109 protein-coding genes and 8 pseudogenes (1 of these 117 running past the window's edge) are annotated in these 115,343 nt (G+C 68.1%); 60 read left to right on the top strand and 57 right to left on the bottom strand.

Annotation, left to right across the window (positions count from 1 at the left end):
• The 3 genes in view from FBY35_RS00590 to FBY35_RS00580 are tightly spaced (each overlapping or abutting the next) and all read left to right on the top strand, a layout consistent with a single transcriptional unit that may run on beyond the window.
• A protein-coding gene (locus FBY35_RS00590; RefSeq protein WP_142211893.1) for an RNA polymerase sigma factor crosses the window boundary here: on the top strand, window positions 1-97 show its 3' portion. 323 nt of this gene lie to the left of the window's left edge; only the last 97 of its 420 coding nucleotides appear in the window; its start codon lies beyond the left edge, outside the window; its stop codon occupies window positions 95-97.
• Window positions 94-804 carry a hypothetical protein gene (locus FBY35_RS00585; protein WP_142211892.1) on the top strand — a complete coding sequence of 237 codons (711 nt, stop codon included), beginning with the start codon at window positions 94-96 and terminating at the stop codon, window positions 802-804. The genes FBY35_RS00590 and FBY35_RS00585 overlap by 4 nt, the downstream gene beginning before the upstream one ends.
• Window positions 801-1,037 carry a hypothetical protein gene (locus tag FBY35_RS00580; RefSeq protein WP_142211891.1) on the top strand — a complete coding sequence of 79 codons (237 nt, stop codon included), beginning with the start codon at window positions 801-803 and terminating at the stop codon, window positions 1,035-1,037. Before FBY35_RS00585 ends, FBY35_RS00580 begins: the two co-directional genes overlap by 4 nt.
• Before the next feature lie 246 nt (window positions 1,038-1,283).
• On the opposite strand, the gene FBY35_RS00575 is transcribed toward FBY35_RS00580, so the two are convergent.
• From FBY35_RS00575 to FBY35_RS00565, 3 genes are all read right to left on the bottom strand, one after another.
• Window positions 1,284-1,721, bottom strand: coding sequence for a hypothetical protein (locus FBY35_RS00575; RefSeq protein ID WP_142211890.1), 438 nt, complete (start codon window positions 1,719-1,721; stop codon window positions 1,284-1,286).
• Window positions 1,722-1,916: 195 nt separating this feature from the next.
• The gene (locus FBY35_RS00570) at window positions 1,917-2,348 is read right to left on the bottom strand and encodes an SMI1/KNR4 family protein (RefSeq protein ID WP_142211889.1); all 432 of its coding nucleotides are present in this window, start codon (window positions 2,346-2,348) and stop codon (window positions 1,917-1,919) included.
• Between the two features lie 399 nt (window positions 2,349-2,747).
• Window positions 2,748-3,041: a solute carrier organic anion transporter gene (locus FBY35_RS00565; protein ID WP_142211888.1), complete on the bottom strand. Its 294-nt coding sequence runs from the start codon at window positions 3,039-3,041 to the stop codon at window positions 2,748-2,750.
• A gap of 207 nt (window positions 3,042-3,248) precedes the next feature.
• Between FBY35_RS00565 and FBY35_RS00560 the strand changes: the two are divergent.
• The 5 genes and pseudogenes from FBY35_RS00560 to FBY35_RS00535 form a co-directional block, all read left to right on the top strand.
• Window positions 3,249-3,590, top strand: a pseudogene (locus tag FBY35_RS00560) (DUF4265 domain-containing protein); the annotation flags it as partial.
• A gap of 519 nt (window positions 3,591-4,109) precedes the next feature.
• On the top strand, window positions 4,110-5,174 hold the full coding sequence (locus FBY35_RS00550; RefSeq protein WP_142211886.1) for a hypothetical protein: 1,065 nt from the start codon (window positions 4,110-4,112) through the stop codon (window positions 5,172-5,174).
• Between the two features lie 189 nt (window positions 5,175-5,363).
• Window positions 5,364-6,275, top strand: a complete 912-nt coding sequence (locus tag FBY35_RS00545) for a hypothetical protein (protein ID WP_260848445.1) — start codon at window positions 5,364-5,366, stop codon at window positions 6,273-6,275.
• Between the two features lie 735 nt (window positions 6,276-7,010).
• Complete coding sequence (locus FBY35_RS00540) at window positions 7,011-13,202, top strand: DNRLRE domain-containing protein (RefSeq protein ID WP_260848444.1); 6,192 nt, start codon at window positions 7,011-7,013, stop codon at window positions 13,200-13,202.
• A gap of 75 nt (window positions 13,203-13,277) precedes the next feature.
• Window positions 13,278-13,514, top strand: coding sequence for a hypothetical protein (locus FBY35_RS00535; protein ID WP_142211884.1), 237 nt, complete (start codon window positions 13,278-13,280; stop codon window positions 13,512-13,514).
• A gap of 226 nt (window positions 13,515-13,740) precedes the next feature.
• Here the strand turns inward: FBY35_RS00535 and FBY35_RS00530 are convergent, their stop codons facing one another.
• From FBY35_RS00530 to FBY35_RS36560, 6 genes and pseudogenes are all read right to left on the bottom strand, one after another.
• Window positions 13,741-14,028, bottom strand: a complete 288-nt coding sequence (locus FBY35_RS00530; protein WP_142211883.1) for a hypothetical protein — start codon at window positions 14,026-14,028, stop codon at window positions 13,741-13,743.
• A gap of 665 nt (window positions 14,029-14,693) precedes the next feature.
• On the bottom strand, window positions 14,694-15,149 hold the full coding sequence (locus FBY35_RS00525; RefSeq protein WP_142211882.1) for a hypothetical protein: 456 nt from the start codon (window positions 15,147-15,149) through the stop codon (window positions 14,694-14,696).
• 228 nt (window positions 15,150-15,377) lie between these two features.
• On the bottom strand, window positions 15,378-15,632 hold the full coding sequence (locus FBY35_RS36750; RefSeq protein WP_260848443.1) for a hypothetical protein: 255 nt from the start codon (window positions 15,630-15,632) through the stop codon (window positions 15,378-15,380).
• 42 nt (window positions 15,633-15,674) lie between these two features.
• Window positions 15,675-15,821, bottom strand: a pseudogene (locus FBY35_RS37885) (hypothetical protein); the annotation flags it as partial.
• Between the two features lie 542 nt (window positions 15,822-16,363).
• A pseudogene (locus FBY35_RS37880) lies at window positions 16,364-16,654 on the bottom strand (ankyrin repeat domain-containing protein); the annotation flags it as partial.
• Between the two features lie 290 nt (window positions 16,655-16,944).
• Window positions 16,945-17,322: a DUF6193 family natural product biosynthesis protein gene (locus tag FBY35_RS36560; protein ID WP_260848441.1), complete on the bottom strand. Its 378-nt coding sequence runs from the start codon at window positions 17,320-17,322 to the stop codon at window positions 16,945-16,947.
• Window positions 17,323-18,254: 932 nt separating this feature from the next.
• Between FBY35_RS36560 and FBY35_RS00500 the strand changes: the two genes are divergently transcribed.
• Window positions 18,255-19,052, top strand: a complete 798-nt coding sequence (locus FBY35_RS00500) for a hypothetical protein (RefSeq protein ID WP_142211880.1) — start codon at window positions 18,255-18,257, stop codon at window positions 19,050-19,052.
• A gap of 133 nt (window positions 19,053-19,185) precedes the next feature.
• On the opposite strand, the gene FBY35_RS00495 is transcribed toward FBY35_RS00500, so the two are convergent.
• A complete protein-coding gene (locus FBY35_RS00495) occupies window positions 19,186-19,962 on the bottom strand; it encodes a hypothetical protein (RefSeq protein WP_142211879.1) in 777 nt (258 codons plus the stop codon).
• 417 nt (window positions 19,963-20,379) lie between these two features.
• Here FBY35_RS00495 and FBY35_RS37875 point away from each other — a divergent pair.
• The 15 genes and pseudogenes from FBY35_RS37875 to FBY35_RS00425 all read left to right on the top strand — a co-directional run.
• A pseudogene (locus tag FBY35_RS37875) lies at window positions 20,380-20,817 on the top strand (RNA polymerase sigma factor); the annotation flags it as partial.
• Window positions 20,818-20,917: 100 nt separating this feature from the next.
• A complete protein-coding gene (locus FBY35_RS36740) occupies window positions 20,918-21,577 on the top strand; it encodes a hypothetical protein (protein ID WP_260848440.1) in 660 nt (219 codons plus the stop codon).
• A complete protein-coding gene (locus FBY35_RS37870; protein WP_399208325.1) occupies window positions 21,538-21,750 on the top strand; it encodes a hypothetical protein in 213 nt (70 codons plus the stop codon). Before FBY35_RS36740 ends, FBY35_RS37870 begins: the two co-directional genes overlap by 40 nt.
• Before the next feature lie 254 nt (window positions 21,751-22,004).
• Window positions 22,005-22,811: an alpha/beta fold hydrolase gene (locus tag FBY35_RS00475; RefSeq protein ID WP_142211877.1), complete on the top strand. Its 807-nt coding sequence runs from the start codon at window positions 22,005-22,007 to the stop codon at window positions 22,809-22,811.
• Window positions 22,812-23,378: 567 nt separating this feature from the next.
• Entirely contained in the window at window positions 23,379-26,120 is a 2,742-nt protein-coding gene (locus tag FBY35_RS00470) for a hypothetical protein (protein WP_142211876.1), read from the top strand.
• 333 nt (window positions 26,121-26,453) lie between these two features.
• Window positions 26,454-26,963: a hypothetical protein gene (locus tag FBY35_RS00465; protein ID WP_142211875.1), complete on the top strand. Its 510-nt coding sequence runs from the start codon at window positions 26,454-26,456 to the stop codon at window positions 26,961-26,963.
• A 555-nt stretch (window positions 26,964-27,518) separates the two neighbouring features.
• The gene (locus FBY35_RS00460; protein WP_142211874.1) at window positions 27,519-28,706 is read left to right on the top strand and encodes an ABC-three component system protein; all 1,188 of its coding nucleotides are present in this window, start codon (window positions 27,519-27,521) and stop codon (window positions 28,704-28,706) included.
• An 86-nt stretch (window positions 28,707-28,792) separates the two neighbouring features.
• Window positions 28,793-29,080: a three component ABC system middle component gene (locus tag FBY35_RS36730; protein WP_260848438.1), complete on the top strand. Its 288-nt coding sequence runs from the start codon at window positions 28,793-28,795 to the stop codon at window positions 29,078-29,080.
• Entirely contained in the window at window positions 29,031-29,237 is a 207-nt protein-coding gene (locus FBY35_RS36725) for a three component ABC system middle component (protein WP_260848437.1), read from the top strand. The genes FBY35_RS36730 and FBY35_RS36725 overlap by 50 nt, the downstream gene beginning before the upstream one ends.
• A 5-nt stretch (window positions 29,238-29,242) precedes the next feature.
• On the top strand, window positions 29,243-29,578 hold the full coding sequence (locus FBY35_RS00450) for a hypothetical protein (protein WP_142211873.1): 336 nt from the start codon (window positions 29,243-29,245) through the stop codon (window positions 29,576-29,578).
• Entirely contained in the window at window positions 29,524-30,471 is a 948-nt protein-coding gene (locus FBY35_RS00445; RefSeq protein WP_142211872.1) for a hypothetical protein, read from the top strand. The genes FBY35_RS00450 and FBY35_RS00445 overlap by 55 nt, the downstream gene beginning before the upstream one ends.
• Window positions 30,472-30,497: 26 nt before the next feature.
• Window positions 30,498-31,217 (top strand): DUF3732 domain-containing protein, encoded by a 720-nt coding sequence (locus tag FBY35_RS00440; RefSeq protein ID WP_260848436.1) that lies wholly within the window; start codon window positions 30,498-30,500, stop codon window positions 31,215-31,217.
• A 325-nt stretch (window positions 31,218-31,542) separates the two neighbouring features.
• A complete protein-coding gene (locus FBY35_RS00435) occupies window positions 31,543-32,073 on the top strand; it encodes a hypothetical protein (RefSeq protein ID WP_142211871.1) in 531 nt (176 codons plus the stop codon).
• Window positions 32,066-33,538 carry a hypothetical protein gene (locus FBY35_RS00430; RefSeq protein ID WP_142211870.1) on the top strand — a complete coding sequence of 491 codons (1,473 nt, stop codon included), beginning with the start codon at window positions 32,066-32,068 and terminating at the stop codon, window positions 33,536-33,538. The genes FBY35_RS00435 and FBY35_RS00430 overlap by 8 nt, the downstream gene beginning before the upstream one ends.
• A gap of 302 nt (window positions 33,539-33,840) precedes the next feature.
• Window positions 33,841-35,106: an IS256 family transposase gene (locus FBY35_RS00425; RefSeq protein WP_142211869.1), complete on the top strand. Its 1,266-nt coding sequence runs from the start codon at window positions 33,841-33,843 to the stop codon at window positions 35,104-35,106.
• A 214-nt stretch (window positions 35,107-35,320) separates the two neighbouring features.
• Here FBY35_RS00425 and FBY35_RS00420 read toward each other — a convergent pair whose 3' ends face one another.
• The 3 genes from FBY35_RS00420 to FBY35_RS00410 form a co-directional block, all read right to left on the bottom strand.
• A complete protein-coding gene (locus FBY35_RS00420) occupies window positions 35,321-36,928 on the bottom strand; it encodes a GGDEF domain-containing protein (protein ID WP_160159187.1) in 1,608 nt (535 codons plus the stop codon).
• A 59-nt stretch (window positions 36,929-36,987) separates the two neighbouring features.
• Window positions 36,988-39,798, bottom strand: coding sequence for a response regulator (locus tag FBY35_RS00415; RefSeq protein WP_142211867.1), 2,811 nt, complete (start codon window positions 39,796-39,798; stop codon window positions 36,988-36,990).
• Window positions 39,799-39,962: 164 nt separating this feature from the next.
• Complete coding sequence (locus FBY35_RS00410; protein ID WP_142211866.1) at window positions 39,963-40,154, bottom strand: DUF6381 family protein; 192 nt, start codon at window positions 40,152-40,154, stop codon at window positions 39,963-39,965.
• Between the two features lie 1,245 nt (window positions 40,155-41,399).
• Between FBY35_RS00410 and FBY35_RS00405 the strand changes: the two genes are divergently transcribed.
• The gene (locus FBY35_RS00405; RefSeq protein ID WP_142214821.1) at window positions 41,400-42,362 is read left to right on the top strand and encodes an L-threonylcarbamoyladenylate synthase; all 963 of its coding nucleotides are present in this window, start codon (window positions 41,400-41,402) and stop codon (window positions 42,360-42,362) included.
• A gap of 19 nt (window positions 42,363-42,381) precedes the next feature.
• Here the strand turns inward: FBY35_RS00405 and FBY35_RS00400 are convergent, their stop codons facing one another.
• Complete coding sequence (locus FBY35_RS00400; RefSeq protein ID WP_142211865.1) at window positions 42,382-43,023, bottom strand: carbonic anhydrase; 642 nt, start codon at window positions 43,021-43,023, stop codon at window positions 42,382-42,384.
• On the opposite strand from FBY35_RS00400, the gene FBY35_RS00395 reads away from it, so the two are divergent.
• Window positions 42,961-43,626, top strand: a complete 666-nt coding sequence (locus FBY35_RS00395; RefSeq protein WP_313904667.1) for a recombinase family protein — start codon at window positions 42,961-42,963, stop codon at window positions 43,624-43,626. The genes FBY35_RS00400 and FBY35_RS00395 overlap by 63 nt on opposite strands.
• A 443-nt stretch (window positions 43,627-44,069) precedes the next feature.
• On the top strand, window positions 44,070-46,217 hold the full coding sequence (locus FBY35_RS00390) for an ATP-binding protein (RefSeq protein ID WP_160159186.1): 2,148 nt from the start codon (window positions 44,070-44,072) through the stop codon (window positions 46,215-46,217).
• 433 nt (window positions 46,218-46,650) lie between these two features.
• On the opposite strand, the gene FBY35_RS00385 is transcribed toward FBY35_RS00390, so the two are convergent.
• On the bottom strand, window positions 46,651-47,475 hold the full coding sequence (locus FBY35_RS00385; protein WP_142211862.1) for a DUF2382 domain-containing protein: 825 nt from the start codon (window positions 47,473-47,475) through the stop codon (window positions 46,651-46,653).
• A gap of 245 nt (window positions 47,476-47,720) precedes the next feature.
• Here FBY35_RS00385 and FBY35_RS00380 point away from each other — a divergent pair, with 245 nt between their 5' ends.
• The 7 genes from FBY35_RS00380 (at window position 47,721) to FBY35_RS00345 (ending at window position 53,405) form a co-directional block, all read left to right on the top strand.
• Entirely contained in the window at window positions 47,721-48,236 is a 516-nt protein-coding gene (locus FBY35_RS00380) for a phosphatase PAP2 family protein (RefSeq protein WP_260848435.1), read from the top strand.
• Between the two features lie 350 nt (window positions 48,237-48,586).
• Window positions 48,587-49,564 carry a YihY/virulence factor BrkB family protein gene (locus tag FBY35_RS00375; protein ID WP_142211860.1) on the top strand — a complete coding sequence of 326 codons (978 nt, stop codon included), beginning with the start codon at window positions 48,587-48,589 and terminating at the stop codon, window positions 49,562-49,564.
• A gap of 75 nt (window positions 49,565-49,639) precedes the next feature.
• The gene (locus FBY35_RS00370; protein ID WP_260848434.1) at window positions 49,640-50,059 is read left to right on the top strand and encodes a phage holin family protein; all 420 of its coding nucleotides are present in this window, start codon (window positions 49,640-49,642) and stop codon (window positions 50,057-50,059) included.
• The gene (locus FBY35_RS00365; RefSeq protein WP_142211859.1) at window positions 50,056-50,520 is read left to right on the top strand and encodes a DUF3618 domain-containing protein; all 465 of its coding nucleotides are present in this window, start codon (window positions 50,056-50,058) and stop codon (window positions 50,518-50,520) included. Before FBY35_RS00370 ends, FBY35_RS00365 begins: the two co-directional genes overlap by 4 nt.
• Before the next feature lie 783 nt (window positions 50,521-51,303).
• The gene (locus FBY35_RS00355; RefSeq protein ID WP_142211857.1) at window positions 51,304-51,675 is read left to right on the top strand and encodes a hypothetical protein; all 372 of its coding nucleotides are present in this window, start codon (window positions 51,304-51,306) and stop codon (window positions 51,673-51,675) included.
• A 269-nt stretch (window positions 51,676-51,944) separates the two neighbouring features.
• Window positions 51,945-52,313, top strand: a complete 369-nt coding sequence (locus FBY35_RS00350; RefSeq protein ID WP_142211856.1) for an SCO4225 family membrane protein — start codon at window positions 51,945-51,947, stop codon at window positions 52,311-52,313.
• A gap of 441 nt (window positions 52,314-52,754) precedes the next feature.
• Window positions 52,755-53,405 (top strand): hypothetical protein, encoded by a 651-nt coding sequence (locus tag FBY35_RS00345; protein ID WP_142211855.1) that lies wholly within the window; start codon window positions 52,755-52,757, stop codon window positions 53,403-53,405.
• On the opposite strand, the gene FBY35_RS00340 is transcribed toward FBY35_RS00345, so the two are convergent.
• The 6 genes and pseudogenes from FBY35_RS00340 to FBY35_RS00315 form a co-directional block, all read right to left on the bottom strand.
• Window positions 53,402-53,890 (bottom strand): hypothetical protein, encoded by a 489-nt coding sequence (locus FBY35_RS00340; protein WP_260848433.1) that lies wholly within the window; start codon window positions 53,888-53,890, stop codon window positions 53,402-53,404. The two genes, FBY35_RS00345 and FBY35_RS00340, sit on opposite strands and share 4 nt — an antisense overlap.
• Before the next feature lie 4 nt (window positions 53,891-53,894).
• Window positions 53,895-54,725: pseudogene (locus FBY35_RS00335) on the bottom strand (IS5 family transposase).
• A gap of 831 nt (window positions 54,726-55,556) precedes the next feature.
• Window positions 55,557-55,982 (bottom strand): hypothetical protein, encoded by a 426-nt coding sequence (locus tag FBY35_RS00330; protein ID WP_142211854.1) that lies wholly within the window; start codon window positions 55,980-55,982, stop codon window positions 55,557-55,559.
• A gap of 121 nt (window positions 55,983-56,103) precedes the next feature.
• The gene (locus tag FBY35_RS00325; RefSeq protein WP_142211853.1) at window positions 56,104-56,466 is read right to left on the bottom strand and encodes a hypothetical protein; all 363 of its coding nucleotides are present in this window, start codon (window positions 56,464-56,466) and stop codon (window positions 56,104-56,106) included.
• A 19-nt stretch (window positions 56,467-56,485) separates the two neighbouring features.
• Window positions 56,486-57,067, bottom strand: coding sequence for a hypothetical protein (locus FBY35_RS00320; protein ID WP_142211852.1), 582 nt, complete (start codon window positions 57,065-57,067; stop codon window positions 56,486-56,488).
• Window positions 57,068-57,552: 485 nt separating this feature from the next.
• Window positions 57,553-57,906 (bottom strand): hypothetical protein, encoded by a 354-nt coding sequence (locus FBY35_RS00315; protein ID WP_142211851.1) that lies wholly within the window; start codon window positions 57,904-57,906, stop codon window positions 57,553-57,555.
• 712 nt (window positions 57,907-58,618) lie between these two features.
• Here FBY35_RS00315 and FBY35_RS00310 point away from each other — a divergent pair.
• Both FBY35_RS00310 and FBY35_RS00305 read left to right on the top strand, forming a co-directional pair.
• Window positions 58,619-59,317 carry a hypothetical protein gene (locus tag FBY35_RS00310; RefSeq protein ID WP_142211850.1) on the top strand — a complete coding sequence of 233 codons (699 nt, stop codon included), beginning with the start codon at window positions 58,619-58,621 and terminating at the stop codon, window positions 59,315-59,317.
• A 42-nt stretch (window positions 59,318-59,359) separates the two neighbouring features.
• Window positions 59,360-59,620, top strand: a complete 261-nt coding sequence (locus FBY35_RS00305) for a hypothetical protein (protein ID WP_260848432.1) — start codon at window positions 59,360-59,362, stop codon at window positions 59,618-59,620.
• A gap of 23 nt (window positions 59,621-59,643) precedes the next feature.
• Here FBY35_RS00305 and FBY35_RS35955 read toward each other — a convergent pair whose 3' ends face one another.
• Window positions 59,644-60,096 carry a peptidoglycan-binding protein gene (locus tag FBY35_RS35955; RefSeq protein WP_160159185.1) on the bottom strand — a complete coding sequence of 151 codons (453 nt, stop codon included), beginning with the start codon at window positions 60,094-60,096 and terminating at the stop codon, window positions 59,644-59,646.
• A gap of 466 nt (window positions 60,097-60,562) precedes the next feature.
• On the opposite strand from FBY35_RS35955, the gene FBY35_RS00295 reads away from it, so the two are divergent.
• The 5 genes and pseudogenes from FBY35_RS00295 to FBY35_RS00275 form a co-directional block, all read left to right on the top strand.
• A protein-coding gene (locus FBY35_RS00295) for an IS5 family transposase (protein ID WP_222123135.1) occupies window positions 60,563-61,358 on the top strand; the annotation gives its coding sequence in 2 pieces (ribosomal slippage) (window positions 60,563-60,900 and window positions 60,899-61,358; 798 coding nt in all).
• A 50-nt stretch (window positions 61,359-61,408) separates the two neighbouring features.
• Window positions 61,409-62,226, top strand: a protein-coding gene (locus FBY35_RS00290) for an IS5 family transposase (RefSeq protein WP_142211848.1) whose coding sequence is annotated in 2 segments (ribosomal slippage) — window positions 61,409-61,751 and window positions 61,751-62,226 — 819 coding nt in all. Because the reading frame shifts where the segments join, the coding sequence is not laid out codon by codon here.
• A gap of 105 nt (window positions 62,227-62,331) precedes the next feature.
• Window positions 62,332-62,481, top strand: a complete 150-nt coding sequence (locus FBY35_RS00285) for a site-specific integrase (protein WP_260848431.1) — start codon at window positions 62,332-62,334, stop codon at window positions 62,479-62,481.
• A gap of 16 nt (window positions 62,482-62,497) precedes the next feature.
• Window positions 62,498-62,853 (top strand): annotated as a pseudogene (locus FBY35_RS00280) (helix-turn-helix domain-containing protein).
• Between the two features lie 283 nt (window positions 62,854-63,136).
• Window positions 63,137-63,496, top strand: a pseudogene (locus FBY35_RS00275) (glutathione S-transferase family protein); the annotation flags it as partial.
• Window positions 63,497-63,557: 61 nt separating this feature from the next.
• Here the strand turns inward: FBY35_RS00275 and FBY35_RS00270 are convergent.
• A complete protein-coding gene (locus FBY35_RS00270) occupies window positions 63,558-64,397 on the bottom strand; it encodes a class II glutamine amidotransferase (protein WP_142211847.1) in 840 nt (279 codons plus the stop codon).
• Window positions 64,398-64,706: 309 nt separating this feature from the next.
• On the opposite strand from FBY35_RS00270, the gene FBY35_RS00265 reads away from it, so the two are divergent.
• Window positions 64,707-65,804, top strand: coding sequence for a glutamate--cysteine ligase (locus tag FBY35_RS00265; protein ID WP_142211846.1), 1,098 nt, complete (start codon window positions 64,707-64,709; stop codon window positions 65,802-65,804).
• A gap of 169 nt (window positions 65,805-65,973) precedes the next feature.
• On the opposite strand, the gene FBY35_RS35950 is transcribed toward FBY35_RS00265, so the two are convergent.
• Together FBY35_RS35950 and FBY35_RS00260 are read right to left on the bottom strand one after the other, a co-directional pair.
• Window positions 65,974-66,141: a hypothetical protein gene (locus FBY35_RS35950; RefSeq protein ID WP_160159184.1), complete on the bottom strand. Its 168-nt coding sequence runs from the start codon at window positions 66,139-66,141 to the stop codon at window positions 65,974-65,976.
• A 113-nt stretch (window positions 66,142-66,254) separates the two neighbouring features.
• The gene (locus tag FBY35_RS00260; protein WP_142211845.1) at window positions 66,255-66,746 is read right to left on the bottom strand and encodes a metallophosphoesterase family protein; all 492 of its coding nucleotides are present in this window, start codon (window positions 66,744-66,746) and stop codon (window positions 66,255-66,257) included.
• Between the two features lie 150 nt (window positions 66,747-66,896).
• On the opposite strand from FBY35_RS00260, the gene FBY35_RS00255 reads away from it, so the two are divergent.
• The 4 genes from FBY35_RS00255 (at window position 66,897) to FBY35_RS00235 (ending at window position 71,465) form a co-directional block, all read left to right on the top strand.
• The gene (locus FBY35_RS00255) at window positions 66,897-67,505 is read left to right on the top strand and encodes a protein-L-isoaspartate O-methyltransferase (protein WP_142211844.1); all 609 of its coding nucleotides are present in this window, start codon (window positions 66,897-66,899) and stop codon (window positions 67,503-67,505) included.
• A 550-nt stretch (window positions 67,506-68,055) separates the two neighbouring features.
• Window positions 68,056-70,341: a DnaB helicase C-terminal domain-containing protein gene (locus FBY35_RS00245; RefSeq protein ID WP_260848429.1), complete on the top strand. Its 2,286-nt coding sequence runs from the start codon at window positions 68,056-68,058 to the stop codon at window positions 70,339-70,341.
• Entirely contained in the window at window positions 70,341-70,913 is a 573-nt protein-coding gene (locus tag FBY35_RS00240; protein ID WP_142211842.1) for a hypothetical protein, read from the top strand. The genes FBY35_RS00245 and FBY35_RS00240 overlap by 1 nt, the downstream gene beginning before the upstream one ends.
• Before the next feature lie 162 nt (window positions 70,914-71,075).
• Entirely contained in the window at window positions 71,076-71,465 is a 390-nt protein-coding gene (locus tag FBY35_RS00235; RefSeq protein WP_142211841.1) for a hypothetical protein, read from the top strand.
• Window positions 71,466-71,950: 485 nt separating this feature from the next.
• Here FBY35_RS00235 and FBY35_RS00230 read toward each other — a convergent pair whose 3' ends face one another.
• Both FBY35_RS00230 and FBY35_RS00225 read right to left on the bottom strand, forming a co-directional pair.
• On the bottom strand, window positions 71,951-72,160 hold the full coding sequence (locus FBY35_RS00230; RefSeq protein ID WP_142211840.1) for a DUF397 domain-containing protein: 210 nt from the start codon (window positions 72,158-72,160) through the stop codon (window positions 71,951-71,953).
• Window positions 72,157-72,984: a helix-turn-helix transcriptional regulator gene (locus FBY35_RS00225; RefSeq protein WP_186356837.1), complete on the bottom strand. Its 828-nt coding sequence runs from the start codon at window positions 72,982-72,984 to the stop codon at window positions 72,157-72,159. Before FBY35_RS00225 ends, FBY35_RS00230 begins: the two co-directional genes overlap by 4 nt.
• 106 nt (window positions 72,985-73,090) lie before the next feature.
• Here FBY35_RS00225 and FBY35_RS36715 point away from each other — a divergent pair, with 106 nt between their 5' ends.
• The 7 genes and pseudogenes from FBY35_RS36715 to FBY35_RS37865 all read left to right on the top strand — a co-directional run.
• Window positions 73,091-73,348: a hypothetical protein gene (locus tag FBY35_RS36715; protein WP_142211838.1), complete on the top strand. Its 258-nt coding sequence runs from the start codon at window positions 73,091-73,093 to the stop codon at window positions 73,346-73,348.
• Window positions 73,345-73,665, top strand: a complete 321-nt coding sequence (locus FBY35_RS00215; protein WP_260848428.1) for a hypothetical protein — start codon at window positions 73,345-73,347, stop codon at window positions 73,663-73,665. Before FBY35_RS36715 ends, FBY35_RS00215 begins: the two co-directional genes overlap by 4 nt.
• Window positions 73,662-74,057, top strand: a complete 396-nt coding sequence (locus FBY35_RS00210; protein WP_142211837.1) for a hypothetical protein — start codon at window positions 73,662-73,664, stop codon at window positions 74,055-74,057. Before FBY35_RS00215 ends, FBY35_RS00210 begins: the two co-directional genes overlap by 4 nt.
• 228 nt (window positions 74,058-74,285) lie before the next feature.
• Entirely contained in the window at window positions 74,286-74,519 is a 234-nt protein-coding gene (gene tgmA / locus FBY35_RS00205) for a putative ATP-grasp-modified RiPP (RefSeq protein ID WP_142211836.1), read from the top strand.
• A 1-nt stretch (window position 74,520) separates the two neighbouring features.
• The gene (gene tgmB / locus FBY35_RS00200; RefSeq protein WP_142211835.1) at window positions 74,521-75,468 is read left to right on the top strand and encodes an ATP-grasp ribosomal peptide maturase; all 948 of its coding nucleotides are present in this window, start codon (window positions 74,521-74,523) and stop codon (window positions 75,466-75,468) included.
• Window positions 75,465-76,622, top strand: coding sequence for a methyltransferase domain-containing protein (locus FBY35_RS00195; protein WP_142211834.1), 1,158 nt, complete (start codon window positions 75,465-75,467; stop codon window positions 76,620-76,622). The genes tgmB and FBY35_RS00195 overlap by 4 nt, the downstream gene beginning before the upstream one ends.
• A 466-nt stretch (window positions 76,623-77,088) precedes the next feature.
• Window positions 77,089-77,782 (top strand): annotated as a pseudogene (locus FBY35_RS37865) (DUF2637 domain-containing protein); the annotation flags it as partial.
• Between the two features lie 1,822 nt (window positions 77,783-79,604).
• Here the strand turns inward: FBY35_RS37865 and FBY35_RS00185 are convergent.
• The 23 genes from FBY35_RS00185 to FBY35_RS00070 all read right to left on the bottom strand — a co-directional run bounded on the left by FBY35_RS00185 (window position 79,605) and on the right by FBY35_RS00070 (window position 104,587).
• Entirely contained in the window at window positions 79,605-79,901 is a 297-nt protein-coding gene (locus FBY35_RS00185) for a hypothetical protein (protein WP_142211833.1), read from the bottom strand.
• A 562-nt stretch (window positions 79,902-80,463) separates the two neighbouring features.
• Complete coding sequence (locus FBY35_RS00175) at window positions 80,464-83,853, bottom strand: LysM peptidoglycan-binding domain-containing protein (RefSeq protein ID WP_142211832.1); 3,390 nt, start codon at window positions 83,851-83,853, stop codon at window positions 80,464-80,466.
• Entirely contained in the window at window positions 83,853-84,305 is a 453-nt protein-coding gene (locus tag FBY35_RS00170) for a TadE/TadG family type IV pilus assembly protein (RefSeq protein ID WP_142211831.1), read from the bottom strand. Before FBY35_RS00170 ends, FBY35_RS00175 begins: the two co-directional genes overlap by 1 nt.
• Window positions 84,305-84,748, bottom strand: a complete 444-nt coding sequence (locus tag FBY35_RS00165; protein ID WP_142211830.1) for a TadE/TadG family type IV pilus assembly protein — start codon at window positions 84,746-84,748, stop codon at window positions 84,305-84,307. The genes FBY35_RS00170 and FBY35_RS00165 overlap by 1 nt, the downstream gene beginning before the upstream one ends.
• A 14-nt stretch (window positions 84,749-84,762) precedes the next feature.
• Window positions 84,763-85,188 (bottom strand): TadE family protein, encoded by a 426-nt coding sequence (locus FBY35_RS00160; RefSeq protein WP_186356962.1) that lies wholly within the window; start codon window positions 85,186-85,188, stop codon window positions 84,763-84,765.
• Window positions 85,188-85,403, bottom strand: a complete 216-nt coding sequence (locus tag FBY35_RS00155; RefSeq protein ID WP_142211828.1) for a hypothetical protein — start codon at window positions 85,401-85,403, stop codon at window positions 85,188-85,190. Before FBY35_RS00155 ends, FBY35_RS00160 begins: the two co-directional genes overlap by 1 nt.
• A 47-nt stretch (window positions 85,404-85,450) precedes the next feature.
• Entirely contained in the window at window positions 85,451-86,335 is an 885-nt protein-coding gene (locus FBY35_RS00150; protein ID WP_142211827.1) for a type II secretion system F family protein, read from the bottom strand.
• Window positions 86,332-87,282, bottom strand: a complete 951-nt coding sequence (locus FBY35_RS00145; RefSeq protein ID WP_142211826.1) for a type II secretion system F family protein — start codon at window positions 87,280-87,282, stop codon at window positions 86,332-86,334. The genes FBY35_RS00150 and FBY35_RS00145 overlap by 4 nt, the downstream gene beginning before the upstream one ends.
• Window positions 87,279-88,778, bottom strand: coding sequence for a CpaF family protein (locus FBY35_RS00140; RefSeq protein WP_142211825.1), 1,500 nt, complete (start codon window positions 88,776-88,778; stop codon window positions 87,279-87,281). The genes FBY35_RS00145 and FBY35_RS00140 overlap by 4 nt, the downstream gene beginning before the upstream one ends.
• Complete coding sequence (locus FBY35_RS00135; RefSeq protein WP_142211824.1) at window positions 88,768-89,595, bottom strand: hypothetical protein; 828 nt, start codon at window positions 89,593-89,595, stop codon at window positions 88,768-88,770. Before FBY35_RS00135 ends, FBY35_RS00140 begins: the two co-directional genes overlap by 11 nt.
• Window positions 89,595-90,212 carry an SAF domain-containing protein gene (locus FBY35_RS00130; RefSeq protein WP_142211823.1) on the bottom strand — a complete coding sequence of 206 codons (618 nt, stop codon included), beginning with the start codon at window positions 90,210-90,212 and terminating at the stop codon, window positions 89,595-89,597. The genes FBY35_RS00135 and FBY35_RS00130 overlap by 1 nt, the downstream gene beginning before the upstream one ends.
• Before the next feature lie 111 nt (window positions 90,213-90,323).
• Window positions 90,324-91,199, bottom strand: a complete 876-nt coding sequence (locus FBY35_RS00125) for an ATP/GTP-binding protein (RefSeq protein WP_142211822.1) — start codon at window positions 91,197-91,199, stop codon at window positions 90,324-90,326.
• Complete coding sequence (locus tag FBY35_RS00120) at window positions 91,157-91,657, bottom strand: hypothetical protein (RefSeq protein ID WP_142211821.1); 501 nt, start codon at window positions 91,655-91,657, stop codon at window positions 91,157-91,159. Before FBY35_RS00120 ends, FBY35_RS00125 begins: the two co-directional genes overlap by 43 nt.
• 502 nt (window positions 91,658-92,159) lie before the next feature.
• A complete protein-coding gene (locus tag FBY35_RS00115) occupies window positions 92,160-92,381 on the bottom strand; it encodes a hypothetical protein (RefSeq protein WP_142211820.1) in 222 nt (73 codons plus the stop codon).
• Window positions 92,382-92,602: 221 nt separating this feature from the next.
• Complete coding sequence (locus tag FBY35_RS00110; RefSeq protein ID WP_142211819.1) at window positions 92,603-95,230, bottom strand: ATP/GTP-binding protein; 2,628 nt, start codon at window positions 95,228-95,230, stop codon at window positions 92,603-92,605.
• On the bottom strand, window positions 95,206-95,856 hold the full coding sequence (locus FBY35_RS00105; RefSeq protein ID WP_142211818.1) for a hypothetical protein: 651 nt from the start codon (window positions 95,854-95,856) through the stop codon (window positions 95,206-95,208). Before FBY35_RS00105 ends, FBY35_RS00110 begins: the two co-directional genes overlap by 25 nt.
• Window positions 95,853-96,965, bottom strand: coding sequence for a C40 family peptidase (locus FBY35_RS00100; RefSeq protein WP_260848426.1), 1,113 nt, complete (start codon window positions 96,963-96,965; stop codon window positions 95,853-95,855). The genes FBY35_RS00105 and FBY35_RS00100 overlap by 4 nt, the downstream gene beginning before the upstream one ends.
• A gap of 35 nt (window positions 96,966-97,000) precedes the next feature.
• Window positions 97,001-99,718: a hypothetical protein gene (locus FBY35_RS00095; protein WP_142211817.1), complete on the bottom strand. Its 2,718-nt coding sequence runs from the start codon at window positions 99,716-99,718 to the stop codon at window positions 97,001-97,003.
• A 1-nt stretch (window position 99,719) separates the two neighbouring features.
• Window positions 99,720-100,079 carry a hypothetical protein gene (locus FBY35_RS00090; protein WP_142211816.1) on the bottom strand — a complete coding sequence of 120 codons (360 nt, stop codon included), beginning with the start codon at window positions 100,077-100,079 and terminating at the stop codon, window positions 99,720-99,722.
• Entirely contained in the window at window positions 100,076-102,745 is a 2,670-nt protein-coding gene (locus tag FBY35_RS00085) for an ATP-binding protein (protein ID WP_142211815.1), read from the bottom strand. Before FBY35_RS00085 ends, FBY35_RS00090 begins: the two co-directional genes overlap by 4 nt.
• Window positions 102,742-103,320: a hypothetical protein gene (locus tag FBY35_RS00080; protein WP_142211814.1), complete on the bottom strand. Its 579-nt coding sequence runs from the start codon at window positions 103,318-103,320 to the stop codon at window positions 102,742-102,744. Before FBY35_RS00080 ends, FBY35_RS00085 begins: the two co-directional genes overlap by 4 nt.
• Window positions 103,317-103,658, bottom strand: a complete 342-nt coding sequence (locus tag FBY35_RS00075) for a hypothetical protein (protein WP_142211813.1) — start codon at window positions 103,656-103,658, stop codon at window positions 103,317-103,319. The genes FBY35_RS00080 and FBY35_RS00075 overlap by 4 nt, the downstream gene beginning before the upstream one ends.
• Complete coding sequence (locus FBY35_RS00070; protein WP_142211812.1) at window positions 103,655-104,587, bottom strand: conjugal transfer protein; 933 nt, start codon at window positions 104,585-104,587, stop codon at window positions 103,655-103,657. Before FBY35_RS00070 ends, FBY35_RS00075 begins: the two co-directional genes overlap by 4 nt.
• A 702-nt stretch (window positions 104,588-105,289) precedes the next feature.
• Between FBY35_RS00070 and FBY35_RS00065 the strand changes: the two genes are divergently transcribed.
• The 7 genes from FBY35_RS00065 (at window position 105,290) to FBY35_RS36550 (ending at window position 110,794) form a co-directional block, all read left to right on the top strand.
• Window positions 105,290-106,744, top strand: coding sequence for a hypothetical protein (locus FBY35_RS00065; protein WP_142211811.1), 1,455 nt, complete (start codon window positions 105,290-105,292; stop codon window positions 106,742-106,744).
• Window positions 106,741-107,373: a hypothetical protein gene (locus FBY35_RS00060; protein ID WP_142211810.1), complete on the top strand. Its 633-nt coding sequence runs from the start codon at window positions 106,741-106,743 to the stop codon at window positions 107,371-107,373. Before FBY35_RS00065 ends, FBY35_RS00060 begins: the two co-directional genes overlap by 4 nt.
• Window positions 107,374-107,609: 236 nt before the next feature.
• Window positions 107,610-108,260, top strand: a complete 651-nt coding sequence (locus tag FBY35_RS00055; RefSeq protein WP_142211809.1) for a hypothetical protein — start codon at window positions 107,610-107,612, stop codon at window positions 108,258-108,260.
• A gap of 432 nt (window positions 108,261-108,692) precedes the next feature.
• Complete coding sequence (locus tag FBY35_RS36705; RefSeq protein ID WP_260848425.1) at window positions 108,693-108,926, top strand: hypothetical protein; 234 nt, start codon at window positions 108,693-108,695, stop codon at window positions 108,924-108,926.
• A complete protein-coding gene (locus tag FBY35_RS37860) occupies window positions 108,917-109,213 on the top strand; it encodes a DUF6336 family protein (protein WP_222123087.1) in 297 nt (98 codons plus the stop codon). The genes FBY35_RS36705 and FBY35_RS37860 overlap by 10 nt, the downstream gene beginning before the upstream one ends.
• A 202-nt stretch (window positions 109,214-109,415) precedes the next feature.
• Window positions 109,416-110,219, top strand: a complete 804-nt coding sequence (locus tag FBY35_RS00045) for an MBL fold metallo-hydrolase (RefSeq protein ID WP_142211808.1) — start codon at window positions 109,416-109,418, stop codon at window positions 110,217-110,219.
• Between the two features lie 362 nt (window positions 110,220-110,581).
• Window positions 110,582-110,794: a DUF6336 family protein gene (locus FBY35_RS36550; RefSeq protein ID WP_222123086.1), complete on the top strand. Its 213-nt coding sequence runs from the start codon at window positions 110,582-110,584 to the stop codon at window positions 110,792-110,794.
• 118 nt (window positions 110,795-110,912) lie between these two features.
• Here FBY35_RS36550 and FBY35_RS00040 read toward each other — a convergent pair whose 3' ends face one another.
• The 7 genes from FBY35_RS00040 to FBY35_RS00010 form a co-directional block, all read right to left on the bottom strand.
• Window positions 110,913-111,815: a replication-relaxation family protein gene (locus tag FBY35_RS00040; RefSeq protein ID WP_142211807.1), complete on the bottom strand. Its 903-nt coding sequence runs from the start codon at window positions 111,813-111,815 to the stop codon at window positions 110,913-110,915.
• Between the two features lie 88 nt (window positions 111,816-111,903).
• Window positions 111,904-112,161, bottom strand: coding sequence for a hypothetical protein (locus FBY35_RS00035; protein WP_142211806.1), 258 nt, complete (start codon window positions 112,159-112,161; stop codon window positions 111,904-111,906).
• 357 nt (window positions 112,162-112,518) lie between these two features.
• Window positions 112,519-113,235: a hypothetical protein gene (locus FBY35_RS00030; RefSeq protein WP_142211805.1), complete on the bottom strand. Its 717-nt coding sequence runs from the start codon at window positions 113,233-113,235 to the stop codon at window positions 112,519-112,521.
• Window positions 113,236-113,362: 127 nt separating this feature from the next.
• Window positions 113,363-113,707 (bottom strand): hypothetical protein, encoded by a 345-nt coding sequence (locus tag FBY35_RS00025; RefSeq protein WP_142211804.1) that lies wholly within the window; start codon window positions 113,705-113,707, stop codon window positions 113,363-113,365.
• A gap of 41 nt (window positions 113,708-113,748) precedes the next feature.
• A complete protein-coding gene (locus FBY35_RS00020; RefSeq protein WP_186356836.1) occupies window positions 113,749-114,048 on the bottom strand; it encodes a hypothetical protein in 300 nt (99 codons plus the stop codon).
• A gap of 145 nt (window positions 114,049-114,193) precedes the next feature.
• The gene (locus FBY35_RS00015; RefSeq protein WP_142211803.1) at window positions 114,194-114,769 is read right to left on the bottom strand and encodes a hypothetical protein; all 576 of its coding nucleotides are present in this window, start codon (window positions 114,767-114,769) and stop codon (window positions 114,194-114,196) included.
• 217 nt (window positions 114,770-114,986) lie between these two features.
• Window positions 114,987-115,217, bottom strand: a complete 231-nt coding sequence (locus FBY35_RS00010; RefSeq protein ID WP_222123085.1) for a hypothetical protein — start codon at window positions 115,215-115,217, stop codon at window positions 114,987-114,989.
• Window positions 115,218-115,343 lie beyond the last annotated feature (126 nt).

The following is a 115,343-nucleotide window of genomic DNA, read 5'->3' as shown; positions in this document are numbered from 1 at the left end:
GGTGCGCTCCCACCTGGCCGTCGCCATGAACCACCTGGCCATCGAGCTCACCGAAACCGATCCGCCCGCCGCCCACGAGAAAGGCCACCACGGATGATCGAGGACATCTTGCGCGGAGCACGGGTCCCCACCCCCGCCTACACCCGCGACCAGCGCGCCGAAGATAACCGCCAACTACGCAAACGCATCGACCAAGCCGTCAGCCGCCGCGCCCAAGCCGCCCAACTCCGCGAAGAGGGATGGCTCGTACCCAGCTCCCCGGTTCTGGCCGAACTCCTCCTCCCCGACCACAGCGACAGGACACAAACCCTCAAGAAGCGCCTCGAGCGCGACCTGAAGGACCTCTGCAAAGCAGTCCTCCGAGCCCCAGGCACCGGAGACCGTCTCGTCGAGTTCGCCGACGCCTCCAGCCCCACCGACCAGGTCGGCGCCCGCGCATTTGGTTGTCTGCTGTACCTCGGCGACCAGGACGCCAACGACGGCGCCCGGTTCTGGTGGCGCTACGCAGCCGGCGTCGGCGACTCCACCGCCGCCTACGCCCTCTTCCTCGAAGGCCTGCTGCGCGACGAGCCCGCCGAAGCCGTGCACTGCTACCGCGCATGGGACGGCTCCGGGTTCCTATGTGACGAGGACTGGGACACCGCCCCCGCTCGCATCAGCCCGGCCGAACCGACCCTGCGCGCCGAAGTCGACGAGCACATCCAGGAAGTCACCGGGCCAGCTGGCGCAGAACACCTGCTCATCCCGTCGGGGTACCTCGGCGAACTGTCACAGAGCGAGCGGGACGAACTGTGCCACCAATGACCGACGCAAACCGGGAGCCAGTCCAACGGCACACCTGCAGTTCGCTGTCACAGCAACTCGCACGGGCAGCCCAATGGGTACCTGCCGCGGTGGTCCTGCTGACCGCCGCCGCAATCCTGGCCTTGATCGTCACAGGCCACACTGAGCCGATCCAGGCCATCGCCGTCTTCGGCACCGCAACGGCCCTCGGCGAAGCCGCCGTGACCGTGACGGTCAACATCATCCGCAGATGACGTCCTGGGGTGGAGGCAGCAACCTCTACCCCACCTCCCGCAGGCACCCCCGGGTCGAAAGCTCCGTCTCTCGTCGACCGTGTTCTTCCGACCCACCACCAGCAATGACGGCGCGGGTCCTCACCGGCCCTGAAAACGGCGCACATCCCCTCGCGACCCAACTCGGTCCGTCAGTGACCGCCCTCGTCAGCTATGCAGGAGCTGGGCTCTGACGGAACCTGGAGGCCGCTGCGCAGGCCTCGTTTCCTAGTGGCCGTAGATGTGCCCTCGCACCAGTGGGTCGTTCTCCAGGATGAAGTCAGAGACTTTCCAGAACTCGTTCAGCCGCGGGTGCTGCAAGGCGGCTTCACGATCAAGCTTGAGCCCGAAGAGCGGCCCATCGGGATGGGCGAGGCCGGCAGTCACAAGCGTGGAGGCAGGCGTTGTCTGCCCCACCACCGGACCGACACGACAGGCGAAGGCAACGTGGTCGCTCCATTGGTCAGGCCCTTCACCCCACGTACCGAAGATGACGTCTATCCAGGCATCGTGGTCTCGGTCGGTGTGGTGGTAGCAGTTCGCGAAGTACACGGCGTGCGGAGCACCGTCGGCATGGATGAAGTCCCACGCCCGCTCAATGGGGGCATTGCAGCAATCGCACTTGAACTCGCGAGTCTGGCGGTCGGGACCGAAGGTCAGCAGCATGCGCACATGATGCTCGATCCGGTGATCAGAGCACCTGGCGGGTGCCGCGTCCCCCACGCCTGCCCGATCGGTCGGGGGCCAGCGGGGAGCCGCGGGGAACAAGAGTGATGAGGCCGCTCTCCCGCAGGTGAGCGGTGCCGCAGCTCAGCAGGCAACTGCGTACTTGGTCGTCCAAACTAGGGACGTGGAGGGTGGCTATCGGTACCAGTCGCCATCGCCCGCGAGGGAACGGTGCAGGTAGTCCTCCAGCTCGCGTGCAGCCCACAGCCGACTGTCATCCTCGTGGTCCCAGACGAAGATGTCCGGGCGCTGGGGCGTCAGCACGAAGGCGAACTGGTCGCCTCCGCCGTTGTCGCCGAAGAACAGCAGCGGGTCGAAGGGCATGTACAGGCCCGGGAACGTATCGGGGGACCAGAACTGCAGGTTCTGCTCCACAATCCGATCCAGGGACCAAACGACGTCAGTCCCGTACTCGCCGACTATCCCGTTGGTCTCCGTCAGAAGAGCAGTCAGTTGCGTCGGCAGGACTCGGCCAAAACGCTGCTCTGCCTCGGCTAGAGCAGTCGCGTCAACGGGTGCCCGGAACTCGACTTCGGCCAAGGCTTCGGCAGCGGCTTCTTTCCACACAGGCGCAGCTTAGGCCGAAGGGCTGACCGCCCGGACAACAGGCTTGTACAGCAGCGCCGTACCGCAACCCCAGCAACCACCCTAGCCCGGTAGCGCCCCTACATGGCCAAGAAGCGACCGGAATGACCGTCGCTGACCGATCCGGCTAGAGCTACGGATCAGAAGGCGAACGTGCCAGATCCGTGCCAGATCGAGAAACCGGGCGTCGAATTGGCCGCCCGAGCATGAGCAACCGCTCCTTCTCGCCGTGCGCTTGTGGTCTGCGGCGAGGCGGCGCCCGAGGACGGCGCAACCTGCGCGCACCCCAGTACGCCCGCGTCGGCGCGCTGGAGGTGCGGTTTGGGTAGGGCTCGCGGGGGTCCCCGCCGAAGAGCACCGCACCGAATTCGGCGATGGGGGTCAGCCTTTGCGGCGTAGCGTCGATCCCTGACCCGCTGCGAGGACCGCCAGGCCGCAGAGCACCAGCGCGTTGAGGAAACGCATCTCCCATGGACCGGTTGGTGTGGTCCGGAAGTGGAGCAGGCCCTGCACCAGACAGGCCGTGCCCACGATGAGTGCTCCGAGTCCGTAAATCCGCGGCTTCTTGACTTTGCGGCGCGCCCAGGGCCAGGTCCATCCGGTGAGTATCGAGGCCGTTCCCAGGGCCATCGACAGCGGGCCAACGACGATGGCGACTCCCATGACCCAGTCCACGGGCTCCTCTTTCTGTTGATGAGCAGCCGCAGGGAACTGCGGGAGATGTAGGCGACGACGCGGCCGGTCAGCCGTTTCGGTGACCTTAACGCGGTTCAGCAGGTGCGTTGCGGGTGGGCGACGGAGATTTAGCCTCCGGCTGTCCTGTGACGGCGGAGGTTGATTTCCAGTTCAGACCCGGTGCGAGGTGTCATTGACGAGCGGCACATGATGGCCGTCATGGAGAACGTGGTCGAGAAGATCAAGGTCTGGTTCCGGTTCGCCCCTCGCGAGGGGTGGTTCCCGCAGGACACCGAGGGCCTGTGGGCGACGAAGCTCGGCGATGACACGGCGAGTGTGCAGAACGCCCCTTTCCTTCAGGACGGGGTGGCCGAGGGCGATGTAGTGCGGTACCAGACCGACCTCGACGGGCTCCACTGGGCTGTCGGACGGGTCAGTTCCTCCGGCAACTGCACGATCCGTGTGGTGCCCGTGCCCACCGGTCCCCTGGGACGCAGCCCGCAGGCGGTACATCAGCGCCTGACGGAATTCGGACTCGGAGGCGAGGTCTGCCGGAGCGACCGGTAGGGGAGTGAAGGCGAGGCAGGGCGCCGATCTGGGGTGTGGATCTCGGGGCGTCATGGCCCCTCGGCCAACCGGGCCCGCTGGCTCCAACGTCCCATCACGATTGCGAGGAAGTCGCTGCGCGCATATCAGGTGTAGCGGTACGGTCCGGACGACAGCACCGAAATAGGGGGACAGGGATGCTGGTGGAGGCGTTGACGGCGCTGGCCGCAGCGGGGGGAACCGCGGTGGTGCAAGCTGCGGGCACGGATGTGTGGGTGGATTTCCGGCAGCGGGTGGCCGCCTGGTTCGGACGCGGACGCGACCAGCATGAGCCGACGGCTGGACTTCTGCTTGGTCGGATGCGTGCGTCGACGAGGGCAAGGGTGCCCGCTCTCCCACGACATGATGCTCGGCCTGCTCGTTCGCCCTGATGACGCAGAGTCTTGTCCAGCTGTCGCCCCGGCCAGCGCCTGCGCTTGAAAATGCTGCATATGCGTCAACGCGGGCCGTCACAATTGGTCCATGACGCTTGACCGTGCTGCTTCGGCATCGCCACTGCGGCGCCCTTCCGGGGCGGCGATCAACCCGATGGTGCTGACTGGGCCGATGCTGCTGCCCATCCTCGACACCAATGCGCTGCTGACCGAAGCCTGCAACATGGTCAAGCACGAACGGCAGCAGGACAAGGTCACCGCGCTGGCTGGCACCGGCCGGGCAACTCCCCACATTGCTGCGCACGTTCCCGGCGAGATCGACGAACACTTGGCCAGGGTCGCGTCCGACTACCAGGTGCCGGAACGGCAGGTGCGCCGCCTGCTCGGACAGCAGATCCTTCCCGCCCTTCGCGTGGTCGACCTGGAGATCCGCGACCACCTGGCCCCGCAGACCCGGCACATCCTCCGGGTAGACCTATGCCTGGAGCCCCGGCACCGCGGAGACCCGGATGACGCGCCCACGATGGCGCTCGCGGAGTTCCTGGGGCCCTGCGTCATCGTCACCCAGGACAGCGTCTTCTCCCGCTTCGGGTTCGCGGTCGTCGACTGGATCCCCGTCGCCCAGAACCTGCTGCGCCTGGCTGGTCTGGAGGCCACCGCCGCGAACGCGCTGGTCCTCATCGACCTTGCCCTCCGGTTGTTCGGTGCGGGTGCGCAGCGGCTGGTGGGCCTGGCCGTGCGCAACCCGCTGCCGGCGGCAGCCACCGCGGCCGGGCTGCTGCTGTGGGGCTATCGCCGCGGCTACCTGTCCCGCAGCGACTGGCGGCAGCGCATCTCGCGACTGGGGGAGCTGGCTATACCGCTCATCGAACAGGGCAACGCCGCCATGCTCGAACACCGAGCGATCAGCGACACGCTCATGGTGGTCCAGCCGCCGGCCTATCCCACCACCGAGCAGCTGGCCGCCCGGTACCTCGCCCGTTGTAGCCGGCCCTTGACCCCGGGCGAGCTGCGTGACGCGCTCGGCCGCCAGGGCCACGTAGTCTCCGCCGCGCAGCTCCGGCGCCATATGCGCGTCCACCGCGCCTTCGTCCGTGCCCCCGGTGACCTGTGGACCCTCGGCCACCCGGTGCAGGGATTCCGCCAGCCATAGAGATCCGAGCTGGCGCGCACCGGGCCGTGCCGTCAAAGCAAGGAGGCACACGGACGACCTCACGGACTGCTTGGGGCGACAGCCGACCCGTTGGGACAGCTCCGTGGACCTGGGGTCTGGCCTGTATCCGGCTTCGCCGGGGTGCAATTGTCTGGTGCTGGCGGGGCATCGCGCGAGACGATGCAGGACATGAAGGATCAGCGGGCCAAGGAGTTCGCGAGGTGCGCGGTGGCGCTGGCCCTGGCGCTTCGGGAGACATCGGGGATCGGAGACACCCTTGAGGCGGATGTCGCGAGGGGCGGAAATCCCTTTGCCCCACCACCCGTCGCGAGGGCTGAGGATCCCTTTGCTCCTTCCTTGGCGGGGAGTGAGGGGATCTTCGACCAAGCACTGACCAACGGCCTGGCGGCGATCGTGGCCCACGAGTGGCCTGGTGAAGAGAAGGACAAGAAGGGCCGCGTGCTCTATGCCCGCCAACTCCTGTGCGTGATCGAGAAACACGTGACCCCGGGTGCCGATGGCGATCTCGTCATCCCCGACCCTCGCGGGGACCGCCCGCCGCCACAGAGCCCGGCGGACTCCAACTTCCATTGGCGCCAGCTGCCCGCTCTCGACACGCGGATTGACGCGCGTGTGCTCGTAGACGGTCTCGACGTCAGCCAGTCAGCCCGGCACGCCCGGGGCACGGGAGGCCTGGAGCGCCAGCACATCGATGCCCTTTTGGCGCTTGATGACCACAAGAGCCTGCGGACCATGAGCGAGCAGCACGCAGATCGGGCGTGGGAGAACGCCAGGGAAGAGGACCGGCATTCCGCAACGCGGGCCGCCGCGTTCCTCGAACTGATCGGTGACGACGAAGCCGCCCGACGAGCGGAAGGGGTCGATAACCCCAACGAATACCACCCGAAACACAACCCGAACGGCCACGATCTCGACACCTGCCCCATCTGCGGGTACAGAACGTTCTGCGTCCAGGGCCTCGACATCAGAGGGCGGGTCGGCTTCGGACAGTGCCTGATTTGCACGTACATCCGCAGCCCTGACACCGCGGATGACGAAGGCTACGGCGAACACCTCGCGTGGCTCGACGGCAAGGACTGACGTGCCGTCATAAGGCAGGCCTCCGACCCCGAGGGCCGCCGGGGATACCCACTGCACGCCCAGCTCGGCCCGTGTGGCCCGCCCTCTTGGGGCACCGCGGCGGTAAGGCGACATATCCCTCAGCGGGCTAAACCTCGGTTGATGGCGCGGGGGGTGACGGTGCCGCAGGTCGCTGACCTTATGGAGTGTCACCAGGTCACCGTTCGTGAGGCGGGCGGTCCATCGCTTCCGGGCGGGTGGGTTTGATGCTAGTTCTCCCTCCGGCGCTGGGTCATGCCGCCGGGTTGCCAATTTCCCACCTTGATCGACTTTACTGTTCTTGTACCTTTGCTGGCCGGAACTCTCCTTAGGCTGTGGTGAGTTGTCTGCAACAGCGTTCGGGTTCCACGAAATAGGTAAAGCTTACCCCAAGTCACTTCGTTGCCGTTCCTTTGCCCTTCGGGGGTGCCTTCGAGTCCCTCGAAGGCCTTCGAAGCACAGCCAAAGGCTTTTCATTCCGCTCATATCGCCTTGCCGACTACGGCGGCGGCTGGCAGTTCTGGCCTGTCAGCGACCCCGAGCGCACGCCACTTGACCTGGGGCTGTAGATCTCCTCATCGATCTCCTGTGTGGAGATCCATTGAAGGAGATGCAATGGGTTCTTGGTTCAGGGGCGGGCCACCCGGCCCGTTCAGTGTGTCCGCTGCGCCGTCGGCTCGTAGACGGTTGCGTCGGATAGCGGGCTCGCTGGCGCTGATGCTGGCCGCTGAGACGGCGTTGGTGGCGGAGTCCACCGGGGAAGCGATAGCGCTGACCGCCGAGACGCCAGCCGTGTCCGCCCCATCTGTGGTGGCGGCGGGACCGGCAGAGGCAAAGAATGAGGCTTCCGCGCTGCTGATGGCGCGGCTGCAGGGCCGGAAGATCGAAGTGCTGTCGGAACGGACGGCGGACTCGACAACGTATGCACTGCCGACCGGAGATCTGCAGACAACAAGCTACGCTGGGCCCATCCGGGTCGAGCAGAACGGCGTCTGGCGGGCCATCGACACCGGGCTGACCGATACCGGCCCTGCCCTGACGCCGCAGGCCGCGGCCGCGGATATCACGGTCTCCGATGGCGGCGACACTGCTCTCGCCAGCGTCGCCAAGGGGGAGAAGTCCTTCGGGCTGGGCTGGGAGAGCAAGCTGCCCACGCCGACGGTGAAGGATGACACCGCCTCCTACGCCCTGGGCGGCGGGCAGACGCTGACCGTCACGGCGCTGCCGCAGGGTTTCTCGCAGAACGTGGTCCTGACGCAGGCACCGCAGGCGGAGGTGTCGTATCGCATCCCGCTGGACCTGGACGGGTTGAAGCTGTCTCAAGCGCAGTCGGGTCACCTGTTGCTGAACGACTCCGGCGGCAAGCTGGTGGCCGAGGCGCCGGCTCCGATGATGTGGGACTCCAGCAGGAACCCTGCCTCCGGTGAGCCAGAACACCAGGCCAAGGTCGACACGAAGATCGAGACCGCCGCGGACGGCTCTCAGACGCTGGTGCTCACCCCCGAGGCAGGCTTCCTGGCCACAGCGACCTACCCGGTGACGGTGGACCCGACCTCCACACTCGCGGTCACCACGGACACCTGGCTCCAGACGCCGGATTACACCGACTCGCAGGTCTCTTCGACCGAGCTGAAGTCGGGAACGTACGACGGCGGGACGCACAAGGCGCGCTCGTACCTCAACTTCGACGTGTCGAAGTTCGCGGGCAAGCACATCACCGACACGAACCTGGCCCTGTACTCGTACTACTCCTCGACCTGCTCCACGTCCGGGGCAGGCACGCAGGTCCGCCGGATCACCTCCAACTGGTCCTCGTCGACCATTACCTGGGGTGCCCAGCCGACAACCACCACCACGGGCGCGGTGACCAACACCGCCGCACTGGGCTACAGCTCCTCCTGCCCAGCCGGCACGATGAACTTCGACATCGACGCCATCGTGCAGGCCTGGGCCAACGGCTCGGCCAACTACGGCCTTCAGATCCTCGGGGCCAACGAGACCGACACCCTGACCTGGCGCCGTTTCCGCTCGGCGAACTACATCTCCGGGGACAACTCGGTCGAACCACATCTGACGGTCACGTACAACTCCTATGCCACCACTTCGGCGCTGGCTATCTCGCCGTCGGTGGTGAACGCCTACAACGGCAAGCGGTACGTCACCTCGCTCACCCCCACACTGTCGGCCAAGGTGAGTGACGCGGACGGCGGCAGCGCCCAGGCTCAGTTCGAGCTCACCGCGGATCCGGCCTACAGCGACACCACCTACGCGTACACGGCTTACGGCAAGACAGTGCCGGCAGGGTTCACATCGACCCTTGCGGTGCCCTCGGCCAACGCCTTTCCGGCCGGCACTCACCTGCGCGCACGGTCTCGGGCCTTCGACGGCACCGACTACGGTTCCTGGTCCGGCTACACCACCTTCGTGCTGAACACCGGTCTGCCGGCCGCACCGACCGTGTCCTGTGCCACCTACGCTCAGGACACCTGGGCGGCCAAGGCCGCCGGGGCGGTGACCTGCACGCTGGATACAACATCCACCGACGGCCAGGGCTTCAAGTGGGGCCTGGACGACCCGGCTTTGTCCAAGCGGGTGGACGACACCGCCGACGGCAACGGCGGCGACCCGCTGACCGTGTCCATCAGCCCCGCCGACGGCTGGCACACCCTGTACGCCCAGACCGTCGACTCCGGCGGCAACCTGTCCACCAGCACCACCAAGTACAACTTCGGCGTGGGCGCGGACGGCGCCGCGCTGCTCACTCCAGGCGCCGGCGACACCAGCGCCCGCCGGCTCAGCCTGACGTCCAAGGGCAAGTCCACCTACACCGGGGTGACCTACCAGTACCGGCGCGGCGAGACCGACTCCTGGAACACCGTCCCTGTCGCAGACGTCACCAAGACCTCCGACGGTTCGACCGTCTCCGCCTGGCCGGTCCCAGTCAGCAACGGCTCTCCGGCCGCGCTCACCTGGAATGTGACCTCCTCGCTGTCGCAGGACGGGCCGATCGATGTCCGCGCGGCGTTCACCGACGGCACGACCACCGGCTACTCGCAGTCCAGCACCATCACCGTGGACCGCAATGCCGGCACCGCTCCGTCCGAGCAGGTCGGCTCCGGCTCGGTCAACACGCTGACGGGCGACTTCACCCTCTCCGCCACCGACGCCTCCGGGTTCGGCCTGTCGGTGTCGCGCACCGCGTCCTCACGCCGCCCGACCGCCGGTTCGGACGCCGAGGGCCAGGTAGCGATCTACGGCCCGCAGTGGACCTCCGGGACCACCGCGGAGCTGACTGATTCCGACTGGGCCTACGTGCGCAAGACCTCGGCCACCTCGGTGGCGCTGGTCGACGTGGACGGCAGCGAGACCGGTTTCACCACCACGAGTTCCAACGGCTGGAAGCCGGAACCCGGCGCCGAGGATCTGACCCTGTCCGGTTCACTGTCCGGTTCGTTCACACTCAAGGACGACGAAGGCACATCCACCACATTCGCCAAGGTGGACTCCGCGGCGACGACCTGGCAGGTGTCCAGCACCTACCTGCCGACGGCCAACTCCACCACCAAGATCGTCTCCGAAAAGGTCGTCTCCGGCAGCGACACGCTGGCCCGACCGAAGTACGCCATTGCCCCCACCTCGGCAGTGACATCCTCCGCCTGCGAGACAACGCCGTCGACGGCCGGTTGCCGGATGCTGGAGTTCGTCTACGCAACCTCCACCACCGCGACCCCCGTCACCTTCGGCGACTACACCGGCCGACTGAAGCAGATCAAGCAGTGGACCACTGATTCCGGCGCATCGGCCGCCACGGCGACTGTGGTTGCCGAGTACGCCTACGACGATGCCGGCCGCCTGCGCCAAGAGTGGGACCCACGGGTCAGCCCGGCGCTCAAAACGACGTACGCCTATGACAGTGCGGGCCGCGTCACCACCCTGACCCCGGCCGGCGAACTGGCCTGGACGTTCACCTACGGCACAGCCGGAAACGCAGCCACCGCCGGGCCCGGCATGCTGCTCACCGCATCCCGGCCGAACCTGACACGGGGCAGCCAGAGCGACCTGGACGGCACGACCGCCATCACATCGGTCGTCTACGACGTGCCGCTCACTGGCACCAGCGCCCCCCAGGCCATGGGCACCAGCAACGTGGCTGCATGGGGACAGACCGACGTGCCGGCCGACGCCACCGCCCTCTTCCCGGTCGACTCCATCCCGCTGTCCCACAGCGGCTCGGACCTGACGGCGGCGAACTACGGGCGGGCGACCGTCACCTACACCGACGCCTCCGGCCGCGAGGTCAACACCGCCTCTCCAGGCGGGCACATCACCACCACCGAGTACGACCAGTTCGGCAACACAGTCCGCAACCTCAGCGCAGGCAACCGCGAGCTCGCCCTGGCTACCAGTGGTGACCTGCTGACCGAGCTCAAAACGCTGGGCATCGACGGCATGTCAACCGCCGATCGCGCCCAGCAGCTGTCCACCCGCTCGGTGTTCTCCAGCGACGGCCAGGGCGAGACCGACGAGTACGGCCCGCTGCACCAGGTCACCCTGACCTCGGCGCTCCAGGCCGGCACTGGCGGCACCGACCTGCCCGCCAACACCCACATCGCGGCACGGCAGCACACTGCCAACACCTACGATGAGGGCCGCCCCACCGACGGAACCGCGACCATCAGCAACCAGCTCACCACAGTGAAGACCGGTGCCTTCGTGGAGGGCTACCCCTCCGACGGCGACGTACGCACCACCACCACCGAGTACGACTGGGTCAAGGGCGTTCCCACCAACACGGTCACCGACCCAAGCGGTCTGGCCCTCCCCACAGCCACGTCGTACGACTCCCAGGGACGCGTCACCAAGACCACGCAGCCCAAGTCCAACGGCACCGACGCCGGCGCCATGGTGACCACCTACTACGCGGCCACCGGCACCGGAGCCTGCAACGGTCGCCCTGCGTGGGCCGACCTCGTGTGCTCCACAGGACCCGGGGGCGCCATCACCGGCGGCGGCTCCAACCCCAGCCAGCTACCGACCAAGACCATTGAGTACGACCGGTGGGGCAACGCAACCAAGGTCACCGAGACCGCCAACTCCGTCACCCGCACCACCACCACGACCTACGACAGCGCCGGCCGCGTCACCACGACGGCCATCACCGGCGGACTCGGCACCGCAGTGCCCACTACCACCACCACATATGACGCCGACAGCGGCGACGTGGCCACCGTGAGCGCGGGCGGGCAGACCATCACCCACACATACGACCGGCTCGGACGGGAGATCTCCTACAACGACGGCGCGGGCAACGCCGTAGCCACCGAATTTGACAACCTGAACCGACCGGTGAAGACCACCGACTCCGCACCGTCTTCCACCACCTACACCTACGACACAGCCAAGGACCCGCGCGGCCTGGAAACCTCGCGCACCGACTCCCTGGCGGGCAACTTCAGCGCCACCTACGATGCCAACGGCAACCTGGCAGCCGAAACCCTGCCCGGCGGCTACACCCTGGCCATCGCCCAGGACGAGACCGGAGCGGAGACGTCCCGGGTCTACACCCGCGACAGCGATGGCACCGTTGTCGCTTCCGACACCGCCGACCAGTCCACCCATGGCCAGACCGTCATGGCGACCGGCAACAATGGCCAGACCCATGCCCGGAGCTACACCTACGACGCGGCAGGGCGTCTCACGCGGGCCGACGACACCGCCCCCGACGCGTCCTGCACCCGCCGCGACTACACCTTCGACGACAACACCAACCGCACGGCCCTCGCTGTCGCCACCAGTGCTATCGGTGCCTCCTGCACCAGCACCGGAGCGACGACCACGTCGTACACCTACGACACCGCCGACCGGCTGATCGCCACCGGCGTCGTCTACGACGCGTTCGGCCGCACCACCACTCAGTCCAGCGGCGCCACCATCGGCTATTACGCCAACGACCTCGTTCGCAGCCAGACCTCCGGCACCAGCCGGCAGACCTGGACCACGGATGCGGCTGGCCGCCTCGCTGCCTGGACCACCGAAACTGACAACGCAGGTACCTGGACCCAGACCGGATCCAAGACCAACCACTACGGAGCGGATGGCGATAGCCCCGACTGGACCCAGGAGGCCGCGGGAACACTTACTCGCAACGTCCAAGGGATCAGCGGAGACCTCGACGCCACGACAAGCGCCAGCGGCGACACGGTCCTCCAATTGACCGACATCCATGGCGACGTCACCGTTCAGCTTCCACTGGACCCCACCGAGGCGCCCATGGCCTTGGCCTACGACGAGTACGGCAACCCCGCAGCCGACACCGCAGCCACCCGCTACGGCTGGCTCGGAAGCAAGCAACGCTCAGCCGAAACCGTCACGGGTGCCACCCTCATGGGGGTACGTCTGTACGACCAAGGCACCGGACGTTTCCTGTCAGTTGACCCCGTGTACGGAGGCAGCGCCAACTCGTACGATTACGGTCACGCCGACCCCGTGAATAACTTCGACCTCGACGGGAAACGGTGCTGGAATCCGTGGAGTGAGCGCTGCAGGAGCAAGAACAACACAGTCAGCTTCCTCTACTCGGTAGGCTCAATCTGCTTCTCGTGGTGCCCTTACGCTGGAGTAGCGGGAAGGACCTACAGGGCCTACCGGCAAGGGAAACGCGCCTGGCACTACGGGAGGAAGGCGTGGCGCGTCTATAGGAGCAGAGGGTGGCGAGGGCTCTCTGGTCACACCAGGAGTTGGGCCCGGCGCCAGGGGTGTGTTTCCAGCGGATCCGGATTCGCGGCATGCGGATGGGCTGCGGTTGGCGGTGTCACTGGAATAACGGAGGGCTGGGGGCATGCCCAAAACGTCTGGAGGCTCGGGCGCGGCAAGTGGAGAGCCATCAGGAGGGGCCACTGGTGGAGATGAAACGGTCCCAGCTAGTTAGATAGCCCACCTTCAGGCATGCGTAAAGTGGGGCGGATCCGGACTAGGATCCGCCCCATGCAGCAAGCGGACATCCTCCAAAGAAAAAGGCGAAGAATGAAAGAAGCCAAGCCATGGAATGGGATTTCATGGAAAATTTCAGCCGTGTGCGCGGCCACGGCCCTTTGGAAAGTGCTGGAGCAAGTCTTCTCCGATAAGGGCCCTTCACTCCTACCAACCGCGATATACTCGGCGATTTTTGCGGCATTTGTCTATTGGGCCGGGGCTGACCTTCAGCACGGGAAACGCAATTGACCGCGAGAGCCATCTCAAGACTCACGCTGCCTCGCAGCACGGTGGTTAAACGGTGCCATCGGCCTGCTGGGCGACCAATGGGCATTATCGGGGGACGTCGCACGTGAACGTCGTACCGCCCGTCGGGCGGAGGGGCTTGCCCTTGGGACCTTCGTCGTTTCCGGAACCAGATCCTCGCGGCGTTCGCGGTACCGCATCTCGTGGCGGAGGCGGGGATTCATGCACGTCATGCGGCGGTACGGCGGACCTTCCACCGGAACGTCCACTCCACCTGTCGCCGTCCGTCGAAGGCATCCGCGTCACCGTCCGCGTCGGCCTGCGCCGGTCGTTGGGCAGCGGCGAGGTCGAGCACGCGCACGACGCCGTCGCCCACGGTCGGCACAAGGCCCGACTGCTTCGCCTTGGCCTTCGCCTTCTTCCGGGCAGCTGGCGGGAGGACGTTGTGCCGCTTGAGGTCGACCGACTGCCTCGTGCCGGAGTTCTGTTGCATCATCTGCCACGCGGTGTAGAGCACGCTGACCCCAGTCGTGTGGGGTGCCCGGCTGCGGCTGGTCCTCGAAGCGCTCGCCGAGCGGCAGGATGGCCTCGTCCTGCCAGTGCAGGGGCCCCCACAGCTCGGCGTAGCGGCGGGTGACGGGCGTGTGTGCGCATGAGTATCGACTCCCGGGCCGGGGTTGACGGGCGGGGGGCGCCGCTCATCGTGGCCCGGAGGAGTCGATGCGGGTAGATCTCGCAGGGTGAAGTTCCGGTGACAACCCGTCAACAACCGGATTGAGGACCCGCAACCGCACTCGGGCGATGGTGCTTCGCACCTTCACACCGGCTGCCAGGAGAGGAACCAGGCCGGTGCGCAGAGCGGATTGAGGCAGAGCCACCCAGCTGTGACGCTTGATCGGGTGGCGGGAGGGCCGGTTGGAGATGAACGTCGTAAGAGCGGCACACCGCCGTGCTAGCACCCAGGGTCTGCCGCACACCGAACACCGTTCGACGTGCCCGTATGGCATGTTCAGTCCGCCCCGGAACCGCCCTCCGCCATCGCCAAGCGGCGCAACCAGGTCCGGGGTGACGCGATTGGGATCATCCCGTCCCGTACTTCCGGGTTCGTGGAAAGCGCACCGGGTGGGTGCGCACCCGGTCGGCGATGTGCCGATCGGGTGCGCACGGTCAGGCAGAAGTCGGTCAGTAGTTGAACGACACGATCGCGTCGCGCGAGCAGAAGTCTGGGAGGGCGTTGCGGTCGACGCACACGTGAATCGCGGCGCGTGCTGCGGTCGCTTCATGCCTCAGCCTGCGGGACAGGAGCCCGCTGGCGTGAGTGTGGGTTCGGGCGGTCTCGCTGCTGCCAGCGCTTTCCCACTTGCCCTCTACGAGGAAGAAGAATTCCACCCTTACGAACGTGGGCATGCCATCGTTGCGCAGGTCACGCCAGTTGGCGCCGACTGTGGCGTAGACACCCCCGTTGTTGGCGAAGTCTCCATCTGCGGAGCCGATGGCCGTATGGCCGCTCTTGGCGTAGATCGGGCCCCAGTGTTTGCCGGCTGCATTGGCGGCAGGCGCCACCACCGTCGACGTGAGCAGTGACGCGGCGACCATCGCGGACGCCGTGAGAACGCTCCGGAATCCAACTCGTGCCATGATCCCTCCCAGATCAGCTAGGCGCATCGTCCGAATGCGCGAGCGGAGCATGGCACGGGCTTCGGCTTGGCCGTGACGCGAATGAACCCGTTCAACCCGATCGGACCATCCGATGGCCAAAACCCTATCCTCGTGGCGTACTTCGACGCGCTGGGTGCATTGACCTTCAGCGTTGTTCACACCTGATCGGTGGCTGCCTTCGAGTGCGGTGTGGCAGCGGTGGTCGGGTTAGCGGCCGCCTCGGCGCCGCGCGTAACGCCATGCCGCGCCGAGGTAGTGCTCCTCATCCGGGTCGGAGGGCTGCGGCGGGCCAAGTCGGCTGGCCCCTTCCACGCACCGTTCGTCGTCGTGGAGGGCGAGCCCGTACACCGCGAAGACCTGGACGCGGCGGTCCTCGTCGTCCAGCAGAGCAGCCATGGCATCGGTGAGGACGGGATCGTGGTCCTTGCCATCAGCAAACGTGAGGCAGGCGTCCTGCCGCACCCCTGCTTCCGGGTCGCGTATCAGCTCTCGCAGCGCCTCGCGAACGGCATCGGAGAAGGCAGGTGGCGAGGGCCAGGCACTGAGCCCGCGCGCCACCGCCCGCCGGACTCGGGTGTCATGGTGGCCGGCGTGGGGCAGGAGGGCCACTTCCACTCGGGGGTCGGCGTGTTCTCCGAGAGCGACCAGCACCTCGGCGAGGACGGCGGGGTCCGTCTCCTTGGCAGACCAGTCGGTAACGTATCCAGGGCGGGGATGGCGAACGCGTCCTCGTCACTGTCGTCGAAGAGATGGGTCAGCCGCAGGACCTCGGCACCGAACAACCGGTGAACCGGGTCCGTGTGCGTGCGCAGTGCCGCAGCAGCCGTCCAGGTCTCCCGGTCGCGCCGGTGAGCCAGCAGCATGGTGGCACTTGCCCATGCCGTGTGGTTCTGGTCGGCGTGGGCCAACGCCCGGTCCATGAGCTCCTCGAACGAGGTGCGGACGCCGAGCAGCTCCTCCAGGTGCGTGAGGATCGCCCCATGCCCGTCCCGAACGGTCATACCGTCAAGGGTGAACTCGTCGACGCTGTTGAACTCGTCGTCCTGGACCCGGGTCCGGGTGACGACATCCTCGGAACCTGTGCGCTGCCGCAGTTCGGCCACGACCCCCGTATCCCGCCAGTGGCGGGCGAGGTCCCGCATGCCCAGTAGCTCCGACTTGGCGTAGCGTCCCCGGATCCTGTCATCCAGGAGGGCTTGGACCAACGCGGGCGAGCCCGAATCGACCGCCTCGCGTAGCGGCAGCAGGCTGCCCGGTGCGCACTGGCGGGGATCCACGCCGTACTGGAGCAGCAGTTGGGCGATGGCCGCGAAGCGCGCCCGAACCGCCAGGCAGAACGCGGCGGCGCCCACGGTGGGACCGCTGTCCTCCCGGAGAAGTCTCTTCACCGAGGCGGTGTCTCCGGCCCGGACCGCGTAGATCAGCGGAGACTCGGCGTCCGCTGCACCGTTCACACCTGTATCCCTACCGGGATCCGTACCCATACTTCTGCTCCCCGTCGCGTTACTTTACCGATGGCGCGCCGGAGGTGGTCGGTGTCCAGCAGGGCCTGGGCCTGTCTCCAGACGCGGTTGCCGTGACGGTCGAACTGCATCTGGGTGACCCGCTCGACAGCCTCCCGGCGGCGTTCTTCCCCGGCGCGTAATGGTGTGCTCGGGTATTGGAACGCTCGGAATACCCCAGCGAATGTCGTGAGGTGAGCGGTGTTTGCGGCCGGGGTCATTCAGCGCCTGGGTTCGTGGTCGGGTGATTGCCAGGCCAAGCTTCATAGTCCTCAAGCTGTTCGGGGGTTCCCACAAACGCCGGGCCGGCGTTGGCCGGCACTCGCGATGACCATGGCGATGGCGTCTTCTGCGGTTGCGGCTGGACCGACCGATTCAGTGCGCAGTGGGCCGGAGACCCAGTAGCCGCCTCCCTTGGCGGGCTGGATGTAAGGAATGTCCCATGTCCAGCGGTGTTCGGTGCAGCGACTGAAGTGCAGTTCTCCCATGCCTGTCCAGGGGAAGAGCTGCCGTAGGCGAGGATGGCCGTAGGCAGCGTTGATGAGTTCATCGCGGACACGCCCGTCTCGGCGAACGGCCTGCCAGCCTGCTTCCGTGGCATCGTGGCTTGCAGCGGTCTGCGCGTTCTCATTCTGGTCATCGAGGGGCACGAGTGTCTTCCTCCTGGTGCGGGTGAGTCTCCCGGCGGCTGACCTCAGCTGCGTAGGCGCCCCAGTCTCCGGCGGCGGCCCGTTGCCATTTTGACGGCGACGGTGATGTCGATGCCGAGCGTGCGAGCGAGGACCGCGGCGGGCAGTTCCGTGGCGAGTTGGAACAGGGCAGTTGAGCGGGTCTCTCGAGCCGGATGCCGAGTTTGCGGAGACGTTCACCCATGGCCCAGACGCTGATCGGGCGGCCGGGCTGACCGCCGCGGAAGAGCCAGGGTGAGTCTGTCCGGGCGAGAACGGCGTGGCCGCGGCGGACCGCGACTTGCTGAAGGGTCAGCTCAGCGACGGGGCCGGGCAGGTCGACGGGCGATGACGGACCTGCTCAGGCACGACGGCGCTCGCTGAACTACGTACTGCGAAGGCCAACAGAGCGCCAAGACGAGCGCGTTATTGACCACGAAGTACCAGGGACTCACCCAATCGCGCTCTTTGTCCACGAGCCCTGGCCCATCCTCGCGATAGAGATGACGCAGCAAGCGATAGCGCACCGGAGCCCCAGCAACCAACAAGAGCGGCGCCACGGCCACCGCCCCAATCGTCACACCGAACCGGACAGCATGGCTCCCGGCAACATTCCCGACCTGCATGGCTCCAGTCTGCCGATCAGAAGAGCCCCAGGCACTGATCTCTCACGGAATGTGTGATCCCACGGCTCACAAACAAAGCCACGCGTGAGCCTACGGCCGTGTTCCGGGACGACGGGGCTCTGCGGCGCCGGGCGACTTACGGCAGTGAGGGCTGGGGCCCTGACTACATGGTCTTCCCTGATGGCCCGCCACGGTGCCTGCGCGGGCGCGGGGTTAGGGTTTCCGGGTCGCCGCGTCCGGCGATGACGATCGGCATGTCATGGCCACGAAACTGAGGGGGATTTTCCTGTGGCGACTCCGCCACCACCGCACAGCACCGGCCCGCACGCCTGGCCGTCGCAGCCCATCGGCCCGTACGCACCATCTCCCGGCCCGTACGTGGCACCGCCGCCGGCGAACTCCTATCCACCACCGCATGGCGCCTATGCCTCCCCGTACCCACCTGGCCCGTACGCACCGCAGGCGGGCGCGCCCGCCTGCCACATCTGCGGGGCGATGCCCGCCGTACCCGCCACCGTGCGTGGCCATCAGGGCATCGTCGTCATCATGCGGTTCCTGAGCCTGCGCGGGCCCTTCTGCCGTGACTGTGGCCTCTCCACCGTCCGTGACATGTCCGCGAAGACCCTCTGGCAGGGCTGGTGGGGACCGCTGTCCGTGATCATCACGCCCATCACCCTGCTGGCAAACCTCGCCACGTGGGACCGGATCCGCAAGCTCGCCGCCCCGACGGGAGGCTTCCGGACGGCGCTCGCCCCGGGCAGACCGCTGACGCGCCGCCCCGAGGCTCTGCTCTTCCTGGTGCCGATGCTGCTCGTCGCCGTCGCGATCCCAGCCCTGATCGTGACCGGCCTGCTGGTCGGCGACGGCAGCACGCCAACTCTCCCTGTCGGCGCGTGCGTGCGCAACGAGGGCGACTGGGCCAACCAGGACTTGCAGATCACCGACTGCAGTGCACCCAGCGCCCAGTACAAGGTGACTCGCCGACTGGAGAAAGCCGGTTCGACATGCGCCGACGGCGACTACCTGGCCGACCCCAAATACGGCCCGGACGGTGCGACCATCTCCTGCCTCGAGCCAATTCACTAGCCCCTCCGGCGGCTTCCTGCAACGGGCAGCGACCGGGAGCCGCAGGAGGCCATGGGAGCGTGGCTGCCACCTCGCCGACTTCGTTTCGGCAGAAACGAAGTCGCAAGCCGGCCCATACGCCGGTCGCCGATGCTCACGCCTGCGCCCAACGGCTTTCCAGGCCAGTCACCGCTGGCTTGTTGTCCTCAGCCCACTGGTCCGCGGTGGGCGTCTGGGGTCCGGTAGTGGGTGCCTGGGGTCTTGGATGGTCGACACACCAGCGCAGGACCTCCAGCATCAGCCTGACCGCTCGGTCTGCTGACTCCGTCGAGTAGGCGGCGTACTCCGGGCCGGTGTGCGTGTCCAGGGACGGATGGGGAACCGTCTTCCTGGGCTTCTCCTCGTGGTGGACCGACGCGTCCCGAAGACTGAACAGCCACTTGAACTCGTCGACCCAGGCGGTGTTGCGGGGCCCGGTGGCGAACACGAGCTTCAGGCCCTCGTGGACCGCCGTGCGCCGCTTGGTGCGGTTTCTCCTCCACTGGGCCCGGCTCGTTGCCGGTACCACCGAGCCGTAGAGGGCATCCAGCGTGTGCGCTGAGGAGGCCACGGCGACCAGCGCAGCGTTGAACTCCTCATTCAGCGCGGAAGACTCCGCCGAGGGGTCGGTCGCTGCCACAGCCTGCTCACGAGCCAGGCGGGCCGCCAGCGCCTGGTCGATCGCAATACCGGCCCAGCGGGGCCACAGACGAGCCGCGATCTCAATCCTGTCGGGGCCGTGAGCCGTGGCGGAAACAGTCGCGAGGCCAGCAGGTGCTTCAGCGCTGACTCGCTCGCTCCCGCACTGGGGGCACTGTCGCTCCTCCGGCGCCGTCTGCTCGATCGCATCGTCCGGGTACAGGCACCCGCACTTGGCGCACAGATGGGCCATGGGAGAGACAGTAGAAAAAGGAGACTCCAGGCGAAGGCCCGACACGCGAGGGCTTCGAGATGTGCGGTGCGCACTGGGAGTGGGGGGCGCGCGCGGACGAGCGCGCGCTTGTTCGCCGAAAAGTCTTGAGGGGCGGCTGAAGGTTCGGGGGCTCTGAGCGATGGGATGACTTCATACAGTCACCACACGCCGGGCTCCGGGCCCGGCGTCGACCCGATAGGGGAGCCATGTGGATTGGGGATGGGGCGACGTGACGTCAGCGGTAGTCGCGGCGCGCGTTTTCGGCCGGGACATCGCGCTGTTCGGACGGCGACTCCGGGGAGCCGGGGTCCGTGTCGGAGCAGCTGAGATCGCCCGGGCACGCCGTGGGACCTCCGACACCACGCCTGCCTCGGGCGAGAGCCTGCAGGAGGCGCGATGACCCGCCAAGTACCCGACCCGCCGCTGGACTTCCAGGCCTTTTACCAGCGCTATCACCGCGCCTACCTCAAATACGCGTACCTGCACCTCGGGGAGCGCACGGTGGCGATCGAGACAGTGGAGTCGGTCTTCGTCCAGCTCCTGGAAACCTGGCCGGTGGTTCTCACCCAGCCCAGCGTTCAGCGCTACGCCCACTCCGTACTGCGCCGCACGCTCGCCAACCAGCTGGCGCTCCCCCACGGCAGCACAGCCCTGGTGGAGACCGCGACCTTCGCCAAAGTCCGCACCGCCACGCGTCGGCAACTGGAGGTGCTGGAGTCGTCGCTCGGCCTGTACGCCGCCATCGCGCGGCTGCCCGAGCGGCAGATGGACGTCGTCGTGATGCGCTTCGTACTGGACTACGACGTCACCCAAGTAGCGGAAATCATGGGCGTCTCGGTGGGGAGGTTCGCTCGCACACCCATGCCGCACGCAGACGCCTCGCGCGCGAACTCGGGCTGCAGTACAGCAAGGAAACGGAAGCGGAGGAGATCGCATGACCCGCAGGGAGGACCGCGACCACATCAACGACCTGCTGCCTCAGGCGCAGGTGCTGGTGCCCGGCTTCGAGTTCGACGCCGACGAAAGCGACGCGATGCTCGACCGGATCGCCCGCCGGGCACTGAGCCGGGCCACCGACGCGATGGACGAGTGTGCCCGCCTGGTCAAAGCCGAGTCCCCCGGCCGGCGGCGCCCGGAGCCGGTCCCCGCGGACCCGCCCGTCTACCGACGGGCCGCCGTGAGCCTGGCGGAGCTGTCCGGTCGGGTCGTGCGCGATCCGGACACGGTGGAGGCCATGGCCCAGCTCGTCAACGAACGCTCCCGCATCGAGCCGGCCGGGGCCCTCACCTTCGCCTGCCTGCTCTACCTGTCCGACCGTTCCGAAGGCGCCCAGTTCTGGTGGCAGTTCGCGGCAGGAGCGGGTGTCGCCACCGCTGCCTACTGCCTCTATCTGCACCACACGCAGTACAGCGAGGACGACATGGCCCGTCTCTGGTACCGCCAGGCCCTCATCCTCCACCACACCGGGAGCGACCACCTGTACCCGCGCATCGACACCGCCCCCCCACCCCGCTCACCGGCAGCTTCTACACCCCCCGCGCCGTTGTCGCTGCGATCACGGCCATCGCCCCGCTCCGGCACGGCGACCGGGTAGACGACCCCTCCTGCGGCACCGGAGGCATGCTCAGCTGGGCACTAGATCACTTCAAGCTCGCCGACGCCGTATGCCGCCTCGAAGCAGACACCGACGAGGACTACGGCCTGGTCCCCCGGCCTGATCCAGCGCTCGCCGTCGAACTCGAGGAGCACATGGAACACGCCCCATGAGCTCGCGGAAACGAGTGAACGCTGGTGACCTCGGGCTGACTGCGTTCAGAAAACGAACCCGATCGGATGCAGGGCTACCGACGAAATGCGGCTCGTCAGGTGACGGAATGCCCATCGCGGAGTCAGCGGGCGGGCGGCCAAGTGGGGCGGGCGCTCACACACCTGGGCGCTCAGCTGCACCGTCGCGTTGCGGGTCATTCAATCGGCTGCGGAGACTGAGGGTGAACGGCGGCACTCCAGAGAGGCTTGCGGCGATGGGCGGATACGTGGAGCTACCCGGCGTGAAGACGTGGTACGAGGTGGAGGGCGCTGGCGACTCGCTGCTCCTCCTTCACGGCGGCTTGTGCACGAATGAGACCTGGGGGGCCCAGAGGGCCGCTCTCGCGGCGAGGTACAGCCTGTTCCTGCCCGAGCGTCGCGGGCACGGGCATACGCCCGACGTTGAAGGACCGCTCTCGTACCAGGACATGGCCGATGACACCATCGCCTTCATCGAGTCGGTCGTCGGCGGTTCGGCCCATCTCGTCGGATGGAGCGATGGCGGGATCGTCGCCCTGCTCGTCGCCATCGCCCGCCCCGACCTGGTCCGGAAGGTTGTGGCCATGGGGGCCAACTTCCTCCCCGCCCCGGAGAGCTCTGCGGCGCCGGCGATGCTGGACGACATGTCGGCGGATGCTCCCGCCATGGCGGAGTTCCGCGGGATGTACGAGGCCGCGTCGCCCGACGGCGCCGCCCACTGGCCGGTCGTCGTGAACAAGATGGTCGACATGATCGGCACGCAGCCCACCATCTCCACCGAGGACCTGGCTCGCCTCAGCGCGCCCACACTCGTCCTCGTTGGCGACGACGACCTGATGACACTCGAACACACGATTGCCCTGTATCGCGCGATCCCCAACTCCGAACTGGCCGTCGTCCCGGGAACCTCTCACGCGCTGCCGATGGAGAAGCCCCAGCAGGTCAACCAGCTCATTGTCGACTTCCTCACGAACGATCCGATCCCAACGATGTTCCCCATCCGGCGCGCCACGGGGACACCATCAGGCGGCGGTCCGGCATAACGCCAGGGGAGCCAACGGACGACGTCGACGTAGGGAAGTTCACCCGGGAACCCTCAGATCTCAACACGGGAGATCCACACATCACGAGCTACGTTTCCGCAGGTCAACGAATTCCGTCGGTAGCCCATGCATTGTGTGGCAGCTCTTCCCGCCCGAGGTAGTGGGAGTGGCTGCGGCCGTTTCTGCCGGTCAGTAACAGGTATTGTGGGCGGTGGCGGGATCCACCGGCAGCGCTGGTTGTGGTCGGCGGACGGGATCTGGGGGCGGGTGGTCCAAGACCCCGGCGTCGAAGCCGGGTGGTGCTGTCCATGATCTGACGGTTCGGAAGTCGGTGCGCCCGCCCCTGCCTCCCCGGTCAGCGTCGTGCCTGTGCGGCACGACGGATGCACGGGCTGTACCGGTGATTCCTGCCCCGATACTCCCCGAACCCCTATTAGCCCAAAAGAGACTGTATGGGCTTATTGCGAGCCCGATTCGGGCAGGTCACGACCAACACATGCCGCGTGGCGGGCCAGCGCGCCAAGGGGCGGCTCCGTACATGGAACACGTCCGCCTCGGGAGGCCGTCATGCCTGACACCACCCTTTCCGCATGCACCACGGCTCCACTGGCCAAGTCCGTGCTCGCTCTGCCGGTGACCGCGCTCCCTGGCGTCGACGCCGACACTCGCGACGCGCTGATCGGCATCGGCGTCCGCACGGTCTATGACCTCGCACACTCCGTGGTGTTCTCCACCGCGGCATCGCTGAGTACCGGGACCTGGCCGACAGGCTCCCCTCCAGCTGACTGGGTCAATAACAAGCATCCCAAGGACAAGCCGCCAGCGACGTGGTCGGTGTCGACACTGCGCGCCGTCGCAACAAAAGCCGGCGACACTCTCGAGAAGGCCTTGAAGGTCAAAAACATTGGCGAGCTCGCTCAATGGCCGACGTATCTGTTGGCGCGCAACTTGCTGGACCTCGCTGTCGGGATTTCCGCCGCAGCCGACAGCGGCGCGGGCTTCGACGAGACGGTGCCGGCCGACCTGATCCCGGGAAACGCTCTGCCGACGGAATCGGTCCGCTACACCACACTCGTGCTCGGCGAGGTTCACGGACCCGCGTCCGGTGCCAAGCCCAGCAGTACGCCGATCCTGACCGCCGGACAGCTGGATCTCAGCGCCGCCCTCGCCCAGGCGGGGGCCGGATTCCAGTACGTCGCGGAAGGGGCCCTGCTCAACTACGAGCAGTCCTGGTACCACCAGGGACTCGCGCTCGGAGACGTACGCAAGACCATCCCGCTGGCTGCCGGCGAGGTGGTCCGGGTTGCCCAGCGTGACTGGACCCGCCGCCAGGCAGGCTCCCGGTCCGAGGCCGGGTCCGAAGCGGAGCAGCTGGTCAACGCCACCACGCACAACCGAGCACTGAACGAGGTCGCGGCCGCGGTCGCCAGCGAGGCTCAGAACGGGTCCACGACCACGTTCGGGAGCTCCTACAGCCACCAACAGGGCGAGTCGTATAGCGGCGGGGTGCTCGGCGCTATCGTCGGCGGCCCGACCATCAGCGGCGGCGAGGCCAGCAACACCACCAACGCCATGACTGTCACCGGCAGCCAGGGCAAGCGCACGGTGAACTCTTCCATGCAACAGAACATCAACGAGGCCACGCACCAGCACGCGTCGGCCGCGCGGGACCGCCGGGCGACCGTGGTCGAGGAGATTTCTGAAAGTGACGCGGCCACGGCCAGTACCCGCATCCTGGCCAACTACAACCACGCCCACGCGTTGAACGTGGTGTTCTACGAGCTGATCCAGGTGTGCCGGGTCGAGACCCAGCTTCGCAAGGTGGACAAGGTCCTGTTCGTCCCGTTGAAACTGCTCGACTTTGCTGCCGCCGACCTGACCCCGGACAAGGCGACGGCGCTCATTCCGCACGCGATCAGCCCCGACATCCGCGAGCTGTTGCTGCGCTACGTCAAGGGCCCGATGGCACGGTTTCCCACACTGCCGAAGGGGCCTACGCCCGACCCGGCGCCAGGGCAACCGACGTTGCCGACGACCACCACCACGTCAACTATGTCGGGGGCGTCGCTCGGACCGCTGGTGCAGCCATTGGCCGAGCAGGTGGGCCGGATGCGGTTCGTCTACCCGGGTCTAGTTGAGGCGCTGAACCGAGCAGACGTCGCAGCTGACCGGCTGCCTCTGGCGGACGCGGCACACGTCACCACGATGGAGCTGACCGGGGTCGACGCGGGGGCGCAGGTGATCGCCACGCTCGCCGATGGCAGCCAGGAGGTCGCCAACGTTGCGGCGACTGGCGAGGCGAAGTTCTCCAAAGAGCTGGACTTGACCAACGTCCTCAGCCTCACCCTCAACACCAACAACGTAGCCGTCAGGCCGAACGCCACGCTCACCTTGCCTGTGCTTGGGAAGGGCCCTGCCGCCGCGCTCACGTTGCCAGTCTCCGGCGGGACCCTGACCACCCTGATGGAGGTTCAAGGGGCAGTCAGCGACCTTGAGCAGCAGAGGCTACTTCTGCACCTACAGCGCAATCGGGTGCGCTACAACCAGGCTCTGTGGGCCGAGCTCGACGAGACCGCGATCGCGATGCTTCTGGCCGACTACACCTACGGCGACGACAGCGATCTCAAGCCGCTACTGCAGTGGGTCGACCCGAAGCCGGTGGGTTTCGTCGGTAACTACCTCGCCTTCCGCATGCAGCTGGACCCCAAGGAGGTCAGAGGCGGCCAAAAGGGGAAGACCGTGCATCAGAGGTGGTTCGACTGGCTCAAGGACCATGGCTTGGGCGAGGACCAGCTCGCACCCGACAAGGCCAACTCAACCCTGGTGTCGATGCCCACTGATGGCCTGTTCGCCGAAGCGGTACTTGGCCGGGCGAACTGCGCGGAGAAGATCGACATCAGCCGGTTCATCAACTGGCACGAGGCGCCCATCCCGATCCTGCCGCCAGAGATCGCTCCGGTGAGCACCACTGGGCAGCCGCAAGGCATGGACCTCAAGCCCGGTCAATTCCCCACGCCGCTGGTCAACATCGTAGGGCCGACCAGCCTGCCCGATCCGACCATGGGCACGGCCGCGGTGAACGCGGTTGCCAACGGCAATATGTTCCGCGACATGAGCGCGGCCGCCGCCACGTTGGGTCTGGCGCAGGGGGCATTGCAGGCATCGCAACCGGTGCACAGTCGGCCAGCGAGCAGGCAACCGAACTACAGGCCAAGCAGCTTGAGATCGCTGGCAAGATCGCAGAGGTGGCAGCTCAGGCGGGCGCGGCGTACCTCACCGGCGGAGCGAGCCTGGCTGCGACCAGTCTGACCGCCGCTGGCGGGCTGATGAACGCGGGTAAGAAGGTCGACTCCACAAAAGCCAACGGCAGCGGCTCCGGGGCGCACTAGCCTCGGGCGGCGCGAGCGGCGGCGCCACGGGGTCGAGCGGCGCCAGCTTCCCCGAATCGCTCGGCGGCGACGGCGGCGACGGCGCCGGCCGGGGTGGGAACGGTTTGGTGCTTCCACCTGTGTACGGCGGTACTCGGGCTGCCGACAGCGTCGGCTACGAGGAGCGGGCGTTGCTCTCAGCGCTCGGTCAGACCCCGGCGCCGCCCACCCTAGACGGAATCGGTGGCAGTGGTCCGCTCCGCTCGGTGCCCTGATGGCGCAGATTCTCGGTGCCACGGGCCAGAGTGCCGGCGCAGGCAGCGGTGCGACGTCGAAGCCGACGCTCATTGTCGGTCAGAAAGTACCGGACACGAGTGAGACCGACGTGGTCGGAGCCATCGCGGCGAAGGTGAGTCGTGGCACCGCAGAGTTCAGAGCCCTGGTGAACAACACCAATGCCGACATCGTCTTCAAGGACGAGGAGAAGACCGGCGCCGACCGAAGGATGACACCCCGGTTGCGCGACAAGCTTGCCGAGCTCGCCAAACTCGTCACTGCCGAGTGGCCGGGCAAGAAACTCCGGGTCACCGAGGCTTGGGACGAGAACGGCGAACACACGTGTACAAGCGTGCATTACGAAGGACGCGCGGCCGACCTCACTATCAGCGACGGTGACAGGGCAAAGCTCGGACGCCTGGCCCGACTTGCGGTAGACGCAGGGCTGGACTGGGTGTGGTATGAGAACGGGGCACACGTCCACGTATCGGTGACCAAGAGTCCATAATTCGGGGGTCTGGCGGTGCGGGCAGTCGCGCCATACCTGGCTCTTTGTCCGGCCGGGTCTCAGCTTCAAGCGACGTCTGGGGCGGCTCGAGCGGGGCGCCCGGCGTATGCGCCGCAAGGTGGAGATTGCCTAACTGGGGATCGTGGCGCCGCACCCGCGGACAGACCGGCACCGCCGGCCTCCTGACCAATGCGGCAATCGGCACCGACAAGGCGAGAAGCCGACCAGGAAACCTCCGCCGCCGTCAGGAGTCCTGTGCGGACCTCCGCGCAACTCATCCCCGACCTCGCCCGGTGGCAGGTGCGATTCGACATTCACCCTGGCATCCCGTTGAAGGACCTCAAGGGGACCGTGGCGCCAACCATCGAGGCCCAGCTGACCTTGGACATCCGCAGTCAGCCACAAGCGGGTGGCGGAGCCGCCCGTGCCGCAGTGTGGCTATGGGGCTCCAGGGCGGGGCTCCCGGCCGACGAAATTGAAGGACTCCGTCATGTCGATATCGAATGACCTGTCCGTCGGCTGGACGTGATCGTTGTGCCGGTGGAAACTCGGAGGATGGCCCAGGCTTCGCATAGCGCTGCTCCAAGTGCGATTGGCTACCAGCATCAGACGTGGTGGGCGCTGGTGGAGCTGCTGCGGTCCGGGGCGAGCCGCCCCGATGCGGCGATCACGTTGGAGTTGCACGATGACGTCGCGTGGGAGCAGGAGGGCACCGCGACGCAGTTGCTGCAGGTCAAGCACCACCAGAGCAGCCATAGGGCGCTGACGGACTCGGCGACCGATGTGTGGCGGACTCTGAAGGTCTGGATGGATACTGCCGTGCCCGGCGACTCCGCTGGTCCTGAACTGGTGCTGGTCACCACTCAGGTTGCGGGGGAAGGTACAGCCGTCGCGGCTCTGCGCCCGCAGACGCGCGACGAGGAGGCGGCTCTGGGCCTACTGGAGTCCGTGGCACGCGAAGCGACCTCGAAGGAGACCGAGGTAGCTCGCGGGCAGTTCCTGGCGCTGGATCAGGCCGACCGTCGCACGCTCGTGTCCAGGATCCAGATCGTTGACGGATCCGAGCACATCGAGGATGTGCCAGCGCTGGTACGGGGGCACCTGCAGTGGGCGTTGCCGACCGGGCACGAGGACCTGTTCTTGGCGATGGTCTGGCGCTGGTGGGACGAGCAGGCGCTGGCGATGCTGCAGCGCCGGCTGCGTGGCCTCGACGTGGGGGCGGCACAGGCGGCGATCGCGGATATCCGCGACCAGTTCACCCGTGACACTCTGCCCACCCTGGTGGAGTTGACGGGCGTCGATGCCGACACGGTCGCTGAGGAGTACCGGACTCATCCGTTCGTGCAGCAGATGCAGTGGGTGGCCTATCCTCCCCGCAACCTGCAGAAGGCGATCGTGGACTACTACCGTGCCTATACGCAGACGGTGCGGTGGCTGGACGAGGACCTCATTGGTGTCTCTGAGTTGACCAGGTTCGAGGCCGAGCTGGTCGACGAGTGGGAGCGTGAATTCGAGTGGATGCTCGATGGCCTCGATGATGACGCCGACGATGCCGCGAAGCAGGACGCGGGGAAAATGCTGCTGCGACAGCTGCTGGCCCAAACTGGGATCACCGTCCGCTCCCGCTACAACGACCCGTTCTTCGCGCGCGGGAAGCGCCACATTTTGGCGGACACCGGACGGGTCGGCTGGCATCCCGACTTCGAAAGCCGCATCCAAGAGCTGCTGCAGGTCAACGCATGAGCGGGCGTTCTACCCGCCGGGGCCGCGCGCACAGTAGGGGGGACGCTTTGACGGCGTGGGCGGATCGGCCGCCGATCGTGGCGGCGATGCTTAACCCGGCGCTCATCTCCGCGGTCCTGGCCACCGCCGCCGACGGCTACCGCAAGGAGTCCGACCACGGGATGCCATGGCCGCTGTCGTTCGTCGTCGCCCCCCTGGTGCTGCACCGCAAAACCCGGATGGCGCTTCCCTCCAACACCCGGACCCACCTGACGAGCTGGACCTCGCGCAACCCGGTGCTGCGGGCCGGCTTCCCGCCGCGCGCCCAGGACCCTGGTCGACCCGGTGAGGGAGGGCCTGCGGTTCGGCGTCTCGCACGGTGTCCTCACCTTTGAGACCGACTGCTTGCGGGGAAGGATTCGAAGGCCCAGAGGGTTCCGCATGCCCGACGAGCTTGACGACATCCTGCGCAGGACGAACTTCGTCGGCCGCTGGCTGGCGAAGACCGACAGCACAGCTACTGTCTTCGCAGTCCTCGGCGTGGCACCCTGATCACCGTGCAGCTACTCTCCGTCATTCTGTACAGCACCACCGGTGCCCGCCGAGTCCTGGAGTTCACGCCAGGAGCTCTCAATGTCGTGACGGGGGAGTCCAAGACCGGCAAAAGCGCGCTGCTCGACATTGTCGAGTACTGCCTGGGCCGCGACACGATGCAGATGCCCGTCGGACCCATCACCAGCACCGTGTCCTGGTACGCGGCTCTTTTCGACCTGGACGGCGGCCGGGCCTTCGTGGCCAGGCCCGCACCCTGCCAGGCAAGGCGTCGACGCAGCGGGCCATGCTGCAGTTCGGCGCAGACCTGGAGCCGCTTGAGTTCGCCGAACTCGAAGTGAACTCGGATTCCAACGCGGTGCGCGAGCAGTTGGGCCGGCGCATTGGCATCGAGGAGAACCTGCACGAGCCGCCCGCATGGTCCTCTCGCTACGCCGTCGAGGCACACATCGGCCACGCGGCGCTGCTGTGCCTGCAGCGGCAGAGCGAAATCGCGGATCGCGACCTGCTGTTCCACCGGCAGGGCGAGCAGGGCATGGCGCAGACCCTCAAAGACACCATTCCCTACTTCATTGGGGCGGTGCCGCGCGACCAGGCGCTCAAGCGCGCCCAACTCACCGCAGCACGCCGCGAACTGCGAGACGCAGAAACGGCATACCGCCACGCGGAGCAGGCCGCTCAGGCGGCCGACGCCAGCCTGACGGCACTGTGGCGCGAGGCGTACGCTCTCGCCATGGTCGACTCCGAGGAGCCACCGGACCGGCCCACCATGATCGGAGCGTTGCACGCCGCAGTCACCGCGGTCGCCCTCCTGCAGGCACCTGACAGCGCGACCGCAAGCCGGGTCGCGACCCTGCAGCGCGACTGCGATGCTCTGCGCGACAGCCTGCGTGGCATCGCAGCTGAACGCGAGATCCTGCTCCAACAGAACTACGCCGAGACCGACTTCACCAGCGCGGTGCAGGTGCAGACCGCGCGCCTGGCCAGCCTGAACCTGCTGGGACTGTCCCCCAACGGCGACCAGCCGACTGTCACCGCAGGCCGCGGCGACGATCCCACGGCATGCGCGGTGTGCGGATCGGAACTCGCCGAGCCCGACCCCACCACGGCGCAACTGAACCAGAGCCTGCAACGCCTCAGCGACCAGCTCAGCGGGGTCGATTCGGCGCGTCCCGCCAGGCGCGCGGCCCTGGAAGAACTGGATGGAAAGCAGCGCAGCTACGCGACCAATTGAGGGCGGCGGAAGCAGCTATCCGGGCATTGACCGCCAGCCAATCGGCGACCGAGCAGCTCCCGGAGACCGCACGGCTCGATTTCACGCGGGGCCGCATCCACGCCACGCTCGCCGCGCTTCCCGGCAGTTCCGACACGGAGCTCGCCCGGCTCAAGCTGCTGCACGAATCAGCGATGTCCCGGGTCGCGCTGCTGGAGGACCAACTCAACCCCGCGGAGGAACGCGAGCAGCTCACCTCACGCCTCATGACGATCAGCCAGGACATGACCAGCTGGGCCGATCGGCTGGAGTTGGAGCACGCTGGCGGAAGCGTCCGCCTCGATCTCAGCCGCCTCACGGTCGTCACCGACACCGAGCAAGGCCCCGCCCCCCTGTTCCGCATCGGAAGCGGCGAGAACTGGATCGGCTACCACCTGGTCGCCCATCTCGCGCTACACCGCTACTTCGTCCGACAGAACCGTCCGGTCCCACGGATTCTCATGCTCGACCAGCCCACCCAGGTCTGGTACCGCTCAGAAGTCGAACAGAGCACAGGCAGACCAGGCCAGGACAGCGACCGCGAAGCAGTCAACCGACTCTTCCGCCTCATCTACGACGTCGTCCGCGAACTCGCCCCCCACATGCAAGTGATCGTCTGCGACCACGCCAACCTGCCAGAGGACTGGTTCCAAGCCTCTGTCACGCACAACTGGCGCGGCGGGGAGCGGCTGATTCCCCAATCGTGGATCGACGAAGCCACTCCCTGACGAACCGCTGACGAAGTCCGGACTTCACCCCACGGAGTCCCCCGCCGAGAGAGACTATTCCGGCCTGCAGGCGACGTCCCATGGTTCGAACCACACGGACAGGCCGACACGGCGTGGGAAGGATCGACCGGCGCGTGACCTCGACTACTTTGAGCTACAGATATGTACTGAAAGTAACGGCGGTGATGATTATGTCGAGATGCCAGACGGCCAAGTGGGGGTGCCCGCTGGGTGAGAATTGCCCAGGTTGGCCAATTCCGGGGCAGAGCGGTTGGGGCGACATCGGGAGCCTCGGTGGGAAGCAGCTGGCTCCGGTGATCCGCTCATGAGCGACGGCGAGTGGGTCGAAGACGAATGGGACGGCACTCTCGCGGAAGGCCTGGCACGGCGGGCCGGCCTTGACCCCTCGGACCTCGCCTCGTTCGAAAATGTGACTGGACGTTCGGACCTTGAGGCGGCGGTCACTGAGCTCGTCGAGGCTCTTGGCGGGGCGGTCGAGTACACCGAGTCGGCTGACAGCGCGTCCGAGGCTCACCTCATCGTTGCCCGGGTCCACCTGCGGCTACGTGAATCAGCGTTGAAGCTGGTCGAGCATGCGGTTGCGCTCGCCGTCGCGCTCGCCCTTCTCAATCCCGGGGGTCTCGTCAATGCCGTACAGCTCGTCCAGACCGTCCACGACGCGGCGACCATCCTCTCTCCCGCGGAGCGAGAGGCCGCCAGGTTGATCAGGGAAAACCGGCGTCGTGGCATCACGACCTCACGCGAGGACCTCGCCCCCTTCGGGGTGGACGTGGACAGCCTCATTGCGAGGGGCGTGCTGGCCGACGGAGAAGGCGGCCTGTCTGTCCGTGCCTGAACACTTCACGCCGCACGGTGTCTACCGGACAAGTTCGGACATCATCGAGGTGTCCGGCACTTGGGAGCAACTGCTTGAGCTCAGGAAGTGGAAGGAGCGCCGTGGTTCGTTGAAGGAGCCCACTGACGCCCACCTGAGGGCCTACTTCACCGAGGCGCACGAGCACATGCATCGGGTGGACGTCATGACGACACCCTTCGGGCTCCTGCTCTGGCGTATCGACGTCGCGATCACGATCGACGCCAGGGCCCTCGTGCCGCAGTTCGGGCACCCTCCCGTTGGCACGCCGCTCGTCGAGCATTGCCGCGGTACTTCGCTAGGGGTCCCGGTCGGACTAGACGAGGTGCGCACCCATCGGATGGTGCGATGCACCGTTGAAGAACTCGATCGGCTCGTCCGGTTCCGGGACTACCTCTGGAGCGGCGCTCCGCCCGGCCTTACCTGTGCCCAGTTGGCAGACGAGGGCAATGAGGTCCTTGACATCCTTCGGAAGCGCTTCGACTTGGAGACAACGTGGCGGTTCACCACGATCAACTCTGACGCTCCCGCCGCCGTCTCGGTACCACACCGCTGCTCGTTCGGCACCGTCGACATCCTTGAGCGCTCCGCCATGATCTGGGAGCGTCTGTGGGTCCTAACCACAGTTGAGAAGCGCTGGCCGGCAGCGGTCCAGTGGTGGCTCGATTGGCGTAACGCCCGGATGCGCTACCGGGACATGGGTGACCTCAATGACCTCGTCAACATGGAGGCACATAAGCGTCTTGCCCTCTTCGCCCTGTCCGGCCCGTGCGATCCCGCCCTCGACCTGGACGCCAACGTGCCCATTGAAGCGGCGTTGCCGACCATGCGATGGGACGCAAGCCGGGCGGCAGCCGCCGACCCCCAGCGCCGCTCGGACAGGCTCGAATCCCCCATTGCGGGAACGCTAGACACCGTCCAGGTTTACGAGATGCTCGCAGGCGCCACCCTCAATGGCCGATACGGCCTGTTCGGCAACGCCGAACGGGCAGGCAACGGGGCCCGCGCAGCCGACCCACGCTACTCATATTTGGCCTTCGTGCTCCGCAGGTTCCAGGACGAGTTCGCACAACGCTCAAGGGTTGAGGCGGGACTGGGTAGCGTGCGGAATGTACCCCGGGTCAACCCGTTGGTGTCCCTGTTCGACGACGTCTGTGTGGTCCACCTCACCGAGGTCATCGGGGTTGACATTCGTAAAGTCGAGTCGGGCCATCTGCTGTTAAGCCTTCTCATGGAGTACATCCATCAGGAGTTGGCCAAGCACAACGTGTGTGGCGAAACACCCGACGCCGAGCGATTGTGGCTTCGGTTGCGGCCTATGGCGTGCAGACTCGTCACGGACTTTCACGACGACCTACCGACACGCACCGAGGACCCCGACGAGCTACTTGGCCTCGCCTTCCTCAGTTATGCGGCGTCGACCTACGGGCCGGGGTCAGCACGCTGATCGTAGCCACGAACGTGCGCAGCAGCCACGCCCCCGACACACGACGAGGACACGGCGCTCGCGCGGAGCCCCATGGTGCCATCCAGCGCAGCGCACTACCCGAAGCGGTTCCCCCCTCCCCCAGTTCCAACGCGACGTAAGCCCTTCTCAGCCTGCACCGGTCAGGTCCATACCGTCCGCGCGGCCTGACCAGCCACGCCGCACGCTTCTGGGGGTGTGCCTGAAAGATCGTGTAAGTCCGTGACGTGACAGGTTGGCCCGGGGGCTCGTAGTGGGTCCCCTGGCCTCCGGATCGGACGGACATGAGCGAGAAGGAGAATCCGGCGGTCGAGCCGGATGAGCTGGTGGATGAGGTCGTCGAGCGGTTGATGGACCGTGCCGATGCCTCAGGGACCGCCCTGCTGGGTGAGGGCGGGCTGTTGACCGAGGTGACCCGGGCCGTGCTGGAGCGGGCCCTCGAAGCCGAGATGACCGGCCACCTGGGTTACGAGAAACACGATCCCGCCGGCCGCGGGTCGGGCAACAGCCGCAACGGCACCTCGCCCAAGACGGTGCTGACCGACGCCGGAGCGGTGACGGTCGCCATTCCCCGCGACCGCAACGGAGCGTTCGATCCGAGGATCCTGCCGAAAGGTGCCCGGCGCCTGGCGGGCTTCAACGAGCGGATCCTGTCGTTGTACGCGCGCGGGATGAGTGTGCGGGACATCCGCTCGCACCTGGCGGCCATCTACGGCGTCGAGGTCTCCCCGGACCTGATCAGCACGGTGACCGACGCGGTCGTGGACGAGTTGGCCGCGTGGCAGAACCGGCCGCTGGACGCCGTGTGGCCGATCATCTACATCGATGCTCTGTGGGTGAAGATCCGCTCGGGATCGGTGGTGAGCCGTCCGGTCTACGTGGCCGTGGGTGTCGACATGGACGGCTGCAAGGACGTGCTGGGCCTGTGGGTCGGTGCCGAGGGCGAGGGCGCCACGACCTGGATGGCGGTGCTCTCGGAGCTGCGCAACCGTGGCATCGAGGACGTGTGCATCGTCGCCTGCGACGGTCTCAAGGGGCTGCCCGACGCCGTGGAGGCGACCTGGCCGAAGGCCACGGTTCAAACTTGTGTGATCCATCTGGTGCGGGCCTCGCTGCGGTTCGCCTCGAAGAGGGACCATCCCAAACTGGTGCCGACACTCAAAGCGATCTACACGGCGCCGACCGAGCAGGCCGCCGAGCAGGCCCTGGACGCCTTCGCCGCCTCTGACCTGGGCAAGCGTTACCCGGCGATCGTGAAGACCTGGCAGGCAGCCTGGAGCGAGTTCACGCCCTACCTTGCCTTTCCCGCTGAGATAAGGAAGGTCGTCTACAGCACGAACATGGTCGAGTCGATCAACGCCCGGCTCCGCAAGACCACCCGCAACCGCGGTCATTTCCCCTCGGAACAGGCCGCGTTGAAGGTGCTATACCTCGCGGTGCGGGAACTGATCGAACCCAAAGCGCGCGACATCAACCACGTCGCCGCACACTGGAAGAGCGCCCTCAACGCGTTCGCGCTGTTCTTCGAAGACCGCATCAGCGCCCAGTGAAAATCAAGGACTTACACAAGAACGCTTACACGCCCACCGCCGGTTGGCCTGTTTGCACGACCTGGCATGTCAAGAACTGTCTCGCTCCGACTCGAGGCCAGGATTCTCTGGCCCATGGCGAATGCCCGTCTTGAGGGCGTGCATGAGTGAAGAGGACGCCGGATTGAGCTGGTTGGTGGGCGTGGGCCCGGGCCGGTTGAGGAGGCGGCGACCATCAGGAGTTCTCAGGTCCCCCTCTGCTCCGCCTGACGCCCTCCCACAGTGGCGTGGAAGAGGAAGACTGCTGCGGGGGTTCGAAGAACGCGGCCTGGTTCTTGCCTGCGGTTTTGGCTCTGTATAGGGCGGTGTCGGCGTCCCGCAGCGCGTCTGAGGGTGCGGTCGGCCTGGTGATGCTCCGTGCTCCGATGCTTGTTGTCATGTGGACCAGATGGCCTTGGGCGAGGGTGAAGGGGTCTTTGAACGCGTCGAGGATCCGCTTGGTGTAGTGGTGCAGTGTGCTTTCGTCCACGTTGTCCACGAGGAGTGCGAATTCGTCTCCGCCGAGTCTGGCCACCAGGTCCTGCTTGCGGACCCTGGCCGTCAGCCGCTGTGCGACGTCGACCAGCAGCTCGTCGCCGGCCGGGTGCCCCAAGGTGTCGTTGACGTCCTTGAAGCCGTCGAGATCGAGCATCAGCAGTCCGCGGGGGGAAATGGCGGAGCACCGGCCGAGAGCGGACTCCAGGCGCTCGTTCAGCAGTGCTCGATTGGCCAGACCCGTCAGCGGGTCGTGGGTCGCCTGATAGCTCAGCTTCTCCTGGAGCAGTGCCTGCTCTCGCAGTGATTCTGCGAGAGCGTCGGCGTGCGTCCGTGCTTCGGTGGCCCTGCCCTGGGCGTAGCCGGCCAGGAACGCGATGCGCAGCACCAGCAGCAGCGACAGGCTCGCCATCATGGCGACGATCACCTTGACGTTCACGGGCTGGTCCTGGGCGCCACCCGCATTGGCCAGCACGATCAAGGGCCCCAGCAGGGTGAGCGCGATCAGGATCGACAGCCGCCGCCGGGACAGCCTCTCCTGGTCTTGCGCCACCTGTGTCGGCCGGGCAACGGACGAGTGCAGCGCCGCCGCCCCCAGCAGAAGGGAGGAGACCATCCAGCCCACTTCGGCCACGTCCTCCGGGATCACGGTCCCGGTGGCCAGCGTTCCGTAGTACAGGCCGTCGGCAGCGAGCAGAACCAACAGCCATCCGATGACCAGAAGAAACGACGGTGTCCGCGTGCCCGTGGTGAGCATCAGCCGCGCGGCGATGGACAGCAGCACCAGGTCGGTGACGGGATAGGCGATGGACACTGCGAGCGGCCACGCGGACATCTCGCTGCGCAGGAAGGGGGCGATGATGAACGCCCAGGACACAGTGGCGGCCCCCAGCGTGACGATTCCCGCGTCCAGCAGCCCCGCCCAGTGCAGGCGGCCTGCCTGCTGCCTGGCCAGCGCCACCAGGCCCGCGGCAAGCAACAGGTAGGCGCCCAGGTAGAGCCAGTCGGCCACGCCCGGGAACGGAACCTCGACGCCGCGGACCTGGTAGAGACTCCAGATCGTGTCCGCCGCCGCGTACGGTGCCATGGCCGCGGCCAACAGGTACCAGGGAAGAACCGATGGCGGCTTGTTCCTGGTCACTCCCACCACGATCGCGAAGACGACCGAGGCAGACATCACCGCGCCGAGCATGTAGCGCGCTGCGGAGGAGGTGACCAGATAGGTGACGATCACCGCGGTCCCTGCTGCCGCGTACGCCCAGGCCGCCGCATCGCGGCGGGAGGGCAACCAGACGTGAACCTTGCCCACAGGCCCTCCTTGGCTGCTTGAGCCCGCACCCGCCCAGGCGGCGGCATGCGGGCGGGTCCTCATCCAGATCCCTGGCCGGGGAGGTGGGAGCGGAGCGTCTCGAGGATGCGGCAGGTGCGGTCGAGTTCGTCCTGGAGGCGCGGAGCGGTCTGGGCAAGTGAGGCCGGGGCTCCGGCCTCGGCAAACTGCTCCAGCTCCAGGCAGCAGGCAGCGAGGCTCTGGGCTCCCATGTTGCCGGCAGCGCCTTTGAGGCTGTGCGCCTGCTCGGCGATCTCGCGGGCGTCGTGGCGGTCCAGCGCGTGAAAGAGTGCGCTGGTCATCTCGGGGGCCCGGACGAGGAAGTGGTCCACCAGCCGGCTCACCAGTTCTCGCTCGGCCGGGGTGCCGGCGCCCCGCAGTTCGTCCAGCCGCCGCTCGATGGAGGCACGCAGGGGCTCTTCGCCCTCTTCCGCAAGAGGATCGGGCTCCTCGCCGCAGTGAGCAGGATCGATCCAGCGGGCCAGGGCCGCTTCCAGGTCGTCGGCGGCGACGGGTTTGGAGATGTAGTCGTCCATGCCCGCGGCCAGGCAGCGTTCCCGGTCCTCGGCGAGGGCGCCGGCCGTCATGGCAATGACTGGAAGGCGGCTGCCGCCGCCTTCTTCCCGGCGGCGCAGCTCTCGGGTGGCGGTGTAGCCGTCCATCCGGGGCATCTGGCAGTCCATCAGCACGGCCTGGTAGGTGTGTTCCTCGGTCATCTGCAGGGCCCGGATGCCGTCGGCGGCGATATCGGCGCTGTAGCCGAGCCGGGTGAGAAGGCCCTGGGCCACCATCTGGTTGATCTCGTTGTCCTCCACGAGCAGGAGATGGCCGCGGTGGGCAGGCGGGGAGGTGGTGGGGGCAGGGGTCGCTTGCGCTGCAGCTTCGGCGGGCGGTGACTGGGCGGTGAGCTCGACCATGGCGTCCAAGAGCTGGGACTGCTGGATGGGTTTGGGCATGCTGCGTGCGATTCCGGCCGCGTTGAGTTCAGCGGCGGCCAGCGGCACGCTGGAGGTGAGCATCAGCAGCGGTACCCGGCCGATGGTCGGGTCGGTGGTGATCCGGCGGGCGAGTTCCAGGCCGTCCATGTCGGGCATCTGCATGTCCAGGAGGGCCAGGTCGAAGGGGCGGCCCGCGGCCGCTGCCTCGTGCAGGGCCACCAACGCCTGGGGCCCGCCCTCGACCGTGGTCGGCTGCATGTGCCACCTGCGCAACTGGGTATCGAGGATCAGCCGGTTCGTTTCGTTGTCGTCGACGACCAGCGCCCGCAGCCCGCGAAGGGTCGCAGGAGAGGCCTGGGCCGGCGGTTGCTCGGTGGTGTCAGGGGCGCGCACGGGAACGGTGAACCAGAAAGTGCTGCCCTGGCCGGTCCGGCTGGTGACGCCGATGGAGCCGCCCATGGCCTCGGTGAGCCTGCGGCAGATGGCCAGGCCGAGGCCGGTGCCTCCGTAGCGGCGGGTGGTGGAGGCATCCGCCTGGGAGAAGGCGTCGAACATCCGCTCCTGGTCGGCCTCGGCGATGCCGATGCCGGTGTCGGCCACCTCGAAGCGCAGCCACGGCGACTGCTCCGCAGAGGGCTGGGCGGGGGCAGGGCGAACGCGCAGCAGGACCTCGCCGGACTCGGTGAACTTCACGGCGTTGGAGGCCAGGTTGAGCAGGATCTGCCGCAGCCGGCCGGCGTCCCCGTGCACCATCACGGGCAGGTCGCGATGGCAGTCGCTGAGCAGTTCCAGGCCGCCGGCCTGGGGGGTCTGCGCCACCAGCGAGACGACCTCCTCCACCAGCTGCTGGGGACTGAAGGCGACGTCGTCCAGTTCGAGCTTGCCCGCCTCCAGTTTGGAGAAGTCCAGAATGTCGTTGATCAGCGACAGCAGTGCGGTGCCGGCGGCCTGGATGCCCTGCGCGTAGCGGCGCTGTTCGCCATCCAGCTCGGTACCCAGCAGCAGGTTGCTCAACCCGATGACGCCGTTCATCGGGGTACGGATCTCATGGCTCATGGAGGCCACGAACTGCGACTTGGCCCTCGATGCCTCCAGCGCCCGGTCACGGGCTGCCGCCACCGCATCCTCGGCCTGCTTGCGCTCGGTGATATCGCGGATGAAGGCGTTGAAGCACCGCCCCGAGCCCGACTGCAGCCGCCACACCGCCAGTTCGACCGGAATCTCGTGCCCGTCGCGGCGCAGTGCACTGATCTCGATCTGACGGCCCAGCACATGATGCTCCCCACCCGCCAGCACCCGCTGCAGACCGGCCGAGTGCGCAGCGCGGTAGCGCTCAGGAATGATCAGATCGGCCAGCCGCCGGCCCATCACCTCCCAGCGGCTCCAGCCGAACAACCCCTCAGCAGCCTGGTTCCAGTCAGTGACCAGACCGTCCTCATCGATGGAGACGAAGGCGTCCCGGGCCGTCTCGATGACCGAACGGGCCTGCTCCTGCAGCAGCCGCAGCGCCTTCTCGCGGCGTCGCTGGCCCTCCGCCTCACGGATGAACCCGCGCACTTCGAGCGGCTCGCCTGCGGCGTTGCGGACCACCCAGTTCGTTGACTCCGTCCACAGCCAGTGTCCGTCGGCGTGCCGCAGCCGCAGGCACACCACCACACGGCCATCGCGGAGCAGATCCCGCTCAGCCGACTCGAAGTCCTCCACATCGCCCGGATGCACCCAGGACGCGACCGCAGTCCCCACGATCTCCTCGACCGGGCAGCCGAGCAACACCGCCCCCGCTGCTGACACCTCCCGGTAGACGCCCTCGACCGTGCGGGCGAAGACCATGTCCGCGGAGTTCTTCACCAGCAGCCGGAACCGCTCCTCGTCATCAGCCGCGTACTGCTTCGACGCCGGCCGGTCCGCTTCCATCTTCCGCCTCCACACGCCATGCGCCCACTACGGGACGAGGATCAGGACCGCTCGGGCAGAGCTCCCCAAGGCCCCCCTTCCCGGGGTGCTGTGGGGGTATCGCAGGAGCGGCAAGCCCCGTACGGATGACGTGGAGCGGCTGCCGGCCGCCCCGGGCACGACCGCTACAGCATCGGGTCGATGTCACGTACGCCCATTCCGCTTTCCTGCTCGCTCTGCTCCGTAAGCTGGCGGGCCTTCTCCTTCAGCCGCTGCCGCTCCCCGGGATCAGTGACACGCTCCGCGGCCTGTTCCATCTCCAGCGCTCTGCGGCGCAGCTGCTGGGCACGACCGCCGAACTCGCCTGCAACGCTCATGATCACTCCTCGACGTGGTTGGGGCAGCGGCCCCACCAGCCAAACAGCGCCCCCTCATCCGCGCATCCCGAACGGTCACCCACCGCTATCGGCCCAGTACGAGAGAGGGCCGACGGCGGCATGCGCAGGTCAGGCGGCCTACAGGCAGTACGGGGTGACGTCGCGGCCGGTGACGGGATGGGCCTTGCGGCGGGACCGACGTGCGAGTGATCAGCAGCCCCGGCCTTCAGAGCATGCTCGGCGCGGAGTTCCCGGTCTGGCCCGTGCCACGGGACGCAGGGCGCGTCAGCATGTGCATGCGCCCTCCTCGCCGCTACGACCGGCCTCCTGGGAGGGCAGCCGGAGTACGCCAGAAACAGGCATCGGATGGTCTTCGTATGAGTTGCGACGGGTCTTCAGTACGGCTTCTTCCCTGGTCACACGCCCGTGACGCGATTTCCGGCGGCTGCTGTGGGTGCTCCGTACGGGTGAGCGGCGGGGATCATGCGGCGCATGGCTTCGGTGGAACGTACCGCGTACCCGCGGTTTAAGCGCACGATCACCTCCCGCGAGCTGCACGAGGCGTTCACTCCTGCCCCGTCCGAGGTGGCGTGGGCGCGGGGCAAGCGCGGTCGCCGGAGCATCTGCTGGCGCTGGTGGTTCCCAGCCTGGATAAGGTGCCGGAGTTGGTGGTCGGGCACGTGCGGGGGCTGCTGGTGCTGGATGAGGACGTGCAGCCGCAGCACGACGCTGACCGTACGCTGCGGCATCACCGCACGATCATCCGTGAGCGGCTCGGTGTGGAGTACGGCAAGGAGAAGGCCCGCAAGATCGCTTCGGCGGCGATCCACGAGGCGGTGCAGACCAAGGACAACCCGGCTACGACCTCATCGATGCGGGCTGGGAGATCGACCCGGTCGACCTGGCCAGCATCACCCCATATATCACCAGCAAGATCCGGCGCTTCGGCACGTGGCAGCTGGACATGGAGCCCCTGGACGGGCAGGCGGCCGGCCACCTTCGGCTGGCGGCATGAACCGGCCCACCGGTGCGGACCGGCATCCGCTGGCGAGGCTGTTTCGGCTGACCCACACCGGCAGCGCCTTCACCATCGAGCGGTCGGGCGGACGGTGAATACCTTGACCGGCCGGGAGCGCCGCTGCGCGTACGGCCTCGGGGCTGGATCAGTGGTTGGCGCTGAGATTGATCATGGCAGTCGCCAGTGGTTGATGTGCATCTAGGATTGCGAGGGTGACGGCAAGCACCATGGACATTGAGAAGGCGGCCGGTGTGCTGCGGGCCGGGGGCCTGGTGGCCCTCCCGACCGAGACTGTCTACGGTCTGGGCGCCAACGCCGAGGACCCCGCCGCCGTAGCGCGGATCTTCCAGGTCAAGGGACGCCCGCCCTCCCACCCGCTGATCGTCCACATCGGCAGCGCGGAGCAGCTGGACGACTGGGTCCAGGATGTGCCCCAGGCGGCGCGCCTGCTGGCCGAACACTTCTGGCCGGGGCCGCTGACCCTGGTCCTGCGCCGCGGTCCCCGGGTGCTGCTGGAAGCGACCGGCGGGCTGGAGACGGTGGCCGTGCGGGTGCCCGACCACCCCGTCGCGCTCGCGCTGCTGTCGGCATTCGGCGGCGGTGTCACGGCCCCGTCCGCCAACCGTTTCGGCTCGGTCAGCCCCACCACCGCGGACCACGTCCGGGCGGAGCTCGGGGACGCCGTCGACTTCGTACTGGACGGCGGCCCCTGCCAGGTCGGCGTCGAGTCGACCATCGTCGATGTCACGGGCGAGACCCCGAGCATTCTTCGGCCCGGCGGGGTGACGCGTGAGGACCTTGAAGCAGTGCTGGGGAGCCCGGTCGCGGTGCCTTCGACGAGCGGTGTCCGGGTGCCGGGCCAGCACCCGTCGCACTACGCACCGCGGGCGCGGGTCGTTCTCGTCGAGCCGGAGATGGTCGTTGCCGAGGCTGAGCTCGCGCAGGAACTGGGGCACCGGGTGGGCGTTTTCCTTCCGCCCTCCTTCGCCGGCACTTCGGTCAAGGCCCACGCCGTCGTGGCGGTCCCCGCCTCGATGGCCGCCTACGCGCACGGGCTGTACGGGTACCTGCGTGAACTCGACCAGCAAGGGTGCGACCTCATCGTCGCGTCCCTGCCGGTTCAGGAGGGGCTGGGGCTCGCGATCTCCAACCGGCTTCGCCGCGCTGCGGGACCCCGGACCACCGTGTGAGCAGCGCCGGCCGGGGCGGTCAGGATGCGGTGGGGACCACCGCATCAAGGCCGCGAGAGGCGACGAGCTGCGCGCTGCCGTCGGCCAGCCGGTAGGACAGCCCCACGACGCCGAGGCGGCCGGCGGCCACCCGCTCGGCCAGGACGCGGGAGCGTTCCAGCAGCAGATCCACGGTGTGCTCGATGTGCTCGGCCAGTATCTCCTCGGCGCTCTCGCGTCCGGCGGCGCGGGCTGCCAGCACACTCGGGGTTACCCGTTCGACGACGTCCCGGACGAAGCCGCCCGGCGTCTGCCCGTCCTTGAGGGCGGAGCAGGCCGCGGCGACGGCGCCGCACGAGTCGTGGCCGAGGACGACGACCAACGGCGCGTTCAGGACATTCACGCCGAACTCGATGGATCCGAGGACTTCCGTACCGGCGACATGCCCGGCGGTGCGCACCACGAACAGGTCGCCCAGGCCCCGGTCGAAGATGATCTCGGCGGCCAGCCGGGAGTCGGAGCACCCGAACAACACGGCGAAGGGCTGCTGGGACGGTGCGGTCTCGGTGCGGCGTATGGCGTCCTGGTTCGGGTGCTCGGGGGTGCCTGAGACGAAGCGCTGGTTACCGGCCATGAGCAGCTCGAAGGCGTCGCGGGGCGTCGGGTTCTGGATCTCGGTCATGGCGGCAGCCTACGAGCAGGCACCAGCCGTCGCACCGCCTGGTCCCGCCGGGCCGGGCGACGCTGCCGCCTTGAGCGTCACCCCTACAAGATCTTCAGCGAGAAGATCAGCACCCGCCTGCGGGTCAGGCCCCAGTTCGAGAAGGCGCTGAAGACCGCACGGGAGATCAAGGCACACGCCCCGCACTGCCGCGTGATCTTCACGGTGTACGAGATGAAGCGACTGGGACGGGACGCGGCAGAGCTGACCGCCCTCGCGGACCACCTGACCGCGCACGGCATGGTCCTGGAGACGCTCGCCGGACCGCTGCCGGGGATGTACGACCCCAGCGGCCCCGGAAAGCTGCTCTTCGCGTTCTTCGCGGCGATGGGCGAGACCGAGCGGGAGAACATCCGGGAATCGACGCTCGAAGGGCTCGACACCGCGGCCCGCAAGGGCAAGCACGGCGGCCGGCCGGCGGTCATCACCGACGACATGCTCCACACCGTGCTGCGGCGCCGGGCACCCGGCGAGTCCGTCGAGCAGATCCAGCCCGACCTGATCATCCCAACCGGCAAGCGCAAGGACAGAACCCCTCGGTGGCGAGCGTCTACCGGGCCCTGATCGAGCACGCCAAGCGCGAGGCGTACCCAAGCCCGGTGCCACGCCGTCGCTCTCGTGCCGGATCTAGCCCACCCCGCACGGTCTGGCCGGGGCGCCCGGCCTCGACCAGCGCCGCCATGCCCTCCAGACGGCCGCCGGCACCGCGGCCGGACCGCCCCCGTACCCCCTCGGTAGCGTCACGCTGACCTGCGAACGGAGCCTTATACGAGAGCGATCCAGGAGGCTGTTGCCTGTTTATGGCGTACTCCGGCTGCCCTCCTCCTGCGGGCCTGCTACCTCTGCGCCATGGCCAGCTTCACTGCGGCTTCGTCTGGAGGTGGCCTGTCGAGCGAACCAGGCCGTGGGCGTGTCGGTGCCGTTTCGCGCTTCCTGATCCCCACAAGATCAGTGCTGTGTTTACGCGCGTGTATCGCCTAGCCAGAGGCATCGAGCGGTCAGGGGCGGTGCTGTCGCTACCGGTCGCGGCGGTGGGCGTCGTGCTCTCGGTGGTGTTGTGTGTCTTTTTGGTGCGGCAGGCGCACGATGCGTCGCAGCAGTTCGTGGACCGACGAGCTGACCTGATCGCCGAGCGGGTGACCGCGGAGACGCGGCGGTACGAGGATGCACTGCGCCAGGTGACTGCCACCGCCGCAGTTCTTGATCCGCTGACCCGTGAGGAGTTTTTGGCCAGTACCACTCCATTGCGCCGGATGGAGCTGCCCGGCGTCGGATCGGTCGCATTCGTGGTGGCGGCAGGCGACGGCGAGGTCGCAGCGGTGCAGGAACGCTGGCGCTCTCGCGGGGCTACCGACCTGACCCTACGACCTCGCAAGACGGGCCGTGAGCACCTCTTCGCCGTGTTCGTCCAGCAGTTGGGTACTACGCCCAGCCGCAGCCGCGGTCTGGACGGCTCCCAGATCCCGCAATTCGTCGACGCCCTCGCGCGTGCCAAGGCGACGGGTTCGGTGACGCTGTCTGCCACCTACCAGCTGCTGGCCGACCGGAACCTGCCGGCGGCACGCCGTCAGAACTCCTTTGTACTGGCCGCCCCTGTTCACCAGCCGGCCGGCTCGGGGCGTGCCGGGCCGCTGCTGGGCTGGGTGACCATGGGCCTGCGGGGCCAGAACTTCACCGGCGCCGCGCTGCGTCACACAGCCCAGGGCACCGTGGATGTGGCCCTGTACGCCCGGGACACCCGTGAGCGTCTGGTCCGTGTCGCCGGTCTGCGGGCCGCCTCCGCGGGCGCCCGGGACGTGCATGCGCAGCGGACGGTCCGCGTGGTCAACCGCGAGTGGGTCCTGCGCGTGGCCGCGCCTGCCGAAGCCGTGCCCGGTGGCAGCGTCCTCGGCCCGACAGTGATCACCGCTGCCGCTGTGGTGCTGACGGGCTTGCTGGCCGTGCTGGTGTATGTGCTGGCTACCGGCCGCGCCCGGGCCCGGCGCCAGGTCCAGCAGGCCACCGCAGAGCTGCGGACCACCGAGGCGAGGGCGCGCCGCCACGCCGAGCTGCTCGAAGCGGTGATGGACAACATCAGCGACGGTGTCTCCGTCATCGACGAAACCGGTGAATTCCTGCTGCACAATCCCGCGGCGGACCGGCTACTGGGCATCGGGCAGGCCCACGGCGGGTCGCAGACCTGGCACGGCCACTACGGCGTGTTCCTGCCAGGCGGCTCCGACCCCTTCCCCACCGAGCAGCTCCCGCTGGTCCGGGCACTGGCCGGAGATTCCACTGACCAGGTCGAGATGGTCATCCGCAACGCGGGCCGCCCCGACGGCGTCCACATCACCGTCTCCGCCCGCCCCATGGCCGGCGCCGACGGAAGCCCGGGCGCCGTCGCCGTCTTCCACGACATCACCGCCCAGAAGACTCAGGAGGCGGAACTGAAGAGCTTCGCCGGAGTCGTCGCCCACGACCTGAAGTCCCCGCTGACCGCCATCGGCGGCTACACGGAGATCCTGCAGGACGAACTCGCCGGCCAGCACGCCGCACCGGACGGCCCGGTGCAGTGGGCACTGGAGCGGGTGATCACCACCACTGGCCGGATGCGGCAACTCATCCACGACCTCCTCGACCACGCCACCGCCGGCAGCCGTCCCCTGCACACGGAAGATGTGGACCTGACCGAGCTGGTCCAAGCCGTCGCCGCCGCCCGCATCGAACAGCACCGCGCCGCCGACGCCAGTCCCGCACCACAGATCACCGTCGATCCGCTGCCGGCCGTCCACGCTGATGCGGCGATGGTGCGCCAGCTCATCGACAACCTGATCGGCAACGCGATCAAATACACCGCACCCGGGACACGCCCCCACCTCACCGTCAGCGGCCAACAAGCCGGATCCGGCCAAGCGAGCATCGAGATCGCGGACAACGGCATCGGCATCCCCGCGGGACAGCACGAAGCCATCTTCAACAGCTTCTACCGCGCTCACACCGGCACGGAGTACAGCGGAACCGGCCTCGGGCTGTCGATCTGCCGCCGCGTCATCGAACGCCACGGCGGCATCATCGCCGCAGGCGACAACCCCGGCGGCGGCACCCGCTTCTCCTTCACCCTCCCCCTACCGGTCGACCACCATGCACACCCCGACCCCCCACAGGCAGGCAGGTGACCGCTCCCCATTCCCGCGGCCGCGTTTCTGCACCGCACGCCGCTGGGAGTGGCGAGCTGCGCCAATTCGGCAAACTCGGATCACTCCAACCCGCTGGAGCCAACGCTCAGGACATTCCAGCCGAGGGAGGAAGCGGAAATGGTGGCGGGCGGGCGAGGAGGTCGATGCGGACTCATGGTGGACGAGCCAGTAAATCCCCGCAGCTCACATTGTCCAGGCAGACAAGGTCGAGGTCCTTGAGGTACTCGACGAAACGGCGGCCGGGGCCTGTCGACGACGCTTAGCGCAATGCCCTTGCGTGTTGTGCGCCTCGTGGTGACAGAAGCCTGATCCGCAGAGCCCGCTTGAGCGTTTGCGAAGTGGGCGGCAGCTGGCGTGCGGTCTGCCTCCGCCTCGCCCGGGTGGGGCGCCGACACTGACGAGGCGGAGGCCTTCAACGGTCGTCGTCCTGCTCGGGCATGTCGGCTTCGATCCGTTCCTTGCGGACCTCGCCTCGAACGGTTTCCTCGTCGGTGTGTTCCTCGGTGTCCATGCGGACTCGTTCCACCGGGACGGTCTGGGTTTCTACCACGGGTCGTTCTTCGTGCAGGGTCACCTCGTGCTCGTCCTCGGAGATGTCAGGGCCGGACATGGCGGCGTCACGGTTGGCGTCGGTGACTGGTTCGCGTTCGATGCGGACCTCTTCGTGGCTTACCGGGACGGTTTGCTGGACTTCTTCGGTGACGACGTATTTGCGGAGCCGGGCCCGGCCGGCCTCACGGCGCTCGGTGCCGACGTGCATCTGCTCCTCGGAGCGGGTCATCGCGTCATCGTCGCGAGCCGGCTCCATGGTGGTGTCGGCGTAGGCGGTGGTGTCGGTGCCCGGCTGGGTGAACTCGCTGGTGTCGGTGCGGGCCCAACCGCTCTGGCCGGGCTGGTTGGCCTGCTGCCAGGCGGCATCCCAGTCGATGCCGTAGTACTCGTACAGGCGGTGCTCTTCTGCTTCGGAGAGGTGGCCGCCGGCGTCGACGTCGACGTTGGGCGCGTCCTTGATCTTGTCCTTGCCGTAGGGAACCTCGAGGTGGTCCTCGACCATGGTGGCGTCCTGGATCGGCACGAACGACTCGCTGGTGCCGAACAGTCCGGTCTTGACGCTGACCCATTCGGGCTGGCCGGTGGCGTCGTCGAGGAAGACGTGCTTGGCATCGCCGATCTTGTTGCCGTCGGCGTCGTAGACCGGATGGTCGAGCACGGTCGGAATCTGCTCTTGGGTGATCACTTCGTCCTCCTTCGTGGTGTCTCACCAAGCGCGTCACCCGCTACAGCCACGCAAAACATCTGAAATCCCATGAAACTGGTTCACTTGATGTCTGTGTGGGCGGTCTCCCCGGGACGCGCGGCACGGGTACGGAGCGACGGCCCCGCGGGCCGCGGGCGGGCTTGCCGGACGTGTGCGTCGGTAGGGGGAAGGGAAGTAGCAGATCCATGACAGACGTGCCCGACCTGCCAGAACAGGACCGGTGTTTGACCCGCCGTATTGCCCTGTGGGATTCCGCCTTTGCGCGGCGGGTGCTGCCGTTGGTGGAGTCTGCGGCGGAGCACACCAAGCTGTGGTGGGGCATCGCGGTCGGGATGGCCGCGGTCGGCGGCTACCGGGGCAGAAAAGCGGCCATAGCGGGGCTTGCCAGCATGGCGGCAGCCGAGCTGGTCTCCAATGCAGTGTGCAAGCCGCTGTACGAGCGGCGCAGACCGCCCCAGCGGCTGATCCCGCACGAGGACGTGCACGAGCGGCCGGACAGCTCCTCCTTTCCCTCCGGCCACACCGCCGCCGCCGTCGGGTTCACCGCCGCCGTGGCCGGCACCTGGCCCTGGATGGGCGCCCTCTGCTCAGTGCCTGCAGTGATGGTGGCCACCGAACGGATCCACAGAGGTGCGCACTACCCCAGCGACGTTGCCGCCGGAGCAGCGATCGGCCTGGCCGGCGCCTGCCTTGTCCACCACGCCCCCTGCCTCCTGCTGCGTCGGCTGCTGCCAGGCTGACGGCGGCTGATGAGGATCTCCGAGTTTTCAAGGAGCGCCATCACGGCCAGGGAGACAGGGTCCGGGCAGGCAGCGGTTGCGGCGTGCTGAACCGTTTGGTGCTGTTGGAAGTGGGTTACCCGCGAGGAACGAACTGCATCCAGGAGTCACGAGGGCTTCGGCGGAACGACCCCTCCCTCGCCCGCCCCTACCGAGGGCCATGCCCGCGAGCAGCACTGGCAGATCAAGGCCCAGGCCCGGAAATCGGGCAGAGCGCCGACGGCGCACGGGGCAGGCCCGTGGCCCGACGCGGCTGGGAACGCCCGCGGAGCGGGTTGCCCTTTCCTCAAGGAAGTGGTGGTGAGTGGATCATGGCGCGACGCAGGCCAGATCACGGCGAAGCTGCCGACTCAGGGCCGGATAGGACACGGCCTCCGGCCGAGAAGCCGACGGACCTTCCGAAAGAGTCCTGGTGGGCGGTGCTGAAACGCACGGTGGAGGAGTTCAAGGAAGACAACCTCAGCGACTGGGCGGCTGCCCTGACCTACTACGGGGTGCTGTCCATCTTCCCGGCCCTGCTGGCGCTGGTGTCGATCCTGGGGCTGCTGGGCAGCTCGACCATCAAGCCACTGATCGACAATGTGGGTGCCCTGGCGCCCGGATCGGTCCGCAACATCCTGAACAGCATGCTGACGCAGCTGCAGAGCAGCCAGGGCAAGGCAGGAATCGCGCTGATCATCGGTATCGCCGTCGCTCTGTGGTCGGCCTCCGGCTACATCGCGGCCTTCATGCGCGCCTCCAACGCCGTGTACGACATCGGCGAGGGAAGGCCAGTGTGGAAGACCCTGCCGACCCGGCTCATCATCACGATCGTCGTGGTGGTGCTGCTGGCCGCCATCGCGGTCGGTGTGATCTTCACCGGCGCCCTGGCCAAGAAGACCGGGGAAGTCCTCGGGGTCGGCGACACGGCCGTCACGGTATGGAACATCGCCAAGTGGCCCGTGCTGATCCTGCTGTTCAGTCTGGTGATCGCCCTGCTGTACTGGGCGGCCCCGAACGTCAAACGAGGATTCCGCTGGGTCAGCCCCGGCAGCATCCTCGCGGTGGTCATCTGGATCATCGCCTCCGCTGCCTTCGCGCTGTACGTGGCGAACTTCTCCAGCTACGACAAGACCTACGGCAGCCTCGCCGCAGTGATCATCTTCCTGATCTGGCTGTGGCTCTCCAACATCGCCATCCTCCTGGGCCTGGAGTTCAACGCCGAACTCGAACGCCGACGCGCCATCGAAACCGGCCACCCGGCGGAAGAAGAGCCCTACGTCGAGCCCCGCGACACCCGAAAACTGTGACCCGTCTCGAAGCGGTGAGCCGAAGCGCCGTGGCCCCGATTTGTTCAGCAGCGATGAGGAAGGCAGGTGAAGGTGATGGATTCCTCTGAGGACCGCGCCGGACACAGCGACGGCGAGGATTCGATGGGCGCGCTGGTCTCGCAGGTATCGCAGCAGCTGACGCAGCTGGTCCGCGACGAGCTGCGCCTCGCGCAGGCGGAGATGACCCAGAAAGGGAAACGGTTCGGCCTCGGCGGCGGCCTGTTCGGCGGTGCCGGAGTGGTGACACTCCTGGCGCTGCAGGCGCTCGCCGCCACGGCGATCGCCGCCCTCGCACTGGTCTTGCCGGTATGGGCGGCCGCGCTGATCACCACCGGTGTCCTGCTCGCGATCGCCGCCGTTCTCGCCGTGGTGGGCAAGAAGCAGGTCGGCCAGGCCACCCCGCCCGCGCCCGAGCAGGCCATCGACAGCGTCAAGGCCGACGTCGCCGAGATCAAGGAAAGGACGCACCGATGACCGACGAATACGATGCGAACAGCTCCGCCCCCACGCCCGAGGAGCTGCACGAGCAGGTGGAGGAAACCCGCGAGGAGCTGGGCCGGACCGTGGAGGCCTTGGCCGCCAAGGCGGACGTGAAGGCGCAGGCACAGGAGAAGGCAGCCGCCGCCAAGCAGCAAGTGAGCGAGAAAGCGGCGCAGGCCAAGGCCCAGGTCCAGGACAAGGCCACGCATGTGCTGCAGCGCGCGCAGGACAAGACTCCCGATCCCGTGCGGGAGAAGGCCGGGCAGGCCAAGACCCGGCTGAACGACACCGCCGCCGCTGTCGCCGACAAGCTCCAGGACAAGACACCGCAGCCCGTGCGGGAGAAGGCCTATCTGGCCGCGCAGGCCGCAGGGGAGAAGCGGTCTCTGCTTCTGGTCGCAGGCGCCGCGCTCGTACTCCTTCTGCTGGTACGCCGTAGCAGGAGGCACCGATGAAGGCAGCGAAGGTGGCCTACAAGCCTGTCGGCCTGGCGCTGGGGGCCCTCAGCGGCGTCCTGGCCGGTGGGTCGCGGCGTGTTACAGGGCTTACACCGACACAGTCTGCATGTCGAGCCGAAGTCGAGCAGACCCTCCCGCGCCTTCGGTCCGGCGCTGGGTTGCGGCCACGAACCGGAGGGCGGCCCTGCCACGCCCCGATCACCCACCCCGATTTCTTCAGCCCCGGCCAGGCCGGGCAGTGAGCCTGCGGCCGTCCGTGCCGCTGCCCGGCCGCGAACATGCGTGATGTCCGCCCGGTCGAAGTAAACGGCTTCGTCGTCGGCGAAACCGCCCAGGACGGCAAGCTGTACGGGGCCGTCCTCCCCAGCGGCGAGACCGTCCGTCTCTGCTACATGAACCGGGCTTGGTCACCATGTGCCTGAAGAGGGACGCCCCGCTCCCACACGGGAGCCCGCGCCGGTCGCCGTACCGGTGTCCGACGACGGCCCCTCGCCGTTCATCCACTGTGCGGCGGACCGCGAAAGGTTCGCCGACGAGGTTGAGGAAGCGGCCGCCCACACGCGCAGCCACGGCCGCTCCGCGGAACAGCTGATCGCGCAGGGCCCGCTTGCGCGGAGGGTTCACCACCAAGAGGGAACGGCCTGCTGGTGCTTGTGCCCGATCGTTACTCGTGCATGGCTGCCGGGTCTCTCACTCCGGCGCCGCCGCGCATGCGATACTTTGAACGCGTTTAACTGAACGCGTTCAACGTTGGGGGGTGTCGTGGAGGATTGCCAGGCAGTGTCCGCCCGGCAGCGGGCCTGGGCTGTGGCGGGGGTCGTGGCGGCAGTGGGTGCGGCGGTCTTGGGGCTCTTGCTATCCCTGTTCCTCGCTGGGCTCTTTGTTGTCAGCGCGGCAGCAGCCGCCGTGCCGCACTTGTTGCGAGAGCAGCCGAAAGTGTTTGCCCGAGCCTGCCTCGTCATCGGGACGGGCCTGCTGGCCTGGGGGCTGATCGGTGCCATCATTGGCATGTTCCTGTTTCTTCCAGCGGGCCTGTTGCTGCTGGTCGCGGCCTTCGTGGACGCTGGGAACCGGCCAGGTGCATGGTGGGCGGTGACGGTCCCCCTCGCAGGCGCGGCAGCCTTCGCGTTTGTCGTTCTCCTTGGACCCTGAGAACGAACCGCCCCCGTACTTCAACGCGACACTGAACTCCACCAGCCGGTTCAACGACCGGGAGTTCAATGAACGTAAGGAACGGCTGCGTGACTTCGACGCAAATTAGGTCGAAGTGGCCGAGAAGCCACTTGAGTATCCGTACTCTCACGCGGTCAGGGTGTCCGACACCACGATGGTGAACACACGGGCCCGGCCGGCGAGCCCGCCAGTACGACCTGCGACACGGCCCACGCAAGGGCGCGTGCCGTTAACAATCAAGGAGCAACATGCGTTCCGGACTGCGAACGATCGCGACCCTGACCTTCGGCAACTGGCTTTCATGCGCCTACCTTGGCCTGGCTGGCTTTCTCCTCCTGCTCGGCGCTGGAGAGGACGGCAGCCAGGTCGCCGGACTGTTGGCCCTGTGCCTTGCCGTACCGACAGGCACTGCCCTTCTCGCTGTCGTCAGCTCCCTCGGCGCCTGGGCCGAGACCGACGCGATGATGTGGGGCATCCTCCTGTTCACGTACGCCTTCCAGGCATTCCTGCTGGGGCTGCTTGTTCGCACCGCCCGACGGGGGCCCAGGATGCTCAAGCGGGAAGCCCTGGCGCCTGGCTGGGACAACGCTGGACGTCGGACGCCGCACGGGAACTGACTGCCGTAGCCAGGGTGTCCGATCCACCCGATGGGCCAGTACGCGTGGGGGGTCGAGGAAGGCGGTGTCGGCCGGGCAAGTTGTCGGCCACCGATCCGCCGCCCGGGCGATCGGCGATCGAAGGCGTTGGGAGGAGGCCAACGCGCTTGATTCTGCAGTTGAGTTGTGACCCTTCCCCAACGCCCCCTCTTGGCGCCGCCGGCCAGCGGTCCCTACCGGCCGCTGCCCGGCGTTGTGCCCTGCCGGAACGCCCCAGGGGCTAGCCTTTGGGGACCGGGAACGCCTCAGAGGGCATTCTGAACCGGTATGACCCCGATTCCTGTAGTTGGCTTGTGCCAGGCACTGTCCTGGCGGTCACGTGGTCCTTCGGCGGCTTCTACAGTGTCCCGAGGTAAAGGGGGGCGGGCGGGGACGATAGATCAGAAGGGCTGACTCACGAACGTGGTGCGGATCGAGCGATTGGCGGACCTGAAGCCCGTTCACCAGCGTCAGGCGGCCGTCCTGGCCCTGTGGCGGTGGCGTGCGCCGATACTCGCGTTCGAATTGGATGCAGAGTGGGGCGTCGACCCGTCCGTGCTGGAGTCGCTGTTCCGACTGGCAGCATCGCCCCCTGGTGAACAGTCGGATCGCGCATACCGGCGAGCAATCGCCGAGCTGTGCACGGCCCCGCTCTTCACGTCTGAAGTCGACCCGGACACGGTCCAGCTCTTCCAGTTGGAGACCATCAGCAACCTGCTGACCTTCGGCGAACTGCTGGACAAGCCTGGCGTGGACGAAGTCGAGCGAGTGGTCGAAGCCTCGGCCGGCCTGGCGAACTACCTCGACGGTCTCGTCGAGGGCTCCTTCTACTCCCACCCCTCGGAGGAAGCCCACAACCAGTACCTCGCCGACCTGGCGGACCGTGCGAGCGAGGGCTATTTCGCGTCGCGCCACTTCGCTGTCGAGACCGCCTGTCACGGTGCTCTCGGGGTTCTCCCCGATTCCGCAGGGCTGCCCGACTCGTTCACGGGTCGCGAGTTGCTCGCGCTCTGCGAGGACTTCGGCGAAGAACTCGTCACAACGATGCAGTGGCTCCGCATGACGGGTCGCTAGCGATCGCGTCGTGAGCCGGATGGCGAGTGCGGCAGCCGTGACGGACGGGTGGCACGAAACGGAGAGCTGCTACGGGCGGCGCTGGATGAACAGGCCCGGTCGGTCTCGGCGAGGACGCCCAGGCCGACCAGACGCTTGAGCTTGTGCCGGGTACTCTCGATGTTCCTCGGTTTTAGCGGGAGGTCCAGGGCCTGGCACAGGTCGCGGGAACGCATCGGTCCAGCAGCGTCGGCGAAGACGTCGAGGATCTGCTGGTACGCCGGGTTGGCCGGCAGGACAGGCGGCTCCTCGGCTGGCTCCGGGGTCGCTGGCGGCAGGGCGAGGAGCGTCTTTCGGGTCACCGCCAGGCTCTCGACCTCCTCGTCGAGTTCACGCAGGCGCGCGGTGAGCTCGTCCATCTGCGCACGGATCTGCGCTGCATCGCCGACGAGCTCGCGTTCGCGTGCGTCGATCCGCTCCAGAAGCGGCGTGACCTGGTCATCCATGCGGTCACCCGCCCCAGGTGGGCGTGGTCTGGCCGGTGAGCCGGCGTGTTATCACGTCAATCATGGCCCAGCGCACCCTGGACTCCGAGGACTTCGGCCTGCTCTCGTAGTCCCGCACGAGCCGCCGGAACAGCATGAGGATGCCGAGCGTCTGCTCCACGATCCACCTCTTGGCCTGCGGGATGAAGCCGGCGCCCTTGTCCACGGGGTTGCGTTCGACGATCTCGACGTCGATGCCGACCTTGCGCCGTGCTCGACGACGGTCTTCTTGAAGCCCTGGTCGACCAGAGCCTTCTTGATGGTGCCGATGGGGGCGACCTGGCCGAGCAGCGCGATGCCGAACGCGTTGTCGTGGGCGCTGGCGGCCAGCACGGTGACGGCGATGACCAGGCCGAGGACGTCGACCGCCAACCCGCGCTTGCGTCCGGGCACCTTCTTGGCCGCGTCCTTCCCGGTCGTGGTCGCAGGGACGTTCACCGCGGCGTGGACGCTCTGCGTGTCGATCACGACCAGGCTCGGATCCTCCGGCCGCCCGGCCTTCTCCCGGACCTGCCAGCGCAGCAGGTCGTTGATCTTCACGTCCGTGCCGTCGTCGCGCCAGGCCGCGAAGTAGTAGCAGACGGCCGACTTCGGCGGCAGGTCATGGGGGAGGTAGTCCCACTGGCAGCCCGTCCTGCCCTGGTACAGGATCGCGTTGACGATCTCTCGCATCTCGTATCGGCCCTGATGTCTCGTCGGGGACGGACGGTCGGCCTTCCATGACGAGATCACCGGCTCGATCAGCGCCCAACGACTCATCGGGTAAGTCGCTCTTGTAAGGCTTGCGGTCACTCACCCAGACAGCCCAACAGGACCAAGCAGGCCGACCGGCCCGAACCGCCCAAACCCACACGATCAGGCGACCACGAGGCCGTCATACCAGCTCACATGCCCTCTCACGAGTGACAGCACACATCCAGACGCTCCCCGTCCGTAAGTAGCCGAGCTTGGACGCCGCCTTGACGCTGCCCGCCGAGGTTTCCTGTGCCGATGCCGGACCGTCCCCGAGTCGCAGTCAACACGCCAGGAGCAGGTACGCCGAAGCCGGGCCACGGTTGCGGCTCCACCCGCCCTCCCGTGCCGCGGCGCACACACCCGGCAGGCGATCCAGTCACCCGCACGGGGCACAGCTCCGCGCGCCTCGCCGACCAGCAGGGAACACAGTGAAGTGAGAGAGGCCCGACCACATCACTGAATCGAGCGCCGAGGCGAATGGCGTTCGTCGTTGGTCCACGGTTGTCTCACGGCGCCTGCACCCCCGTCAGGTTCAGTCACAGGGGGCGGTCGTATGACGAACCGCCGGATTGGGGAGCGAAACCACCGCGTCCTTCGCCTGGCCAGCCGAGTGCAGCGGATAGCCGCGCATGGCGATCGCAGGGTTGCGTCCAGGGAAGTGGTGTACGGGTTCGACCTGATCCGGGGGTTTGCTCCGGCATCGGGATGGTGCCCGCATAGAAGAACGGCCACCGGCTGATCTTTCAAGACGACCAAGTCTTTGAAGGAGATCAGCACGATGACCGCACCGGACAGTGTGCCCCTGCACGCCCTTGCCGCTACAGCTCGACGAGGACGATCCCGTCCACCTTCTCGACGATCTCGGGCGGCGGGTTCCCGGCAAGGGATCGTTCTACGTAGTCCGGCAGCTCTGTGCGCAGTCCTCGGAGAGTGTGCTCGAAGTACGGCACGGTGAAGTGTCCACGCAGATCGGGCGCTTCGCGGAAGACGCTCGCGGTACCCGAGTCGACCGGCGCCGCACCCACCGCAGCGGCGAACATCCCCTCGCCATCAGGCCCACGATGTCGAAGATGTGACGGGCTACCTTTCGGGCGCCGACCTGGTCCGCGCAGAGGAACTCGCGCAGCCGCGGATCGGCGTCGCCGAGGTCGAGCGCACGGTAGAGGTTGCTCCTGCCGTACGCGCCGGGTGCGGTGATCTCGATCAGCGGCTTCGCCCACTGGCAGAACACCTCAACTGCGCTGCGGTCCGGATGCCAGGGCGCGGCCTCGGCCAGCCAGATCTCCCGCTCTGCCACCAGCGCCGGCACCAGCGTCACGGCCGCTCCGTCCCGCTCCCCGCATGGCGTTCGGCCCGCGTGTGTCGACGTGCAGCCCATTTGGGCCCGATAGTCCCGATCACCGGCGTACAGCATGAACCCGGCCGGGATCCGCAGAACGTCAGCGGTTTCGAACAGGCTCCGCAGCTGTTCTCGGGTGTTGCGCGGGTGTGAAGCCGATCCGCCACCTCCGCCCGTCGCGCTTGATGCTCTTCGCCCGGATGAGGCAGCCGTAGCACTCGCCGGACCGGTCCAGCCACCACCAGATGTAATCCGCGCCGAGGCGGCCCTCCTGCCGCTTGTTGAACCGCGCGTACCTCACTTCGGGCACGACGGCCAGACACAGCCGCTGGGTGATGTACTCCTCCTCCCACCCTCCCTCTAGAGCGAGGAGCTGGCTCATCTCCTTTTCGACCTGTGCGGTTGCCCGAAGGAACGCCTCGTGCACGTTGGAGAATCCGCCCGCGCTCATGTCATCCGTCATGCTGCTCCCCGACCCGCGTCTACTCCAGACCGAACTGGTTGACGATGCCCGCACGCAGCTCCTCGGCCACGCTCCGGAGCACGTCCGCATCCGAGGCTGCCGGAATCTCTGAGGTGGCCGGCAGCAGTCGGGGTGGCCGCCGGGCGTAGTCCGGGATGGTGACGAAGCTGCCCATCTCCGTGGTCACGGGCACGAAGGGCTCGCGGTAGTCGGGTGGCGCGACGACGAGGGCCGTCACGTCCGAGGCGCTGTCGTCCAGCAGGGCCCTGCGGAATTCGGCGGCGAGAGCCACCGCGTCGAAAGCGGCCGAGGCCACCGCGTCGATGCGTACCGGGCAGCTCGCTTGGGTATCCGTGAGGGATTCGAGGGCCTTCCAGGACAGGTCGGCGGCCAGCACCGTCGTTCCGTCATGGTGGAGCTCGACGATCACAGGACGGCCGCTGATGCTGTCGGAGGCTGCGAGGGTGTTGCTGATGACCCACCGGCCGAGATCGTCGGTTTCGTCGAGGCGATCCGCGACGGCCTTCTCCACCATGCCAAAGGTGATCGCGCCGGGCGGAACGCCCAGATGCGCGTGCAGTCGAGTCCAAGAGCGAGCCATCGCCTTAGGGAGGGCAGGCTGGCGAGTCTGCCGAACATACGTCCTGGGCTGTTGTCGGCACCCCTGGCCGCGCTCCCGCAACCGCACGCAACCGACCTAGCCATGTCGGTCGGAACGCAGACACCAGGTCCCTGCCAGGAAGATCAATCGCCGCGCTATCCGCTGAACCGCTGGTACTACCGACGCTCAGTGCACCAGGTTCACCGAGCCCGCGGAAAACATGGAGCCGACGCCGCCGAAGAGTGTGCCCGGGCGCTGGCCGGCTGAGCCGTGGTGGTATGCCACTTCGGCAGCTGGTGGCCATTCGCGGGCAGTGTTCAGGTTCTCCGCCTCGCCTCGCACGAACTCCAGGGCCCAATGCGGCAGTACTCCCGCGGACGTGAGCAAAGCGCCATGGAGGCTGTCCAGTGCGGTGTACCGCTCGTCCAGCAGAACGACATGACGGCGGATCAGGCGGTCGACGGCCGAGAATAATAGGCCCCAGGCTAGCCTTCGATCCGCTCGAGTGCAGGCAGCTCATCGAGCAGTGCCATCAGAGCCTTCGCTCCGCCGATCGTCGCCCCGGCTTGGCGGTAAATGCTGTGGCGACTGCCCGGATCTCCTGTGATCCGCATGAATGGCTGCGGCTCCATGCTCGCCAGTTCTTCCAGGGCATTGGTGACCCGTACCGGTTGAGTCGGCGTGAGCCCAACGTCCTTCAGATACGGGCGTACGGCAGCATCCACCTGCCGCCAATACCCCACCAGCTCATGGAACCAGTGTTGCTGTATCGATCCTCGCGCCGAAGCCTTCAGCACTTGCTCGACGGCTTCGTTGACCTCCGCCAGGGCTCCTGCCAAGCGTTCTGGGTCGACCGCTCGATGGACGCCTGGTTCCGTTGGCTTCGTCTCGTGGCGGAGTCGGCGGCAGGCCGTGTCAAGGCCTTGCAGACCAGTGCGAGCTGCTGCGGGGTCGGCCGACTGGATTGTGCAAGGAGAGTGCTGCGGAACTGAACGGCCGCTTCACGAGCTTGCTCGAGAGCCGCCGCACGCGCCAGCGCCTCAGCTTGGCCGCTGGTGATCCTGGACAACACAACCAGCGCGAGCGGCACGCCGAACATCAAGCTGGTAAAGCTGGAGAGCAAGTTGGTCAAGAAGGCCCGGTTGTTCCACCAACAGTGCTGATCGCCATACCAACCGACCCCGATGAGGAAGAATCCCAGCGGAAGACAGAAACAGGTCAGGCGACGAACCCTTGAATCGGTGCTCGCCCAGAATCGTCCCACTGCTCCACGCTGAGGCAGGTCCGCCATGCGATGTCCTCTCGATCTAGGACGGGACGGTAGCCGTCTGGATGTGCAGTTGCAGCGCATGACGCCGAGGTCGTGGTCACGCGCCGCCTGGGCCGCATCAGTCCTGCCTGGGGGTGTGGAGCAGCCGTCAGGGCGGAACACTGGGCCGCACGTTTGGGCCTCCAGCATGCGTTCGATCGGTCATGCCCGCGCCTGTCCTGATGAACGCGAATGCTCGGTTTCTGCTTCCCTGGCCCGGGCCTGGTGCCATCCTGCGCCGTATGAGAGCTATGCGTGGGGTGGGGGCTGCCGCGGTCGGTGTGGTGGCGGTGGTGACGATCTGCGGGTGTGCGGCCGGGGGTGAGCCGGACGCGAAGTCAGCCGCGACGATGTCGGACGCTGCCGCGCCGGATCCGGTGGTGGCGTCGACGGAGCCGGAGTATCTGCCCGGGCCGGAGGGAGCTCTGGACCGGCTGGCCGATGAAAAGGGCTGGGCGGTGCAGGACTCGACTCTGTACGCGTCGGCGTCGGCGTTCGTGTCGGACATCTGCGAGTCGTTGCCCGTGAGCGCGCGTGAGTCTTCGTCGCGGCCGCAGTGGCTGGCGGAGAGCGGGAACCTGGACGGCGACGGGAAGGCGATGCTGCAGGCAGGGATGCCGAATCTGTGCCCGGAGTGGGTGCCGGCGCTGAAGGCGGCAGTGTCGGGAAATTACGAACGCTGGTACACCAGCGGGACGTTCAAGGTGGTGGCCAGTCCGGCGCCATGGTCAGCCGGGTCGGAGGGTGAACCGGGGATCGCCCCGGGGACGTACCGGACGAAGGGGGACCTGGCCGACTGCTACTGGGAGCGGACGTCGAAGTCCGGGGACATCCTGGACAACCAGTTTGCGACTAGCGCTCAGTCCATCACGGTGTCGATCCGGTCCGGGGACGGCCAGTTTACATCCAAGAGCTGCGGTGTGTGGAAGCCCGTGAAGTAGCCGGACGCGGATCAGAGCGAGTTGGTCGGTTGCGAGCTCTTCGTGCGTCACGGCAAGGGCGCCCGCGGCTCGGGGCCGCGCGAGCGGATGGTGCCGCTGATCAACGGTGCCGACCGGACGCTGCGGTGGTTCATCGAGGACGTCTGGGGCCAGTTCGACGACGATCACACCCGCCCCGACGCCCCGCTGTTCCCGTCCGAGCGCACGAACTCCGACGGCTCCTCGTGCCGGGTCGCGACGACGCGTTGTGCAACGGCCTGGCCGCCGCGGCGAAGGCCCATCTGCGTGGCGCTGCCGACGTAGGCGGGTACATTCGGTAAACGGTGTCAGCCCATAAGAGGCCACATCTGTCGGCCGCAGATGCCGTCGACGATGACGGCTGGCGCGCCTGTTTGCTGGTATTGCTTGAGCGCGGCAGTTGTCTGTGCCCCGAAGATGCCACTAATGGGCCCCGGATCGAATCCCTGTCGACGGAGACACCGCTGAAGCAAGGCCACAGCACCGCCCGTGTCTCCCGCGCTGATAACGGGGATTCCCTGCAGGTCCTCGGCCGGAAGTGCTTCCCATGTTGCCGGTCCGACAACACCGTCGGTAGCGAGCCCGTTCGCGCCCTGGAAGGCCTTGACCGCGGTGACTGTTGCAGGCGTAAGGCCTCCGTCGACAGGTCCGCCATAGACGCCCTCTCGCTTCAGAGCCCTCTGCAGTAGTTCGACGACGTACCTTGGGCCTGGTCGCGTGATGCCGGGAATTCCTTCATGGAGCGTTACGTACGGCAGCATTTCTCCTCCAGGCGGCGTAGTTGTCTCTTCGTTCGCCTATCTCCAGCTTGTCACCAGAGATAAGGAGTCGCATGGTGAAGTCGACCTTTATCCGGGTTGTAGGAGCGAAGTTTGTCGCCCATTCAACCGGCTAAGTACGCGGTACCTAGCAGATGCTGGCATCGACAAGGCACACCGCCGTCTACCGCGCCAATCCGGGAGTTGATACTGGTGTGATCGCCTAATCAACTGTCGCCGGTTCCCCGAGGGACCCAGCCAGCTGGTGACCGACTGTGGTCGCCAGCGGCGTATCGGCTCCTGGTCCCCACCGGTCTCGTTGCGGATCCGGGTGGTGGTCTTGTCGTGGTAGCCGAGCAAGTCCGCTACGACGGCGCGCGGTATCGGCACGGGGCCGGAGAACAGCTGCGAACGGGGGGTGTTAAGACGTCGTCTCATTTGGTCTGTTCGATAGTCTGGCGTCGTGGGGATCGTTGAGCGTCGGGTGCCGGATGAGTTGTGGGAACTGTTCGAGCGGGTGGTGCCGCCTGCTCCCTCGCGGCCGCAGGGCGGTGGCCGACGGCGGTACGGAGACCGCGAAGTTCTGGCGGCGATCATCTTCGTGGCGACGTCGGGCTGCACTTGGCGACAGTTGCCTCCTTCGTTCGGGCCCTCGGGGCCGACGGCCCACCGGCGATTCAGCGAGTGGAGCAAGGCCCGGGTCTGGGCCAAGCTCCACCGCCTGGTCCTGGATGAACTGGGCGCACGCGGCGAGCTGGACTGGTCCCGCTGTGCGATCGACTCGGTGAACATGCGGGCCTTGAAAGGGGGAGCTGACGGGTCCGAATCCTGTAGACCGGGGCAAGAAAGGGTCGAAGGTCCACTTGATCACCGAACGGACCGGTCTGCCCCTCTCTATCGGCATCTCTGGCGCGAACCTGCACGACAGCCCAGCCCTTGAACCCCTCGTGCGAGGCATCCCGCCGATCCGCTCCCGCCGCGGACCGCGCCGGCGCCGACCCGCCAAGCTGCACGCCGATAAGGGCTACGACTACGACCACCTGCGACGTTGGCTCCGCTTACGCGGAATCACCCACCGGATTGCCCGAAAGGGCATCGAGTCGTCCCAGCGACTCGGCCGTCACCGCTGGACGATCGAACGCACCATGGCCTGGCTTGCCGGTGGCCGCCGGCTCAACCACCGCTACGAACGCAAAGCCGACCACTTCCTGGCCTTCACCAGCATCGCCTGCACCCTCATCTGCTACCGCCGACTCGCCAAATGAGACGACCTCTTAGACCGTGTCCTATATGGTGTTAGCTCGTTGGGCTGTTCATGGGGCGGGGTACGTGGAGTTGGATTGTTCCGGACGGGGTGTGGGAGATCGCGGAGCCGCTGATCCCACCGGCGAAGGTGCGGCCACAAGGTGGCGGAACCCAGGACACGCCTGATGAGACGCTGTTCGCCGCGATCATCTACGTGCTGGTCAGCGGCTGCGCCTGGCGGGCGCTGCCACCGTGCTTCGGCATATCGAAGTCCACCGCGCACCGCCGGTTCATGATCTGGTCCCGGGCCGGCGTGTGGGGCCGACTGCACGAGGCGATCCTGCACCGACTCGACGACGCACAGCTCCTCGACCTCTCCCGTGCCGTGCTCGACTCCGCCCATGTGAGGGCGAAAAAGGGGGCGAACTCACAGGTCCGAGCCCCGTGGACCGGGGCAAGCCGGGTTCCAAGATGCACGTCTTGTCGGACGCGAACGGACTGCCCCTCTTCGTCGGCGTCTCGGCGGCCAACACCCACGACAGCCTCGCCCTGAAGCCCATGGTCGAGGGGCACCAAACGAGACACGACCCCCACAGGGGCCGCCACTTCAAGCCCCAACGCCTCCACGCAGACAAGGCATACGACGTCCCGCACCTGCGGAAATGGTTACGCGGCAAACGCATCGGTGTCCGCATCGCCCGCAAAGGCATCGAGTCCAGCGAACGCCTCGGCCGACGCAGGTGGGTCATCGAACGCACCATGTCCTGGCTGACCGGCTACCGCCGACTCAACCACCGCTACGAACGCCATCCCCGCAACTACCTGGCCTTCCTCGGCCTCGCCGCCGCCCTCTGCTGCTACAAACGACTCATCCGCCTCACCACATAGGACACAGTCTTAGGTACGGCACCGAAGACCGGCCGTTGACCCGCAGCTACATCCGCGAGTGCCTGGTCGCTACCTCGCAGTCCGCGTCACACGTACGTCACGCACATGACCGAAGGCGGGGTGGACCGACGGTTCATCCAGCAGCAGGTCGGCCACGAGTGCGACAGCTCCCTGGCCATCTACACCCACGTCAGCGACGACTTCATGAACACTTCCCTGCACAAGGCACTGGTCCTGGCGTTCGCCGGGGCCTGACAGGATGGATCCGACGATGGCCGCCAAGCTCGACTACCACTGGCACCTGGGCAAGGTCATGGCGGACCGCGGGATGTTTTCCACCACCGACCTCATTCCGCCGTTCGCCGAGCGCGGCATCAGTCGAGCCAGATCTACCGGCTCGTCGTCGAACGCCCCAAACGCCTCAGCCTGAAAATCCTCATGGCCCTGCTCGGCATCCTGGACTGCACCATGGACGACCTCATCGAGCCCATCGCGGCGGCTGGGGCCGTGAAGAAGCCGAAGAGGGCCGCCGCCAGCGGCGACACGGCGCCCGACTCGGACGGACTCGGCAGGCTTCGGCCACAGCGGGCCAGGATCAGGGATGTTGACGACCGTGACCACCGCTGACCATCTCGACCGCGCCGTCGCCGACCCGATCGGCCTGGTCACGGACCTGATTTCCGACATCGAGAAGAAACTCGAACCCGAGACCATCCGGGCCGTGGTCATCGCTGTCGCGGTCGGCCGCGCGAAGTCTCGGCGCCTCACCGAGGCCCTGGCAATGCGGCCCACCGTCCTGACCGACGGCCGGTCCCCGGCTCCCCGGGTTATCGGCGACTTGCTCATCGAGTTCCGCAAGGCCGGCGCCTATGTGAAGCCAGGTGGAGGGTACTCGCGCGATAGCCGGTACATGACCACCCGGACTACCGCTGACGGACGCGACGGTTTCCCTGTGGAGCCGGGGCGCTACCGTCTGGTGGTCAGCCGGGTGTGTCCGTGGGCAAGCCGGGCGGTGATCGTACGGCGGCTCCTTGGGCTGGAGAATGCGCTGTCGATGGCGATCGCCGGGCCCACGCACGAGGAGCGCAGCTGGACGTTCGACCTCGACCCGGGCGGCCGCGACCCGGTGCTCGGCATCGAGCGGCTCCAGGAGGCGTACCTCGCCCGCGAGCCTGGCTATGACCGGGGCATCACGGTGCCGATCGTCGATGTGCCGACCGGCAAGGTGGTGACTAACGACTTCCCGCAGGTCACGATCGACATGTGTCTGATGGCAACTCCGAGCGCTGTCGCCCAGGCGGACGCGATCACCGGTCGCCCGCTTCGGGCTGTCACCACTGCCCATCGGAGGGAACGAAGGGCCGCAGGTCGAGTTCTCCGGCGTGAACAACGCTGTAGGTGTTCTCCGGGACGGCGTTCCAGGCGCCGGGGAGGCTGCCCAGCGGCTCGGACACGACGAGGCGGGTGTCCTCGGACACATCCTGCAGGAACTCCACATCGGGGTGGAGGGCGCGCAACGTCTCCACCCGGTTGCTGTAGTACAGCGAGCGGGAGGCGCCTTCGCTGGAGTAGCGGAAGGTCCACAGCTGTTCGCCGTCGCTCACGGCGATCGTCATCTGCAACGGGAACTCCACTCCCTCTGCCCGGCCTACCTCCTCGACGTACCCAGCCATCCGCGCCACGGCGCCCGGCACGTCCTGATCCAGCCCGAAGGTGAGGGCCAGGAAGAACATGACCTCGGAGTCCGTCGACCCTTCGATGAGGGAGAACAGGACCGGGTCGACGGCCATGGTGAGGTTACGCCGCAATCGGTGGAATTCGGTGACCGCGCCGTTGTGCATCCACATCCAGCGGCCGTGACGGAACGGGTGACAGTTGGTCTGCTGTACGGCCGAACCGGTCGAGGCCCGTACGTGTGCGAAGAACAACGGGGACCGGACATGGCCCGCGATCTCGCGAAGGTTGCGGTTGTTCCATGCCGGGCCTGTGTCGCGGACCACGGCCGGGGTCACCGCGTCCTCCGCGTACCACCCGACGCCGAAACCGTCGCCGTTCGTCGTCTCGACGCCGAGCCGGGAGCGCAGGCTCTGGTCGATGAGGGAGTGCTCCGGCCGGTAGAGAACGTTCTCGAGCCGGATGGGCGTACCTGAGTAAGCGAGCCACCGGCACATGGGCGACCGTTTCCCCTTTCCGCTGGTCGAGCGTGCACCGTCAGTTAAGCCCCGAATCGGGAGCGGCGCTATCGTCCCTTCCCGGCGTCGCTGGCGGAGCGGCAGGTCAGGTTGCCGCTACCGGCCCGCCTATCCCGTTCACCGGTCGGCAAACGGGTGATTGACGTTCGCACCGCGAGCCGTCGCCTGGAGGTGTCGCTGCCCCTTTCGGCGGGAACCCGTCGGCTAGCCGTCGGCGTGGATCAGAGATCCGCGCGGCGGGGTGCAAAAGAAGAACCGCTGCGGCCGGGCCGCGGAAAGGCAGTCGTCGTGCGCAGCGTGGGTGTCGAGGAAGAACTGCTGTTGGTGGACGCAGAGAGCGGTGAGCCTCGGGCCTTGTCGGCGGCCGTGCTGGCCGCCGCTTCCCGGGAGGCCGTCCGTAAGGACAGGAACCAGGTCTTCGAAGCGGAACTGCAACGCGAGCAGCTTGAGTTCGCCACCCGGCCGCAGGTCGCCATGGGGGATCTCGCGACCGAGATCGGGCGCTGGCGGGCCGAGGCCGCCCGCCAGGCGGAGCAGGTGGGTGCGGCCGTCGCCGCGCTGGCCACCTCTCCTCTGCCCGTCAGTCCCTCGATCGGGTTCGGCGAACGGTACCGGTGGATGGGCGAGAGGTTCGGGCTGACGGCGCAGGAACAGCTCACAGGGGGATGCCATGTGCATGTCTCGGTCGACTCGGACGACGAGGGCGTCGCAGTCCTGGACCGCGTCCGGCCATGGCTGGCCGTTCTCCTGGCGCTGAGCACAAACTCCCCGTTCTGGCAGGGCAAGGACAGCCGGTATGGCAGCTACCGCAGCCAGGTCTGGGGCCGCTGGCCCTCCGCCGGTCCCATGGAGCTCTTCGGCTCCGCGGACCGGTACCACGAACACGTGCGAGAGTTGCTCGGCACCGGCGTGCTGCGCGACGAAGGCATGATCTACTTCGACGCCCGGCTGTCCCACCAATACCCCACCGTCGAGATCCGGGTCGCGGACGTGTGCCTGGACCCCTCGACAACGGTGTTGCTCGCCACCTTGGCCCGTGGCCTGGTGGAAACGGCGTCCCAGCAGTGGCGCAATGGCGAGCCGCCCGCCCGGCACGGGGTTGCCCTGCTGCGCATGGCCACCTGGCAGGCCGGAAGGTACGGCCTGGAGCACCTGCTGATCCATCCCCTGACGATGCGGCCCGCGCGGGCAGAGACAGTGGTGCGGGCGCTGTTCGACCACGCGCGGGACGCCCTCGAAGACACGGGTGACCTCGTGTCCGCCCAGGAAGCGATCAGCACACTGCTGGCCACGGGTAACGGAGCGCAGGTGCAGCGCGAACTGATGGAGCGGACCGGCAACCTCCGGCGCGTCGTCATAGAATGCGTGAGCCGCACCCGGGGCTGAGCGGAAGGGCCGGACGCCGCGCAATGGGGCGGCCGCCAGGTGAGGCCGACGGTGGGCTCGGGTGAGGTCCTCGCTGGCGGCCGTGGAACACTTCGAGATCGTTGGGACGACGGCAGCACCGACGCCGCAGTCGATGAAGCGGACTTCCGTGACGGCGGGCGCCGGGGGCCTACGGATCGAGGGTGGGCGCGGGCAGCACCCGGCCGACGAATGGCTGGGCGTCTTCGTCGCCGTACGGCTCGGCGTGTCCGAGGGTGAACAAGGTGACGACGGCGGCGCTGCAGTTGGCCATGCCCACCGGATCACCGGTGAGTTCGTTGGTGAAGGTGACCGACACGGGTCGGCGGCAGTGGTCAGCCCAGCGCCTGCGCGGCGCGGCGTAGACCTTGGAGCGGCGATGGAACGCTCGGCACTGTCCGCAGCTCCTTGGCGGCGATCTTGCTTCTCACGTCACAAGCGGTGCAGGTGAACCTCAGTCAGCTGCCCGTCAACCACTTCTGCGGTCATGTACGTACAGTGGGGCTGCCGCCGACGGTCGGTCGGGGAGCCGGGGTTGAGCAGCCGCAGACCACCGGGAGCCGTTGTGTCCCACGGGATGTGGCTGTGCCCGAACACCAGTACATCCAGGTCGGGGAAGCATTCGGCGCACCTGCGCTCACGGCCCTGGGCAGGGCCGGTCTCATGGACGGCTCCGAAACGGACGCCATTGAGTTCGACCCGGGCCACCTCGGGCAGCCTGGAACGCAGTTCGGGTCCGTCGTTGTTGCCATACACCGCGACGAGCCGGGCCGCACGGCTTTCCAGGAGCTCGAGCGTCGAAACGTCGACCCAGTCGCCGGCGTGGAACACCACGTCGGCGTATGCAATCCCGTCCAGCAGGGGTGCCGGCAGCTCACGAGCGCGCTTGGGCACGTGCGTGTCCGAGGTGAGCAAGAGATGCATGGTCTCCACCCTGCATGATTGGACTCGCCCCCGCAGCGAAGAGGCGAGGACGGCGCTCCGGGCAGCGACGGGAATGGCCGCACCAAGCCGATCCGACCGGCACGAGGGCAGCAGGCTGCTGCCGGTAACCTTGTCTGGGGGACGCAGACGATGACCCAGCCCAGCCCCGGCCTCACTCCTGAACATCTGGTCAGGACCGCCCGCGCCCTCGGCGTGATGGGTGAGCGCCTGCTGCAGGCCATGCGCGTCACCCCTCGCTCGGCATTCGTCCCCGCCTCCCAGCACGCGACGGCGTACGCGGACGTGACGATTCCCATCAGCCACGGTCAGGTGACGACGCAGCCTTCCCTCGTGGCCATGATGATTGCCACGCTCGGCCTCGCCGGGAGCGAGCGTGTCCTGGAAATCGGCACTGGATACGGCTTCCGGACCGTGCTGCTGGCCCGCCTCGCCACGTACGTCGTGAGCGTCGAGCGGTGGCCGGACATAGCGGAGGAGGCAAGGGGCAACCTCGCCGACGAGGGCGTCGAGAACGTCGAGATCGTCGTCGGCGACGGCGCCCTCGCCATGGCCGGCCACGCCCCCTACGACGCCGTCATCGTCTGTGCCGCCTTCCCGCAGGTGCCGCCGCCGCTGGTCGAACAGCTGCGGATCGGTGGCCGTCTGGTACAGCCGATCGGCCCGGGCGGCCAGGAGGAGGTCGAGCTGTACGAGCGGGCGGCCCACGGCCTGGTGCGCCGCGGATCCGGGTGGTCGTAGCCGCCCATTCGTCCGCCTGTACGGGGACCACGGATATCCGCCGACGGCCTGGGTGACATGGTGGCGGTCCTCGGCGTCGATGCGTGCCCGGCCGGGTGGGTTGCGGTCGAGCTCCGGGACGGTCGATTCGCGGGGGCGCGCCTGGGCGCCGATCTTCGCTCGCTGCTGCGCGAGGCAGAGGAGGCCGCAGCAATCCAGACCGAAAGAGCCTCAATAATGAGTGAGTTACACGGAAAACATTGTGACTTTACCTAAGAACATGAGTGGATTCTGATACCGTGATACGGAGTTGAGTGTTCTAGGAGGGTGAGTGAGTCAGTCGCCACGGGCAGAGGCAGCGATGAACGCGACCCAAGCTCGAAACGCCCTGTACGCCTTGGTGAAGAGCGCCGAGGAGGACGGGGTCTCGACGCGGATCCACAAGCGGCAGGATCACGCTCTGTTGGCGCCTTTGGACCGCCTCCCCGCGGCCCGGAAGCCGGAAGGCCTGCCGTCCCACTCGCTTAGCGCCGCCCAGAGGGATTTCGGTGAACTCGTCACGCTTGCGGCAATGGGTCAGCCGCAGGTGCTCCTGCGGAACACCACACCGGTCGCGGTGCTGCTGCCCGTCGACGCTGCCTTCGGTGCCCTCTCATCCGATCCTGCCGCGCACACCGGCGCGGCGCCGGCAGGAGGTGCGGTGAACAGCCAAGGCAATCCAGAACGCGACAGCGCGCCGCGCAGGCTCGCCACGCTGGGCGACGCCATCGGCGCCGTGCTCACCTCCGGCCCGGCGGCCGGCGGCCCCATGTTCGGGCTGCCCGGCCTGGACGCCGCGACGGGCGGTCTCCAGCCGGGCCGGCTGATGCTCGTGGCGGCCGCCCCGAACGTCGGCGGAAGTCTGCTGGGGCTGGCCGCCGCACGGCAGACCGCGCTCGTCGACAACCACCGGGTCCTGTACGCGGCGTCGGGACCGAACCGGGCCGACATCACCCGCCGGATCATCTCCGCGGAGACCGGGGGAGACTACCCGCGCCTGAAGCAGGGCCGCCTCACCGAGCATGAGCAGCAGGTCGCCCAGCAGTTGGTGCATGCGCCGCTGATGATCGATGACGGCAGCGACCTGACCGCTGAGGCTATCGCCGATACAGCCCCGCACGTCCCAGACCTGGCGCTCGTGGTCGTGGACCGGCTCCAGGCCGCCCACAACCCCCGCCTGCCGCTGTCAGGGAACCGTCTCCCGGACGCCTCTCAGGTCCTGGCCGGCCTCGCGCGCACGCTGCACGTCCCGGTGCTCGCCATCGTGGACAGCGACGATCCCACGCTCCTACGTCTCCTAGAGGCCGACGTCCTGGTGATGCTCGCACCGACCGCTGACCCTGCCAAGGTCCAGGTGACGGTCGCGGAACGCGACTTCGGCGCGATCGGCTCGGCGTACCTGCGGCCCGACCTGCTGCGCGCACGCTTCCTCGACGCCGGAGCCGCTCCCGTCGGTCGTACGGGTGGCGAAGGATCCGCGCGGAGTCTGGGCAGTGCGGTGGAGCGGGAGTTGGCCGAAGCGGCGCTTCCCTACACGTCCGGCGCCCAGCAGGGGCTGACAGCCTCCGTGACTCATGTCCTGGCCGCCCTGCGCACCGCACTGGCCAGCGGCGACCCTGAAGCCTTTGCGGAACTCGGGCCGTCCCTGGCTCAGGCGGCTGCGGCGCCGCCTCAGCCACCGGACACCGCCGAGGGACGCCGCCTCGCCGCCGCGCTTCACGCATACAGCGCCTCCGTGTCCGCCGGCACCACCGGGCAGCCCACCGCTGTCCAGCCCACCGCGGACAGCGGGCAAGTTCCCGACGACCTCGACGAAGAGGACAACGACGACGGTCTGGCGCCGGGGGATGAGGAAGACGAGCCCGAGGGAGCGGTCTTCCCCGCCCTCAGGATCCTCAAAGACGCGGTCGACCGCTCCAAGATGCACCCGATCAAGGTCATCCGCACCGAGGAACGGGACAGCGGTCCGTGGCCACTGATCAGCGAGGACATGGACGGCGAGCCCCGCTGGGTCCACCCCGACGTCACCAGCACGCGCGTCGCCCACACCAGGGCGAACGGAAAGCGCGTCAGGCGAGACAAACTCCTCGTCCCCGACTCCTTCGGCGAGGGCGTCATGTGCCTGATCGACCGTAACGGCAGCTACCCATCCGCCTGTTCGGCCGTCCCCCTCGCCCCGAACAAGCTGCTGCACACCGGCCCCCTCAAAGCGTTCGACAAGACTCAGGCCGGCATCTACCTCATCGACATCCCGGAGTGGAACCACCCGGACATGCCGCACCCTCTGGGCCGGATCATCGACCGGCCCGACGACCAGGGCCGCGTGTGGGTGACCACCCCGCACATCAAGCACGTCGAAAAGCTCGTCAGGGAAGGCCACCTCGCAGCCGCGCCGACCATCCACGACTCCTGGACCGGGAAGGCCAACGAGTCCCTCTTCAAGCCCTTCTACGCTGCTGCCCGGCAAGCACGTACCGAGCTCGTCCAGATCGGCGGCGACCCCTACAAGGCCTACAAGACCCGGCTTTCCATCGCTCTGCGCCTGCTGTGGCCCAAGCGCACGGAACAGCGGTCCCCGTTCTGGCGGCCCGACTGGCGCATGAGCATGGTCGCCGAGGCATCCGTCCGCCACTGGACCATGGCCTTCAAAGCCGTCCAGGACGGCCACAAGCTCATCGCCCTGCGCAACGTCGACGCGGCCATCTTCTGGACCCCCGCCAACACGCCGCCTGCTACGTACCGGATCGGGACCGGCTTCGGCGAAGTGAAGGCCAAGTTCGTCCAGCGCGACGAGATCATCCCCGAAGGTGACGACTGATGGCCGGGCCCACAGGCCGCGGACGCTCCCTGGGCGCCGCCCTCAACGACCTCCTGCGCTCCCAGGTCACTCCCCGGCACCGGCTGTCGTCGTACAACGCCCGGCACTGGCACGCCCAGCTCAGCCAGCTCACCGCAACCCACCGCGGATACCAGGCCCTGGAAGACGCCGGGCTCCACGTGACCACCAAGACCCTGGTCAACTGGCTCTCCGACCCCGATTACAACATCCGCCGCAGCTACCGCGACCTCATCCACACCGCCTACGAGAACGCCGCCATCGTCCCCGCCGACCCGATCCCCGATTACGTCAAGGACGGCCAGTTCGAGATCAGCGGCACCGTCAAGACGGGCGATGACGAACGCGAGCGCGGCACACGGCAGGCCGCGCCCCTGCGCATCGACGGGCGCAGGGGCAACTGGGACGAGATCGAGGAACTCTGGGCCGCCGGCGAGCTCACCGACGACGAATTCGAGGACCACTTCATCGACGACGTCATCGTGGAGGACATCGGCGAAGGCACCGACGGATGGGACTTTCCCGGAAGTTCGTACTCCGTCGAGCTCAGGTGACACTGCTCGTCCACACCGGCGCCCGCCGGACAGACCACCCAGGTGCCGCAGTCGCAGACTCGGCCCGTCCACGACTGCCGTAGCGGCAAAGGAGCCCGCAGATGAGTAACCGAACAGACCAGCCGAAGTTACTTTCTGATCGCCGTGCACACGGAGACCGCAGTGGACGCCCAGCTCCCTCTGACCTCGCTGCTCACCTCTGCGGGAGCGAGCGCCGGCGAAATGCAGTACCTGGTCTCGGTGATTCAGGCCGGGTCCGTGGAAGCCGCCCAGGGCGAGGCCGTCGAGCTGGAAGGCGGGCGTGGCAAGCAGTTCGAGGATGGTTGGCGCGCCGCGGTCCAAGCCGTCACGAGCAGGCTCGCCCACATCGCCGACCGCACCCTCCGCCCGGCGCCGGCCGCCACGCCGGATACACAGCGCCAGGCCGACACCAGCTTGCCCACGGCCGTCGAGAGCGTGGATGAGGCACAGGTGAGCCGGGACCTGATAGTAGCCGAACACATCTTCCGCAACCTGACCGCTTTACCGGCTACAACCGGGAGATCACGTTAGCCTCGCCGTTTCGCGCGCCCAGCAGACTAGGAGGTCTTCGTGTTGTAGCTGATCTTGAGTCGTCAGCTCGTTGTCGCCTGCCGGTGGAAGTCCGGTCCGGGTAGCTGCCAGGGGCCCAGTAGCAGACTGTTGGCGTCGGGCGGGAACGCCCGGTGTCTGAGCCCAGTGTCGAAAGCCCTGCAAGGGGGAGCAAAGCAGCGGTCCGTAGCATCACGCGAAGCCTGCGGCGCGGTTAGAGGCACGCCTCTCGGGGCGGGGACAGGGAGTGCCGAGCCCCCGAAATCAGGGCAAAGGCCATGGAAGCGAGCTTCGGCACCCTCGCGCGTCCCGAGCCCTATCGCCGGGCAGCGTCACCACCAGCCCCGCCATGCTTCCGACTCGGAAGCATGGCGGGGCATTTGTGGTGGGCTTGTTGCGGACAAGCGCAGCCCGTCAAGCCGTTGCGCGATGGGGCCGCTTTGAACTGGTGCGGGTCGGCCGACTGGTCATACGGTGCCGAACTCTCCAGCCTTAACGCTCGCTACGAAAGATGCGAACGAGCCTGCGGGGAAGTCCAGGACCGGACCAGTCGGGTTCTTTGAGTCACGTACGGGGACCACGCCGCGCGAGACGACGAAGTTGGCCGCGACCTCGATGCACTGACCGCCGTTCTCACTGTACGAAGACTTGAACCAGCGGGGGGATTCGGTCGTCACGGGGTGCCCTTTCGTAACCGTTCGATCATGGCGACAGATGCCGCCTGTGAAGCAGCTTCGGCCTGTAGCTGATGGTAGGCCGTCAGCATGGGGAGCACGAACGTGCTTTCTCGTTCGAGATGGCCACGTTGGGCAGACTCGGCGTACGACATGAGCGACCGATCAGGCATCGTAAGGACGGTCACAGGCAGACTGAGCGGGCGGCGAACCCCCATATCGAAAGGGGCAATCTGGACAACCGTGTTCGGCAGCTCGGCGAACTCGACGAGCCGTGCAAACTGGGCGTCCATGACCGTGCTGTCCCCGATCGGTCGTCTAAGGCAGCTTTCGTCAAGCACTGCGAAGACCAGCGGAAACGGTATCCGGATCAGTGATGCTTGGCGCTCCGCAACGAGCGCAATCCGTTCGTCCCCCTGCTCTGCGGTGATCGCTCCCCGCTTGACGGTGCCCGCTGTGAGCGCTGTTGCGTACTCCGGTGTCTGGAGCAGACCAGGGATAACGCCGACCTCGTACAGCCTGATCTCTGCTGCTTGCGCCTCATGCGCGACGTACTCCGGGAACCCTTCAAGCAGCGCGTTTGTGCGCACGGACCTGCCCTGGCGTTCGAGCTGGTCGCCCGTCCCAAACACCTTGTCAGCACTGTTCGCGAAGCGGGGAGTTGGGGACCGCCGACCAGTTTCGACGGCTGAAATATGCGTCCCCGAGTAGCCCATGCGGTCGGCTAAGTCCTCCTGCGTCCATCCGCGCTCATCTCTCAACGTGCGCAAACGCTCGCCGAACGCTGCTTCCGGCGAACTTTCGGGGTTCAGCTCTTTGCGGTTCAACAGTGATCACCCAACTCCCCGTTCAAGTGGTGCAAGTTGAAGACTTCTGAACTGTAGGACACGCTGAATCGCCCTGGTAGTGGAACCACTACGGAGAGGAGCGGCGGTGTCTGCGCAGAACGTTCCCACAGACGGGCAGGAACCCGCCCACGTTCCGGATCCCGGCACGCTCATGGTGGACAGCAGCCGTGACCGGGTTGGAGAGTTTCGCGGAGTCGCCGGCCCGTACTGGTCGCTCCGCCCGACGAACGGCGGGACGGAATGGGAAGCGGAGCCCGAGCACGTCCGCCCTGCAGACCCCATAGAGCGGCTGCAAGCCGAAATCGCGCGGTGCAACGCTCGAAGCCGGGGGGAGTTGTTGTGAGAGCACCGATCCGCTTACCCGTTCGGATCGTCCTCGCGGCGGGGGCCGCGGAAGTCCACTTGCGGCAGCGCTTCCCCCGGATCATGTGGGCGCTGACCCCGCACCGGCCCGAGCGTGACCAGCCGTTCGCCGAGCTGCAACGCATCGAATCGGACACCGCGTACCGCGCGCTGTTCCTCGCGAGGCTGGACGCTGCGATTGCTGAGCGGAGCGCGGAGCAAGCGGCCGAGCTGAACGCGTTCGTAGACGCTGTGGAAGCGGCAGCCGAGCAGCTTCGGAACCTGGTCCGCCCCGACAACGGCGAGCGTGCCGCATGACCGGGGTTACGTACGTCGCCGAAGTGTCCGGGGGCGACGCTGTGACGACCATCTATCTCGGCGGCTACATCGCTCCGTCCCGCCGGCTCGCTCTGCGTTGGCTCCGTGGTCAGGCTCTCCGGTGCGCGAACGCGCTGGACCCGGACCCGTACGCCGAGTGGATTCCGCCCCAAGCGCTTCAACCGGTCATGCACACCGAGCGGAACGCGCCCGCGGAACTGCGCTTCTGGGCCGACGACAACGAGCACCAGGACCACGCGTTCCAACAGCTCGCGACGGGTCTCCCATACGAGTTTCTGGCGCACGACGAGACGTGTTGGTACGCGCTCACCGCTCGTCCCGTGGGTGCCTCGCTTGGCTCGCCGAGTCTGAGTGTGCTCGCCCATGCCTAGCCCCCATAAGCCTCCGTCCTGGTTGCGTTCGCCGTGATTCCCCCACGGGCGACCAGGACGGGCCACGCCCGCGGGACTCCACTCCTGAGACTTCCGTCCCGCTTCCACATTGACTCGCTCTGTGGAAGCGGGGCGGGTTCAACCCCGGTCGGCTAACTGCGTGACAGTCGGCAGCCGACCGGTTCTGCAAGAGCACCACAAGACCAGCCAACGCAGGAGGAATGCAATATGAGCACCGCAACGGCTACGCCCGTCCCGTTCGGGGTCCGGCACCTGGTGTCACCAGCTCCGACGAACAACGAAGCGCCCGTCATCACGTACAGCGATGCGCTTCAACTGAACGTCTCTGCCGAGGGCAACCCGTGGCACGCGATCACGGCGGAGATGCCGGAGACGCAGACGGAGACCAGCAACGGTGACGGTTCGTCGCCGGGCTCCGACAGCGGAACCGACCTGTACTGACATGCGATACGTCCTCATCCTGACCGGCCGGGACGACCTCACGGCTGATGCAGTGGTTGGGGAGCTGGTGAAACGCGGTGAGTACGTCGCCAGGTATGACACTGCCGACTTTCCAACCGTTTCCCGTCTGGCCGTCTCCCTCACCGGGGACGGCTGGACGGGCACCCTCACCGGCTCCCGTGCGGTCCGCCTGGAAACCGTTAAGTCGGTGTGGTGGCGTCGCCCCAACGAATTTCGGACCCCCGACGACTGGCCCGGACACGCTCGCGCACTCGCGGTCTCGGAAGCACGTTCCGGGCTGCTCGGCGTGCTCGGCTCGCTGCCCGTCCGGTGGATCAACCACCCGAGCAAAGATGCCGCCGCGAACTACAAGCCCGTTCAACTCGCCGTGGCCGCGCGCTGCGGGCTGGACGTGCCCCGCTCCGTCATCACGTCCGACACCGACCACGCGCGGGAGTTCATCGGGGCCGAAACCGTGGTCTACAAGGGGCTCGGCGGTGGCGTGCTCGGTCCCGCCGTACAGCGTCAGTTCCTCCCCGTGGTGCTCGTCTCCGCGGACCAGGTGGACGACGGAGTGAGCGGAACCGCCCACCTGTTCCAAGAGCGCGTGGACAAGGCGTACGAAGTGCGCTTGACCGTGATCGGCGACCGCATGTTTCCTGTCGCCATCCACGCGGGCAGCGAAGCCGCGCAACTCGACTGGCGGACGGACTACCAGTCCCACACGTACGAGGCGGTGGACATGCCCCCGGAGGTTGAAAAGCGGGTCCGCCGGCTCATGGATGAACTCGGCTTGTTCTTCGGCGCGCTGGACTTTGCCGTCACGCCGGACGGACGTTGGGTGTTCTTCGAGGTGAACCCCAACGGGCAATGGCACTGGCTTGCTGTCAAGGCTGGTGTTCCCCTCGTTGAAGCCATGGCCGACGCTCTGCAAGGAGAAGCCGCATGACCGAAGCGTCCACATGGACCGAAGCCGCCAAAGCGCTTGCCGACAAGGTGACCGCCGACGCTCCCGCATGGCATGACGCCGTGAGCAACACCCCCCGTCACCGGTTGGTCCCGCGCTGGTGGCAGCGCATCCCCAACAGCCCGACGCAGGAATGGGGGTTGGTAGACCTTCCCGAGGAATCGCCCGAGCGGCTGCACGCCGCATACACCGACGAGACGCTCGTAACCCGTGTCGGTCCCACGCACGCCGATCACGCCACCCCCGGCGAGCACGGCAAGGGTGATCCAACGTCGTCGTCCACCCTGCCGGGACTCATCGTGTCCATGGCGCACCGGCTCAACGTCCAGCCAGGTCACAAGGTGCTGGACGTGGGTACGGGTTCCGGGTACTCCGCCGGTCTGTTCGCCCGCCGCTTCGGGGACGAGAACGTGACCAGCGTGGACGTGGACCCGTACCTAGTCGAGGCTGCCCGCGCACGGCTCGCCGAGTTCGGGCGCACGCCGCGCATGCAAGCGATCGACGCTACGCGGGAACTCCCTGAGGCGGAATACGACCGCATCATGGCGACCGTTTCCGTTCGCCCCGTCCCCGCATCGTGGCTTCGCGCGCTCCGTCCCGGCGGACGGCTCGTCACGACCATTGCCCACACGGCGCTGCTGATCACGGCAGACATGGGAACCGACGGCATCGCGCGGGGCAGCGTCCAACCCGACCCCGCCACGTTCATGGAGACCAGGCAGGAAGCGGACTACCCGGCGAAGCTGAACGACGTGTTCGTGTCCGCCCGAGAGCGGGAAGGCGAGGACGTACGGCCCACCGACGGAGCGATTCCCGACCTGTGGCAGGAATGGCCCCTTCGGTGGCTGTACGAGCTGGACACACCAGGTGTCGAGACCCGCGCCGCAACGTACCCGGACGACGGGCGACGTGTGGTCTGGCTGCTCGCCCCGGACGGGTCATGGGCACGCGCCGAAGACGGGACCACGCCCGTGGTCCACCAGGGCGGCCCGCGTCGACTTTGGGATGACCTGGAACGCGTCCGCCGCAAGTGGGAGGAGAACAACCGGTTCCCTCTGCACACGTTGCGGGCCGAACTCACCGCCGAGGGCAGTTCCCTGCTGTCCCCGGATGGGTCCTGGTCCTTCCTCATCTAAGGCCGGACGCGCGTGTCCCTCGGAGACCGATAAGCCCCGTTCGCTCGTCCGGCACCCGTGAGCCGGCGGGCTGGCGGTTCCCCCGACTGGACAAGGCAGAGTAGGAGCAGACGTGCCCCGAACGAGAGTGTTCGGACTCCCGCCCCGGTCCGCCCCGCGAGATCTCAGCCGGTCCGATCATGACGGGCCGATCTTTGAAGGGTGCCGCGCCCGATCCCCGCGCGGTGAGGGAAGCGAGCCCCGGCCGTGTGCTGCCCCCCGTGGCGTATGGGCGGGGCTCGCGTTACTGAGCGTTTCAACATGACGTGACGATGATCGGACTCGTTGCTGGATCCGCCCAAGGCCAACCGCGAAGGGCTCCAACCTGCCACAGATCGTGGGAGTGTGAGACCAGCTCAGTTGTGAGGCGTAGACGGGGGAGTGGGACGTGAGCACGGGGAGCGGGGAGGTACCCCGACGGAGTCGGATTCAGCTGAGTCGGGCGCACCGGATCCTCATTGGCGTGGTCGTGACCGGCGCTGTGATCATCGCCGGGATTGGCTTCGCGGGGTCGTACGCCGCCGTCCGTGAGCTCGCTTTCCAGAAGGGCTTCGGGAACTTCTCGTACGTGTTCCCGATCGGCATCGATGCGGGCATCTGCGTCCTGCTGGCTCTGGACCTGCTGCTGACCTGGATCCGCATCCCCTTCCCGCTGCTGCGCCAGACGGCCTGGCTGCTGACGACGGCGACGATCGCCTTCAACGGCGCGGCGGCCTGGCCGGACCCGCTCGGCGTGGGCATGCACGCTGTCATCCCCGTGCTCTTCGTCGTCGCCGTCGAAGCCGCCCGCCACGCCATCGGCCGGATCGCCGACATCACGGCCGACAAGCACATGGAGGGCGTCCGCCTCACCCGCTGGCTCCTCTCGCCGATCCCCACCTTCCTGCTCTGGCGCCGCATGAAACTGTGGGAACTCCGTTCCTACGAGCAGGTCATCAAGCTGGAACAGGAGCGCCTGGTCTACCAGACCACCCTCCACTCCCGCTTCGGTCGCGCGTGGCGGCGCAAGGCGCCCGTCGAGGCACTGATGCCGCTGCGGCTGGCCCGGTATGGTGTTCCGCTCGCCGAGACCGCGCCCGCGGGTCTCGCGGCCGCCGGTATCGATGAGCCGCCGATCCTGTTCGCTGCCGAGCGGGTCTCCGCTCCCGCCCAGCCTGAAGCCCCCGCGCTTGAAGCAACGCCGGATCAGGAGCCGGAGACAGCGGAGTTGGAGAGCGCGGAGCCGCGACCGGTGCAGGCTCCAGCCTCAGCACCTGAGCGGTCACGTGAGCGGCCGGAGGGATCCGTCGAGGAAGACTCCGAGCGATTCGCTGAGGCCTACCAGGCGTTCATCGCCCAGTTCCAGGTCGCACCGACTCCCGCACAGTGGGCCTTCTGGCTCCGCGACGCGTACGGCATCACCACCGGGGCCGGCGGTCCGCTCTCCGAGGAGCAGGTGCAGTCTCTGCTCCAGGTCCTCCAGGAGCGCTACGCCGTGCGCCCTGAGGAGCCCGTCGCCTCCGACGAACGGCAGTCGACTGGCCCGTCGGCCGACCAGTGGTTCGACTACTTCTACAGCGCCTGGCGCACCTACGAGCAGGAGCGCGGCGCCTATCCCGATGCTGCTGCCCTCGCGGCGTACGTCTATGAGCGGGACACGATCACAGGAGACGGCGGCCGGCCCATCACGGGCGACGACTTGATGGACTTCGTCACGAGCTTCCAGGAGCGCGAGTTCGGCACCACCGAACCGACTGCCGGGGAAGCCGCCGCCGATCCCGGCGAGCGGAGCGCTGACGAGGCCCTCACTCGGGAGGAGGATCCCGAGGCGGCACTCGCAGGCACGGGCGCACAGGCAGCCAAGGAGAAGCGCAGCCTTCGGGTGAACGCCGACATCGACGACCCGCTGCCAGGACCGGAGGGTTCAACGGGGGAGCGCGTCCCCCTCACTACGGTTGACCGGTACCACCTGGCGTGGATGGAGTACCAGACCGAGCACGGTGACGAACCGACGGCCGAGCAACTGTCCGCCTATCTCGCAGCGAAGGGTATGCACGGCCGCGGCGGGAAGCCGGTCAGCCCGGCCAACTTGCGCCGCTACTTCCTGCCGTCCCGCGTCTACAACGTCTGGGCCGAATACCGGATGCGCAACGAGGAACATGCGGCGGACGCCGTTGCGCACGAATGCGCAGCCCGCGGAATCACCGCCCAGTACAGCAAGCCCGTCACCACCGAGTACATCACCCAGAATTCCGCCGACTTCGAGCGACGCTGGCAGGCTCTCACCCGTCACCACGCCGACGCGCAGCAGTAGGCCGGCGGATGCCCACCGCTTGCGCATCCGGCATCCCTCAGCCCCATCAGTCTGCGCAATCAGTAGAAACCCCTGATCAGCGCTGCATTGCGCAGAGAGGGCGATCATTGAGCAGCCCTCTGCGCACCGTGCGCCAACACGCTGTTCAGCCCCACCCCGGAACCGATGAGGAGGACCCATGCGAGCACTGCGCATCGACCGGGACGCCACCGTCACGGACATCAACCTCCCTGAGCCTGATGCGCAATCGGCGATCCGCGAGCTCGTTGGATCCCCCGACGCGGTCGACCAGGGGGCGTACCACCGGCGGGCCGCTCCGGCACATCCACGGCAACGGTCGGCAAGTCGGGCTCCCGCAGAACCTGGCCGCATGGGCCCTTGCGAGTGCCTGGCGCGGCATGACCCCTGTACCCACTGGGCGGGCCCATCGTTGTCACCGGCCGCAGGCGACCGTGGGCGCGTGGCAACGCTCGAGGACAACCTGGTGCAGCACACGAAGGCAGTTGCGCAGACCGTCCGGACACGCTGACGGAGTGGCGTTCACGGCCTCCCGCCTCCAACGAGGCAGCCATCAGTGAACTGCTCGCGTACGCGTCCCGCGACGTCGCCTCCAGCCGATAGTGACGCGCTGCACATGGCGGGAAGCAGCGTCACCACTGCTCCGCCAGCCTGAGCACCAGGACCAGCACCGCTGACGTCAGCACGAACAGGACCCAGGCCGCGGCCCACGGCCGCCGTCCGTTCAGCAGGTGCCCGATGGCCCCGGTGATCTCGACGGCGGCGCCGATCAGCCCCAGGACGCCGATGACCGCCGCGGTGCAGTAAGCCCAGGCGTGCTCGCCGAGGTACCTCAGCAGCAGGAGGGCCGGCAGCAGGAGCACCGCCGGCCAGGTGTCGGCGCTGCCCGGAGTCCGGCGCTGTTCTGTCTGAGCTGCTGGAGATTCCACGGTGTCCCCCTGTGTCCGCGATCAAGGTTCGGCGCCCTGGAGGACGCCGGACCTTGATCGCGGGTTGCCCGCTGGCGTTGCTTCGCTTCGCAGGCGCGCTAGCAGAGGCGGCGCCTTTTCCGGAGCCATCCCCGCCAGTCCGTGGACCCCGGATAGCCTCACAGATGCGGGACGCAGACGCTACAAAACACGTGGCGCGGGCCATCATGGAGCAGACCGAGGCGAGTACGGACGTTCGTTACGTCGTGCCCCTCACTCTGCTGGTGCCGCCGGCGTCGGCCGGACCGGTCGTGGGGCGCCAAGCTCCAGGAGCTGGAGGAGCGATCCGCGCAGCACGAGAAGAACCTCCGGCCGCAGAACACCAGCGACTCCTACGCCGCCGACTGGAAGCAGTGGGACGAGCTCTGCGCGCTGCTTGAACTGCCCGTCACCGCCATCACACCCGGCTCGCTGACCGCGTTCGTCGAGTGGCTGTGGTGGCAGCCCGGTTGGAAGAAGGGCACCTACACCGCGCTCTAGACCGTTGACCGCCGCTGTCCGGCGTGGTTTGCGCCCCCGTTGGCTACAGGGCCTTGCGCACCGCCTCGCCCGAGCCGTTGAGGAGCTCGTTGATGAGCTGCTCGGTCTCGATCTCCAGTGAACAGTCCAGCGCCCGGTTGATCTGTTGGACGCGGGTGATGGCGGTGTGCAGCCCTTGACGGTTCCCGGCTGCATGCTCGATCCGGAGCCAGTCGCGATACAACAGCTCCGCCGTGTCGTCGACCTCGAGAGCGGTCGCGACGGCCTGGCGGGCCGCGGAGAGGTCGTGGTGCTGGCCGGCAGGGGTGCGGTAGGTGGCCACGGTGTGCGCGATGTCGATGATCCGCGTGATCATCTCCTGCTGGTAGGGCTCAGCCCAGGGAAGGGGTTTGCCGCCGAATGGCCGGCCACGGACCAGAGTGAGCGCCTTCTCCAGATCGGACAGGCCGGACGGGCCCAGTGGCAGTGCGCGTTCGACGAGGTGCAGTAAGCGGGTCCAGTCGCAGCGCACGCCGGGGGAGAGCCGGTAGGGGTCTTCGCCGGACTTGCGGCGTGGCACGTAGGGGTTGCCGGCGGGATCGCTGCCCAGGGAGCGGCGCAGGCCCTGCAGGCGGGCGTTGAGGGTACTGGGTGTCCAGGGGCTGATGGGATCCATGTCGGAGCAGACGACGTCGGCACTGCGCCCGGGCCGGAAGAACAACAAGGCGGCAAGCTGTGCCATCCGCGGGCCGTGGCCGGTGCTGTCCACGCCTGTCACCTCGACTGGGCCCAGGACCCGGATCTCCGGCGCGTGCGGGTCATGAGCCTCCTGCGCTTCGGCCGCCGTGCTGTCCGCGGCGGCATGTTCGTCGTCAGCGTCCCGGGCCTGCGGACCCTCTGCGGGCGGGCCCATCGGCGCGTCGGCGCTCGGATCGTGTTCCTCCTCGTCCCGGGGCGACGGTGCGGTGGTGGGCCGGAGACGCGGTGCGGAGGGATCGGTGGTGGCGGCGAGCAGGGCCGGAAAGACCTCGCCGCTTACGTCTGCTGCCGGCGTGGATGAGGGCCTCGTGGCCGCTTTGGGCGCCGGCGCGGCGGATTCCTCCGGCGTGGGCTGCTCGGGCTGCTGCACGCTGTCGGGCTCGTCCGGGACGTCCTGCCAGGGGCCCTCGGCCGGGTGCGCTGGCTGCGCGGACACCTTCAACGCGGTGGTGATCTGGAGGTAAGAGGCGTGCTCCAGGCGCTGCACCGTGATGTCGGTATTGGCGGAGTCGAGATGCTGCGGTGTGCTGGGCGAGGCATTGAGGATCTCGGCTTCCGGGAAGTGTGCGGCCGCCGTACTCGCCGGCGCGACCAGCGTGACGGGAACCGTCCCGGCCTTGTCGATGACGTCGGCGAACTCGCAGGCGGTGTCCGGGTCCAGAGACGACGCGCACAGCAGCAGGTAGGGCTGATGCTGGGTTTCGGGCATCTGGTGTGCCTCCAGCAGCCGTTCGCTCAAGTCGCGCAGCGCGTGCGTGGCGTGCCGCATGTGGGCGATCCGTGCGGTGGGCAGCAACTGCGGCAGGTCCTGGCCGAACCCCACCGTCACGACTTCGACTTCGCTTGCCCACGGGCTCATCCCGAGCTCGAGGGCGAGGGAGGTGCACATCTCGGTGATGTGGAGGGGGTTGCCGTCCAGCAGCACGGCGGGCACGCGGGCGAGGTTGAGCAGCAGCAGGTCGCCTTCCTCGGTGCTGCCGATCGTGACCAGCCCCGGATAGGGCGCCGGCACCTCGCGGGCGGTCTCCTCGTCCAAGAGGGCGGAGTCGGCGGCCAGGACCCACCATCCGCCCTTCCCGGAGACGAAGGGCGCCTGCGGCCCCTGGGCGAGGTCCTCGGGAAGTACCTCCACCGTGCGGGCACCGATCCGCGCAGCCCTCAATGGCGGCAGGTCCGCACCGTCTTCTTGTGGGGCCACCTGGTGGGCCAGGGTCCGCAGGGCCGCGTCCAGGCGGACTGCACCGTCCGGTTCGGCGGCCGCCGCCAACTGGGCCTCTGCCGGAGAGGTCTCCGCCGCGATGGCAATCTTCTCGCCCGGCTTGCGGCGGCGGCGCTGCAGCGTCCGGCGCAGCGCGAGAGCACCGGTGATGGCGGCGGCCAGCAGCGCGCCAGCGCCCAGAACGGTGCGCAGGTTCAGCGGGCTGCCGGGCGGAGCCGACGCCGGCGTCTCGGGCGGCGTGGCGGCGGGGGAGGAGGCGCTGGTGCTGGGCTGGGGCGTCGCGGGAGCCGTTGCGGACGGAGAGCCCTGGTGCTGCCCCGGCTGCTCGGCCGGTCGGCTGCTCGGTGTGCCGGGGACCCACGACTCGGGCGCGGGCGCTGTGGTGTTGCCCGGCGCGGGTGCCTGCTCATCCCCCGCGCCATCGCCCGGCTTGTGCTCGCCGTCTGGCTTCTGCGTGGCCGGGGGAGTGGTCTCGTGGTTGTCCGTCTCGTCGCCGTGGTCGCTGTCTTGCGGCGGCGCGTGCTGGTCGGGCTGGGCGCCGGGCACAGTGACCTGCTGTCCCGCGTAGACCACATCCGGGTCGGAGATGGTGGGCAGGCCGTCCGCCTGCGGCTTGCCCCGGCTGGCCTCGAACAGGCGCGGCCACTCGTCGCCGTCGCCGAGCTCCTTTTGAGCGATCTTCGACAGGTAGTCGCCCGAGTGGACCGTGACGACGTGCGCGCTCTCTTCGGCGGCAGCCGGGGCGCTGGCACCCAGCTGCGTACGGACGCCTCCCGGCGCGGGGGCGGTATCGGGCATCTCCAGCTGCCAGCCGGGCTGCAGAAAGCTGTTGGCCTTGAAGACCTGGCCGTCGGCCATCACGCGGCCCTCGTTCAGGCTCGCAATCTCCCGCCACCGTTCGCCGTCCCCCAACTCCCGTTCGGCGATGCCCCACAGGCTCTCCGCGGGCCGCGTCTCGCGCACCGTGTACGAAGTACCGGACGTCCTCGCGGAGGACGGGGATTGCTCGGCCTCGGCGGCCTGCGGGCCCTGGGCTTGGCCGGGGACGCGGGCTGCGGTGGTGGCCGCTGCGGCCTGGGCGTCGGAGGCCAGGGCCGAACTCGTGGGCAGCAGCACCAGGATGCTGCCGATGAGAAGGGCCGCGGCACGCTGCGAGGCACCCATCCCTCGCGGGGCGCGCCAGGTCCGGCCCCGCAGCTGGGCGATCAGCTCGCGTACCGCGCAGAAACTGAACTGCGCCCACCCGATCCAGCCCACCGCGACGAGCAGCAGCAAAAACGTCGCGCCCGTGTCCTGCCGGTCCAGCAGGTGCGTGAGGTCGTCGTGGGCGGAAGCCCAGATGACCGGAGTGACCCAGGCCAGCAGCAACGGCAGCCCCGCGACCGCGGCGGCCAGAACGAGCAGGCTCACCACGGCCTTGAGAACACGGGCCAGGGTGCGGCCCACCGTTGCGGCGGGGGAGTGGGTGGTGCGCATCAGTTTCCTTCGGGAGCGGTGACGCCATGCAGGAGGGTGGCCTTGCCCTGGCCGGTCACCGACAACGAGCCGATCCCGACCGCCGACAGGAACTTCGTGTCGTACGAGCCGGTGACGGTGACGGTGAGGGTCTTGCCGTCGCCGGACACGCTGACCGTGCCGGTGGCGCCGGCGGAGCGCAAGTACGCCTGGGCTGCGGCCTGGGCGTCCTGCGGATCCACGACGATCGCGTTGCCGCTGATGGCCTCGGCGGGGTCGATGGCCTGCCCGCCTGCCCGGGCGGCCTCGCCGGCGATGTAGTCGGCGCGCTCGGTGGCACGCATCTTGCCGCCGCCGTCCACGGCGACGCCGATGATGCCGATCAGCGCGATGACGCACACGGCGACGAACACGGTGACGCCGCCCCGGTCATCCCACCGTGCACGGCGCAGCCCCATCTGCCGGAAGAACATCAGTCACCTCGCTGCCTGTACTGATCCACCACCGAGGTCGCCGTCGACGTGAGCGTCCGCGCCCCGGGCACGCCCGGCAGCAGCAGGTCCGACAAGTTGACCGTGCAGGTCACGGTCACGGTCACCGTGCCGACCTGGCCCACCGGCACGCTCAGACCACCGGTGTTGACGCTGACGCTGGTCGACGCGCACGTGATGCCCTGGTCGTTCAGGGATTCGGCGGCCGCCGCGTGCGCGGCGCTCTGAGCGGCCCCCGCCGTGCGGTGAATGGAGGCCTCCCGTGCCGCGTCCTCGGCCGCAGAGTCGATCTTCGAGCCGGAGGTGACGATCCGGCCGCCAGCGATCGCCAGACACAGGAACATGATCAGCGACGGGACGATGATGGCCGCCTCGATCGCGGCACTGCCCTCATCGCTGCGAAGTCTGTGAGCCCATCGGGCCATGTATCGCACGTAGTTCACCCTCCCGGGACCGTCCAGCGCTCCACGGGACCGGACGCAGACTGCGTGACCTGCAGGCCTGACACCCCCGGGATCATCGACATGGCCGTTCCGGAGACCTGCACCCGCACACGCTGGCCGTCGCTGCTCACCACGACGCTGTAGCCGCGCAGGCTGTCACCCGCGGTGCGCCCCAGCACGTTCCGCGCCTGGGCCGCACCGTCGGCCGGGCTCGACTCGTAGGCACGGGCCGCGGTGAGACCCTCACGGGCAGCGGTCAGCGCGATCTGCCGTGCGTAGTACCACATGGAGGCCTGGATGACGGCCACCGTGGCAAGCAGCACGAACGGAAAGATGATCGCCATCTGGATGCTGGTGTCACCGCGGTCGTCGCGCCACCTTCGCCCCCGCCACCAGAACTTCAGCCGCCCCGGACGAGCCATCACAGCCCGGAGAGCCTGCCGTTGTACTTAACGATCACGATGGCGATGGTCCCGGCGATCAGCAGAGCGCCGGTGACGGCGGCGACCCAGATGATGACGGTCGTGATGCTGATGTCGCCGCGGTCCGGCCGACGCCGAACCTCCTCCAGTCTCTCCTGCCAACGCGTGGTCATCCAGTGCACCGCACGGTAGGTACGGGCTGCGGTGTGCTTCATGATCGGTACTCCTTGCTCCTTCAGCGGTTCAGCGAGTCGAGGTGGTCTTAGACGGTAAGCATGCGGATGACCGCAGGGAACGCCATCAGGAGCATGACCAAGACGGCGAGCAGGGCTCCCGGAGCGGTCATCTTCTCGCTGGCGGCATTGGCCTCCGCGGCCTGATCGGCCAGCAGTTCGGCGTTGAGCGCGGCGGTGCGGGCCCGCAGTGCCTTGTAGACGGCGGCGCCGTCGGTGGCCGAACCCCGCATGATGTCGGCGACGTCGTCCAGGACAGGCAGGTCGTACTCGGCGGAGAGCTCCGTGAGTGCTTGATAGGGCGGGATCTTCTCCAGCCGGGCCCGGCGCAGGGCGCCCTGCAGATAAAGGAAGGGCCAGCCGCGACCGACCTCGGCGGCCTTCTCCAGGGCCTCCGCGGGGCCGGCGTCGGCGGCCCGCTTGAGCGCGACCAGGTCCAGGTAGGCGGACAGGGCGTGCGTGAACTCTTCCCGCGCCCGCTTGGCCTGGTCCCGCACCGCGAGATCGGGCGTGATGAACAGCAGCCCCGCGATGAGGAGTCCGACGCCGGCGGGCACGTAGAACGGCAGGGAGACACCCGCGATGATCCACGGAATCGTCGCGATCACCGGGCAGAGCAGGCCGAGAGCGGCGAGCGCAGTCTTCTTGAGCATGAACTGGCCCGGACCCTGCCCGAGCAGCGCCAGGTTGATGGTGGGGATGCGGACACCGGGCAGGCGCTCGAGGCGGGCCAGCAGCCACCGGCCCCACCGCTCTTCGCGGTCCAGTTCCGGTTCGGGCATGGTCAAGGTGGCCGGGGCGCTGCGCGCGAGGGCCGGCCCCAACGCGGGCTGGGGGCGCAGGAGTTCCCGCACCAGCAGGGCGAGGCCAGCGCCGACCGTCCCGCCGGTCAGAACGACGGGGAGCAGGTTCACGAGGTCACTCCTTCCGTCTCACGGCCAGCGACCGGCACGTCAGAATCCGCCGAGGGCGCGGGCAGCCGGACTGTGCTGAACGGGTCGGTAATCATGAAGCGGGGGATACGGCGGAAGGAACCCAGCTGCCGCATCAAAGTCAGCACCCCGACGAACCCGGCCATCAGGAAGGCGAGCAGCAGCTGTCCCAGGAGCGTGGAGTACGGCTTCGTGTAGGACGGCACGAAGAAGCCGGCCACCACGACGCCCACGGTGATGATGGTCATCCACCGCACCGTGGTCCGCGGCTTCGCCCGGTCCGCCTCGATGGCGCGCTTCTTGGCGACCTCGTCGCGGACCGTGCCCGCCAGGTCCTCCAGCGCCTGAGCCAGGCCCGGACCGCGGTCGTTGACCGACAGGATCAGCGCGGCGACCACCTTGTCCGCGGTCACATCGTCCAGTTCATCGGCGAACGCGCGTAGCGCTGCTTCCGGTCGCCAGCCCAGGCGCAGACGGTCGGACAGGTTGATGATCTGCGGAGCAAGCTCGTCCGGCGCGCCCTTACGGCTGGTCATCATCGCCTGTTCGAGACCCATGCCCAGCCGGAGGAGGCCGGCCAGCCGCTGGGTCCACTCGCTGAGAGCCTCCAGCTGGCCGATGCGGTTCTGCGCCATCTGCCCCGGGGTGAGCAGCCAGGGCACGCCGATGAAGGCCGCGCCGAGCAGTGCACCGCCCACGAAGTTCCCCGAGACCAGCCACACCGTCACGAAGACCACGACGGCCGCGACCGTAAGGGTCCGCCGGCGCAGCCGAACGTCCTGGCCCAGGTCCTTCCCGGCGCCCCAAGACCGCCACCGCTGGAGCAGCGCCGCCCGGCGCGGCGCAGTGGTGCCCACGATCCCGGCCACGACACCGATCAGTCCGCCGATGACGGCCATGCCGCTGAGCAGTCCCCACAACAGGGTCATCGGCTCACGCCCACCTTCAGCGGCAGCGGGGCCTGCCAGGCCCCGTAGGGCTGCTGCAGCAGTGCCGAGTCGAAACCGACGCGGCGCAGGTCGTCGATGCAGCCCGGGTCCATCCGCGGTACTGCGCGCAGCTCGCCGAACTCCGTGCCGGGGGAGAAGACCTCGTTGGTGGCGGGGCGGCCGGACTCACCGATCCCGGTCAGCTCCAGGACGTGGCTGACATAGCGGTGGCGGCGGCCGCCGATCTGCGTCTCATCCGTCATGTCGATGTACACGATGAAGTCCAGGCCGTTGGCGGTCTGCCGGTAGGCGAGCTGCTCGGACAGGTTGTCCTGGGCCAGCGCGTACAGCTCGGCGATCCGGTCGAAGATGATGTCCGGGCGGCGGGCGTGGATGGTGCACAGGTTGCCGCCCGAGCCGTTCGTCAGCGCCTGCATCATGGCGACGACTTCGGGGCCGCGGACCTCGCCGACCACGATCCGCTCCAGCGACATGCGCAGCGCCGGGTGCATCAGGTCCAAGAGGGTGACCTCGCCGGCGCCGCGGCCGGTGACGTCCTTCTCTCCATTGGACTCGCGCCCGACCAGGGAGACGACTTGGCGGTGGTAGCCGTTGGCGTGGGCGAACAGCTCGTCCTCGGTCTGGATGGTGGCAAACCGTGTCTCGGGGTCGAACTCCTTGAGCATCGCCCGCAGCAAGGTGGTCTTCCCGGCCTTCTGCTTCCCCGCGATCATGATGTTCTTCTCCGCGCGCACGCACGCGCCGAGGAAATCGCGCAGGATCGGGTCGATCGTGCCCAGCCGGAGCAGGTCGTCCAGATCGGCGTGGGAGACCCGGTGCCGGCGGATGACGGCATAGGTCATCGGCCCGAGCCCGGTGATGGCCTGCAGGCGGGAACCGTCCTGCAGGGACAGAGCCAGGGTGGGGTTCGCCGTCGAGATGGTGCGCTCGTTGTGCCCGGACCCCCGCGCCAACTCCCGCAGCAGCTCCAGCAGTTCCTCTTCCGAGTCCGCGATCGGCCCGACCATGCGGCGTTCGCCGTCGCCGTAGTCGAGCCACACCTCGTCCGGCCCTTGGATGATGATGTCCTCGACCCGGTCATCGTCCAGGTACGGCTGCAACCGTCCGGCACGGAAGAGCAGGTCATAGACGGCACGCCGCAGTGCTTCGTCTTCCTGCGGCGCCATCGCCTGGGCATCCGACCACAGGGCGACCGCCTCATTGATCCAGTCCAGGCAGCGCTGCTCTTCGCTCGCCCGGTCCATATCAGGCGTCGTCTTCAGCAGCTCCTCGCGCTGCTTGGCCACCTGAGCCGCGATATGCCGGGCCACCTTGTAATCGACGGTGACCTGAGGCGACGCGGCGCCGAGGACATGCGTACTCGCCGCAGCACCGGCGGGGGCAGGTGCGCCGTTCGCCTGGCGGGGCCACGCCGGCTGGGGGCGGCCGGGCGCCGGAGCCGCCGTGGGATTGGGGTGCAGAGGCCTAGCGCGCACGGGTCACCTCCCCACCTGTGGCACGCACGCCGGCCGGATCGAGGCGGGCCCGCCGCACCGCGGCCCGCTGCACCATCAGCGTGCTGCCCGTACGGGCGGCCTTCATCAGCGGCGACTTGGTGAAACGACGGGGCTGCTCCGCGCCGTCCGACAGCACACGGGCGTCGTCCGGCGCGTACGGCAGGGTCGCCACCACCGGCACCTGCAGAACCCGCTGCACCGCGCCTGCCGGATACGGACCCTCGTTGATCATCAATACGCTGACGTCACCGACCCGCTCCTCCAGCGCGCGCACCCGGCCCTCGGCTGCCTGCAGGCAGCGCAGGGTGTTGCGCACCACCACGAACACGGCGTCGGCCTGCTCGGCCAGGACACCGGACGGGCCGAAGGCCCCCCGGCGCCCGAGGTCGATCAGGACGTCGTGGCCGTGCTCGGCCTCGATGCCGCGGAAGATGCTCCCCAGGGCCTTCCATACCGAGCCCATGCTTGCCGCCTGCGCAGGATCGGTGATGCCCGGCAGCAGCAACCGGTCATGCGGCGACTCCTTCTTCCCGTCCTCGCTGCTCAGGTCGATCAGCTGACGCCAGAAGGCGTCGCCGAGGTCGCCCTGTCGGGCGGCGACCGAGAGGTTCCGCAGCCCGTACCGGTCGCCGAGCGTGCCCTGCAACAGCCCGTGCAGTACAGCGCTGCCGTCCGGGTCGCACTCGGCCAGGATCATCCGCCGGCCCGGCTCCAGCGGCCAGGACAGCAGCAAGGCGAGAGCGCTCGTGGTCACGCCGGGCGCGCCACTGCAGCCTGCCAGTGCGATGACAGCCATCAGCTACCGTCCGCAGCGGCGAGGACCAGGCGCAGCGTGTTGGCCGACACCCATGCGGCAGCGGTGGAGCCGTCCTTCGCGGTGGTGGCGACGTCGACGACCACGATTCCGGTGCCGGGGGCTGCGCTCGAGGCCTTCACGACCCGTCCGTCGATGGTCTGCGGCGCGGCGTCGGACGTCTTGCCGGTGTCCGTCGCGCCCTGGGCCGGGACGTGCACCAGCTGCACCTTCTGGCCCGGCACCAGCGCGGTGGCCGGGATCTGCTTGGGCTCGAGGCCGATCGGCACCAACTGCTCGCCGGCCCTCACCAGCGAGTCCTTCGTCACCTGTGACGGGGCGAGGAGAGAGCCCGGCTTGAGCTCTACAGCGGCCCGCTTGCCCACCACCGAGTCCAGGTCGTCGCTGCGAACCGCCTTTACGGCAGGGTCCAGGGCTAGGGAGGCCTTGCCCAGGTCGTCTTCGGTGAGGACCTGGCCAACCTGGACGTCACGGACCACGGTCACCACCTCGGTACGGTTGCCGACCTGCAGCAGCAGGACGGCAACACCGGCGCCTCCCGCGGCGATCAGCGCCAGCGACAGGGCAATGACACCCGGTCGGCGCCTGCGGGCCGACACCCGCGGGGGAGTGACGGGTCCAGCTACGCGTCCCTGTTGGGGGACTCCGTTCGAGCCTGCTGCGTCTACACGTTCTTGGGTCTCGCTCAACGTTCTGCCCTTCCGGCGGCGTTACCTGACGACCTGCAGCTCGCCGATCGCCACCTGCACGTTGGTCTGCCGGATCTCGGTGAGCTGGCCGGCCGCTCCGCCGCCCTGCCAGTCGATCGTCCACGTCGAGGTCGCGGTCACCTGGTGCTTGCCGTTCTTGGCACCGGCTGAGGTCTTGGAATACACGTGCCCGCAGGTCGGTGACTGGGCCATGCCCTCGGACGCCTGGTAGGGCGTGCCCGGGCCGTTGCACGTCACGGAGGCACCGTCGCCCATCTGCCACACGATCTTCGACACCTTCGCCTTCGCGGTGACGGTCACTCCGCCCGCGGAGGCCGTCGCGGTGTTGGGCCCGAAGGTCGTGGCGCTCTGGTTGACCCACATCCACGTCGGGACACCGACGGTGTACTTCCCCGCCGCCTTCGGGCTGGCTATGTCCGGGCCGAGCAGCGTCATCGAGTCGACCGCGCGCTGCGCCAGGTCCTGCGGATCCACCTGGGGCGCGGGCTGGCCCGGCGGTACGACGACGAAACCGTCCGGGTTGTTCTGACCACCGTCCGAACACTCGCGGAAGTACAGGTCGTTCGTCTTGGGGTCGGCGCCCTTCCAGGCCGGATGGTTGGCCGGCGGCTCCGGGTCCACCTTCACCAGCTTGCACTTCAGCTTGCTGTCGCTGCCGCCCTGCGAGCCGCCCGCCTGCCCATCACTCCCATCGGTCTCGTCGTCGACACCGGCGCCGACGCAGAACTTGATGACCTCGCACTTGCCCGCATCGACATCGGGGTCGTCGTCGGCGTGCGCGGTACCGGCTGAGGCCAGGACGAGGGCGCCGGTGAGTACGGCGAGGCGTCGGGTCAGCAGGCTTGATCTTGAGCGGTCAATTTTGTGACCATCCACGTCTTCCCCCACTTTTCCAGCGTTGCGGTGCTGACGTACCTGGTGAGTCGCTCCGATGGCAGCGGGACCTCCTTCTTCGAGGTCTTGTCGATCAGCATCCAGTTCGTTGTGTCGACGCAGTCCGCGACCGTGGCCTTGGGGATCGCAGCGTCGGTCACCTTGACGACCTTCGGATGGATGAGGGGCTTCCCGGTCGTCACCTGTCCGGCCCGCCGCATGGCTGACAAGTCCTTCTCGATGTCGGCCAGGGCCTGGAGAGTGGTGCTCTTCTTCAGGTCGGTGCCTGCGGAGGTTGCCTTCTTGTAGGCCTCGGTCTGCGCGTCCCATGAGCTGGTGTACGCCGCGATGACAGCAGCGTCCTCGGCGTCGGCGGTGGAACTGGGGGACGACGAACCGGCCGTTTGAGTAGGGCTCTTGGACGGTGACGCGTCCGCGTCGCCGTCGCTACAGCCGGCCATCGCCACCAGACTGCCTGCCAGAAGCAGGGCGGTTGCGTGCTTCCGGGTGCGAGCAGCGGCGATCCTGATCCGTGAAGAGCGCGGTTGTGTTGCGGTCACGTTGTCTCCCCGTACGACGCGGTGCGGTGCGACCGCTGCCCCGGCCCTCCGACATACGACGGCCCAGAACCGCGGCCTGGTCCAGCAGCGGTAATGCGTTTGCGTGACCGTAAGGCTACGCATATGCCAGTCAACTTCCCACCTCGATAATTGAGTTCACTCGTACAACTCGGGACGTATCCGGTCACTTTCGAAACTGGATGTCGATTTGTAGTCGTGTGTATTCGCTCGTCCCGCCAACACCCGATCAGACTTGCTCGTCGGGCCGCACGGACCCTGCGAGTCCGCTGTGCGCGAGAAAGAGATCTTGACCCGCCTGTTCCATTCGGTGGCGGGCCTCCGTGGGACTGGGTGCGACCGGACGTCGCACCCCGAAGCCGCAGAGAAGGAGCCCTCCCTCCGGTCAGGCGGAGGAGGTTGGCCATACCGTGATCACGTCTCCGTCGAGCGTGACGCGCCGGCCCGGGTACTGACCGCGCACCAGGTCCAGGTCGTCCAGGTCCAAGTCACCGAGCCCCTCGACCACACAGGCGCTTCCGACGTACGAGACGGCCCGCGTGCGGACGGGCCACACTCCTTCGACGCACTCTTCGGTGCTGCGAACTTCGTCAGTAGCTAGTGTCATCTGGCATCCCCTAAGTTCAGTGCACACAGGGCACTTTTGGCCTCGCGCCCCACAGTGCAGCAGTAAATTACTGGTTCGCGTACGCAAATCTCAAGTGTTCGCGGGAGCAGTTGCAAGGCTGCGACATTCGGCCGCGGCCTGATGCGGGTCACCGCTCGGTCCAGGGGGCGGAACTCGCCGGTCGCGGCACAGTTCGATCGGTCCTGCGGCTGGGCAAGCGGTCACTCGTACACCTCCTTCGACAGAGGTACCGGGGCGGCGCCGGCAGGGGAGTGCTCGGCGAGGAAGGCGGCGACGCGGCCGAACTGTTCGGCGGCGCGGTCGGTGAGTTGGTCAAGGGGGAGTGCTCTGGCGTTCGCGAGGGCGGCCTGCTCCAGCGCGGGGACCTGCCGAGGGCGGGCCTGAGGGGCGAAGACCGCGTCGAGATGAGGCCCGCGCAGCTGTACCGGTCCGACCCGGCGCCCGTGCACGTTCAGGGAGACGTAGTGCTCGAACCGCTCCATGGTGGCGACCCGGTCAGGGCTGGGGTTGTCGCCCCACTCCGCGGTGATCGGAGCGATCGCGGACTTCGACCCGGCGGTGGTGGCCAGCGTGGATGCGTTCTGTACCAGGGACAGCCGCACCGGCGTTGGAAGGCGGGCCAACAGCTGAGTCATGCCGTGGACCTGGCACTTGTACTTGCGGAAGTCCTCGAACATGCTCGCGAACGTCTCCGGTGCGGCACCGGTCAGTGTGATCAGCTCGTCGAAGTACGGGCGGAACGGCACCCGCTTGTCCTCCGGGGTATCGCGGCGCGAGCGCACAGCTCGCAGCAGATCGCGGGCGAGCAGCGCGGTCACCAGCCGGTCGGTGGGACCGTTGCCGCCCGGGCAGACCCACACGATCATCCGACTGTCCATCGCTGCGCGGATGTTGTAGACCCCGACCGGTTGGCCGAGGAATGCACGGGTGACCGGATTGGAGGCCAGCCGGGCGATCGGGTTGAGGACCACGGCGAACGCGTCGGGCGGCAGTGTCGGGAACACCACCTGCCACCAGGCGCGGGTTTCCTCGTTCAGGCGGCCCGCCACCGCGCCGAGCGCAGCCCGGCGGAACGTTGCATCGGAGAGCAGCGCCCGTACGTGGAAGATCGTGGACTGGTCCTCGGGACGGCCGGCCTGGCAGGCGGCCTCGTTGATGGCGACCAGGACGGCCAGCGCGGCGGTCAGGATGGTGATCGCGCGCGGCGCGCTCACGTCGTCCCAGCCCAGCACGGAAGCGTAGGCGTCGGTGATCGCCTCGACGACCTCGTGCGCCGCCGGGCCCTGGTGCATGCCGAGCGGATTCCACGCACTCACCCGCGGGGAGGGCCCGAGGCCGTTGAGGTCGATCAGCGCGATGCGCCCCATGAGGGTCTCGTGCGCGAGGAACGTGGTGGCGCGCGGCCAGGAGTCACGGTGCGGGTCGAGGAACAGCAACCCGCCACCGGCATGCGCCCAGCCGATCGCCTGCGCCAGCGCGCGTTCCGTCTTGCCGCCGCCGGCCTTGCCCACCCCAACTTCGAACAGCGTCTCCTCGGCGTAGGTGGCGACCAGGCGCTCCCGTCCGTCCGGGCCCCGGTAGATGCCCTGCAGCAGCAGCTCCGGCTCACCAAATTCGAAGGTCGGCAGGTCACCGGCGAGCACGGGCAAACGGCAGTGCGCAGTGGGTGGCTTGAGCAGGCCGGTCAGTTCCTCCAGCCGGACCCAGTTGGCGCGTGGTGGCTGGCAGTGCCCCAGATTCCATCGGCGCTCGAAACCGTGGCGCGTGGGCCAGTGGTCGGCTCCCACCCGCCACGGTCCCAGGCGCCATCCGCGCATGGCCCACCGTGAGCGGCCGCCGAACACGTCGAACGCGGCCTGGAGCTGGGCGAGCCGTGCCTGGGCGCGGCCCTCGGTGTTCGAGGCACACATCACGAGCAGCTGGACCCGGACGAGGTGGTCGTCGTCGGCGAGTTTGCCCAGCGCCTCGGCCGGCTCGACCCGGCGGGGCACTGGCGGCATGACCAGCCGCCGTCCGGCGCCCGAGCTGGGCTTGTCGCTGAGCAGCTGCTGCAGCTGCCAGCCCATCGAGTCCTCGATGCCGCTGGCGTCCTGCCGCAGCCAGCGGGCGGCCCGCTGGGCCTCCCGACGTTCGGACCGGCGCGCGGCTCCCATCAGCTGCAGGCGGCGCGCCCGCAGCGCCCATTTGGGGGCCCGCTGAATGTCGAGCCGGATCTCGGCGAGGTCGCCGAGCTCGGCGCGCAGGTCGGACACGGCGTCAACGAGCGGCTGGAGCGGGTCGGGGGTGAGGGGCACCTCCCGCAAGGGAGCGGTGGGCTTGCCGCGCAGGATGAACTCAGCCCGCACGGCGTGCCGGCGCGGCTCGTCGACGATCGGCCGGGCCTGATTGACGGTGACGTCCGGCCCGAACGGGGTGATGGACAACAGGCGTTGGCCGCCGGCCGGGCCTTCGATGCGGTAGCGCAGCGGGCTGGAGCCGTCCGCGCGCAGCCGGATCTGCACGGCTTTCGCCCTGCGGGGCGCCCACCAGGGCATGGCCGTGGACGCGCGGGCGAGCTGTACGCCGCGGCGGAAAATCTCCTCCAGGCTCGGGGCGAAGTGCCGGTTGGACACCAGCTCCAGGGCCATCCGCTCGACCGAGGCGCGTGCTGCGAGCCGGCGCACGACGATCTCGCCGACGCCCCAGGTCACCGCAATGGCCAGGGCGAGCAGGTACCAGTGGTCGTAGAGCCAGTCAGCGGCGTTGACCAGGCCGGTGAGCAGGCCGAGTACCTGGCTTGCCGCCGTGTCATCGGCCCGATCGGTTACGTACGGGGCTGCGGAGTCCACGTGGAGCCTCCTTCCTTCTTCGACGTCGTACGGGTGAAGTGCAGCTCGGTGATGCGGCCGTCGGTGTAGGTGCCGCCGCGGTCGGTGCCCGCCCACACCAGGTGCACCACCGCCCGGCCGACGCCGTCGCGGCGGGCGATGACGGCCTGGACGCGGAAGCGGGCGGTGGCGAACGCCGGGGCGACCGCCTTATCCCGGTCGACGAAGACTGTTGGCCACTTCGCGCGGCCGACCCCGGTGGTGTCCGCCCGCAGCAGCGCACGGCCGACGGCGCACAGCTGCCGCTCCTCGTCGGCGGCAAGGTCTGCGGGCCAGGCGGCCTCCAGGGCCTGTTGGATAGCCCGATCGCCTGCCACGCCCTCGCCGTGCGGCGGCAGCGCTGGAGCGATGGCCGACGTGGTCGGCGTAGCGGCCGTCGTGTCCGACGCGGGGGCGCGGCTTGCCGCACGGTGCCCGCTGGCGGGTGAGGCTGAGGCGCTGGCTTCGGACGCGGCCCCGGGCGGCAGGGTTGGGGAATCGGATGCGTTGGGCGGGTGTGGCAGGGCCAGCAGGACGACCCCGGCCACGGCCAGGACCAGGGTGGCGATCAGCAGCAGGCGGGGCGAGCGCGGCGAGGACGTCGTCATAGCAGCCGAGCCCCTCCCGCAAAACCGGACATCGCATTGACCGCGTCCAGCCGGACGACGGTGCCCGGGCGCGCGGCGTTGATCATCTGCCCGCTGCCGACGTAGATCCCGACGTGGTAGATCGTGGAATCGCGTCCGGGGGCGTAGGCGTAGAAGACGAGGTCACCTGGCCTGAGGGCGCTCTTTCCGAGGCTGGCGGGGATCCGCTGGCCCTCCCCGGCCTGCGCGGCCGCGGTGCGCGGCAGTTGGATACCGGCCTTGGCGTACGCATAAGTGGTCAGCCCCGAGCAGTCGAAGCCCTTGATGCTCGCGCCGCTCTTTCCGCTCGGTGAGCAGCAGATGCCGTACGACGTGCCTTTGGCGTTGCCGCCGCCCCACGAGTACGGCACCCCCCGCTGGGAGAGTGCGACCTCGATCACCGTGCGGACCTTCCCGGAGACGTTCTTCAGGTTCGGGTCCTTGGCGGCCGCCGTGTACTGGTCGATCCAGCCCAGCACGTTGGCGACGTACTCGCTGGAGTGGTTGTACTGCAGGATCGCGGCCTTGAGCTGGGCACGCTTGGTCAGGTCACGGCCGTTGCCGCACAGGTAGATCGCGGCGCCGAGCGCTGCGTCGTCGGCGTTGTGCGGGTCAGCGGTCTTGTCGCCCCCTGCGTCCTTCCCGGTGCCCTCCCAGGTGGAAGGCAGGAATTGGAAGGGGCCGACTGCGCGCTCCCCGTTCGCGGTGCCGTCCCAGCGGCCGTTGTCGGTGTCCGGGAAGACGGTGGTGTTGCCGCCGGCGCCGGAACCGTTGAGGAGTACCCCGTAGATGCGCGGGCGAATGTCTCCGTTGTCGGCGATGTTGCGGCCGACGGCGTGGTTGGACTCGACCTTGGCGATCCCGGCGAGGATCGGCCAGCGCATGCCCTGACACTTCGGCACATGCTTCCCGACCTGCTGGACTGCCTTCTGGTAGGCAGTCAGCATCCGCGGCGGGATGTCCGCGGCCGTGCCGCCCTCGGCAATCCCTCCGTCGCCCTGCGCACCCGTCTTCAGCGCGACATACGCGCTGATCGCGTTCCCCGCCGACGCGACACAGCACACGACGGCGAACAGCAACAGCACCACCACACACCCGCACCGCGCCATGCGGCGCCGGGCCGGCCTCACTCGTCCTCACCGTCTTCTGGCGGCCAGGAGTCCCATTCCCACTCTTCGCGCCGCCTCTCGGCGCGGGGCGCGGTCCGACGCATCAGTTCCTGGAACCTGGCGCGCGCCTCGTCACGGGTACTGCTGCTTGCGCCTCCGCCTCCGGGAAGTACCGGCCCGGACCTGGTCGGTGCCGGGCCTGCCGGACGCCGGGGCGCACCGCCGCCGAGCCGCGGCGGGGACGTCGGCGGGGCCGACGGCGTGGACGTGGGCGCGCTGGACCGCGGTGAGGAATGACTCGTGGGGCCCGTGGAACTGGAGGAATGTGGCGGAGGCTGAGGCGGCGCCGTCCGGGTCGGCAGGCGATGGCTGACGAAGGGGCCGGGCCCGCCGCTGTCGTCGGTGTTCTCCCGCAGGACACGGGACACATGACGCCCCGTCTCCCCCCAGGCCCGGCCGTCCTCGCGGATCGTGTTGCCCCATACCCGTACCTGCTGGCGGACGTCCTGGGAGTAGTCCGAGCCACCCGACCGGGCCCGGCGGACGTTCGCCGGCAGACCGACCGTCGATCCGTAGGCGGCCCGGCCCCCCCGGTTGAGAATGCGGTAACCGCGAAAGCGGACCAGGCGGTTGTGGGCGCGCGTCGACAGCAGGGTGCGGTCGGTGTTCTGGTCGTGCAGCACCTGGCCGGTGTTGCGGTCGACAACCTGGCCGTCGTCGTTGCGATACCGGTCGGGCGGGCCTCCGGGCCTGCGTGGCCCGCCACCGCCCGAACCGTTCGGCCCGTCATCCCGGGGGCCGCCCGTGGGCGGGTCGCCGTCGGCGGCCGGCTTGCGCCACTTGGCCAGCTCTTCCCTGTCCGGGCGCTTGCCGATCAGCAACCAGCCGGCTCCTTTCACACCCAGCCGAGCCCCCAGCCCGCCCACGGCTGCCGCCGCAGTGAGCGGGGCGAGACCTCGTCCGGCTTCGGCCGTGGCGTAGGCGAGCATCGCGCCGGTGTCGACGGGCATGCCGGCGCCGTCGACGAGGGAGGTGAGCGCGCCCATCAGGCGCTGGCGGGTGCCCAGCAGCCCGAACCTGCCACCTCCGCCGCCGGTGAAGGCGCGTAGTCCGCCTCCGTAGCCGCCCATCGCGGCAGGGGAGTTCATGGCGAGCGCGGCACCGAGCTCGGAGGTGTCGCCCGGCATGTGGGTGCCGCCGACCTTGGCGTAGCGCATCCGCATGGCCATGCGCCGCCCGAAGGAGGTGATCCCGGTCAGCAGTCGACGGTGTCCGGCCGCGCCGGCGATGGCCAGCACGTCGATCAGCAGGATTCGTTCCACCATCAGGTCGGGCCCGTTGGTGATGGTGGCGTCCACAGCGATGCCGAAGAACGGGACGAAGGCGCAGACTCCGACCAGCGTCAGGACCGCGATGCCCCACACCGACAACCACTTCCACACACTCTGGCGCGGTGGCCCGGGCAGCATGGCGGCGATGAAGGTGACACCGCCCGCCGCCGCGGCCGCCGCGCAGATGCCCTGGGTGCCGAGCATCACGATGGCGCTGGAGAGGAGCATGCCGCAGATGAACAGAGCGGCGATCAGCAGCAGCACGGCGCCGCCCACACGCCACCATGTGGGCGTCTTGGCGTACTCGGCGCACGCCTTGCCGACGGGGCCGGCGTCCTCGAGGTCGTTGAGGAAGGCGGCGAACTGCTGGTCTTCTTTGCTCAGGACGGCGCTTGTACCGCTCTCCAGCAACGCCTCGCCCGCCGTGAGCGGCGGCAGTTCGCCGGGGTGCTTGGGGTTTTCATCGCCGTTGTTGCAGTAGTCCCTGAGGGGCCCGCGCACGAGATCGCACTTATCGTCTTTCTTCTTCTCTTCTTCGTAGCCGCCCGTGATCCACTTCAGATGGACCGCGTAGGCCTTGCGGTCGGCCTCCTTGGCCGGGTCGAGGATGCGCCCGTACTGCAGCAGCATGTACGGCTTGACGATCAGCGCGTTGGTGACCGAGTCCTGGATCGGGCGGGCCACGTCCGTCGAGGAAACAGGGGCTTCAACTTCACGCTCCTGGCACTTGACCTCCTGCATGCCGGCCATGCCGTCGCAGGGGCCACGGCTGGCCAGCTTGCCGCCCCAGTCGTAGGAGTTGACACTCTGCTGGGCGACCTCGGCGGCCACCTGCTGGGACTGCCCCAGCGGGCCGTCCTGGGTGAGCAGGTAGTCGGGGCGGACGAACGCACTGGCGGCGAACGCCGCGATCAGCAGGGTCAGGAAGATTTCGCCCAGACCGCGGCCGACGCGGCCGCGCACGATCATGAACCCGGCGAACACGAACGCCCAGGCCAGCAACAGCCCCTTCAGCCCGAGCGTGTCGACGACCACGTTGTCGTAGGCGTCGGCGACCTTCTGCGCCGGACGGATCAGGATCTTCAGCAGCGGGAACCGGAAGGCGACCTCGATCGCCCACCCGGCCAGCCCGACCAGCAGCCGGATGAATGTGAAGAGGCCGGACAGGGCGAAGGCAAGGGACTGCGTCTTGAAGGCGACGATGGAGCCGCCCTCGGAGTTCAGCTCGTAGCCGTTGATCGGCACCCCCTCGGAGGAGGTGATGTTCAACGGTGCGAGGAGGTCACCGGTCTCGCTGTCGCTGCTCGCCGCATACACGACCTGGCTGTTCACCATGACGAACACGCCGGTGAGCAGCAGGACGAAACCGGCCGAGCGGAGGGTGCCGCGGTCTGGACGGAACATCTCAGCGCCGCCTTTGCCCAGCAGCGCCCCGGCGCCGCCACATCGCGAGGGCAGCCAGGCCCGCGCCGGCAGGCACCAGCCTCCAGGCTGCTCCGGTGGCGTCGGCGTGGTGGTCGGCGGAGGCGGAGTTCGTGGTGCCGGGCTTGCAGTACGCCTTAGCCGGCCCCACGATCAGGCCGCACGGATCCTCGTGCGCGGACGGCGAACTGGCAGCGAAGGCATGCCCGGTGCGCGGCCACCACGCTTCCGGCAGGCTCATCCCGACGGACAGGATGAGCACGCAGGCGGCAACAGCGATCACGGCGAGGATGCTTGCGGCCGCTTGGAGGCGCCCGGTGCGGTCCCAGGAAGAAGAGATCATCGGACGTGTTCCTTCGGGCGGGCATCGGAGGCCTCACCGACGAGCGGCTCAGTTCGGCGTCCCGGGGTGGTGGTGATGGACGACGTGATGCGCGTAATGCGGGGGATGACGGCCTTGACCCGGCCGGTGTTCTGCCGCGGGCAGGTCAGCAGGAACTCGCCCTCCCGGCCGCGTTGCCCGACGGGGGACAGGCCGGTGGTCACCAGCCGCAGCAGCTCCGGATCGCCTGGGTCGAGCCCCACGAACTCCAGGCCTCGGCGGGCGCGTTCACGGTCGGCGGTGCGGGCGAGTGCCCGGTAGGCCATCAGGCCGCGGTCGGGGCCGAGTTCCTCGGCGTCGTGGCTGGCTGCGAGCAGGCCGGCGCCGTGCTTGCGGCCGTCGTGGAGGATCTCGTGGACCAGGGCGGTGCCTTCGGCGGAGCTGGTCAGCCAGTACAGCTCGTCCAGGACCACCGCGGTGAACCGCTCCGGGTCCTCGAATGCCGTCTGCCGGGCGATCGCGGCGATCAGGTACAGCACCGCACGGCCGATCAGCGCCTCCAGCGGCTGCTGGTGGAGGATTTCGGGCTTGTCGAACGCGGCCTTCGGGGGCAGCTTCAGCCCGGTCGTGGTGATCACGATCATGTCGGATGTGCTGGAGGCGTCCAGCCGCACCGGCGGCAGCGTCGGGTCGAACACCATCCGGGCCAGGGAGTTGGTGGCCACAACACGGACGAGTCCGGCGAGGGTGGCGGCCGCGTCCTGCCGCTTGCCGGCCTCGCTCGTGGCCATCTCCTCGAGGACCTGAAGCACGCGGTGCATGGAAGGGGCATCGCTGGCGGCGGCCTGCTCGACGGCGTGGTGCAGGACCTCGCCGCTGGTGCTCATCGGGCCGATGCCGAGCTGGAGGGTGAGGTAGGACAGGGCGTAGTGGCGGCCCTCGGGTCCGTTGAACATGCGCAGCGGGTCGATCGACACCTCGGCCTTGGCGGCGTCGATGATCTGGACGCGGCCCTTCGCGGCCGTACGGGCAAAGGTCGCCCATTCGCGCACGGGGGTGCGGTCGATGCAGATCGCGCAGCCGCCGCGCGCCCACACCGCCTCCGCGATCAGCTTCTCCAGGACGCTCTTGCCTGCCCCCAGGTCCCCGACGATCCCCATTGACGCGGACGCATCCACCTTGGGGGCGTCCGCAACGTTGATCGTCACGGGGCGCGTCGTGCCGCAGTCCAGGTCGATACCGAGGAACATCCCGTTCGGGTCACCGACCTCCGAGGCGGTGAAGGCCCCGCCCAGCGCCCAGTCCTCGGAGACCTGATGCTGGGTGAACTCCCGCACCACTCCGGGCCGCACCGTGCCGGGCAGCCCCAGGGTGAACAGGGCCTCCTGCAGGCCGGCCGGGCGCACCGCCCGGTAGTCGGCCCCGCCGAGCAGCGCGGCCAACGCCCGGGCCCGCGCGTCGCAGACGGCTGCGGTCGGCCCCCACACCGTCAGCACAGTGACGGACTGGACCTCGACTTCGACCGAGGTGCGTGAGAGGCGGGCGTCCAGCTCGCCCAGGTCGCGGGCGGCATCGGTCAGCGAGGCCGGCATCCCGGTGGGCCGGGCCTCGTACTGGTCGGCCTGGTCGATCAGTTCGTTCTTCTTGCGCCGCACCTGGTCGCGAGCCTTCTCTGCGGGCACCAGGGCGAGGTCGACGGTGTAGTCGACGGGGAAGTCCAGGGTTTCCAGCTGGGCGAAGAGGTCGGCCGAGTCCTGGCTGACGGCGGGTGGGCATTCGGCCAGCGCCAACTGTGCCTGGTAGCCGGTGCCGGCGTCGGCTTCGACCTGCAGCCAACGCCGCCTGAGGGGGGAGGCGCTGTTCAGCCGCCACCAGGCCTTGCGCCCCGACCGCGTGATCTGGCCTGCGCTGTTGAGGTTCTCCACGTTGTCGAGTGCGGGGTTGATGCCGCCTTCCTGCAGGCGCACTTGTCCGAGGTCGGCGTAGCTGGGGGAGCGCAGTACGCCATCACGGACCTGTCCGCCGTACAGATCGCTTGCTTCGGCTTCGGCCAGCAGGGGTTCAGGCAGGCCTCGGTGGAGGGCGTGCTGGACGATCCACACGATTTCTGCCGGACGGGCCGGACGGAAGGCGGCGCCGCCGGCGAGCGCGGCCTCCACCCGGGCGGCCTGCTCGCGGTAGGCGCTCACCTCATGGCGCGTCACCGGCGCCGGGCGCATGCCCAGCATCGGGGACAGCTCCGCCCACATGGCCCCGAGCGACGCCGACACCTGAAGGCCGGCTGTCTCGGTCTGCAGCGGTACGGCCAGCCACAGCGTGCGGCGGTGCATCTCCTGGCCGTCCAGCAGATCCAGCGTGGCCTCGACGTTTTCCACCCACGGGTGCGGGCCGTCATCCGGTGCGGTGTCGGCCGGTTCGATGCCTTCGATCATGCGCAGGGCGACCTCGCCCGGATCGATCTGCGCACACAGCCCGATCAGTCGTGGCGCGCCGGACAGGGAGCGGATCAGGTGGGTGATCCTGGCGAGCTGTTCGTCGCGGACCGCGGCGGGCACGTACGTGCCCTGGACGGTTTCCTCGCGGCGGCCGCGGGCGTCCGGGCCGGGGTGCAGTCGGTAGAGGGCCCACACGCTGCCGTGCGTCGACCAGAGAAGGTGTCCGGCGATGTGCCGGATCGGGATCCTCACCGGACACCACCGCCCCGCTCGGCGAGTGCGAGCAGCTGCTGCATGCCCGACACCGGCTGTACCGGCGCCGCGGGAGCAGCCGTCTGGGTGCGATGGCGGGCGGAGGAGGGAACTGGGGCGGGACTTTGGCGCGGTGTCCGGTCGGCAGGCCGCCGAGCCGCATGGGCCGGTGTGGCCGCCGTGGTGGGGGTGAGTGCGTCCTCGATCGTGAAGCCGCCGAGCAGCGGGCGGGGAGCACGGTCGCGGGCGGCTCGCCCGCCGATCCGGCCTCCTCGGGGCTGCCAGCCCAACAGCACCCAGCCCAGCGCCGCCTGCATCGGTGCGCGGCCCCGGATCTTCGGGCGGCGCACCGCCCAGATCGCCAGCAGCCAGGCCGCGATCGGTACGGGCCCCATCCACGACCACCAGCTGATGGTCTTGACCAGAAGGAAGCCGCCGCCGACGGCGACCGCGATCTGCGCAGGGGTGTACGGCCCGAGCGGGATCTTCCAGTCCGCCACCTTCCCCAGCACCCAGGGATGGCGGCGGGCCGAGGTGTAGAAACGTCCTACCCGTCCGGCGGCGGCCGCGCTCACAGCCGGCCTTCCGCACCTGCGGAGTGCTCCCGCATGACGGGATCGGGACCACGGACGATGCCGGGGACGGCGGGCGCGCCCTTGGCCGGGTTCTTGACCTCGTCCTTGAACATGTTCGCCAGGTCTTCGCGGGAGTTGTACAACCCCAGCGCGATGATCATCAGCAGCAAGGCGCCGATCCCGGCCTTGAGGCTGAACTTCTGGATCATGATGATGACGACCAGGCAGACCAGACCGGCCTGCAGACCCTTGGTCGCCCAGTCCTTGAACATGTTGATCCACGAGTCGCCGAGGTCGTCGAGCTGCCCGGCGAGCATCAGGCTGTGCACCGTGTTCACCGGGCACCCCCCGCCTGGGCGGTTCCGGACTCCAGCGCCGCGACTTCCCACCGGCCGGAGCGGGCCTTCAACGCGACCTCGTACGCCAGCGGCCACCGCCCGCCCTCGTCCCGGGCTTCCACCTGAACGAGGATGCGGACCTCGGTGCCGTCGGCCGGCACCTGCTCGGCGGCCGCCGCCTCCTCGACAGCGAGTACCTGCTGCACCGCGACCGTCGTGTACGGGGCGGGGGAGACGGCCGACACCTTGACGCCGGGCGCGAGGTAGCGACTGACCTCCCCGGCACCAGTCAGGTACGCGGCAAGGAACTCCCCGACGGCGGAGGACAGATCACCCTCCGGGACGCTCACGCCATACGGCGGCGTCGGCGCCGCGGCCCTGGCCGGGCCGGCGACCACGCCGGGCGCACCGGTCACCGTGAACGAGGCGCCTGCGCGGTCCGCGGCCACCGGTACGGCGTAGTACCGCACCGATCCGTCGGCGTACTGCGCGGCCACCGTCACCGACCAGGTGCCGCCCTCGCGCTGCGCACTGCGCACCGTGGTCACGGACTGAGGCTTCGACTGCGCATCCGTGGCTGGGTCGGGCAGTTCGACGTCCGGCGCCATCGACTGCGCAAGCCGCGCCTGCGCACTGGTGGCGTCGTCCGCGCTGCTGCGCAGCCACGCGCTGACGAACAGCTGCGCATAGCCGCCCGGGTCGGCGGCGTGCGCCGTGGTGCGCACGGCGGTGGGCTTGGCGGCGGCGGCCGTCTCGACCGTGGTCGGGGTGGAGGTGATGGCGGCGGCCAGGGCGACGGGTCCGGCTGCGATGACGGTCCAGACCGCCAGGCGTGAAAGGCGTACGCGGCGCCGCATCGCCTCCAGCCGGGCGCCCGCGACCATCGGAGCAGCGGTCTCGTTGCCTGAGGCCTGCTTGCCAGGAGACATGGTCAAACTCCCAGGTCAGAGTGTGTGATTGCTGACCTTGAGAAAACCCGGCGACCCCGACCTGACCACCGACCACGAGACCCCGACCACGGTCACGATGGGGATACGAAGCTCATGGTCGGGGTCATGGTCGGCCCGACCACGGGCCCGACCACGGGTTGGCCGTCGGTCGGTGGGAGCTCAACCTGTCGGCCACCAGTCCCCGGCCGGCGAGCGCGGTGACGCTCACATGCCATACCGCGGCTGGCCCCGTACGCCGTTGCGCAGACGGACGTTGCCCGGCTGCGGCAGGCGCCTGCGCATTGCGGCACCCGGCTTTGAGCATCAGGACATCGGGCGCCGTGGGCGGGAGTGCGCATCCGCTCTCCGCAACCTGACTGCGCACGAACCTAGATCGGTTGCGCAGATCGATTGCGCACCGCCCGGCCGGGGCTGCGCATTCGGCCTGCGCAACCACATGTGCGCCGGTGCTGGGGACGCGTGGCCCGACCGTGACCCCGACCACGGCAGCTAGAGGGCTGTGTTGCCGGATCGTGACCGATGGTCGGGGCTGGTGGCCGTCAGCCTGGTCGGGGTCGGCGGGTGAGCTGAGGGCATGGAACTCGCGTACGCCTCCGCACCCGTGCCCACCGGCCGCCCCACCCCGGTGGGCACGGTGCACTTCCGTGGCCACTACGCACGGCCTGCGCCAGGGGCAGGGCGATGAGCGGCTTCGGGGCCGGGGTCCGCCGTGGGGTGATGGCGGCTGATCAGTTCACGCAGATCGCCAACGGGTTGTTCCGTGACAGCCGGATCTCGTACAGGGCGAAGGGGCTCTTCGGTTACATCAGCACGCACCGAAACGGCTGGCTGGTGACCATCGCCGCGCTCGTCGCCCTGGGCCCCGACGGACGGGATGCAGTGCGGGCGGGGCTGAACGAGCTGGAGAAGTGCGGCTATCTGGTCCGCGATCGCCTGCGCCGCCCGAACGGCACCCTCGGAGAGATCGCTTACAGCATCACCGACTGCCCCGCCGCCTCGGAGGTCCCGCTGATCGCCCCGGCATCGGCACCCGCCTTCCAGGAGCCGGGCAGCGACGCAGGTTTCGGCGCGGGGATCCGCCGGGGGGTGATGGCGGGAGATCAGTTCACGCAGATCGCCAACGGGTTGTTCCGCGACAGCCGGATCTCCTTCAAGGCGAAAGGGCTCTTCGGCTACATCAGCACCCACCGGGACGGCTGGCAGGTAACCGTCGCCAACCTGGCCCGACACGGCCGCGAACGCGTAGACGCGGTGACCACCGGCCTGGAGGAACTGCAGAAGCACGGATTCCTGCTGCGCGAACGCGACCGCAACGCCGACGGCACCCTCGGGCAGGCGCTGTACTTCATCACCGACCTGCCTGCCCTGCAAAACCCCAGCTCACAACCAGAGTCGGGTAATCCAGGATTGGCTGAGCCAGGGTTGGCCGATCCCGGCACTAAGAACACCATCAGTAAGAAAACCAACAAGCAGAAGACCCACCCCCTCCGTCCGTGCGACCGCGGCGACGCCGCGCGCACCAACGGAAGGACGGGCCCCTCGGACGCGACAGCGTCCCTGGCACCGCCGCCTCCGGCAGACGAGATGCATCCGGGAATCCGGCTGCTGCTGGAGATCGGGGCGAGCCGTCCTGAACTGCTGCTGACCGGGAAAGCGCTGACCGATCAGGGCCGCGTGGCGACCGTGATGATGGACGCCGGCTGGAGCCCCGCGCAGCTGCGCCACGTCATCACCGACCGCCCCCTGCCGACCCCGGTGCGTACCTCGGCCGGTGCGATCATCGCCGCCCGGCTCCGCGCCGCCCAGGCCTACCCGCCGCCCGCCATCGCAGCGGACCACCACGACGCGCCCCCGTGGGACGAGCCGTTCACGCCGGCGACAACCGAACGCTCATCGACAGCGTCCGCCGCCCGCACCGCGACCGAGGCCCTGACCTATCGGGCCCTCGTCGAATGCGCCGGCTGCGGCGTTCCCGGAACCGCCCCCGGCGAAGACCTCTGCCCGGCCTGCCTGCGCTGGCCGCTGTGCCAGACGTGCCCTGGCCCCACACCGCGGCGCGCCCACCCCGACGGTGACGGCAGCTGCACCACCTGCCATGCAGCGCTGACCCGCGAGAGCGAAGGAAGCAGATCATGACGGACACCCTGCACACTCCACCGCCTGCCGCCACGGCCCCCTTGCGGCCCTTCGCCCACGACCCCATTCGGTGGGAGGCGGAGCGAGACCGCGCTCTGCACACCGGGAATCTCCCGTACGACGACGCCGGAGCCTCCACCACGGCTGGCGAGCCCTGCCTGGTCCACGAACGCACCGGATGGGGATGGCTCGCCTGGACAGTTCCCGCCGATGGCAGCCTGCCCGAACTGCCCTATCGCATCGGTGTTCTCCCGCCCGCCGCGACGCATGCGGACAGTCTGGCGGTGCGCTGGCTCACCCGGCGGCCCGCCCGGCGCATCGGCCTGGCGGCCTCGATCCCCGGGTCGCTGCGCTACGCCGCGGCCCTGCTGGCTCTCGTCGGCTGCGCCGCGGCCCTGTACGCGATCGTCCACGGTGTTCCCGTCGGAATCGCCCTGCCCCTGGCGCTGCTGGCCCCGCTGCTCGCCGAGGATCTGCCCGACCGGCTCGACGTCCGCGCCCAACAGCATGTCCGGATCCTCCGAGACCCGTCCGCTGCCCGGTACTTGCACGCCTGGCCGCCGCGCACACCTACGTCCTCCATGCTGCCGACGGCCGTGACGGCTATGAACCGCGTGCCCTGGGGCTGACCTTCGACGACTGCTGCGTCACCTGCCCCGCTTCAGGCGAGGGCAGGGCGCGGCACCGGCAGGCGAACCGGTGCCGCGCCGGGTGGGCGGGCGGGCTGCACCAAGAACGAGCACCGGATCGACCACCGCATCCCCGGTCGTGGTGCCCAGCGCGTGGCGCTACGCCGGGGAGTGACCCTGCTCAACTCTGACCCACCGACGACCAGATGTCAGTGCCTCTTGGCACTATTGCGATCATGAGTCACAACATTGCGTACTCCACCGCCGACAAGGCCGACGTCCTGGCCTACCTGGGCAGTAACGGCAACCTCTCGGGGGACCAGCGGCGCCGCCTCGACGGCATGCGCAAGGACGCCCGGGCCCTTCAGGATGATCTCGACCGCCAGGGCGTCGACTGGGGCCTGTCCATCCCTGACGCTCTCGATCACCTCATCGCCGGGCGCACCGATTCGGACGCGGAGTGTGCGGGCAACGCGTACAACTCCGCTTTGCAGCACATCATCGATCACAACGCTTCCGACCCCTCCCAGCTGGGCACCTACTCCAAGCCCTCGACGTTCTTTGGCCTGGTGGACGATGAGATGCGCCGCCTCGGCGTGCCGGCCGACCTCCTGCCCCACGGCTACTTCTACGGCGGGCTGCCCGACGACTTCCCCTACGTCCCGTACTCGATAGACGGCTACCCGGCTATTGGCCACCTGCCGCTGGCCAAGACAAAGCCCGCCGCCGACGCCTACCGCGCCGTCCTGGATCGGATGGACCCGGACTTTCGGTACGACGTCCAGGAGCTCATCGACAAGCTCGACTTCGAGCACAATGAGTGGGAGTACGCCACGAAGAACGTCGACTGGTACACCCAAGACACCCTCTTCTTCAAGCTGACGTGACCGACCATGGGAGGGCCGTCGGGCCAGTCCCGGCGGCCCTCTTGACATATATGGTCGCCAACTTGGGGTACCGACTTCCTTGTCGCATCAGGCTTGTCTCTGCGCTCGCCCGTGCCTTGAAGGGGCTGACCGGTCGATCGCTGGTGCGGGCGTGGACCGCGAGTTCCTCACCAGTCGTGGACGATTCGGAGTTATGGCTGACATCTATGAGCTCTCGATCGTCCTGAACCTCGGGGAAGATCTGTCCAACGAGGAGGTCGCAGAGCTTCGGTGGCATCTCGGGCTGGGCCCCAAGCCGGAGATTCTCCACATCGTGCCCGAGTTTCCGGTCGTGGTGGAGGACGACCGCGGCGAACTCGTCACAGAGGACGATCCTGTGCCTCTGCTAGGCCGACACGGCCAGGCCTGGAGAGTGGACGAGCACTCGTCTCAGTGCTGCTGCGTCCGGAGGACGCCGGTTACGGGTCGTGGGCTCTGGCCGTTCGGCAGGAGATCCACCCCGACGAATTCGACCGCACTGGTGAACTGCTCAGCTGGCTGGCTACCAAAGTCGATGACCGGCACCGTCCCTCCACCGCTACGGTCCAGCTGGGCTGGACCAGGTTCTGCGAGTCGGACCGGTTCGAGCCCTTGGTGGTTCGAGACGGCGAGGTCGTGTGGCCGTAGTCCTGGCGTCGCCCCAGCCTGAACAGCGGACTGGGAAAGGATCACGGGAAACGATCACTGCAGACTTTCGTCACCCGGAGCAGCGCATTTCGTCGGTAGCCCCGGATGAGGATGGGGTACGTCTGCCGCGGCTGCTCTTCAAGGACGTGGTGGTGCGAGGGGCGGTGCAGGGAATCGCCGTCGTCGTCCTGCTCTTCGTGGGAATGGCGTTGTGCATCTCTAGGAACAGCAGATGTGGATGGGGTTGGGAGGCGGTTGGTGGCCTCTCGTCGCCTGATTGTCGATGAGAAATGACGGCACAATCTGCGCGGGAGGCAGGCTTGTGGTCCTGAAAGAAGTACGCGCGTGTCAATTGAGACGGAAGCGGCCGACGCCCGAGCCATGCACGAGGTCAAGGTCTGTCAGTTCTGCGATGCGCCCACGACCTGGAGTGAACTCCGGGGCAACCCGCCTGGTCGTGGGCCGCCCGCCGGTGGCACTATCTGTGGGATGCCCCCTTCCATTCAGGTCGGCCCGTACACCGTCATCGCGCTCGCCGACGGCGCGGGCCCCTTCTTCTCCCCCAGGTCGGAGGCGTTCCCCGGCGCCACCACCGAGCAGTGGGCGGCGGCCGACCAGCTCGATCCCGGCGCGCTCGACGCCGACGGGCGCTGGCGGCTCCAGTTCCGCGCGTTCGCGATCCGCAGCGACCAGGGCGTGACGCTGGTCGACGCGGGGATCGGCCCGGCCGACAGCCCGGCGGCCTCGTGGGCGCCCGTGCCCGGGGCGCTCCCGGCTTCGCTGGCCGCCGCGGGTATCGAACCATCCGAAGTAGACACCGTGGTGCTCACGCACCTCCACACCGACCACGTGGGCTGGGCCGTCGTCGGCGGCGAGCAGACGCGGCCGTTCTTCCCGAACGCCGAATACCTGTTGCAGCAGGCCGAACTCGACGTGATCGAGGAGGTCAACCCGCAGCTGCGGTCCACTGTGATCGACCCGCTCCGCAAGACCGATCAGCTACGGCTGCTCGACGGCGACACCCCGCTGCGCAGCGGCGAGCGCGTGTTCGCCACGCCCGGGCACACGCCCGGGCACCAGAGCGTGCTCGTCGCGTCCGGGCGCGAACTGGTCGCCGTCACCGGTGACCTGCTCGTGCACGCGATCCAGCTGCTCCACCCCGAACTCGCCTACGCTCACGAGATGGACCCTGAGCGGGCAAGGGCCTCAAGGGAACAGGTGCTCCACAGCCGGGCCGCCAGCACCCTCTACCTTGCGACCCCGCACCTGACCGAGCCGTTCATCGCCCGCTGACCCACCCGGCGGGGCCGGTCATTCCGCGAGCGCGCGCAGCCGCTCGGCCGTCTAGTGCCGGATCAGGCAACCATGCCGCCGCGATGGTCACGCCGGATCGCCGCGTACAGCTCGACCTTCGACATCTGCGGCATGACCAGCACCTTTCACAAAGAGCATCCGATGCTGCCCCGGCAAGAGCTGCCATGCCTCCCAAACTCATCGACATCACCCGACCGTGGTTTTGGGCGCCTCCCAAACCCATCGACAAGTGACGTCACTACTGCTCGATAAAGCCATGGGAATGTTCACCATGACCGCGAAACGTTCCTTGCCGTGGTGGCAGGATTCTCCGCGGTGCTCGCGGGACCGGGACCGGGATCGTGTTCGGGGGCCTCTTTTGGACGGCCTACGGGGGTGACATCAGGCGGTGGCGTGACGTGCGTACGATCACCGGCCAGACAGGTTGCGTCATGATCAAGGCCCCCGTTCTCGTACGGGCCGGTGTCCTCGCCCTGGTGCTCTTCCCCGGCGCCCTCGGGCTCTACCACCTGGTCGACAACTCCGCATACGACAGCTGGCTGTACGGGAGTTAAGCCGGGACGGACGCGGGACGCCCCAGGCGATGGCCCGGGGCGTCGTGAACGCCTGCCGCTTCAGGACACCAGTCCTGGGGCGGCAGGCTGGTCACCCCCGATCGCTCGCGCAGGGGACTCACAACTCGGTCCACGGGCGAGGCTTGCCGCCGGCCAGAGGCACCCACACGGCCTGGGCGGGACCGTGTTGCTCGATGTCTTCCAGCACGGCGGCTCCGAGCCGGACTTCGCGGGCAAGGGCCGTTACGAGTGGGTGCTGGGCAACCATCGCCTGCAGATCGCTGATCCGATTGTCCAGTCTGGCCCGGGAGGCGCCGGTGAGCACGAAGAGCACGCGGGGAAAGACCGGATACCAGCGGAGCCAGGCAGGGCCTGTGGCGGCCGGCCTGCGGCGGCCGACGGGCTGGGCTTCGTACTGGAACAGACGGGCGTACTCGATCAACTTCACGGCCAGCCGCTCGCTGCTCATGGTGGTGCGATCGACTTCCACGAACGCGCGCAGCTTTCGCCGGTGTTCGCTTTCGACGGCGGTGTAGTACATGACAGCGTCGGCCACAATCCGGTCGCCTTCGCCGATGGAGTGAGATACCTCAGGGGTCCAGTCCCAGGGGCCGTGCTCGTGCCCGAGCCGGCGGGCGTCCGCGGCAAAGGCCAGATGGGCGCGCACGACGGCGAGCGTGTGCGGGGTCTTCAGCGACGCTGCCGTATCCGAGGTGATGGGGTAGGGCGGCCGCCCCCGCAGGACAGGCAGATCCCGGGTCAGGCGCGAGCCTTCCTGCGTGAGGTACCAGGCGTGGGTACGTGAGCGGTTGGCGTCCGGTAGCACCGTGCAGTCGACGAAGCCGTCGGAGCGCAGCTTGTTCAGGACGCGGGACAGCAGCTGCCGTGTGCCGTCCGGCCGCAGCATCCGGCGCAGCTGGCTGGTGGTGGCGATGCGGTGCTGGCCGAGCGCGGCCAGCACCTGGTGACTCAGGGGTTCAGCGGGGCTGGGAGCCAAGCTCGTGGCCGGAGTGCTGGTCATGCGAAATCCTTTCGACGCACGCCTGCGGCCTGGGCGCTGAGCACTGGGCGGCTCCACGCACAAGAACACGGGTCCCTCGACGTGCCGGTCACGCGATGCCGAGGCGTCGCATCGCGAGGGCGTCGTCGAGGTGGGCATCGGTCACGCTGCCGAGGTGGTCAGCCAACCGGTGATTGCCGCGAGCGGCTTCCTCGACCTGGGCCGCGCGGGCCGCAGCCGCGTCCTTCAGAGCAGTTCTCGCGAGATCGGCACCGGTGGCGGTCGGGCTGCTCGTACCGCACGCTTCGCACGACGCGCGGTCGATGTTGGGGACGCCGCAGCCGTCGCACGTCCAAGCGCTGCTCATGGGGGTCTTCCTTCCGCGGGCCGTGGCGGTCTCCGTCAGAACCTTCGGTTGCTGATGAGGAAACCCGTGGTCCCCGACCAGATCCCCGACCACGAAGCCCCGACCATGTTCACGAACTCGAAACAACCTCGTGGTCTGCACCGTGGTCGGCATCCATGCCCCCGACCACGAGGCTGCGAGGGCGGCACCTAGAAGTTCGGCGATGGCCGGTCCGCAGCAGCATCTGCTGCTGCGGGGCGCGGTGGCGAGCCACGCCATGCCGGCCATCGTGCGACAGTCGGCCCGCAAGGGACCAACGCCCGTAACCGGCTGCCGCGTTCATGGGACGGTGGGCGGATGTGCGCTCACCGCCGGGTTCTACTTCCTGGACCGCTGGGCGGCCTGCTCGAGGATGTGTCGGCGCGTCCACCGTCGGCGCCCGTTCTGGCGCCCAGCATTCTCGGCGAGCGCGTCCGGCGTTTTCAGCAGCGGCAGGTTGCCCTGGGACAGGCTGCTGGAGAAGGAGCCGACGCTCTTGTACCCCAGCAAGGCGGCCGCCTGCGTCGCTCCCAGAAGTTCGTCGGGATCGCCGTCGACGGGGACATCGGGCAGGGGCCGTACCGCTTTGGCTCCCGCTCGTCTTCCGCGGCCGGGCCGGGTGGCCATCCAGTCCAGCAGAGTCTGCACGCGCCACAGCTGCCGGCGGTAGGGGTTCTCGGCCGTGCCCAACTCTTCGACGACGTCCGGGTCGGGGAAGTAACCCGGGTGGTCGCGGACGAAGGTGGTGACCTGGTTGGAGTTCTTGTAGCCGAGGAACCGCGAGGCATCCGCCGCGTTCAGCAACTCCTCCGGGTCGCGGGAGGGCGGTGTGTGTTCCTGGAGCCTTGCCGGCGTGCGGTGGGCGAACCACTCGGTGACCTGCGCGTGGTCCCACAGGCGGGCGCGGCCGCGCATGTCCGCGATCTCGGGGAAGGGCACGCCGGCCGCGTTTTCCGCGCGCTCGGTGTAGAGGCCGCTGATGCGCGCGGGCGTCAGGCCCTGTTCAGCCGCGATCTCGGCAGCGTCGGCCAGGCGAGGCTCACGGCGCGAAGTCATGGCAGAACCATCCGTCCTGTCAGAAGTGGGCCGGCCTGCCCGGCTCAAAACGCAAATAATGGCAGGAGTTGCGGTTGGAAGTCTAGCCCGCGGTTCAAGGTTCTTCCCGGACGGCCGCGCTCACGGCTCAATCCTCAGGGATCAAGCAGACGCCACGGCGCGCGGCGTCCTCCGCCATCTCCGCGTACGCCAGGGCGGTCGGCGTCATCTCCCACTCGGCCAAGGCCAGCAACAGGATTACCTCGTCGCGGTCCTGCGATGCATCGCAGGGCATACCGGCCGTGTCCGCGGCGAACATCAGCTCCGCAGTGGCCCGCCCGCCAAGGCGCGCTGCCACACTCCGATGCAGATCCTGCAGACCCTGCTGGTACAGCTCGTTCGCCTTGCTCAGGAGCAGCGCCAGGTCCTCGCCGTGGCTGGCCGGTGCCGCCGCAGCGAGGTCGAGGATGCGCTGGGTCGTTGTCATCGTCATTGAGTATCCCTCCGACAAGGGGGTGAAGGCGGGTGTGGTGGTCAGCCGCAGCCGTCGCACATGGCGCGGCCGCTGCCGCGGGCCAGTTTGGGTTCCTTGCGGGGCTCTTCCTGTAGCGCTGCCCGCGCCTGGTTCTCGAGGGCGGTGAACTCCGGGCCGTCGTCCGGGCAGACGATGCCGGGGTCGGGCGCCCCGCAGTTTTCGGCGTGGCGGATCAGATCGGTGATTCGCCAGCCGGCGCAGAAGCTGTCGTCGCGCACCTGCTCGATCTCGGCGTACAGGGCGGCCAGCCGCGGCCGCCGGCCGAGAGTGAGCAGTACGTCGCGTTTGGAGGCGAACACGCACATCGAGCAGGAACAGCTTTACCGAACTTCTGCGCCGACGAGGCGCCTTAAGCTGTAGAGCGCACTGACCGTTGCTCAAGAGGTGAGAACGAAATTGATATCAGTTATGGCGCTCGATCAAGAGGCATGAAAATGAAGTGAGTCACCTATTTATGACACCATTGAGTGCAGCAATCGCGAATAATGTATAAAATATAATAGGTACCAAGCAGCCCAGAAGGCAAGACCGATTCATCTTCTTGGCTTCCGGTGTCACCCATTTCGCTTTTACTGTAGCGTCCACTAGGAAGCTCTGTATTGTCACTGTGGGTTCACCTTTAATGGACGCACCGCAGCGGACTGATTTCTTTCTGTCTATAAATTCTGGACCAAAGTAAATCTTGGAACCTTCGTAGCGGAAACTGCTGGCTGCGCCCTTCCCGGGAAATAGTTCTTTAATGGGAACCCCAAGGTCGACTTCCAAGGGCCTGTCGCGATCGAAGTGCTCGCTCGCCACGGCATGGCGCCCGGTGTTCTGTAGGCGAAAACTGATCATCCATGCTGAAGGGGTGATGTCCATGCACGCGTCGATGAGGCATGTCAATTGCCGTTTAGGCGGGAATAGTGCGCGCCTGCTGTAGTGGGTGGCAATTGTACTGAGGGCGGCGCCAATCCCAGCCAGTGCGAGGGTGACTAAATTGAAATCCTTGCCATCTAGCAGGTCGAATGCATGCTCCACTGCGCCGCTCCCCCCGAGTGTGCGGAGATCTACCTACTCCCAGAGCGGAAGGTATGGGTGCCGTAGCGTCCCGCCTGCTCTCCTCTATCTGGGCATGTGTCGCACGCCAACCCAATCTCCCAACTGGGAGCCGATGCTGCATCCGACCAGTGTAGGTCGTTGATTCAGGCAGGGAGATAGTTTGGCGGAAGGGGTTCGGTTATGTGCGTCTGCTGGGTCACAGATTATTTCCTGGGATGATCGGCATGCCCAGGACAACGGGCGTGCGATTGCGGGTTCGGGTGAGTCGGTCGAGCGAAGCGAGCTTGTTGCGGGCGGCTTCGAGACTGGTCTGGAGTCCTTGGACCTCGCCGAGCCAGCCGTTGGCGCGGGCCTCTTCGATGCGGTCGCCGAGGTTACGGATGATCTCTTCGCCGCGGCGGTTGGCCAGTCCTTGACCGGCAGCCACTCGTCCACAATCCGCGCCGAGTTGGTCAGCACCCTCTGGAATGGCGGGCGCTTCCTGCGGTCGGGGCCCTCGTCGCTGCGCAGGCCCATGACCTTCAGGATCCGCGCCGGGCGGCCGAGCTCGCGC

It is taken from the genome of Streptomyces sp. SLBN-118 (assembly GCF_006715635.1).
GTDB lineage: Bacteria > Actinomycetota > Actinomycetes > Streptomycetales > Streptomycetaceae > Streptomyces.
This window is presented reverse-complemented; position numbering and strand designations above follow the sequence as displayed.

Coding starts and splice junctions, on each gene's coding strand:
- FBY35_RS00105 (WP_142211818.1), bottom strand. CDS start 95,856: ATGACGACGTCCTCGCCGCGCTCGCCCCGCCTGCTGCTGATCGCCACC.
- FBY35_RS00580 (WP_142211891.1), top strand. CDS start 801: ATGACCGACGCAAACCGGGAGCCAGTCCAACGGCACACCTGCAGTTCG.
- FBY35_RS00160 (WP_186356962.1), bottom strand. CDS start 85,188: ATGGCTCGTCCGGGGCGGCTGAAGTTCTGGTGGCGGGGGCGAAGGTGG.
- FBY35_RS00285 (WP_260848431.1), top strand. CDS start 62,332: ATGACCGAAGGCGGGGTGGACCGACGGTTCATCCAGCAGCAGGTCGGC.
- FBY35_RS00475 (WP_142211877.1), top strand. CDS start 22,005: ATGGGCGGATACGTGGAGCTACCCGGCGTGAAGACGTGGTACGAGGTG.
- FBY35_RS00155 (WP_142211828.1), bottom strand. CDS start 85,403: ATGAAGCACACCGCAGCCCGTACCTACCGTGCGGTGCACTGGATGACC.
- FBY35_RS00400 (WP_142211865.1), bottom strand. CDS start 43,023: ATGACCGAGATCCAGAACCCGACGCCCCGCGACGCCTTCGAGCTGCTC.
- FBY35_RS00320 (WP_142211852.1), bottom strand. CDS start 57,067: ATGGCTCGCTCTTGGACTCGACTGCACGCGCATCTGGGCGTTCCGCCC.
- FBY35_RS00465 (WP_142211875.1), top strand. CDS start 26,454: ATGGCGCAGATTCTCGGTGCCACGGGCCAGAGTGCCGGCGCAGGCAGC.
- FBY35_RS00585 (WP_142211892.1), top strand. CDS start 94: ATGATCGAGGACATCTTGCGCGGAGCACGGGTCCCCACCCCCGCCTAC.
- FBY35_RS00410 (WP_142211866.1), bottom strand. CDS start 40,154: ATGAGCGTTGCAGGCGAGTTCGGCGGTCGTGCCCAGCAGCTGCGCCGC.
- FBY35_RS00365 (WP_142211859.1), top strand. CDS start 50,056: ATGACCGACGAATACGATGCGAACAGCTCCGCCCCCACGCCCGAGGAG.
- FBY35_RS00195 (WP_142211834.1), top strand. CDS start 75,465: ATGACCGAAGCGTCCACATGGACCGAAGCCGCCAAAGCGCTTGCCGAC.
- FBY35_RS00405 (WP_142214821.1), top strand. CDS start 41,400: ATGGACATTGAGAAGGCGGCCGGTGTGCTGCGGGCCGGGGGCCTGGTG.
- FBY35_RS00495 (WP_142211879.1), bottom strand. CDS start 19,962: ATGGCCCATCTGTGCGCCAAGTGCGGGTGCCTGTACCCGGACGATGCG.
- FBY35_RS00030 (WP_142211805.1), bottom strand. CDS start 113,235: ATGACTTCGCGCCGTGAGCCTCGCCTGGCCGACGCTGCCGAGATCGCG.
- FBY35_RS00340 (WP_260848433.1), bottom strand. CDS start 53,890: ATGGATGACCAGGTCACGCCGCTTCTGGAGCGGATCGACGCACGCGAA.
- FBY35_RS00350 (WP_142211856.1), top strand. CDS start 51,945: ATGCGTTCCGGACTGCGAACGATCGCGACCCTGACCTTCGGCAACTGG.
- FBY35_RS00425 (WP_142211869.1), top strand. CDS start 33,841: ATGAGCGAGAAGGAGAATCCGGCGGTCGAGCCGGATGAGCTGGTGGAT.
- FBY35_RS00310 (WP_142211850.1), top strand. CDS start 58,619: ATGAGAGCTATGCGTGGGGTGGGGGCTGCCGCGGTCGGTGTGGTGGCG.
- FBY35_RS00270 (WP_142211847.1), bottom strand. CDS start 64,397: ATGTGCCGGTGGCTCGCTTACTCAGGTACGCCCATCCGGCTCGAGAAC.
- FBY35_RS00025 (WP_142211804.1), bottom strand. CDS start 113,707: ATGACGATGACAACGACCCAGCGCATCCTCGACCTCGCTGCGGCGGCA.
- FBY35_RS00460 (WP_142211874.1), top strand. CDS start 27,519: ATGGCCCAGGCTTCGCATAGCGCTGCTCCAAGTGCGATTGGCTACCAG.
- FBY35_RS00040 (WP_142211807.1), bottom strand. CDS start 111,815: ATGACCAGCACTCCGGCCACGAGCTTGGCTCCCAGCCCCGCTGAACCC.
- FBY35_RS00540 (WP_260848444.1), top strand. CDS start 7,011: ATGCTGGCCGCTGAGACGGCGTTGGTGGCGGAGTCCACCGGGGAAGCG.
- FBY35_RS00415 (WP_142211867.1), bottom strand. CDS start 39,798: ATGGAAGCGGACCGGCCGGCGTCGAAGCAGTACGCGGCTGATGACGAG.
- FBY35_RS00070 (WP_142211812.1), bottom strand. CDS start 104,587: ATGTCTCCTGGCAAGCAGGCCTCAGGCAACGAGACCGCTGCTCCGATG.
- FBY35_RS00325 (WP_142211853.1), bottom strand. CDS start 56,466: ATGACGGATGACATGAGCGCGGGCGGATTCTCCAACGTGCACGAGGCG.
- FBY35_RS00260 (WP_142211845.1), bottom strand. CDS start 66,746: ATGCATCTCTTGCTCACCTCGGACACGCACGTGCCCAAGCGCGCTCGT.
- FBY35_RS00525 (WP_142211882.1), bottom strand. CDS start 15,149: ATGGCACGAGTTGGATTCCGGAGCGTTCTCACGGCGTCCGCGATGGTC.
- FBY35_RS00470 (WP_142211876.1), top strand. CDS start 23,379: ATGCCTGACACCACCCTTTCCGCATGCACCACGGCTCCACTGGCCAAG.
- FBY35_RS00170 (WP_142211831.1), bottom strand. CDS start 84,305: ATGTTCTTCCGGCAGATGGGGCTGCGCCGTGCACGGTGGGATGACCGG.
- FBY35_RS00135 (WP_142211824.1), bottom strand. CDS start 89,595: ATGGCTGTCATCGCACTGGCAGGCTGCAGTGGCGCGCCCGGCGTGACC.
- FBY35_RS00255 (WP_142211844.1), top strand. CDS start 66,897: ATGACCCAGCCCAGCCCCGGCCTCACTCCTGAACATCTGGTCAGGACC.
- FBY35_RS00445 (WP_142211872.1), top strand. CDS start 29,524: ATGCTGCAGTTCGGCGCAGACCTGGAGCCGCTTGAGTTCGCCGAACTC.
- tgmB (WP_142211835.1), top strand. CDS start 74,521: ATGCGATACGTCCTCATCCTGACCGGCCGGGACGACCTCACGGCTGAT.
- FBY35_RS00090 (WP_142211816.1), bottom strand. CDS start 100,079: ATGATCTCTTCTTCCTGGGACCGCACCGGGCGCCTCCAAGCGGCCGCA.
- FBY35_RS00035 (WP_142211806.1), bottom strand. CDS start 112,161: ATGAGCAGCGCTTGGACGTGCGACGGCTGCGGCGTCCCCAACATCGAC.
- tgmA (WP_142211836.1), top strand. CDS start 74,286: ATGAGCACCGCAACGGCTACGCCCGTCCCGTTCGGGGTCCGGCACCTG.
- FBY35_RS00055 (WP_142211809.1), top strand. CDS start 107,610: ATGAGTCACAACATTGCGTACTCCACCGCCGACAAGGCCGACGTCCTG.
- FBY35_RS00545 (WP_260848445.1), top strand. CDS start 5,364: ATGAAGGATCAGCGGGCCAAGGAGTTCGCGAGGTGCGCGGTGGCGCTG.
- FBY35_RS00145 (WP_142211826.1), bottom strand. CDS start 87,282: ATGACCCTGTTGTGGGGACTGCTCAGCGGCATGGCCGTCATCGGCGGA.
- FBY35_RS00165 (WP_142211830.1), bottom strand. CDS start 84,748: ATGGCCCGATGGGCTCACAGACTTCGCAGCGATGAGGGCAGTGCCGCG.
- FBY35_RS00550 (WP_142211886.1), top strand. CDS start 4,110: ATGACGCTTGACCGTGCTGCTTCGGCATCGCCACTGCGGCGCCCTTCC.
- FBY35_RS00245 (WP_260848429.1), top strand. CDS start 68,056: ATGGGTCAGCCGCAGGTGCTCCTGCGGAACACCACACCGGTCGCGGTG.
- FBY35_RS00435 (WP_142211871.1), top strand. CDS start 31,543: ATGAGCGACGGCGAGTGGGTCGAAGACGAATGGGACGGCACTCTCGCG.
- FBY35_RS00175 (WP_142211832.1), bottom strand. CDS start 83,853: ATGCGCACCACCCACTCCCCCGCCGCAACGGTGGGCCGCACCCTGGCC.
- FBY35_RS00095 (WP_142211817.1), bottom strand. CDS start 99,718: ATGTTCCGTCCAGACCGCGGCACCCTCCGCTCGGCCGGTTTCGTCCTG.
- FBY35_RS00575 (WP_142211890.1), bottom strand. CDS start 1,721: ATGCTGCTGACCTTCGGTCCCGACCGCCAGACTCGCGAGTTCAAGTGC.
- FBY35_RS00240 (WP_142211842.1), top strand. CDS start 70,341: ATGGCCGGGCCCACAGGCCGCGGACGCTCCCTGGGCGCCGCCCTCAAC.
- FBY35_RS00045 (WP_142211808.1), top strand. CDS start 109,416: ATGCCCCCTTCCATTCAGGTCGGCCCGTACACCGTCATCGCGCTCGCC.
- FBY35_RS00375 (WP_142211860.1), top strand. CDS start 48,587: ATGGCGCGACGCAGGCCAGATCACGGCGAAGCTGCCGACTCAGGGCCG.
- FBY35_RS00120 (WP_142211821.1), bottom strand. CDS start 91,657: ATGGCCGGCTGTAGCGACGGCGACGCGGACGCGTCACCGTCCAAGAGC.
- FBY35_RS00210 (WP_142211837.1), top strand. CDS start 73,662: ATGACCGGGGTTACGTACGTCGCCGAAGTGTCCGGGGGCGACGCTGTG.
- FBY35_RS35955 (WP_160159185.1), bottom strand. CDS start 60,096: ATGCTGCCGTACGTAACGCTCCATGAAGGAATTCCCGGCATCACGCGA.
- FBY35_RS00115 (WP_142211820.1), bottom strand. CDS start 92,381: ATGACACTAGCTACTGACGAAGTTCGCAGCACCGAAGAGTGCGTCGAA.
- FBY35_RS36740 (WP_260848440.1), top strand. CDS start 20,918: ATGACCCGCAGGGAGGACCGCGACCACATCAACGACCTGCTGCCTCAG.
- FBY35_RS00065 (WP_142211811.1), top strand. CDS start 105,290: ATGAGCGGCTTCGGGGCCGGGGTCCGCCGTGGGGTGATGGCGGCTGAT.
- FBY35_RS36730 (WP_260848438.1), top strand. CDS start 28,793: ATGCTTAACCCGGCGCTCATCTCCGCGGTCCTGGCCACCGCCGCCGAC.
- FBY35_RS00060 (WP_142211810.1), top strand. CDS start 106,741: ATGACGGACACCCTGCACACTCCACCGCCTGCCGCCACGGCCCCCTTG.
- FBY35_RS00370 (WP_260848434.1), top strand. CDS start 49,640: ATGGATTCCTCTGAGGACCGCGCCGGACACAGCGACGGCGAGGATTCG.
- FBY35_RS00535 (WP_142211884.1), top strand. CDS start 13,278: ATGCAGCAAGCGGACATCCTCCAAAGAAAAAGGCGAAGAATGAAAGAA.